Genomic DNA, 115343 nt, shown 5'->3' on the forward strand with positions numbered 1-115343 from the left:
GGCCCAGCGTTCCGCAAACGCAGCCAAGGACATCAAGGCGCTGATCACGACATCGAACGGCCAGGTCCAGCAGGGCGTGCAGCTGGTGGGTGAAACGGGTCGTGCGCTAGAAACCATCGTTGCCGAAGTTCAGGAAATCAACCGTCACGTCCTGGCGATCGTGGATGGCGCGCAGGAACAGTCCTCCGGTCTCCAGCAGATCAACACGGCTGTGAACCAGATGGACCAGGACACGCAGAAGAACGCAGCCATGGTGGAAGAGCAGACGGCAGCCAGTCATACGCTGGCCCGCGAGGCGGCCTCGCTCAACCATCTGCTGGGCCAGTTCAAGCTGGGCGGCGGTTACGAAGCGCCGGTGCGCCAGGCCACGCAGGCAGAACGTCCCGTCCAGTCTCCGGCGCGTGCGCTGGGCCGCAAGGTGGCGTCTGCCTTCAACGGCAATGCCGCGGTGAAATCGGACTGGGAAGAGTTTTGAGCCTGATGGCTTGAACGACCCGATGATAAGGTGAAGATCAAAACCGCCCGCGCGTGTCGCGGGCGGTTTCCTGTATGGGGATTTCGTTATCGCGTTGAATGTCGTAAACGAAAATATCAATATGGTTGCAGGATGCGGGTGCAGATGAATACGAACGACAGGGTTGACGACAAGGAGCGGCAGGCGCCCCGTCGCGGTTTCGGTGTCTCCACCGTTTATGAGACGCTTCGTAATGAAATCATCGAGCTCAAGCTTGCACCGGGTAGCCCCATTGACGAGGTGCAGCTTTCCGACCGGTTCGAGTTGTCTCGCACGCCGATCCGCGAGGCGCTGGTCAAACTGTCTGCCGAAGGGCTGATCACGACCCTGACGAACCGCGCAACCATCGTGTCGCAGATCGACTTTCTCGGTTTGCCGGAATTTTTCGACGCGCTGACGCTGATGTACCGCGTTACCACGCGGCTTGCGGCGGCAAACCATACGGCGGATAATATCGTCACCATCAGGGCATTTCAGACGTCGTTCGAAAGGGCGGTCGATGAGCGCGACGTGCTGGCGATGATTTCCACCAACCGCGATTTTCATCTTGCTATCGCCTATGCGGGCGGCAACCGCCACTATTGCGAGCTGTTCACCCGGCTTCTGGACGAGGGGCGTCGCATCGTCCGCCTCTATTACTCCTCCTTCAATGATGTGCTCCCGCGTGATTACGTCAGCGAGCATGAGGACATGATCCAGACGATCATCTCGCGGGACGTCGAACGGGCCGATAAGGTGGCGCTTGTTCATGCCGACCAGATCGTTCAGCAAATCCGGTCCTATATTACGGCCGATACGAGACAGAGCGTCGATATCCGGCTCTGAGATTGGGTGGGAAGCGATATCCCGAGGCTTCGAAATACGAGTGTTAGGGTTTGTATTTTATTTGTCGACAGTAACGCGTTTCCTTGGTAGTGAATGTCTTATGTTTGATTGGAACGAGGCGACGACAATGGCAGATACGATTTTCACTGGCTGCATTCCTGCTCTCATGACGCCTTGCAAGGCGGATCGGACCCCCGATTTCGACGCCCTGGTCAAGACGGGCAAGGATCTGATCGCCGCCGGCATGTCGGCTGTCGTCTATTGCGGTTCCATGGGTGATTGGCCGCTTCTGACCGATGCGGAGCGCCAGGAAGGTGTGCGTCGGCTGGCCGAAGCGGGTATCCCGGTGATCGTCGGCACGGGCGCCATCAACACGAAATCGGCCGTCAGCCACGCAGCCCATGCGGCGCAGGTCGGTGCCAAGGGGTTGATGGTCATTCCCCGTGTCTTGTCGCGCGGTTCGTCTTCATCCGCGCAGAAGGCACATTTTTCGGCCATTCTGGAAGCGGCGAATGGCCTGCCAGCCGTGATTTACAACAGCCCCTATTATGGCTTTGCCACCCGTGCGGACCTGTTCTTCGATCTGCGCTCGCGTTACGCCAACCTGATTGGTTTCAAGGAGTTCGGCGGCAAGGCGGACATGACCTATGCGGCTGAAAACATCACCGCTGGCGATGACGACCTGACCCTGATGGTGGGTGTCGACACCGGCGTCTATCACGGCTTCGTCAATTGTGGCGCGGGTGGTGCCATCACCGGCATCGGTAACGCGCTGCCAAAGGAAGTCCTTCATCTCGTGTCTTTGTGCCAGAAGGCGGCAAAGGGCGACGCGACAGCGCGTCGTGATGCGCTGGAACTCGAGGAAGCACTGACCATTCTGTCGACCTACGATGAGGGTCCGGATCTCGTGCTGCACTACAAATATCTGATGGTGTTGAACGGTGACACGGAATACGCGTTGCACTTCAATGAGAGCGACGAATTGAGCGCTTCCCAGCGGCGTCAGCTCGAAACGCAATATACACTCTTCAAGTCCTGGTACGCTTCGCGTTACGCAGGCTGATCTGCAGCTTTAGCCATGATCTTGTGTTGAAAAATGCGCCCCGAAAGGGCGCATTTTGCTGTTCACCGTTCAGGCAACCTGCTTTTCAGTCATGTCGGTTGAGATGTGTTCGCGAGCCGTCAGGTAATCGACCAGATCCTTGATCGTTACGACGGGCAGGCCGTGACGTTTCGCAAAGACGAGCAGTTGTGGCAGCCGTGCCATGGTCCCATCGTCATTTGCGATTTCGCAGATCGTGCCGCTGGGGAATTTGCCGGCCAGACGGCAAAGATCGACTGCGGCCTCGGTATGGCCCGTGCGCCCGAGAACGCCAAGCGGATGGGCGCGCAACGGGAAGATGTGCCCCGGACGGGCAAAATCATCCGGCTTGGTTTCAGGCGATACCAGCGCGCGAATGGTGGTTGCGCGATCGCTGGCGGAAATGCCGGTCGTGGTACCCGGAATATAGTCCACCGATACGGTGAATGCGGTTTTGTGAAACTCGGTGTTGCGCGGCACCATCAGCGGAATATCGAGTTCGTCCAGCCGTTCGCCCGGAACGGCCACGCAGATGAGGCCGCGAGCATGGTTCATCATGAACGCAATCTGCTGTGGCGTGATACTGTCGGATGCGACGATAATATCACCTTCGTTTTCACGATCCTCGTCATCCACGACGATGATCATCTCACCGTGCGCAATGGCTGCTATCGCATCGTCTATTGTCGAAATGGTCATGTCTTGCCTTTCAAGGGTTCTGCCGTTTCCGGCACTTTCGCGTTTTTGGAAAAACGCCAAGTCTCCCTTGGGCGAACAACGCAGCATAGCCCGCTGTTTGCGGGTTTCTGCCACCTCGTTCTCTTCCATCCGGACTATACCGTCGGCTCCGGCATCTCACCGGATCTGCTGACCTTTCGGTAAAACCGAAAGCGCTCGCGGGCTGCGGGTAAACCCGATACCGCCGGTGGGGAATTGCGCCCCGCCCTGAGAACAGGTGAAGCATAGAATAGGGACGTGCAGTCAAGCAAGATGAAAATTATCCTTCACAATGCCAATTTGGGAAAAGAATTTGCGCTGTGAGCCGTCTCGCAACAGTGGTGATCATCTACCGTCCTGATGGATGCCATCCTCATCAAACGCGGTCTTGGAGCTGAGCTTCTTGGCCTATCCAGTCAATCGAGATTGAGAATGACCAAGGCCAGCTTCTCCACGACCTGATGGTCCGCCGTGAGGGCGGGGCCAGAGGACACAAGGGGCCTGTCATGCACCTTCAACCAGATGACGCCTTATTTGACCAATCGAGCTGCGGTTTTCGCTCCGCTGTCGCCGCCGTCGTAGGATTTCAGCGTCCAGTTGGCGGAATTGATGATCATGGTGTTGACCACCAACGAAATCTTGTTGGCCTGATTGGTGGTTGAATTATAGGTCACATCGCGGTTGGGAAGATAGATGATACCCTCCAGCGTCTCGCCGTTCGATCCGTTGAAGATGTATTGGCGGGTGTTCGATCCAACGGTCATGTTGCTTGTTTTCTCAAACATCAACACGCCCTTGTAGGTGCCGCTCGTTGGTGGCGAGGCTTTGAAGGTGAGGCCCCCATTGGCGCGGATTTCGCTGTCGATGTCGGGAAAATAGAACGTCACACCATTTGCGATGACCGTCGAATTGCTGTTGATGATCATGCGTCCCTTGACGATGTGAAGACCTGGTTCGAAGGTGACGGTTGGACTGCCGTTGAATGTCAGATCGCAATGCATGCCCGGCTTGATCGACTGCGTTTGCCCGTCCTTCGTGCCGCTTTCGGTGCAGGTGCTCGGGAGTTTCGGCTCGGCTATTTTACCGGCATATGGATCGGTGGCCGCGTTGCAGCCGACCTGCAGGTTGCTCAGCGTGCCGCCATTCTTGATGTACTGCGTGCCCTTTACACAAAACCGTGTGGTGTCGATCGTCGAGCCACTGTTCATGATGAATGCCGGATTGCTGACGGACTGGACGTCTATTCCGCAGTCTTCGCTCTTTACCCGGGCACCGGAGTTGACCAGAACCGCCTGATTTTGATTTCCGAGAACGTAAAGACAGGCACCGGCCGATTTCGCCTTCGGCGCAAAAGCCGTGGCCGACACCGAAATAAGCATCGTGTTCATGCCGATCAGCGGCAGAAATGACGGTTTGAAGTCTGCCCTATAGTCACCTGTGACACTTCCATCCGGATTGGACGCCACCGACACGGCATTCTTTAAATCAATGGTCTGACCGTCTTGGGAGACCAGATCGCCTAAAAAATTCTCGATTTCGCTTCTTTGTGCCTGGGGCGTTGCCTTCGTTGCAGCGGCCAGAACGCCGGCGTCAAGCTTTTCCTGCAAGTGCCTTTTTTCGGTCATGGCATTCATGACATCAACCGCCCCCCCGGCTGAGACCAGCAAGATTGGCGCCATCAGGGCTGCAAGCATCCCAAAATTTCCACCGCTGTCACCGATCAAATGTCTATGTTTCGCCCATAGCGCGTAAACTTTCGAACCTATTGTCACGATGTGAAGCCCCATAAAAATACATACTGTATATTCAATAATTTCAATTATTTAAAAATATAAGAATATGTAGGATAACTGTTATATTAAGAATTCGATATCGTTTTTAAGAATGTGGAATCAGTTCTATTCTGCCCGCTGCCGTCGCCGGCCTAACCAGCGGGAGACGAAGGCCGCCGCTTGGGTTGAGCGCGCAAGATCCATCGAAATCTCATTATATTAGGGAACCGTCAGGGGCGGTGAACATTCTCTCTGGTGAGCAGCCCAGCCATCGGCAATCCAACGCCAGGACATGCGCTTCGGGTTATCTTCCCCTCAATCCTTTAAAAGGGAAATTCCATGACAGAGCGCAATGATAGCGAAAATTCGCCCAGCACTGAAAACGCATTGAGGGCTCAGCCTCCCGGCAGCGGACAGTTTACGCCTGAACAGCATCACGCTGAAGGTGGCGAGCTGCACCAGAAGGTTCCCGGCGACGATGCTGACGATGGCGCGTTTCTGACCGATAACTTCGGACATCGGATTTCCGATAACCAGAACAGTCTGAAGGCGGGGAGCCGAGGCCCCACGCTTCTTGAGGACTTCGTTCTAAGAGAAAAAATCTTCCATTTCGACCATGAGCGGATCCCCGAGCGGATCGTACATGCGCGCGGATCGGGCGCTCATGGCGTTTTTGAATGCACCAAGAGCATTCCCGGCCTGACGAAAGCCTCCATTTTTCAAAAGGTCGGCAACGCCTGTCCGGTCTTCGTCCGCTTCTCCACAGTTGCTGGCGGTGCAGGGTCGGTCGACACCCCCCGTGACGTCAGGGGCTTTGCCGTCAAGTTCTACACCGAGACCGGTAACTGGGATTTGGTCGGCAACAATATCCCGGTCTTCTTCATCCAGGACGCGATCAAGTTCCCTGACCTCATTCACAGTGTCAAGATGGAGGCAGACCGAGGCTATCCGCAGGCAGCATCAGCCCATGATACCTTTTGGGATTTCGTTAGCCTGATGCCGGAATCCATGCACATGATCATGTGGGCTATGTCTGATCGCACGATACCGCGTTCTTTCCGAATGATGGAAGGCTTCGGCGTTCACACCTTCAGGTTCGTGAATGAGAAAGGCGAAGGCAAGTTCGTGAAGTTCCACTGGAAGCCTCACCTCGGTCTGGCATCTACGACATGGGACGAAGCGGTCAAAATTGCAGGCGCAGATCCGGATTTCCAACGCCGTGACCTGTTTGAATCCATCGATAAGGGCGACTTCCCCGCCTGGGATCTCGGCATACAGATCTTCGATGAAGAGTGGGCAATGAAGCAGCCCTACGACGTGCTGGATGCAACGAAACTCATTCCTGAAGAAGACATTCCCGTCGAGATTATCGGGAAAATGACCCTGAACCGCAACGTCGATAACTTCTTTGCCGAGACGGAACAGGTCGCGTTCCTCCCAAGCAACGTCATCCCTGGTATCGATTTCAGCAACGATCCTCTGTTACAGGGACGACTGTTCTCGTATCTCGATACGCAGAAGTCTCGCTTGGGAACTACGAATTTCCACCAGATCCCGGTCAACGCTCCCAAGTGTCCGTTTCATAATTTCCAGCGCGATGGCCTTATGCAGACGCTTGTTCCGAAAGGACGGGCGAACTACGAGCCCAACAGCTTGTCTGAAGCCGGCGAAGACAGCGGGCCTCGTGCATCCGCGACGAGTGGTTTTGCGACCTTTCGTGAGAACGCTGAACGGAATGACCCAACGCAGAAGCTGCGCCAGCGCGACGCACTGTTTGCGGACCACTACAGCCAGGCCCGCATGTTCTTCAACTCGCAAACGAATAACGAGAAAGCCCATATCGTTTCGGCACTCGTTTTTGAACTTTCCAAAGTTCAGATGCCGCACGTCAGAACAAACGTCGTTTCCAATCTCCGCAACATCGATGAGGGGCTAGCCCAAAGAGTAGCGGATGGTTTGGGGATAGACTTGCCGGAAAAATCGACGCCCGCAAAACAACCGATCGACATGGCGACGTCGGACGCATTGTCCATTCAGAAGAACGACCTCAAAACGCTGCAGGGCCGTAAAGTCGGCATCCTCTTCGACGAAGGATCTAACAAGGCGTCCATCGACACGCTAGTGGCCGATATTGAAAAAGCAGGCGGAACCGCTTTCCTTGTTGCAAGAAAAGTTGGCGGCTTGAAAGTCGATGGCGGGGAACTGAAGGCCGATGGACAATTGGCTGGCTCACCATCGTTCATTTTCGATGCCGTCGCTTCGGTCCTGGCGCCTGAGGCCGCTGAAAAGCTCAAAAAGGAAGCCGCCGCGGTACAATGGTTCATGGATGCCTACGGGCATTGCAAAACCATCGGCTATTGCAAGGCGACCAAGCTGCTGCTTGATCGAGCCAATGTCGAAATCGATGACGGCGTTGTCCCCATCGAGCAGTTCATGAGCGTTGCGGCACAAAGGCACTGGGACAGAGAGCCTTCCGTCCGAGAGCTTCCATAAAGTCCCTGTGACGACTGTAGCGGCACCTAGTGCCGCTACAGTCCCGCTTAGCAAGGGCAGAGCAACGGGCTTTGTTTTGTGTCACGTTCTTGGTGTCAAAAGGTGAAAATCATCTTGTCCGACCCGACCATCAAGCCTGCGGCTGCTTCGTCTTGCGCAAATATGGCAGCACCGTTTCGAATGATCCAAACCGCGTTATCGCATCCTCATTGGAGACCGCAGCCGTAATGATCACGTCGTCCCCCTGTTTCCAGTTGGCAGGCGTGGCGACTTGATGTTTTGCCGTCAGCTGGATCGAGTCGATGGTGCGCAGGATCTCATCGAAGTTACGGCCTGTCGTCATCGGATAGGTGAGGATCAGCTTGATCTTCTTATCAGGGCCGATGACATAGACGGAACGCACAGTGGCGTTATCGGCAGGTGTGCGTCCTTCGGAGCTTTCGCCCGCATCATCCGGCAGCATGTCATAGAGCTTGGCGATCTTGAGGTCCTTGTCGCCGATTAGCGGGTAGCCAACCTCAAAGCCGGTTGCCGTCTGGATGTCCTGCTTCCATTTCGAGTGGCTTTCCACCGGATCGACCGAGATACCGATGACCTTCACATTGCGTGCCTTGAACTCCCCATCGAGACCGGCCATCGCGCCGAGCTCCGTGGTGCAGACGGGCGTGAAATTCTTGGGGTGGGAAAACAGAACAGCCCAGCTGTCTCCGATCCACTCGTGGAAACTGATCGATCCCTGTGTTGTGTCTGCTGTAAAGTCGGGGGCAGTCTGATTGATCCGCAACGTCATGGCATGCTCCAGCATAAGTTATGGGCCGATATTCACCTTTTACCCAACAGAAGTCGCCAAATAATCATCCAGAATAGTGCCGATATCGAGGAGAAATATTCGCTTGCTAACATCTGCCGGCAATCATTTTGCGCGTCCCACCCTGTTGCAACTCTGCCGCACCTTAAGGTTTAGTGACGCCTGATGCATGAAACGGGGTTGGCGTTTCGATAAACGCCGCGTATTCTGCTTCCAGCAACCTGAACGAGGGAGGTATTCGATGGCATATTTTTCAAACTCCCCGGTGGCTTCAGCCTCAAAGAGCTGACGCTCTCTTTCTTTTTTCTTCAAGAGATCGCCACACGACAACCGGTAAGCCCGGTTCCTTCTGTCTTTTTCTGAATTTCTTTCGCGCAGCGACATAGCGCGGATTCCCTTTTCATTCTTTTCATGGGACCGGCCGCTGCCGGGTGCTTATCATGTCATTTGGTTTGAAATTACGCCGAAGTCAGGCGTTCCGCAGCGTTTTTCGCTTCTGTTGGCAGCATTGGCGCAGGCAGCCCGGTCGTGTTGCTTTCATGCTTGTCGCCGTCTTGTTTTCAACGCTGGCCGACGTGCTGACGCCGATGTTTGCCGGTCAGCTGGTCGACGCCGTCGTATCGGGTACGGCAAACGATCCTGATGTGTGGAACAATGCGCTCACTGCATTTTCATGGCTTATGGGCCTCGCCGTTCTGGCGGTCATCCTGCGTCATGCGACCTTCATGACGATCATCAGCTTCACGCTGCGATCGATGACGGATATTGCCGCCGACTCGTTTCACCGCATCCAGCGCTTTTCCTCCGATTGGCACGCCAACAGCTTCGCAGGCTCTACCGTGCGTAAGGTGACACGCGGCATGTGGGCGCTCGATCTGTTGAACGACACGGTATTCGTCGCGCTGTTTCCTTCCATCGTCATGCTGATCGGCTCCACCGTTCTGATGACATGGTACTGGCCAATGATGGGTCTGCTCGTCGGGCTCGGTTCCGTGCTGTTTGTGGTCATCACCGTCTGCATGGCGCTTGGCTACGTTGCGCCGATGGCCAGTCTTGCCAATGCCTGGGATACCCGGCTTGGCGGATCGTTGGCCGATGCCGTGACCTGCAATGCGGTGGTCAAGGCATTCGGTGCCGAGGAACGTGAGGACCTGCGCCTGACACGTGTCATGGGCAAGTGGCAGGACAGAACAAAGCGCACATGGACGCGTGGCACCATCAACGGCACCCTGCAGGCGGGCCTGCTCAGCATCATGCGGGCAGGGGTGATCGGTCTTGCGCTTTTACTGTGGGCCAGTGGGAATGCCAATGCCGGTGATATCACCTTCGTTCTGACGGCCTTCTTCATCCTCCAGGGCTACCTGCGTGAGATCGGTATGCATATTCGCAACCTGCAACGCTCGGTCAACGATATGGAGGAACTGGTGTCTATCCATTCGCAGCCGCTTGGCATCGATGATGTCGCCCATGCAAAAACGCTTGTCATCGATGAGGGGAAAATCGAATTCGAGCGGGTGAGCTTCCACTATGGCAAACATCTCGCACCCCTCTACAAGGACTTTTCGGTCACCATCAAGCCGGGTGAGCGGGTGGGTCTTGTGGGTCATTCCGGTTCGGGCAAGACGACCTTCATCAAGCTGATCCAGCGGCTGCATGACGTCAGCGATGGCACTGTCAGCATCGACGGGCAGGATATTTCGCAAGTGTCGCAGGCATCGCTGCGCCAGCAGATCGCCATCGTGCAGCAGGAACCGATCCTGTTTCATCGCTCACTTGCGGAAAACATCGCCTATGCGCGGCCGAACGCCACGCAGCTCGAGATCGAGAACGCCGCAAAGCTGGCAAGCGCCCACGGCTTCATCACAGCGCTGCCGAAGGGTTATGGCACGCTGGTGGGTGAGCGCGGTGTCAAGCTTTCAGGTGGGGAGCGCCAGCGGATTGCAATCGCAAGAGCGTTTCTCGCCGATGCCCCGATCCTCATTCTCGACGAGGCGACGTCCAGCCTGGATTCGGAATCGGAAATGCTGATTCAGACCGCGATGGAACGGTTGATGCTGGGGCGGACGACACTGGTTGTCGCGCACCGTCTATCGACGGTCCGCTCGCTCGATCGGTTGCTGGTGTTCAGCCACGGAACGATTGCCGAAGAGGGCACGCATGTCAGCCTCATCCAGAAGAAGGGTGGCATTTATCGCGGTCTCTTCGAGCGTCAGGCACTGGAACTGACGAAGGGACTGGTTCTGGATGTCGCCGAATAGACGGCGCTGGTCCACGGCCTTCATGGATGCCGTGGACCCTGTACCATCAACGCAGGCCAGTTCTGGCGCGACGTGTTTCAAAATCGAATCGAGAACAGGGACGCTGTCATCGACGCCCTGCTGGTTCGGGATCGTCAACAGCAGGGCGTCGGCCTCAGCGACGGCTTCATCTCACGTCAAGTTTTCCCTTTCGAATAGTGCGCGGCTACGCGATATCTGCAGGCAAAAGACGGTTTCGGCCGGAAAATTGCCGCCTTGAAAATTCGACGAAATCGAGCACGGCTTTCGATTTTTCATTGGCCTGCCAGCCCACGACGAGTTCCACCTCGTCCGGTATCTCCGTCAGCGCACGGTAGACCAGATGTGGGCTAAGATTATGGGCGAGCCAGGAGGGTGCGATTGCGATACCGACGCCCGCAGCGACAAGCGTCGCGATTGCGAGGGTGTGGGACACTTCCTGAACCACCATCGGATAAATGCCGGCACGACGAAATGCGTCCATGATGACATGGTGATAACTTGCGCCGACCGTTGGCGCGTAGGTGATGATGGGTTCTCCAGCAAAATCCTTGACGCCGATACTGGTTTGTTCCGCAAGCCTGTGATGCTTTGGCAAGACGGCGACGAAACCCTCTCGCAGCAAATGTTCTGTCTTCAAAAAACCGGCAGGGTTTGTCGGCCGAATGAAAGCGACTTGCACATTGCCGTTCTGAAGCATCTCCAGTTGGCTCGCAGTTCCCAGGAGTTGGACGTCCACCTGTATCGCCGGATATTTCGTGTGAAACTGAGCAATGACGCCTGGTAATACGTGGGACAAGGCGACATGGACGCCGCTGACGGAGATCGTTCCACTATCGTCGCCAGAAATAGAACGGGTGTGCGTGACCGCCCGATCTATCCCCCCTAGGATTTCCATGGCGTGCCGCAGGAAGATTTCTCCCGCTGGTGTCAGTTTCACGCTTCGCGTCGTTCGAAGAAAAAGGGGGGTTCCAATGCGGTCTTCAAGCTGACGGATCTGCTGGCTGAGAGGCGCCTGGGCCATGCCAAGCCTGTCTGCCGCACGACTGAAGTGCAGTTCCTCCGCAACGCAGGCGAAATAATGAAGGTGACGAAATTCGATGCCATATTTCATATCCTGTAGATATCAATACCCGGCTTATTTTGTAATAGATAATAATCTATTCCCGTGATTATCTTAAAAAAAATATAGAAAAAACGGGAATAGCTGAAACATCAGTTCCAGAAAACGGAGCCCAATGACACGCTTCTGGTTGCTAAAGATATTGCGCACGGCGTTGACGCTGTGGTTTGTCGTTACCTTCACATTCGTCGTTCTGAGAACGTCCGGCGACCCGGTGGTGGCTTTGGTCGGAGCCGACGCCACCCCCGTTGAAATCGAGCAGTTTCGTGCGCTCTGGCGTCTCGATGACTCGCTGTGGGTCCAATATCTGCGTTATGTCGGGCAGATGGCAACCGGCCAGTTCGGTATCTCTTACCGCGACGGTCGCGCGGTGATCGACATCATTGCAGAACGGGTACCCTGGACGATCATGCTCGGCCTGTTCGCCTATGCCGGGGCAATTCTCATCGGTATCCCGGCGGGCATCGTCGCGGCGATCAAACGCGGATCTCCGTTTGACAACCTCATCATGGCCACTGCCGTCTTCGGTTTTGCCATTCCGAACTTCTTTCTCGGAATTCTTTTGATCCTTCTGTTTTCACTGGGTTTGCAGTGGCTACCGAGTTCTGGAACCGGCACCGTCTGGCACATCCTGATGCCCGCTCTCACCCTTGCGACGTTCACGGCTGGCACACTTGCCCGCTTCACCCGATCGGCAATGCTGGAGGTGCTCGACAAGCTTTATATCCGCGCTGCGGCCGCCAAGGGGGTCAGCTATTGGAAGCGTATCGTGTTCCACGCCCTTCCTAATGCAGGCATTCCCATCATCACAATCGTGGGGCTCAATCTCGGCGAACTGATCGGTGGTGCGATTGTGGTCGAAACCGTGTTTGCGTGGCCGGGCGTCGGCAGACTGCTTGTCACTGCGGTTTCATCTCGCGATCTCGCAGTCGTGCAGGGCCTTGTCCTTGTCATGGCGGTGACAATGGTGACGGCAAACCTCATTGTAGACCTGCTTTACGGTTTGCTTGACCCGCGCATTCGCGTCTCGAACTAGGACGAACACGATGAAGCGCACGTCTCCCATTCTCATATTTGCTGTGATCGTGCTTTTGCTCGCAGCATTTGTCGCAATTGTCGGTAACATCTTCACATCGCACGGCGTCACGCAGCAAAACCTGCTGGCGCGCCTGAAACCGCCAGCATTTCTGGGCGGGAATCCCGATTTCCCCCTTGGTACCGATCGTATTGGTCGCGACATGGTGGCCCGCGTTATCGCCGGTCTGCAAATGTCTCTGACGGTGGCAGTCGCAGGCACCATTATCGGAGCCGTGTTCGGCTCCCTCATCGGCTTTGTTGCCGCACATTTTCGGGGCTGGGTCGATGAAGTGCTGATGATGCTGGTCGATTTTCAGGCATCGCTGCCGTTTATCCTGATTACGCTGACCTTGCTGGCATTCTTCGGTAACAGCCTCACCCTGTTTATCCTGTTGATGGGACTGTTCGGATGGGAAAAATATGCCCGTCTTGCCAGAGGTGTGGTGCTTTCGGCGGTCAATCAACCCTATGCCAAGGCAATCGTCGCGCTTGGAGCGGGAAACAGCAGGCTGTACTTGCGACATGTGCTGCCAAATGTCGCCAGCGCGCTGATCGTGCAGGTCACGCTGACCTTTCCGCAGATCATTCTGCTTGAGACGTCACTGAGCTTTTTGGGCCTTGGCATTCAGGCGCCTCAGACAAGCCTCGGCCAGATCCTTGGCGACGGCCGTGACTATCTCTCGACCGCCTGGTGGATTTCGGTTTGGCCCGGCACGGTCATTTTCCTCGTAACACTGTCAATGAGCATTGTCGGCGACTGGCTGCGTGACCGGCTTGATCCGATGCTACAGGGCCGAAACGCATAAATAGAACGCGACCAAGGAGCGTAGAATATGTTTACCAGGCGTGAAGTTGGAAGTCTTTTTCTCGCAGCGGGCGCGGTTACCCTCGCGGGCCGTGTGCCATTGGCGCAGGCCCGGCAGCGACCAACCCTCAACATCGCAGTTGATAATCTATGGGCCACGATGGCGCCCATCAACGGCATCTCCACGACATCGCGTCGCATTTTCCCCAATTTCTACGACACGCTGGTCGAGCGCGATTACATCAATGATGAGAACGGTCTGATCTTCGCTCCCAAGCTTGCGACAAAATGGGAGCAGAAGGGAAATATCTGGTCATTCACGCTGCGCGAAGGCGTGAAATTCCACGATGGCAGTGAAATGACAGCCGAAGATGCGGTCTTTACCCTGTCACCTGAGCGCCTTTGGGGCGAAAAACCGTTCGAACCGCGCGGTAAGACGTTTACGGCGGGATTCAAACGTGTCGAAGCGACCGGAAAATATACGTTCGAGATCGAGACCGTGGCACCTGACCCCAATATCCCGGCCAAACTGACGGGTTACGTCGGTTTCGTCGTTCCGAAAAAATACTATCTGGAAGTGGGCGTCGATGCCTTTGGCCAGAAGCCCATCGGGACAGGACCTTACAAGGTTACGACGTTTCGGTCCGGCGAGATCATGGTGCTGGAGGCGTTTGACGACTATTGGGCGGGGCCACCGCCGGCTCAGACAATCAACTGGAAAATCATTCCGGAATTTGCCGCCCGCATGGCAGGTCTCGTGTCCAAGGAATTCGACTTCATCGTCAACATTCCCACCGATCAGGAAGCCTCTCTTGAGAGCTATGACGGTGTGACGCTGAAGCGTGTCCTGGCGGATAATTATCCCGCACTTGCATTCAATACACGGCCCGATCCGGTCGACAATCCGCTTGTCGATCCCAACCTTCGCTATGCGATGGTGCAGGCGATCGACATGAACGCCATCGTGCAGGCGCTGTTCAATGGAACGACCGAGCACCCGGCGGTGCCGTTCAACTTCAAGGAATATGGCAAGTTTTACGACCCGAATTTGCCGGTCAAGCTGCCCTATGATGTGGAAGCTGCCAAGGCGCTGGTCGCAAAGACAAAATACAAAGGGGAACCTTTGCTCTGGCACATCACGCGCCAGTTCTATCCGAACTACGAAGCTGCAGCCGAAATCATGATTGAGCAATGGCGTGAAATCGGCGTCAATGTTCAGGCTCAGGTGTTGGACAATTTCGAGCTGGTTTATCGCAGGCCGTACCACATGATGAACATGTCGATGAGCTCGGACTTCATTCCGGGTGATCCCTATCAGCCACTCTGGCTCGATTGGGGCCCAACGGCGTCCCGTTCGACGGCGACCTGGAAGACCTGGGATCCAACCCCCGAGTTCATCGAACTCGGCAAGAAATTCGATGCCACGACGGAGTTCGAAGACCGGAAAAAGGCCTATCTGGCGCTTTCGGATGAATGGCAGCGGGTAACGCCCGGGTACTATTTCTGGAAGAGCGTCTATAATTGTGCGCATCGGGACGGGATAGAGTTCCGCCTCAAGCCCAATGGCGAAATGCGCATCTACGGCGATTACTTCAAGTTCGTATGATGGCAACCGTGCAGAAAAATGCCCTCAAGGACATGACGTTCGCGGAGTTTCGCGAACGCCTTCCTGAAAAGCCCGTCATGCTGCTTCCTTTCGGGAGCCAGGAAGAGCAAGGGCCTCATGCTCCGATGGGGGATTTCATGCTGACTGAGGCCATCGCGCTCAAGGTCGCCGAACTGTCAGGCGCTGTCGCTGCTCCGACCATTCCCTTTGGTTATGCGGATTTTTTCAAAACGATCCCGGGTGGCATCCAGTTGAGGCCATCGACATTTTCGGCTGTCGTTGAGGATATGGTCAACGCCTTCCTGGACCACGGTATAGAGCATATCTTGATCCTTAACGGTCACACGACGAATGCATCGCTGATCGATCAGGCGGTGCGCCGCATTCGGGCAGAGCGTGGCGTGTCAGTGGCGTCTATCAATCTGTGGCAGTCCATACCGGACACCTTGTGGAAAGATCTTTATGGTCCTGCGGTGGCCGAGGCACGCGGTCACGGCGGCGAACCTCTAACCTCGGTGTACATGCACCTGTTCCCGGATTTGCTGCGAATGGACCTCAGAAAACCGGCAGGTCGTGCCAAGGCATTCGGACTTCCCACCGGCGGCGTCAACACTGTGCAGTTCGAGGGCATGCCGGTTCATGTGCCGCTCAACTGCCATGAAGTGAACGCCGACGGCATGCTGGGTGGGGACCCCGAACTGGCAAGCGCCGAAAACGGCCAGCGGATCGTCGAACATCTCGTCGGTTTCTGCAGCCGGTTTGTCGACCATATGCGCGCGTGGGATATGCGCTCCCCTTCCCACCAGACACAAAAGGCGATGTGACCATGAGTGACGTAAGGTTATCGATCGATCATCTGAGCGTTCCCTTGCCTCAAGGCGCGGACCGTGGTTTTGCCGTCGAAGATTTGTCTCTCAGCGTCGCCAAGGGCGAGATTCTGTGCATCGTCGGAGAATCCGGGTCGGGAAAATCCCTGACGGCATTGGCGACCATGGGGTTATTGCCCAGCAATCTCGGCAAACCGATCGGTCAGGTGATGTTCGAAAACAAGAACCTCCTGACGATAGACGACGCGGCGCGGCGCGGCATCACCGGCCGCAGCATTGCCATGATTTTTCAGGAACCAACGGCGGCACTCAATCCCATCTTCAGGATTGGCGAACAGGTGTCCGAGGCGTTTCGCGTTCACACATCACTGTCGAAATCCCAGATCAAGGAACGGGTCATCAAGCTGTTTGAGGAAGTGCATCTGCCCAACCCGGAGCAGATCTTCCATTCCTATCCGCACCAATTATCCGGTGGGCAGTGCCAGCGTGTGATGATTGCCACGGCACTGGCGCTCAATCCGTCGGTCCTGATTGCCGATGAACCGACGACGGCACTCGATGTCACCACGCAAGCGCAAATCCTGAAGCTGATGCTTGAATTGCGGGAGCGGCATGAAACGGGCATCATTTTCATCACGCATGATTTTGGCGTGGTGGCGGAGATTGCGGATCGCGTGGCCGTGATGCAAAAGGGAAAACTCGTCGAGATCGGTACCCGTGATGATGTGCTTAATCATCCGCGACAGGATTATACAAAACGATTATTGGCAGCGGTTCCGACACTGACGCCGCGAAAAGAACGCGAAGGGTTGGGCACGCCTGTTCTGATTGCCAAAAACATCATCAAGACGTTTTCGATGTCGGGCGTGTTTGGCTCAGGTCGTGTCGTCAAGGCTGTGGACAATGTCGACATCACCATTCGCAGAGGTGAAACGCTTGGACTGGTCGGTGAATCCGGCTCAGGAAAATCGACGCTGGCGCAATGCGTGATCCGGCTCGTCCAGCCTGAAAGCGGCGATATCGTCATTTCCGATGGTGATTTCTCCGGCCTGCGCGGCAAATCGCTGCGCGAGGCTCGGCGCAAGGTCCAGATCGTTTTCCAGGACCCTTATACGGCGCTCGATCCTCGTCAACGGATCGGTGACGCCATCGCCGAAGGGCCGATCGTCCACGGGCTCGCCGCAAAGGCGGCCATGCACCGGGCGCTTGATTTGCTGGAGGCCTGTGGTCTTGACCGCGCTTCGGCGACACGGTTTCCGCATGAGTTTTCCGGCGGACAAAGGCAGCGCATCTGCATTGCCCGTGCGCTCGCGGTAGAACCGGAACTGCTGATCGCCGACGAATCCGTCTCTGCTCTCGACGTATCCGTACAGGCGCAGGTTCTGGAACTGCTGGCAACGATGCAGGCTCGGCTCGGCTTCGGCATTCTGTTCATCACGCATGATCTGAGAGTAGCAAGCCAGATCTGCGACAACATCGCCGTCATGCGCCATGGCCGCATCGTCGAGCGCGGCGATCCCGCGTCGTTGTTTGGAGCGCCGAAAGAGGCTTACACCAAAGAACTGCTTGCAGCGGTTCCGGGCAAAGGCTGGCAGCACAACCAAGCGATGCCGGATGCCCGCATACCCGCAGAGGACATATCATGAAAAAATATCATATTGGCAACCAACCGAAGCAAGTCGATCCAGATCTTGTTGCACGATTTGAGAGTGTCGAGGTCGCCACGATCGGCCATTTCCGTCACCGTGGTTTCGTTCACCACGCCATCAGCCCCGTGGTCGAGGTGGGGCGCACATGGGTTGGTACGGCTGTCACCGTTGCCATTCCCGCGACGGACTCGACGCTGCTTCACCATGCGGTGTCCTTCATACGGCCTGGTGACTTTTTGTTCGTTGACCGGTTGGGAGATGATCGGCACGCCTGCATCGGCGGCGGCGTTGCATTTGCTATCAAAACCGCGGGCGCAATCGGCGTCGTCATTGACGGGCCGTGTACGGATGTCGAAGAAATAATCGAACTTGGTATGCCGCTATGGTCTCGTGGCGTCTCGGGCATAACAACCCGGCTGAATGACCTGGGTGGCTCGCTCAACCTTCCCGTCTCCTGCGGCAATGTTCCGGTCATGCCCGGTGATATCGTCGTTGCGGATGCCAGTGGTATTGTTGTCATCCCAATCGATGAGGCCGAGGAGGTCGTCGCCGAGGCGATGATCAGGCAAGCGCGCGCCGGTCGCAACAAGGGCAAGATCGAAGCTGGTGAAAAGCTGGGTGACCTTTCGGGTGCCAGCCGAATGGTGGCGACAGCGCTGGAGACGAGGTAATGGAAAATCCGCAGTTCGATCACCTGCGCGTAGAGCGCAGTACAACCCGCAAGTCTGCCGGCGTTAGCGAACGCGGTGTGGTGACCTCACAGCATTTTGTCGCAGCAGAAGCCGGGGCCGCTGTGCTGCGCGCAGGTGGAAATGCTGTCGATGCGGCGGTGACAGCAGCGTTCACTCTCCAGACGGTCGAGCCTTGGATGACCAGTCTTGCAGCATGCGGTTACATGCTGGTGGCGCAACCGGATGGCACGGTTGATACAATCGAATTTACTGGGCGCGTTCCATCATCCTTCGACGCCGCCTTCTACAAACCAGACCCCAGCATAAAGACGTTCATCGGACATCCAGCGTCCGTGGAGAACCGCAACGTCGACGGCTTTACTGCGGCTGTTATTCCGGGATGCGTGCGCGGTTTCGCGCAGGCGCTGAAGCGCTACGGCACAATCGGTTTTGATGCAGCGCTTGCACCAGCCATCGAAAGAGCGCGAAAGGGCCTTGTGGTGGACTGGCATACGACACTGGCTATCGCTATCGCCGCATCCGGTCTCGCAAAAGACGAAGGTGCGCGTTCGGTGTTCCTGCCGGATGGTTATCCACCGGAACCTGGAACGGTTCTGCCGTTGAAAGCGCTTGTCGGAACACTGGAAACGCTGGCGAGTGAAGGCCCGGATGCGCTTTATGGAGGATCTGTCGGGCAACAGCTGATCGCCGATATGCGCGCGGGTGGAAGCTTCATGACACTTGAGGATCTGGTGGCTTACGAACCATTGATCTACCCTGCGCGGAAGATGTCGTTACAGGGCAAGACCCTTCATGTGGCGGGAGACACGAGTGCGGGACAGCGTCTGTTCGAAGCCTTGTCGTTCTTTGACGAAAAGCGTGGGGCCGGCCCTGTTGATGCGCGTTTCTTCACGACGATGTCGTACGCCTTGTGGGAGGCCTTTGGCGCCCATCGCCGCAGGCTCAATCCGGCAGAAACAACCAACAAGACCAGCACGACCCAGGTGAATGCCGTGGATTCCGAAGGGCGGATGGTCGCGATCACCTTCACGCTGCTCAACCGGTTCGGTGCAAGGGCAATGTCTCCCTCCACCGGCATTCTCCTCAATAATGGCATGTCTTGGTTTGACCCCACGCCGGGCCGCGCCAATTCCCTAACCCCCAATGCCTATGCGTCCAGCAATATGTGCCCTGTCGTCGTTACGGACCCGAACGGCACCTTCGCCGCCTATGGCGCCGCAGGGGGCAACCAGATTGTCCCATCGCTCGCGCAACTGACGGGAATGATTGTTCACGCCGGCATGGATATTGAAGACGCGATGAACATGCCGCGCATGACCACCGGTCCGCACAGTGACATCATCGTCAACGTGGATATGCCCGCCACCTACATCGCAGCGCTGTCGGAGATCGCCAGCGTCAGACCCGCCGCGCAGGTTGTTTTCCCCAGACCGTTTGCTGCACCAGGTATGATTGGTCGTCGCGGCGAAAGATTTATCGGAATGGCTGATACGAGCTATCCAGCCGCTTTCGCCGCTGTCGCATAGATGGAAGATCATATGACGGAATTTTCTATTTCGCCTCTCGAAATGGACGGCGTACTTTCCATAATCCCGGCGACAGCGCCCGCCATACCGATGGTCTTTGACTCACCCCACAGCGGCTTGGCCATCCCGAAGCATTTTGAAAAAATAGCGTCGGACGACTTAGTGCTCGTTGCGTCCGATACCTATGTCGATGACCTCTTCGACTTTGCACCTGCGATCGGGGCGCCGATGCTTCTGGCGCATTTCCCCCGGAGTTTTCTCGATCTCAATCGGTCCCTGGAAGACGTCGATCTGGAGCTGGTCGATGGAACATGGCCGCACGCCGTGCGAGAAAGCGCGTCTGCCCGACGCGGCATGGGACTGATCTGGCGTTTCGCCTGGGGTGATCAACCCATGTATGACCGCAAGCTCAGCGTGGCTGAGCTGGAAAACCGTATCGACACCTACTGGCGTCCATACCACCGGGCGCTGGTTCACCTCCTGGACACGACATATGACACTTTCGACCGTGTCTATCACGTGAATTGTCACTCCATGCCAGCCTTCGGTCATGTCCTGTCTCCCGATCCCGCCGGGACAATCCGCAAGGACATCGTCATTGGCGACTACGATGGCACAAGCAGTGAACCGGACTTTGTGCAACTGGTGATCAAAACACTGGAAAGCTTCGGCTATTCCGTTTCTCTGAACGTTCCGTTCCGCGGCGCCGAGCTGGTCTCAGCCTACAACACGCCTGCGAAAAACCGCCACAGCATTCAGATCGAACTCAATCGGAGCCTCTACATGGATGAGGTGACCCGAGAGAAAAATGCCGGTTATTCGGAGCTTAAGGAAAACCTTGCCAGGCTGGGTACGGTTTTGAAAGACTATGTAAAGTCCGGAGAGCCATAGCGCGTCCATTTCACTCGCGGCCTTTTCGATTGATGGTGTGGATGGCTCCTGCTTCCGCCAGCGTATTCCAGATCCATGGTGTAGACGAGAACGGTCTGGTTCTTGTGAACCGCTAGCTCCGTCGCAGCCAGTTGCTACGGCAAGCCGGCCCGCGTTCAAGCGTCCGGCTCAGCGCCATCTCAGCATCGTCAGATGCTTCCCCCGAAATGTCTGGAAAGTGTCGTTTTTTGTGCCGATTATCAATGGCATGGAAAAGGCGAGACGAGGAGCCTCGCCTTTTCAATCAGTGTCAGACGACCTGGACGACCACTTTTTCACGCGCCGATTTCAATGCAGCATCGGCAAGTTTCAGCGCGATCAAGCCATCATGGGCAGATGGCGAGGGTGCGACATTGGTTTCGATGGCGTCGATGAACGCTGCGATTTCGGCAGCATAGGCCGCCGTGTACCGCGTCATGAAGAAATCGTGGAGCGGCGGGCGCGTATAGCCGTCCTTGGTGGCGACTTCGATGGACACCGGCCGCTGGTTTTCGGCCGCGACAGAGCCGAGTGAACCGTGAACCTCAATACGCTGGTCATAGCCATAGGTTGCGCGCCGGGAGTTCGAGATCATTGCCTGACGACCGCTGGCAGTGGTCAATATGATGCTCGCACTGTCATAGTCGCCGAGTTCACCGATTTTGGGATCGACCAGAACCGAGCCTGTCGCGAAAACGCTGACAATATCTTCGCCCAACAGGAAGCGGGCGATGTCGAAGTCGTGGATCGTCATATCGCGGAAAATGCCGCCGGAAACCTTGATATATTCCGGGGGCGGCGCGCCGGGATCGCGGCTTGTGATGGTCACCATTTCGACCTTGCCGATCTGGCCGTCATCGATGGCCTTGCGAACAGCGCGGAAATGCGGATCGAAGCGGCGGTTGAACCCAAGCATGATCTTTGCGCCGGTTTCCTTGACCACATCGATACAGGCCTGCGCACGCGCGACATCCAGATCGATCGGTTTTTCGCAGAAGATCGCCTTGCCAGCCCGCGCAAAACGCTCGATCAGGTCGGCATGGGTGTTGGTCGGCGTGCAGATGATGACGGCGTCGATATCGGGATCTGTCAACACGGCGTCGATCGTGCTGATCGCGCAGCCTGTTTCATCGGCAATGGCCAGTGCGGCCTCCTCAAAGGCATCGACCACAGCGACCAGTTTTGCGCGTTTGTCGGAAGCGATCGCTTTCGCATGCACTTTTCCGATGCGACCCGCGCCCAGCAAAGCCAATCTCGTAACCATCGTTTCCTCCCGATTTCAGTATCTTGGCGTGGAACGCAAATGCGGACACACGCCTGTTTTGGAATATATGTTCCATCTTGCTAGAACGACAGTTCACACCTGTCAAGGCGACAAGATGGCTCGCGCTCTTCGTAACAGCGACAGGTGATGCCACTGCGAGAGGTGTTCTGATCAGCCAGCTTTGGCGGGCATTCCCGGTATCTGGTTTACACTCACCATCTGCTGGATCGTCCGCTCTGCCACACGCTCTGCACGGGCCTTGGACTGCTCCTTATCCTCTGGAAATGTGTAGGTCATGTAAGACAGCGACGTTTCGAGGTCGTTGTTGTTGTGGCCGAGGATAGCCGCGAAATAGCTGTTTTTGGTGACGCTGGACGGGGCGAAATTACGAAACGCGATTTCTGCATAAAGATGGCGCAGGCCATAGGGTTTCGGCGGCTCTTCCTTCGGCCAGATGTCTTCAAATTTGCTGATGACCGCGTCACGCAGCGGCAACCGGACCTCCGACGTGAAATCGTCCACGCTCAGCCCGAACCAAAGCTTGCCATCGCTGCTCTCCCGCAGGCGGCGATAGGCGTCCAGCACAATTTTCGACTGTTCCAGCACAGGGATTTCGTATGTGACACCGAATTTGGTGCCTTCACCCTGTTTGGTCTTCGCCTGTCCGTTGAACAGGACACTCCATTTCGAAACACCTTTTCCGTAGGGTGCGGGCGTCAGTTCGGCTTGCGTGAAAATCTCATAAGGGCGGCGGCCCGTGGTGCCCATCAGGCCGATGGCAACAGTCATGATGTCGAACGATTGCAGGTAGCGACGGCACCGTTTCATGACCTCTGCATGGTTCTCGAAGGTAATGAGCGACCCGTGCTTGTTGGCGATTTTCGCCATCTTGATTTTGCGTGCTTCGTCGTAAATCTGGGGCGTTCCGGCGGCGATGCGCAGCATGGGGTGATCGTCGCCAAACGCTTCACGAAGCGCGTTGCGATATTTGGTGATGTAGGAGATGACCGTTGCCTGCGCCTTGTCTGCCATCGATGCCATTTCCGCATCCCACAGGGCCTGCATGTCAGGCTTTGTGGTCACGCCGTTCGTGGCGGCGATGAAATCAGACACACGCAACAGAAACCGTGGTTTGCGTCCGGCCATATTGGCGCCCGCGCGTTCCAGCTTCTCCTCGATGGAGGTCGCTACGCCCTTTACGGGATACTCGACGGTCTTGATATAGGCATCCAGCCGTTCCCGCAGCTTCTTCATGTTGCAGATCGCAAGGGGGGTCGTTTTCGGGCCGAACGCATCCTTGAGCGCATATCTATATTTTACGATGTAGAGCTCAAGCGTCTTTTCCGTACGACCATTGTCGAAATGAAAGCGCACTTCCTCGTTCCACAAAGCACCGATTTTCTTTGTATCGAAAGTGCCATCCGCCTTCTGGGTGGCTTTTATTGTCTCGATAAAATCCGCGATCCGATCGACCAGAACAGGCGTTTTTGTTTTTCTTTTTTCGGCAACGGACATCAAAAGCTCCAGCGGTGTGATTCGCGCTTAAAAAGTATATATTATGTGCGATAGCAATGGGTATATTTCATTGCGCAGTCAGGAAAACGGTATCGTTGGAGAGGCCGCAGGTTGGGTAAACCAGCGGGCGCCTTCGCTGTCCATATAAATATGATCCTCCAGACGAATACCGAACTGATCGGGATAGACCAGCATCGGCTCATTGGAGAAGCACATGCCTTGCGCCAGCGGCGTGGAATTTCCACGGACGATATAGGGTGCCTCGTGAATTTCCAGCCCGAGACCATGGCCAGCGCGATGCGGCAGGCCCGGCAGCGCATAATCCGGTCCCAAGCCGTGCCTTGCCATGACGGTGCGTGCAGCATCATCCAAACTGCTGCAGGGCGCACCCAGTTTCGCGGCATCATAGACCGCCTGTTGAGCTTCGCGCTCGATGCCCCAGGCCTTCGCAAATTCCGGTGTTGGTTCGTCGAGAACATAGGTCCGGGTGATATCGGAATGGTAACCGTCGATGCGTGTGCCGGTGTCCACCAGAATGACGTCGCCCTGCTGCAAGGTCTGATCACCATCTGCTCCGTGCGGAAGCGATGTGGCAGCACCGAAGGAAACGATACAGAATGACGAGCCGCCTTCACCGCCAAGCTCCAGATGCTGCTCGTTGATGAAGCGAACGACCTCCGATGCGCGGATACCGGGTTTCATCAGACCATGCGCTCGCTTCTGCACCTCCAGTGTCAAATTCATCGCATATTGAAGTATCGCGATTTCGCAGGGTGATTTGCGCGCGCGCAATGTGCTGATCAAAAGGCCCCCATCGATGAGGCGGTCCTGTTCGAGTTGTTTCGCGAGACCGTTGTAGACGAAAAGCGGTAGCGCATCATCCAGAGCGACACGTCCCGCAGGTCCGACGATGGAAGCAACCAGCGATGCGGGATTGTGCTCTTCCTGCCAGATGTGGATTTCGCCACCGATATGCGGGAGCGTTTCAACGCGACTTTTTTCAAAGCCCGGAACGATATAGTGGAGGTCGGTCGCGGTGACCACGGCTCCCAGAAGGCGCTCGCTCTGGTGCCACACCAAACCTGTGAAGTAGCGCAGGCTTTCCGTGGAGCCGAGGAGCAAAGCGCCGATACCTTGCTCCTCCATGCGGCTGCGGAGGCGTGTCAGTCTTTCCAGTCGCTCGGCATTTTCGATAAAGGCTGGTTTGGAACCGGGAAACATGGCGTGATCTTTCGTTGACGACATCACACGGAATACAGAGTTGAAGTTATGTATTCAATATGTCGACAACGAAATGCCTCGTTATCTATTGCCCCAGACGTTTTTTGAGAGACGCGATAAGGCGCTTGGTGAGAGCTTCATAATCTTCGTCAAAATGATGCCCGCCATCGATACCGATGATTTCCGCGCCCTTGTCTTTCAGGGCCGGGCAGGCGGCGTCTTCGTCATCTGTTCCGTAAACGCACTGGACGATCTTTGGGTCGATTTTATCGAGGTCCTTGACCGGATCCTGCTCGCCCGAGCCAGAGACGCCCAGCCATCCCCCCACGGAGATTTCGTAGGAGACCTCGTGGGATAGAGACAACAGGCTCATCTGCACGACGCGGCTTTTGTCCTTGGCAGGCAGAAGGTTGAAGGTGACGGGTATGACATCCGCGCCGAACGAGTAACCGATCAACATGACGTTCTTGACCTTCCACTCCTTGCGATAGGTGTCGATGATACGCGAGAGGTCGTCGGCAATATCCTGCGGCTTTTTCTCGGACCAGAAGTAGCGCAGGGAATCGATGCCTATGGTCGGTATGCCGTCCTGCTGCAAGAAGCCTCCGACATCCTTATCCAGATCGCGCCAGCCGCCGTCACCGGAATAGATGATGGCCATGGTATCCATGGTTGGCTTGGCTTCCAGAACCGTCAATGGCAGTCCCAGCGGGTTGTCGCCATTGCCAGCTGCGTCGATACGATCTTGCAGTGCCTGGCCGAGGGCCGCCTGCGCGTCGTCGTCCACGTCCTTCACGTCAATATCGGAATGGGATTTCAGCAGGTCTTCGACATGCGTGCGACCCTTGGCGTCTGCCTTCGCTGTGAAGACCACGCTGACGGGGGCGGGAAGCGGGCCATCGGTCAGGCCGTAAATGGTCCGGTCGTTGTCAGGCTCTTTCGTGGCCGGTGTGCACAGGATCTTCTTGTCCAAAGGAACGCTGGCAACAGGATCGACCGCGACCGCTTCGCCAATCGTTGCCGCCGGGCTCTGCGCGATCATCGCCAGGGCAAGCGTCGCGCCGTCACCGATGCCGGCAACGATGGGCGGGCGATAGTTTGAAACATTCGCCTTGCGCTGAATTTCCTGCGCCAATTCCTCGATGTCGGAAATCATATAGATGCAGTCTTCATCATCGGCTTTGAGAGCTTCGATGTATTTCGGAAAATCGATACCGACGACAGCCGCACCTTTTTCGACCAAGGCTTCGGCTTGCGTCTGTTCGGCTTCACCCCAGCCGTTTGGGCCGGATATCAGGAAGATGTTGGCTGCCATGTCGCCATCCGGCAACATGATGTGATTGGGTGGGATCATGCCTGTCTCAAAGCCGTTGGCGTCTTGTGCCGACACATGAAGTGGAACGGAAAGTGCGGCTGCGACCAATGCGGCTTTCAGATAATTCAGGCCTGTCATTTACCAATCACTCCTCTGACGCCGCCGCTGATGAGAACGGTTGCGTCCATTAGCGCCAACGCGGCACTGGTACCGTTGGAAACCGCGACATAACGGGGCTCCCACTTCGGGTGAAACTTCGATTTGAAGGCTCGCAATCCCTTGAAGTTATAAAAACGCTCACCGTGTTCGAATAATGTCCCGCCGATCCGGTCCCAAACCGGAGCAGCCTCGCGTTTCGACATCCCCGAAAGCGGCGCCATGCCCAGATTGAAGTTGGAGTAACCCTGATCGCGCATATATTCAATAATGCTGACGAACAGGAAGTCCATGGCACCGCGCGGCGCGTCTGGCGAAAAGCGCATGAGATCGACGGTGACTTCCTTTTTGGTTTCCGTCATCAGCAGGTTGGCAAACGCGGTGATCTGCCCATCCTTGTACAACACGGCAACGGGCTGCGAGAGAATGTAGTCTTTCTCGAAAGAGCCGAGCGAAAAAGTCTTTTCGCGCGTGTTGTGATGCTCAAGCCAAGAGTCTGAAACGCGCTTCAGATCATCGTAGATTTCTGGAACCTGAGGTGTGTCGATGACCGAAAAGGTCAGCCCGTCGCGTGCGCCACGGCTGAGCGATTGCCGAAGGTTGGCCAGCTTGCCGCCCTTCAACTCGAAGCGGGTGAGATCGACCATGGCGAGTTCACCCAGCTTGAAAGCGCGCAGGCCCGCATCCGCGCAATGGGTGAGAATGGCCGGTGAAATCTGATAGAATACTGCGCGTCCGCCCGACGCACGCGCGGTCTCCACGAATTGCCAGACGAGATCGGCGAAATCGTTCTCGTCGCCAACCGGATCCGCCAGTGCAATCCATGAGCGGCCGCGAATGCCATACATGATGAAGGCGTTGCCGCTCTCCGACAGCATGACGTGCTTGTCACCCATGCGCACGAGATTGGCGTCCGCCACGTCCTGTCTTTTGACGATCTCGGTCGCTTTCCCGATATCTTCGGGATGAACCTCCTCGGGGCGGTACATGACCGGCCGCAGCAGGCTGAAGATTGCGACAGTCGAGGAGGCGAGCACCAGACCCAGCAACGCTCGCAAGCTACGCGGAGCTTCCTCCGAAAACTCGAACTGCCACCAAAGCGTTTGGCTGTAGTCTGTGTCACGGTAGACAAAGAACAGGATCGTCGCCGCACCGGCAACGATGACAGCCATGGCGGCAAGCCATGTCGGTCCCAGCGCCTGTCGCAAAAGCGAGGCGTGTCTGGTAAAGCTGCGGACGTTGAAAAACAGCGCAACGATGAAAATTCCAAGGAATATCGCCTCGAAAACGGCGATCGCCTTGATGAGCGACAGGAACAGACCCCCTGCGGCGGCAACGAGGGCGACCCACCATGCGCCATCGAGCCGCTGGCTCAGGCCTCGCGAGGCCACGACCAGAACGAGGCCAAGGATACTCGACAGAAAGTGCGCCGCTTCGATGATCGGCAGCGGCACGAAGCCGGACAGGAAATCGAGATTGCTGTCCGGCGTCGGTGTCACGCTCGAAAAAATCAGCATGGTGCCGAGAATGAGCGCATAGGCCGAGAGCAGGGACGGTGCCAGTCGCCCGGCAAGATGGCCGATATCCGCCATCACGGGCTTTGAGGCAAACTGCTTCATTTCAGTTGCCAGCATCAGGATAATGGCAACGATTAGCGGCAGAACATGATAGATCATGCGGTAGAGAACAAGGCCGCCGAGCAACTGATCGAGGCTGATGGCATTGCCGAGGCCCGCGACCATGACCGTTTCGAAGACGCCGAGACCTGCGGGTACGTGGCTGAGAACGCCAAGGCCGACAGCGGTTGCGTAAATGGCGAAAAAGCTGGGCCAGCCGACGTTCGTTTCCGGCAGAAGAACATAGAGCACCGATGCTGAAGCAGCGATATCGAGAGCGGACACCAGAAACTGGCGCGATGAGGTGCGGCTATCGGGCAGACGCAGCTTCAGCCGCTTGATCTGAAGAACGCGACCGTTACGGCCCAGAAACAGCAGGGCCGTCATGATAACGATGACGGCGAGCGCGCCGCTCCGGAGCCACATGGAATCGACATCGATGATGGCCGCGATGCGGGGAGCGACGATCAGCGTCGACAAGGCGCTGACGGCAAGCAGGCCGAGGCCGAATGAGAGCGTTACGAAGGCAATGATGCGTGCAATATCGGATGGGCTCAGCCCCATGCGGGAATAGGCGCGAAAACGAATTGCACCGCCGCTTAAAGGTCCGAAACCTGCCGTGTTTCCCACGGCATACGCGATGAATGCGGTGGCAATGACGGAAGGGGTCGGCAATTTTTTGCCGATATATTCGATGGCGTTCAAATCGTAACAGATCAAAGCTGCAAAGCTCAGACCCGTAAAGAGCACCGCAAGCGCCGCAGCCTTCCAGCTTGTGTCGGCCAGCGCCTCGACGATATCGTCGTAACGGACTTCAGAGGTCAGCTTATAGATGGTGAAGGTCATCATCACGAAGACGACCGTTACCGCGACCGAGGTGATATGCGTCCTGTATCGCTCAAAAAAGCCTTCGAGACCTGCCTCGGCCTCTTCGATCTGCGCGACGTCGTTCTTCTCAGTCATATGCTTTTCCACGAGACCAGATTGGTTCTGGCGAACCATACGATTGTGACGCTAGTTCGGTATCGTCTCAGTCATACGAAGATTTAATTTTTATTTTCTAAATTGCGACGGCCCGACGTTTAAGAAACGTCAATCATGACAAAGGCCGAGGGTCGCGGCAGACCGGATTGCCTCTTCGGACTATGATTGGCTCCAGGTCGCGTCCAGAACCCTGATCCAGTTGCCGTGGCAGATTTTTTCAAGCGTTGCTTGATCGTATCCGGCGTTCCGCAAGGCATCGACAAGAAGTTGCAGATCAGATGCATCCTTCATCGCCGCGGGAATCGTGGTGCCATCGAAGTCCGATCCAAACGCAACATGGTCGATGCCCATGCGCTCGACCATGTAATCGACATGGCGGACCAGTTCTCCCAAATCAGTGTCCGGGTTCTTGGTGCCGTCCTGGCGCACGAACAGCACGCCGAAATTGAGACCGGCCAACCCGCCCGTGTCCCGAATGGCGTCCAGCTGCCGGTCTGTGAGGTTGCGGCTGTGGTTGCAAAGGGTATGTGCATTGGAATGGGATGCGACCAGTGGCGCGTCGGAAATCCGGGCGATATCCCAGAAGCCTTGCTCATTCATGTGAGAAAGATCGACCATGACCTTCAGCTCATTGCAGGTCTTGACCAGCCTCTGTCCGGCTTCGGTGAGGCCAGGCCCGATATCGGGCGTAGACGGGAAGCGGAAAGGAACACCATGCGCGAACATGTTGGGGCGGCTCCAGACCGGACCTAATGTCCTTAGCCCCGCCTGATGAAGCGTATAAAGCGCATCGAGATCCGCATCAAACGCTTCCACACCCTCGATATGCAGCACTGAAGCGAACGCGCCACTTGCCATCGCCTCCCGGATATCGGCGCCGTTGCGACAGATCTTGAGTTTGCCATCCGATGCCGCTTCGATGCGAAACAGCAGGCTTGCCATGCCCAGCGTGGTGGCCAAGGCGTCGGGCTGGTTTGGGGGGATGAAATTGCGATCGGCATCGAAGCCTGACGGTGAAGGAACGAAAATCGCACAAAGCCCGCCCGCCAGACCGCCCTGTTTGGCGCGTGGCAGGTCGATATGCCCGACCGTATCGCCGTCGATAAACTGCTTTTCCGGCCCAGAATTTCCCGAGAGTTTGAGACGCAAAAGGACGTCATTATGGCCATCGAATACGGGTACAGCGTTGGGATTGGTCATATCGTGGTCACTTTCGGAGGGTCTGACAGGGCATTGCTGTACGCGTCAGATAGGTGCAAATGCAGCGTCTGAACAGGGTCCTTCGCGTTGTGGGGACGATTTTGAATGGAAAAAACATGCTGGACAATCAGGACTGGACCGCTGCTTCGAACGTGGCCGAAGACTTCGTGTCGCAATGGAGCAACAACGAGCCCGGAGGTTCTGTTGTCGGCTTTGACCTGTCGGGCCTGCGGTTTGCCTGTTCAGGCGGCGTGGAAAGTCTAGCGACCTACACACCTTTTTCACCCAAAAGCGTTGTGCGCTACGCGTCGGTCACCAAGCATGTGTTTTGTGCCATGGTGCTGGAAAACAACCATCTGATCGCGCTTGATGATCCGCTCGGAAAACACGTTGCAGAACTGCAATCGCCGCTTCGCGATGTCACGGTGGGGCAGGCGCTGGATATGAGCGGTGGCCTGCCGGATGTGCGCGAATGTCTCTCGCTGCTTGGCCTTTCGGTCTACACGGAAACGCATGCTGCGCCGCTGCTGGACTATGTTTCGCGGTTGACACGCCTTAATTTCCCAGTGGGCAGCGAGGTATCCTACACCAACACGGGCTATCGTCTGGTGGAAGCCGCACTTGAGCGAAAAGGGATTCGTTTCGACGATTTCGTCCGGGAGAAGATCGCCGCACCGTTCGGCGTCGTTCTCAAGGCACCGGATGTGTGGGGCGACCCGGTGGCTGGACTTGTGCCTGGATATTGGCAGGCCGAACAGGGCTGGCAGCTATCATCCGCAGGCTTGCACATTTCTGCATCCGGGAGTTTGGCGGGAAGTGCCGAGGCGTTGGTCCGCTGGTTGCAGGCGCTTTTGAACGGCGAACCTGGCTTCGAGAGCGTATTGAAAGCATTGTCTGCTGAACGTCCTTTGGCGGATGGTCGGATGAGCGAATACGGGCTTGGCTTGCGCTGGTCGCATTTGGGCACGCGTCGCTTCCTCGGGCACGGCGGTTCGCATCCCGGTTATAAGACTTACTTTCTGCTCGATCCGGAAAACGGCACGGGTTTCGTCGTCGTCTCCAATAGAGAGGACACCAACGGTTTCAAGATAGCGCTGGAAAGTATGGCGGCGCTGACCGGTCTGCCATTGCCCCAGCCTACAAGCAGCCTGCCGGATGGTCTCTACATCACAGAAACGGGTCCGTGGTGGCTGGAGATCAAAGGAAGCACCTGCACGTTCATCGATGCCGACGACACGCTCTATGACGATGGCGATGGCTGGGTTTCCTCCCGATCGGCCTCATCGCCGGTGCGTCTTCGCGTGGAGGGAGACGCCTTGGTGGGGGAGGCTGGACACGCACAACGCCGCTTTTTGCCGGTCGGATCGCATGACGTGCCGACCGCGCTGACCGGTCGCTGGATTTGCGAGGAGGGTGCCGAATTCTCGATAGAGAATAACATGCTTTCCATGGGTGTCGGGCCGACGCGGCAAACCATGCCGTTGACGGCCCTCGGCGCTGGCCGCTTTCTGTTTACGCTGAACGATGGCCCATGGACAAAACGCGTCTGCCTGCACGCGTTGGGTCACGATCGGCTGGAACTGGTTACCAGCCGTGCGCGCATGGTCGAGTATCGGCGCTCGGTCCGGTAAGGACGAACGCCGTTCTCACTCAAATGGCGGTGCGCATCGCGTTTTCGAGGTAAAGCTCACGCAGGCGCTTCACAAGTGGGCCGGGCTTTCCATCGCCGACAGGTTTTCCGTCGATGCTTGTGACGGGCATCACGAAGTTGCCCGCACTGGTGAGCACCGCTTCCTGCGCTTTCAAAGCCTCATCGAGCGTAAAGGGGCGCTCTTCCAAGGTCAGACCCGCTTCTTCGATCAACTGCAAAGCCGCTTGGCGTGTGCAGCCGGGCAGGGTTTTGTTGCTGTTGCCGCGTGTCACCAGCTTCTTGTCTGCAGTGATGATATAGGCCGTCGAAGAGGCGCCCTCGGTCACGAAACCGTCCTCGATCATCCATGCCTCATCGCAGCCCTCAGCCTTGGCGATGCGCTTGGCCATGACCTGCGGCAGCAGGCAGACGGATTTGATATCGCGGCGAGCCCAGCGTTGATCGGGAACAGATTTGACCGAGAGCCCGGTCGCCTCCTGCGGGGTTCCGACGAGCTTTTTCACCTGCGGAAACATTACGAGCGTGGGTGCGAGATCATCCGAAAATAGAAAATTGCGGTCTTCAGCGCCACGCGTTAATTGCAGGTAGATCAAACCTTCCGTCAGACTGTTTTCGCTGATCAGGCGTCGTTCCGCTTCGACCACCTGCTGGGTGGTGATGGGCAGAGGAATGTCGATCTCACCTGCACTTCGCTCCAGCCGCGCCATGTGTAGATCGCTGTCGATCAGCTTGCCATCGATAACGGACGTGACCTCGTAGATGCCGTCCCCAAATAGAAAGCCGCGGTCGAAAATGGAGAGTTTCGCCTCGGATTCAGGAAGAAATTTACCGTTGAGATAGACGATGCGATCGGTCGCGCTGGGCATAGTAGGTCCTTTGGTGTCAGGCTGAAAAGCACCGTCTGTTTAAAACGATCCGGCCGCCTATTCAAACTCCAAAATCACCTCATCGACCGCGAGACTATCGCCTGCACTGACCGACACCTTGCTAACGCGACCGTGCCGCTCTGCCCGAAGAATGTTTTCCATCTTCATCGCTTCAACGGTTGCCAGCGCCTGGCCCGCCTCCACATGATCGCCCTCCTGCACGGAAATGGATGTAACCACCCCTGGCATGGGGCACAGCAGAAGTTTCGACGTGTCCGGCGGTAGCTTGTCTGGCATCAGTTTGGCAAGCTCGGCGATGCGCGGGGTGCGAACCAGCACTTTTACGTCCAGTCCTCGCCAGCGGAGACGAATTGCAGATGGCGAAAGATCAATCTTCACGGCCATGGACTGCCCACCGAGCGTAAACATTTGCAACGTCTGCCCCGGTTGCCAAGACGTCTCGATTGGTAAAACGGTGCCGTCCTCGAAGGTTGCCGAGGTTTTGGTCTCATCCCCGATGAGGGAAATCCGGTGGTCCGTCTTTGCCAAACGGACAACCCAATCGTTGCCCACAATGCGGCGGTGGTTGCCGATCGTCCCGGAAATCTGCGTGGCACGTGTCTGCACCCGGTGATGAATGATGGCCGCAACAGCGGCCAGCTTCCTTGCAGTCTCAATCTCGGGTTCGATGCCCGCAAAGCCCTCGGGAAACTCTTCGGCGATAAAGCCAGTCGTCAGATTTCCGCTGCGGAAGCGCTGATTTTGCATGACGGCAGAGAGGAAGGGCAGGTTGTGGCCGATGCCCTCGACCTCGAAACTGTCCAGCGCATCTCCCATGGCATCTATGGCTTCTGTCCTGTCTTTGCCAAAGGTGCAGAGCTTGGCGATCATCGGATCATAATACATCGAGATTTCACCGCCTTCGAAAACGCCCGTGTCGTTCCGAATCACGGTGCCGTTGGGCTGTGTCCCCTCTGTCGGGGGGCGATATCGCGAGAGACGACCGATTGAAGGCAGGAAGTTTCGATATGGATCCTCCGCGTAGAGGCGACTTTCGATAGCCCAGCCGTTCAGCTTGATATCGCTCTGTCCGAACGCCAATGGCTCGCCGGATGCAACGCGGATCATCTGCTCCACGAGATCGATGCCTGTGACGAGTTCCGTCACCGGATGTTCCACTTGCAGACGGGTGTTCATTTCCAGGAAATAGAAATTGCGATCGCCATCCACGATGAATTCCACCGTCCCGGCAGAGTGATAGCCAACCGCCTTGGAAAGGGCAACGGCCTGTTCACCCATCGCATTGCGTGTGGCCTCGTCAAGGAAAGGCGACGGAGCCTCTTCGATGACTTTCTGGTTGCGGCGCTGGATGGAGCACTCGCGCTCTCCCAGATAAAGTACGTTGCCATGCGTGTCGCCCAGCACCTGAATTTCGATGTGCCGAGGCTGATTGACGAATTTTTCGATGAAGATGCGGTCATCGCCGAAGGAGGATTTCGCTTCGTTTTTGGAGGATTGGAAGCCTTCGCGTGCTTCGGCGTCGTTCCAGGCGATTCGCATGCCCTTGCCCCCGCCGCCCGCCGATGCCTTGATCATGACGGGGTAACCGATAGACGAGGCTATCGTCACAGCTTCGTCTGCGTTTTCGATCAGTCCCATGTGGCCGGGTACGGTGGAGACGCCAGCCTCCTGGGCCAGCCTCTTGGAGGTGATCTTGTCGCCCATCGCCTCGATTGCCTTCACCGGCGGGCCGATGAAGATGATGCCTGCTTTTTCCAGAGCAGCAGCAAAGGCCGGGTTTTCCGACAGGAATCCATAGCCGGGATGCACCGCATCGGCACCCGTCCGGCGGATGGCTTCCAGAATTTTCTCGATCACGATATAGGACTGGTTGGAAGGCGCTGGGCCGATATGCACTGCCTCGTCCGCTTCGCGCACATGCAGAGCATTGGCATCGGCATCAGAATAGACGGCCACCGTCTTTATGCCCATGGCTTTTGCCGTCCGGATAACGCGGCAAGCGATTTCGCCTCTGTTGGCGATGAGGATTTTGGAGATCATTGCGGTACCCTCACAGCGGAATCGTATCGTGTTTCTTCCAATGCGTCGTCACCTGCTTGTTGCGTAGCGAGGCGAACGCGCGGGCGATGCGGCGACGGGAGGAGTGCGGCATGATGACCTCATCAATGAAGCCCCGCTCTGCCGCCACAAAGGGGTTGGCGAAACGCTCTTCGTACTCCTTGGTCCGTGCCGCAATCTTCGCAGGATCGGAAAGCTCTGAACGATAGAGGATTTCCGCCGCCCCTTTGGTACCCATCACGGCGATCTCCGCCGTTGGCCAGGCATAGTTGATGTCAGCACCGATATGTTTGGAGGCCATCACGTCATAGGCGCCGCCGTATGCCTTGCGGGTGATCAGCGTCACCATCGGCACGGTCGCTTCCGAATAGGCAAAAAGCAATTTTGCCCCATGCTTGATGACACCGCCATACTCCTGAGCCACACCGGGCAAAAATCCGGGCACATCCACGAGCGACAGAATGGGAATGTTGAAGGCATCGCAGAAACGCACGAAACGGGCGGCCTTGCGCGAGCTGTCAATGTCAAGGCAACCGGCCAGTACCATGGGCTGGTTGGCGACAACGCCAACGGTCTGGCCTTCGATGCGTATGAAGCCGGTGATGATGTTTTTGGCAAAAGCTTCCTGTATCTCGAAGAAGTCGCCTTCGTCGGCCAGGGCGTGGATCAGCTCTTTCATGTCGTAGGGTTTGGCGGAGCTGTCTGGTATCAGCGTGTCCAGCCTTTGCTCCAACCGCGCCGGGTCATCGTGAAACGGTCGGCTCGGTGCTTTCTCACGATTGTTGAGCGGAAGGAAATCGAACAGCGCGCGCACGGCCTCCAGCGCTTCGACATCGTTTTCATAGGCGCCATCGGCAACGGAGGATTTTCTGGTGTGGGTGGAAGCGCCACCCAGTTCTTCCGCTGTCACGATCTCGTTGGTGACGGTTTTGACCACATCCGGTCCGGTGACGAACATGTAGGACGTGTCGCGCACCATGAAGATGAAATCGGTCATGGCGGGGGAATAGACCGCACCGCCCGCACACGGGCCCATAATCACGGAGATCTGTGGGATAACGCCGGAGACTTCGGCATTGCGGCGGAAAACCTCTGCATAACCGGCGAGCGACGATACGCCCTCCTGGATACGCGCGCCGCCACTGTCATTGAGACCGATGACAGGTGCTCCCACCCGCGCGGCCATATCCATGACCTTGCAGATTTTCTGCGCATGGGTTTCGGAAAGCGAACCGCCCAGAACGGTAAAGTCCTGGCTGAAGACGTAGACCTGTCTGCCATTTATGGTGCCCCATCCGGTGACGACGCCATCGCCAGCGACCTTCTGCTCGGCCATGCCGAAATCCACGGCGCGGTGGGTGACATACATGTCGTATTCTTCGAAGGAGCCCTCATCCAGCAATACGTCGAGACGCTCCCGGGCCGTCAGCTTGCCTTTGGCATGTTGTGCATCGATGCGTTTCTGACCGCCACCGAGCCTTGCCTGCGCGCGGCGCGTCTCCACCTCTTCAAGAACCGTCGACATGCAAACTCCCAGATACGACTATTGCGATTCCAGACTTAAGGGTGAAATCCCGAATTGCAAATAGTCCATTGGTGGCAAGTTTAAGCATTTGGCGAAGTGCTCGCTGTTTGCTCCCGGCAGGTCCTGCTCGATCAGGATCATATCCAACAGCCCTGATGTTTTTGGCATTCTGTTGGCGTGAAGCCGGGCACCGGTTTGCCGACGGCGCATCGGAGCAGCGACACCGGGTGGCCGCGCTGGCTGTCGCCGAGATCGGCAACCATGCTTTCAGGCCCGGGTTCGCGCCAGTCGTTGCAGTGATCGTACCAATCGCTTCTCTGTCACTCCCCTTTCTTCCAGAACGGACCGAGCAGATCCAGCAGCAACTTGCGGGACCGGGATGGCAAGGCGCCGAAGAATTCTCGTTCATGCTCCAGCATGACCTGTTCGGCCTCAGCGGCCGCCCGTCTGCCATCTGCGGTCACGGTCAGCCCGAAGGATTTTCCGCCGATATGTTCCCGTTCGATCAAGTGGCGTCTTTCAAGCGATGCCGTCAACGGCACCATGTTTGCCCGTTGGATGCCAAGAATCCGGCCGATCTCGCTTTGAATGATGCGGTCGTTGCCAGCGATCAGGATCATGACGGATGCTTCGCTTGGGGTCAGGTCGATCTGCGCCAGCCTTTGGGCTAGCACGCCCATCAGAGAACTCGATGCCCGCCGAAGCTGGTAGCCGAGATGGTCGTCGAGGGGATTGGTGACCGTCGTGAGGGAGGGCTTGGCGTTGGTTGACGCGTCTTCTGACGACAAGGGGGCGGTTTCGATCCTGTTCATGTCCGACCCTAGAAAATTTCGCTTGCCAATTCAAATCAAAATGTCATGTTATATAACATATCATGAGGCGGGAGGCTCAATGGTGGTGAATATCGCTCGAAGACTAGCTCAATCAGATCGTAACGCCTCGTTCCAGCGGGTCATCGTGATGGATGACGTGACGCCTGCCATGCGACTGTTTCGTCATGGGAGCTTCGGTCCGTTTGCCGCCGTCGTCAGGGCGTGGGGCAAGGACTACGCTGTCGATCCGGCAAACGACGCCGCACGTGGCCTGCGTGTCGCCCGCCGGAGGATATCTGCCATCTCCCGCATCCATGAACCGACCGTCCACGACGAGGCGCAGACGCGGTTCGGTGGCGTCAAAAGCGCAGGCTACGACCGCTTCGGCGGCAAGGCCGACCTCGATCCACTTATAAAGTTGTGTTGCATCACGCTGGACACCAGCGGCGAGCATTTCCCGATGTGAGGCCATCCGGGAAACGCACAATACACAAGCCAAACAACACGGCGTCCAGGGGCGTGGACCGATGCGAGGCGGCCAGCCTTGAGGAGGTCGGCTGTCTTCAAGAGCGTTCACCCAACAACCGCCGTTCGTCACATAAGGAGAAATGCCGTGGATTTACATCGCGATGAACAGAACACCGTTACTTTCGAAATCGTTGATCGGGTCGCCTGGGTCAGCTTCAATCGTCCGGATAAGCGCAACGCCATGAACCCGGCACTCAATCGCCGGATGATGGACGTTCTGGACGAGCTCGAATTTTCCGAGGACGTTGGCGTCCTCGTCCTCACCGGTGAGGGGACAGCATGGTCCGCCGGCATGGATCTCAAGGAATACTTCCGCGAGACCGAGAGCCAGGGACTGCGCGGTACACGCAGGGCGCAGCGGGAAAGTTACGGTTGGTGGCGCCGGCTGCGGTGGTACCAGAAACCGACCATCGCCATGGTCAATGGCTGGTGCTTCGGTGGCGGATACGGCCCGCTGTTCGCTTGCGATCTGGCCTTTGCTGCGGAAGAGGCGAAATTCGGCCTCTCCGAAATCAACTGGGGCATCCTGCCGGGAGGGGGAGCCACCAAGGTCGCGCTGGAGCTGACCGGTTTCCGCAACGCGATGTACCATGCGCTCACGGGCGAGAACATCGATGGCCGGAAGGCCGCCGAATGGGGCTTCGTCAACGAGGCCCTGCCGCTTGAACAGTTGAAAGCCCGCGTCGGCGAGGTCGCGCAGGTGCTTCTCAAGAAAAACCCCGTTGCCCTCAAGGCCACCAAGGATGTGGTGCGACGGGTCGGCACGATGACCTACGATGAAGCGGAAGATTATCTCGTCCGCGCTCAAGAGGCCGCCAACAGCTACGACAACGAGGGACGGAAGGAGGGTATCCGGCAGTTCATCGATGAGAAGAGCTACAAGCCGGGTCTCGGTGCCTACGACCGGTCGAAGTCGAAAGCATAGACAGAGTGGGTCCGTATCGTAAGGGGAGACGATGCGGACCTGTCAACAGATGGGATGAAAGCCGTCGCTTCCATGGACGCGCGGCCCTGTGGAGGAGAGACGACTGTGGATCAAGATATCCGGTTCATGCCTGCAAACGCGATTGGCCGCCTGCTTCGTCCGGCTTCCGTGGCGATTATCGGTGCATCCGACAAACCTGGCGCCCTGGGCGCGTCGGTCCTTGCCAATCTCGACCGTTTACGATTTCCTGGCAAAATATTTCTCGTCAACCCCAACCGGGAGGAAATCGGCGGTCGCGCGTGTCTGAAGGCCATCGGCGATCTGCCGGAGGGCGTCGATGTCGCGATCTTAGCCATTCCGCGTGCTTCCGTCCTGGAAGCCGTTAAGGCGCTGGCGCTGCGCAAAACCGGTGCAGTGGTGATCTTCTCCGCCGGCTTCGCCGAGGGTGGGGCCGAGGGATTGGCCGAACAGCGCGAGATCGCCGCCATTGCGGCTCAAAGCGGCATGATGGTCGAGGGGCCGAATTGCCTCGGCCTCGTCAACTTCGTCGACGGCATCCCTCTGACATTCATCGAGACGCCCGACATCAGACTTGACGGCCGTCCGGGCATCGGCATCGTTTCCCAGTCGGGTGCGATCGCCGCAGTCGTGGATAGCACCCTGCTTGCGCGCGGGCTTGGCCTGTCATTCTCGATATCGACCGGAAACGAAGCGGCAAGTGGCGTCGAGGATTACGTCGACTATCTGATCGATGATCCCCATACCCACGTCATCGGTCTGGTGGTGGAGCAGTTCCGCAAACCGGCGCGCTTCCTGCAAGCCGCGCGGCGCTGCATCGCGGCGGGAAAGCCGATCATTCTGCTGCATCCCGGCCGCAGCAGTGCAGCGCGGGAATCAGCCGCCACCCACACCGGCGCCATGGCCGGCGACTTCCAGGTTATGAAGACCAGTGTCGAGCGGGTGGGCGTCACGCTGGTGGAGACGCTCGAGGAGTTCGGCGACTGCCTGGAACTGACCGCCCGCTACGGCAGGATCGGGGGTGGCGGCGTGGCGGTCGTTGGCGAGTCCGGCGCTTTCAAGGCGTTGACGCTCGATCTGGCCGAAGCATTGGCCCTTCCTCTACCGCAGATGACCGACGAGGACAGTGCCGCCCTTCGCGCCGCCCTGCCGCCCTTCGTGCCCGTCAGTAACCCCGTCGACCTCACGGCGCAATCTCTGGTCGATCCGGACCTGTACCGGCGTACGCTCGCCGCCCTTCTAACCGACGATCGTGTCGAGACCATCGTGCTCGGTATCATCCAGACGGACGCCAAGACCTGCACCCTGAAGTTCCCCTCCATCCTCAGCGCAATTCAGGACCTGAAACCCGCCAAGCCCATCATCGTTGCCGGTCTGGACGAGGGCGCGCCGATCCAATCCGCCTATGTCGATGGCCTTCGCGCTCTGGGTATCGCCTATTTCCCATCCACCGACCGGGTGATGCGGGCCGTGTCCCGGCTTTCCGAGCGCGCTCGCCGCACACTCGTCGTGACCGACGCCGAGCCGACGCGTCTGGCGGCCTTGCCGGCCGGTCCGGCAGTCATTCCTGAATATCAGGCTAAGGACCTTTTGCGGCAGGGGGGGTTCGTCTTACCGCAAGGGATGCTCGCCACGACGCCGGAAGAGGCCTGCCGGCACGCGCGCGCGATCGGCTATCCCGTTGTCCTCAAGGCGCAATCTGCCGATCTCTCGCACAAGAGCGACGCCGGCGGGGTTGTCGTCGGTCTCTCGGATGACACAGCCGTGTTGAAGGGCTGGGCAGAGCTCTCGGCAAACATCGCCCGCCATAGGCCTGGCCTCTTGCTGGACGGGGTCCTTGTGGAGACGATGAGCCCGCGCGGAATCGAACTGATCGTCGGAGCACGCAACGATCCGGAATGGGGTCCTGTCATTCTCGTGGGTTTCGGAGGCGTCCAGGCCGAGATCCTGAAGGACGTCCGCCTGCTCTCGGCGGACCTGACAGACGAGGCAATCATTGAGGAGATCGGACGGCTGAAATGCGCCGCGCTTCTCGACGGATTTCGCGGGGCCGCTCCCTGCGATGTCGGTGCTGTGGCCGCAATCGTCAGCCGCCTCGGCCGTCTTCTTCGAGCAGAACCGTCTATCCGGGAAATCGATCTCAATCCCGTCGTCGTCTACCCCGGAGGCAAGGGTGCCGTCATCCTCGACGCGCTGATGACACTGGGCGACTGAGACCGATAGCGCATGAGGGCTTTGCATCCGCGAAGCGCGGACAGGGTCCCTGATTCCATTTCAACCTTGAGGGAGGAACAGCCATGATCGAGGATCCGCAACACAGTCTCGCGCGGACGCCAATGAGCCCGATGCAGATATGGGCCGTCAGTCTGTGCGTTCTGTTGAACGCGCTCGACGGGTTCGATGTCCTGTCGATCAGCTTTGCGTCGCCCGGCATCGCCAAGGAATGGGGTGTCGACCGTGCCGCGCTTGGTATCGTCCTGTCGATGGAACTCATCGGCATGGCCATCGGCTCCGTGTGGCTCGGAGGCCTCTGCGACCGGATCGGCAGGCGCGCCGCCGTCCTCGTCAGCCTCGTGCTGATGGCCAGTGGAATGGCGCTGGCGGCAACGGCTTCCGGCATCCTGCCGCTGTCAGCCTGGCGGCTCCTGACCGGTCTCGGGATCGGCGGTATGTTGGCGGCAACCAACGCGCTCGCAGCTGAACATGCCAACGCGAAACGCCGAAGTTTCGCAGTCGCACTGATGGCGACAGGCTATCCCGTCGGTGCCGTGATCGGTGGCGCCCTCGTGTCGCATTTCCTGGTCGATTACAGCTGGAGAGCGGTGTTTGCCAGCGGTGCCATCGTGACGGCCTGCTGCATACCCCTGGTCTATTTTACCCTCCCGGAATCCGTGCCATGGCTCATTCAGCGGCGTCCCAAGGGCGCGCTCGAACGGCTCAACGCTGTCCTGAAACGCATGGGCCGTGCAAGCGTCTCCGCTTTGCCGGAACCGGCCGGGATACGCCTGAAACCCGGCATCGGGCAGCTATTTTCCCCAACATTGCTCGTTGCTACCCTGTGCCTGACTTTTGCCTATTTCTTCCACATCATGACCTTCTACTTCATCCTGAAATGGGCGCCGAAAATCGTCGCGGATATGGGCTTCCTGCCATCTGCCGCCGGTAATGTCCTTGTCTGGGCGAATATTGGCGGCATCGTCGGTTCGATCATCGTCAGCATCCTTGCTCAACGTTTTCCCGTGAAGAGCCTGACGATCGGCGTCATGGTGATCGCGACGGTTCTTGTCGCTCTGTTCGGGCGCAGCGCTCCAGATCTCGTGCAGCTCTCCATTCTCGCGGCTCTTGCGGGATGCGCCACCAATGCGGGCGTTGTCGGGATGTATGCGATCGTTGCCGAGACCTTTCCCACCGAGGTCCGCGCAAGCGGCACCGGCTTTGTCATCGGTATCGGCCGAGGCGGCGCGGCCCTTAGTCCCATCATTGCCGGCATGCTGTTTGCAAACGGAGCCACCCTTCCGACAGTCGCCCTTGCGATGGGCCTCGGCTCGACAATCGCTGCCCTCACCATACTGTTGCTCGGTCTTCGACGCGTCGGGTCAAAGGGATCGCGGCCGACGCTTCAATAGGAAATGTAAAGCAAAGGCTTTGACCCGGATTGGCTGCTGTTACCGACGGCTCGCTTTGGTCGCCGTGAAGGGCTCGGTCAATCGAGTTGCCCGAGTTTCCTAAGCCGATATTCCAGTTTGGCGCGTGTTATTCCCAGCTGGCGCGCTGCGGCGGAAACGTTTCCACCTGCGGCGGCCAGCCACGAAACGTAAAGCTCTGTCTCGGCCCGTTTGAGTGCGTCGGGTGTCGTTATCGGATGGCCTGGATCCTCGCGGTGCTCGGCCGATTGTGATGCCGTAGAAATCCGACCGCCTTCGGTCAGTTTGAGCGCGGGCGACGGCATCATCTCGAAGCCTGTAAACATATGCTGCAGGTCGATCAATGAGCCGCTTTCGGAAAGAATGACGCCGCGCTCGACGAGGTTCTGGAGTTCGCGGATATTGCCAGGGAAATCGTAAGCCAGAAGCGCGTCCATAGCCCGGCGGGTGAAACCGGCGGTGTCACGCCGATGTCGATCTCGGAAGAACGTCAGAAAATGCGCGGCGAGGAGTGGGATATCGTCGCGACGGTCGCGAAGCGGCGGGATGACGATCGGGAACACGCAGAGCCGAAAATACAGGTCCTGCCGGAAGCGTCCGCCCCTGACCTCTGCAGCAAGGTCGACATTCGACGCGGTGACGACACGAACGTCCACCGGTATCGTCCTTGTGCCGCCGACGCGTTCGATCTTCCGCTCCTGGATAGCTCGAAGGACCTTGCCTTGCGCCGAATAGGTAAGAGAGGCAATCTCGTCGAGGAACAGCGTGCCACCGTGGGCGCGTTCGAAATATCCGGCGCGCGACTGGACAGCGCCGGTAAAGGCACCTTTTTCAACGCCGAACAGCTCGGACTCGACCAGTGCTTCCGGGATGGCGGCGCAATTGATCGGCACGAAGGGCTTGTCCTGACGCGGGCTGAGCCTGTGTAACTCGTTCGAGAAAAGCTCCTTTCCCACACCGGATTCGCCGATGAAGAGCACCGTCGCGTCTGTGTCGGCCACCTTTTCGAGCATTAGCCTCGTTCGCAGGAAGCTGGCCGAAACGCCAACGACCTGGCCGTCTGGTACGGTGGGTGATTTTGCCGCCGATGTCGGCACCCCCGGGTTCACCGCTACGGGGCGGCGGCCGCTCCAGTCGAGGCCGAGATACTGGCGTTCGGGCGCACCGTCACCCCAGGCATCGGCATGTTGACCGACGACGAAGCAGCGCGGTGCGCCCATGGCTGCGCATTCGATTTCGCGGAACACCACCGGCTTGCCGAAGAGCGTGCTGGTATAGCCTGAGGGATACCCGATCTGCATCCAGCAGACGGGCTCGCTGGCAATACCATAGCTTGAGAGATGCTCGGCGGCCTCCGAGGAATCGTCCCAGTAGAATTCGCCGAAATAGGTCCCTTTGCGGAGATCAAACTGGAACTGCTTGGTCGTGACCTTGACGAAGCCTTCAAGCGTATGGACACGGGGACCTGCGGCGAGTGCATGGGTTAGATCCTCCTGCGCGAACCGCTTCTGGATCAGCTCCGCATCCCGAACGCCCTGCATGTAGCCGACACGCATGAACAGACCCTTGGCTGTCTCTATCCCGAAGGCATCGATGATCTCCTGCCGAAGCCGGCCGAGAACGAGCGACTGGATCAGGAGCATGCGCTGGTCGTTGAGCCAGATGCGGCCGTCGCCAAGCGCAAAATTCAGGGCCTCGGCGAGGTCTGCAAGAGTTGGGGTAGCCCCCGTGTCGAGTTCGCTGAAGGCGCCACGCGTCAAAATCCTCCCTGTCTTGCGGGAGGCTTCGGCAAGGGAGATAAGGTGATCCGGCGCCTGCGGGTCTTTCATGATCACATCGACATGTTATGAATTTAATGAAGTGTATTTCATTATTTTATGAAGCGCAATGAGTTGTATGGCGTCAGGATCAAACGCACTAGCTGTGCGCAAAATCTCAAATACTTTCAATTTCTTACGAGGAGGCGCCACGGTTCATCCCCGTGTTTTGGGGAACTGGCACAGGCCTTGCAACACAGTGAATAGCCGCTGGAGGAAGCGGCAGGAGGCTTTAAACCAAGGGTACGCGACGTCGGTCGAAGAGACAGTCAATCTCGTGACGGCGGAGCTATGCCTTTGATTTCGAGCACGTGCGAGTTTGAGGAGGAACACGATGAACATCGAAAACCAGAATTTTCTCGATCGTGAGCGCTGGCAGGGTCGCGCCCTGTTTGGCGACTGGCAGACGACTGCGGCTGGCGTCATGGATGTGACGGATCCGGCGACCGGAGCGGTCATTGCCTCAGTCGGTGTTGGCGGGCCGTCCGATATCGCCCGTGCCGCTGCCGAAGCGCGCTCGGCTCAGAAGGCTTGGGCAAAGACCCTGCCCACCGAGCGGGCGCGCATCCTGTCCAGGGCCGCCGACCTTCTCGAAGAGAACCGTTCGGAGCTGATCCCCTGGATCATGCGGGAATCCGGCTCGATCTATCCGAAGGCTGGCATCGAGATCGGGGATGGTGCGCTCTTCATTCGGCATGCGGCGACACTGGCGACCCAGCCGATGGGCCTGTTGATCCCGTCGATCGATGAGCGAACCAGCTACGCCAAGCGCGTGCCGCACGGCGTCGTTGGCGTGATCTCGCCGTTTAATTTCCCTCTCGTGCTGTCGGTCCGCTCGATCGCGGCGGCTCTGGCCTTCGGCAATGCAGTGGTTCACAAGCCTGATCCGCGCACGCCGATCTCGGGTGGCATCATCATTGCTCGGATTTTCGAGGAAGCAGGCCTGCCCAAGGGCGTCCTTCAGGTCGTTCCCGGCGGTGCCGATGCCGGCGAGGCGATGTGTATCGATCCCAATATTGCGATGATCTCGTTTACGGGTTCGGCACGCGGCGGCTCCAAGGTGGCGGAGATCGCGGGCAAGCATTTCAAGAAGGTCCAGCTCGAACTTGGCGGCAAGAACTCGCTCATCGTTCTCGACGACGCCGATCTTGATATCGCGGCATCAAACTCGGCCTGGGGTGCCTTTCTGCACCAGGGCCAGATCTGCATGGCGACCGGCCTTATTCTGGCCGATGAGACGATCGTTGAAGCCTTGACGGAGAAGCTCGTCGCCAAGGCATCCGATATGCCAGCAGGCGACCCTTTGAGCCATCAGGTGACGCTCGGCCCCGTCATCTCGGATGAGCAGGTGGCGGCCATACAGGCGATCGTCGACGACGCCGTCGCCAAGGGCGCCCGCCTTCTGGCCGGTGGCACCTATGAAGGCCGATATTATGCAGCGACGGTGTTGGCGGATGTCCGGCCAGGCATGCGTGCCTTCGAGGAGGAAATCTTCGGACCGGTCGCCTGCATCGCAAGCTTCAAGACGGATGCGGAAGCGATCTCCTTGACCAATGACAGCGACTACGGGCTCGCTGCCGGCGTCATCTCGTCCGACACGGCCCGTGCGCTGAGGATCGCGGATGAGCTCGATGTCGGCATGGTCCATGTCAACGACCAGACGGTCAATGGCGGCCCTTTCGCGCCGTTCGGCGGTCCACGCAAATCCGGGAACGGCACCCGCATCGGCGGCCCGGCCGACGTGGAGGAGTTTACCACCTGGAAGTGGATCTCGGTCAAGCACGCTGCCACGCCCTATCCCTATTGACGCCTGCCAACAGCAGGATGCGGGGCCATGGGCGCCCGCATCCTGCGCCAGCTACACCCTTTCCGGAGACCTGCCATGCAGATCAAAGCCGCCGTCGCCCGCGCTGAGGGCGCTCAACTGAGCTTAGAAACCATCGACATCGAAGAGCCGAGAGACAATGAAATTCTCGTCAAGGTCGTTGCGACCGGCGTTTGCCATACCGATATCGTCGTGCGCGACGGCATGATGCCGACACCGCTGCCCGTCGTGCTCGGTCACGAAGGGGCAGGCGTGGTCGAAAAGGTCGGCCGCGCCGTCTCAAAAGTGAAAGCCGGCGATCGGGTGGTGATGACGTTCAACTCCTGTGGCCATTGCCCGACGTGCCAGGACCAACATGCCAGCTATTGCCACGAGTTCTTTCCACGCAATTTCTTCGCCACGCGGACGGATGGTTCAAGCGCGCTGTCGGTTGGCGACGAGCGCATCAATGGCAATTTCTTCGGACAATCGTCTTTCGCCACCCATGCCATCTGCCATGAAGTGAACGTCGTCAAGGTGCCCGAGACGGCGCCGCTTGAACTGCTCGGGCCGCTTGCCTGCGGTATCCAGACAGGGGCGGGTGCCGTGATGAACGCGCTCAAGGTCTCGGCTGGAAAGTCATTTGCCGTGTTCGGCTCGGGTTCGGTCGGGCTTTCCGCCATCATGGCGGCCAAGGCCGTCGGCGCGACGACGATTATCGCGGTCGACATGAACGATGAGCGGCTGGCCATGGCGCGCGAACTTGGCGCCACGCATGTGATCAATCCCGGCAACGTCGATGCAACGACGGAAATTCTGGCGATCACGGGATATGGTCTTCATTTCGCGCTCGATACGACGGGGATTTCCAGCGTCATTCGCGGCGCGGTGATGGCACTGGCGCCCATGGGCACCTGTGGCGTTCTCGGCGTATCCGCCGTGGGAAGCGAAATCCATCTCGACGAGGTCCATTTCATGAGCGGTGGCCGACGCCTCATGGGCATCGTAGAGGGTGAATCCAACCCCGATACCTTCATTCCCATTCTGGTCGAACTCTATGCTCAGGGCCTGTTTCCCTTCGACAGGCTGGTGAAGTTTTACAACTTCGCGGACATCAACCAGGCGATCAACGATTCCGAGAGCGGGCGAACCGTCAAGGCGATCGTGAGGATGCAATAGTCTAGGAGGCACGCATCCGAAATAATGTCACGCCACAGGGCATGGATTTGCAATGTAGGGGTGGTCCGGGACGATACCGATAGCGAGCAGCCAAATCTCAGGATCGAATGTTGCGCTGGGCTATTGGGGGAAACGGGTGGGGGACGTCGACCCGAACCGTTGCTTTGTCAGCTTCGGCCCGCGCGAGGGCTCCCGCCCAAACGCGTGCCGGGCAGGCCACGGCCCGGAGGCTCGGCATCTCCAGCAATATCGCGCTCGCCAAGAACAGCTTGGAGGAGGTGTGCGCCGACCATCCGTTTCTAGGCGAGCCAAATCGACCGGGGCTGAGATCGCCCGGTCGATTGCTGACCGAAGTTGGTCTGAAAAGTCATCCATCGATAGGCCTGAGCTCAGGCAACGCCGCCCTCTCGATGATGAGGCCAAAAAAATCCTAGAAAGGATAGTGCTGGTTCGGATCCTCGATTGTGATCCAGCGCAGTTCCGTGAACTCGGCGATGCCGGATTTGCCGCCGAAGCGGCCGTAGCCACTGCCTTTCACACCGCCAAAGGGCATCTGGGCCTCGTCGGAGACGGTCGGGCCGTTGATGTGGCAGATGCCGGATTCGATACGGCCAGCAACCGAAAGGGCGCGCTTGATATCGCGGCTGAACACGGCGCTCGACAGCCCGTATTCCGTATCGTTAGCGATGCGGATGGCTTCATCCTCGCTCGAAACCCTGATCACGGGCTTCACGGGACCAAAACTTTCTTCGGAATAGAGGCGCATGTCGGGCGTAACGCCGTCGAGCAGCGTCGCTTCCACGACGCTTCCCTCGCGCTTGCCGCCGGCCACGAGTTTCGCACCCTTGGAGATGGCGTCGGCGGTCAGCTCGTCCATCTTGGCGGCGGCCTGCGCGCTGATCATCGATCCCAGCACCACATGGCCGCGCGGATCGCCTGCCGGAAGGCTTCTCGCCTTCGCCGTGAGCTTCGCGACGAACTCATCTGCCACCGCCTCATGCACGATGAGGCGTTCGGTCGACATGCAGATCTGCCCCATATTGGCGAAGGCGCCAAAGGCTGCGGCATTGACGGCACCGTCGATATCGGCGTCGTCGAGCACGATCAGCGGCGCCTTGCCGCCGAGCTCCAGGAGGGCCGGTTTCAGATGCCGTCCGCACAGTTCGGCGATGATCCTGCCGACCTTGGTCGAACCGGTGAAATTCACCCGGCGGACCCTCTCGTCGGAAATCAGATGTTCGACAATCCCAGGCGCGTCTTCCGGCGCGTTGGTAATCACGTTGATGACACCCGCCGGCAGTCCTGCATCAACCAGGCACTGAGCGATCAGACGGTGCGTGCCCGGGCACTGCTCTGAGGCTTTAAGGATGACGGTGTTGCCGCAAGCCAGCGGCATGGCGATGGCCCGAGTGCCCAAAATGACCGGCGCGTTCCAGGGTGCGATGCCGAGACATACTCCGGCCGCCTGACGCATGCCCATGGACAGGGAGCCCGGCTTGTCCGAGGGAATGACCTCGCCGGAAATCTGCGTTGTCATGGCCGCAGATTCCCGCAGGATGCTTGCGGCGAACATGACGTTGAAAGCACCCCAGGGGCCGGTTGCGCCCGTCTCCGCAGTCACCAGCTCGGAAAACTCCTCGACCTTGGATTCCATGATATCTGCGGCCTTCAGGAGGATCTTGCGCCTTTCGCCGGGTCCCGTCTTCGACCAGGCAGGAAATGCGGTGGCGGCTGCCTCGATCGCTCGCCGGGCATCGCCGAGGCTCGCTGCAGCGGCCGTCGTTGCGACGTCACCGGTATAGGGATTAATCCGGTCGTAGGTACGCCCGCTTTCGGCGGCCCGTTCGGAGCCGTTGATCAGCAGGGGGATGGTCGTCGTCATGGGTGTCTTCTCCGTTGAGGAATGGGCTGGTTTTGATAGGAATTCGGGAGGGGTCGAAAAAGCGGTGGCTCACGGCGCAGGCGCACGTCGCCCCGGTGCGCGCCGTGCTGACCTCCCACATCGCACGACCACATCCGTTTTCAGGCTCGATAGCCGATATCGATCACCGCGCGTCCCCCGGTAAATCGGGAGACGCAGGCACACATCTGCTCGTTGCTGTTCTTTTCCGCGTCGTTGAAGAAAACGTCGCGGTGATCGACGTCGCTGTCGGTTTCAACGATGCGGACAGCGCAGAGGCCGCATTCTCCCCGCTGGCAATCGTAGATCATATCAACCCCCGCACCGATCAACGCATCCAGCAGCGATTGGTCAGGCCGGACCGTCGTTTGGATGCCGCGATTGAGCACGGACACCTCGAAGGCGGTCTCGGTGAATTTTCCATTGTCGCCAAACACCTCGTAGCGCAGGCGGCTGACAGGGCGACCGCTTTCGAGCCAGACGTGCTTGACGGCCTGTAGCAGTCCGAGCGGACCGCAGACATAGGCTTCTCCATTCTCAGGAAGAGCAGCGATTTCTTTGGCGAGGTCCAAATTCCGGCCTTCGTCTGCCGGAAATACCTCGAGCCTGTTGGCCAGAAGGTCGGAGAGGTCATCGATGAACGGCATGACGCTGCGCGAGGCGCCGCCATAGATCATGCGCAGATCCTGATCCGCTGCCGCCAGCGTGCGCGCCATACCGTAGATGGGGGTGACGCCGATGCCGCCTGCGATCAGAAGATAACGACTGGCGCGCCAGGACAGCTCGAAGCGGTTCTCCGGTGCCGTCACATCGACCGCATCGCCTGGTTTGAGCGATGCGATGAAACGCGATCCGCCGCGGCTGTTGGGATGCAGCTTGGCCGCGATCGCCAGACAGCCGGGCGGTGCCGGCAGACATGTGTAGGTACGGATGGCGCGGGCGCCGTCAATGAGAACAGCGATATTGGTGTGTGAGCCCGGATCGAAGGGGGGAAGCGTGCCCTGCACGTCAAACTCCACCCGATGAACTCCCTCGGCGATTTCTGCGGTCGAACGGACGCTCGCCCGCCGCCACTCCATGTTCATGCGCATTATTTCTCCTCCCAGAGTTTTTACGCGACAATCAGTGCGAGGCCCGGCACTTTCGGTATCAGGCTGCGATCCTCGCTCATGATAAATTCGAGATTTCTGCGCGCCAGCCGCGCATGTTCGCGACCCAGGAATTCGGCACGCGCCCCTTCTCGGCCCTCCAGTGCATTCACCATGTCGCGATGTTGCGTCTGCGCAAAAACCAGCGACTGGCGAAAAGCCGGAACGTCCTCCTGCTTTTCCAGAAAGGCGCTGGGGGAGGCAAAGGGCAGTTGCACGATCCGTTCCAGCTCCCGCCGCATGGTCTCGCTGCCCGGTAGCAGGGCCAGGGCCGCATGGAACTCCGCATTGAGCTCGACATACCGCTCGAAATGCATGTTTTCGGGACGGTCGGTAAAGGCGTCGTCGAGCGCACGGACCAGCGCCCGCAGATGCCCAAGTCGCGCCGCCGGCACACCGCGTTCCGCCGCCAGCCGCAGCGCCGTTCCCTCCATGAGCCCGCGCAGTTCGATAGCATCGAAGACATCTGCCGTGGTGAAGCTACGGATGGCGTAACCGCCCGAAGGGATCAGCTCCAGTAACCCCTCCTGCTCCAGTCGCGAAAGCGCAGCTCTCAGCGGCGTGCGGGAAACGCCGAGCATCTCGGAGAGGGCGACTTCGGAAAGGCGCTCACCCGCAGCCATGCCGCCACCGAGAACGATGTCACGCACACCGAGTAGGGCTTTAAGCGTCTGCGTGTCCCGCTTTGTCTCCATGTGTCTACTCCGCAGCCAGTCGGACGGCCTGTTCACCATCGATCATGCGGTCGGTCAACTTGCGCGCCCACATCGATCCGGCATCGATATTGAGATTGTAGAACACGTGGTCGGGATTTGCCTCAATGGCTTTCTGCTGGGCTTCGAGAATGTCTTCATCCTCGCGGAAGACACCTGCGACAGCCTCGCGCAGCTTGTGCGTCCAGGCCTGGTTGCCGATGTCCCAGTTGCGTGCGAAAGCCCAGAAATAGTGACAGGTCGAATCTGTCTCGGGGGTCATCGTGTTGAGCACGAAACCGTTGACGCCCTGGCTCCTGTCGCCCTGCGGCGCACCCGTGCCGGCAACCGCGACGCCGACATCGATGGCAACGGTCGAAGGGGCCTGGAAGTGGATAATCTGCCAGCGATCGACCTTGCCGGGCTTGCGCAGTTGATCGGACCAGAAGGGCGGTGGATCAATCCCCTCCATCCAGCGTGTCACTGTCGCCGTCGTGTCGGAATGCGTGACCGTGAAGGGGGCTTCCGCAACGGCGCGGTTGCCGATCGACGAACCGTGCACGAATGTCTCATGGGTGAGATCCATGAGATTGTCGACAACGAGCCTATAGTCACATTTCACATGAATGACCTTGCCGTCGCTGGCCCATTCCGGATCGTCGTTCCAGTGCAGGTCGGGTATTTTGGTCGGATCGGCGAGAGCCGGATCCCCCATCCATATCCATAGAAACCGATGACGCTCCTCCAGTGGGTAGCTCTTGACGCAAGCCGAAGGGTTGATGGTTTCCTGCGACGGCATATAGACGCAGCGGCCTGTCTCGTCGAACTCGAGCCCGTGATACCCGCAAATGACATTGTCGCCATGCAACTCCCCTTTGGAGAGCGGCAGCAGCCTGTGCCAACAGGTGTCGGCCAGCGCGGCGGCCTTTCCGTTCTGCTTGCGAAACAGGACCACGGGCGTGCCGCAGATGGTTCGAGGCAACAGAGCCCGCTTCACCTCTACGTCGTAGGCGGCAGCGTACCAGGCATTAATAGGAAAAGTCCGGGGTTTCATCGCATCACTCCTCCAAGTGCTCAATAATGAATACCATTCGTATACAGAAAATGTCAAATACTTAGATAAATGGCGCAACAAATTATAATATTATCATTTTTGTATACATGGGGATGGTTATGGTGGGCCTTTGGTTACAGGGGTGACGGAGGATACTCTGACTGGCGATCCAGTTTCCAGCGATCAAGCATGCGCAAAAGCTCGATCCTGCGCTCTTGCCAAACGGGTTCGGGTGTTTCCGAGAGAATCCCCTCTATACCCGTTTCGACCTTGTTTTGCAGGTCCGCATTCAGGAGGGGCGCGCCAAGATCAGCCCACATTGCGCGCAGTGCGCCGCCAAGATTGGCGAAAGCTGCAGCTGCCCCGCCTGGTCCGCCGGCCAGGTGCTGGCTGATGAACGGACCGGTTGCGGCCCATCGTTGCCCGGGGCCTTCCGTCAACGCAAGATCAATGTCACCTGCCGAGGCGACGCCTTGTTCGAGAAGGAAGAACGCCTCGCGCATGAGCGCTGCCTGAAGGCGATTGGCGATGTGGCCGGACAGCTCCCGACGCACGTGGATGGGGACTTTCCCAATCGCTGTGTAAAAGCGCATCGCTGCCAGGATCGTGGCCTCCGATGTGCGCGCGCCGCCCACGACTTCCACAAGCGCAATCAGCGGTACGGGGATGAAGGGATGCCCCGCAATGATGCGTTCGGGGTGTAAAGCCTTTGCCTGAAGGAGGCTCGGCATGATGCTCGATGTGCTGGACGCGATCACCGCATGCGACGGCGCGGCAGCCTCGATGGCAGCAATAACCTTGCGCTTCACCTCAAGATCTTCGGGCGAATTCTCCTGGACCCAGTCGCAATTGGTCACGGCCTGCTCGATTGTCGGAACGAAGGTCAGTCGGTCGATCGCGGCCGTGATGCCGACCGCGTCAAGTCCCAGCAGTCTGAGGTCCCGCGCGACGGCCATGCGCAGACGCTCTTCCGCGCCCAGGGCAGGGTCGGCGCAAGTGACGCTCAAGCCGCGCGCCAGAAGATGGGTTGCCCATCCCGCGCCGATATTGCCGCAGCCAACGACAGCAATTTTTTCCGGCACAGTCATTTTGCCTTCTCCGGAAACGAAGGGAGCGTCAGGAGTGAGACTGCGGCAATCAGGAGGATTGCACAGGAAAACCAGAGCGCGGTGTCATAGGAGTTCGCCATAGCCTGAAGTCGAGAGATCACGAGCGGGCTGAGGCCAAGGCCAAACGCGAAGATCCCGTACAATATGCCATAGATACGGCCATAGACGGCGAGGCCGAAGTAACGGGCTGTGAGATAACCGATAACATCACCTTCAGCACCCAGCGCGAGGCCAATCAGCAGGGCGCCAGGCGCGGCGGCGGCCACACCGAACAGCGCGATGATCGCAAGGCCAAGCGCGGCCAGCAACACGGCGCTCGCCGCTATATAGGGAGCAAAAATCCGGTCCATAAGAGCGCCTGCGCCAAGCCTGCCGACAAGTAAGGCAACACCGATCAAGCTCTGGATCTGTGCGGCTGACGACAGGTCCATGCCAGCGTCTGTGAGCATCGGCACCATATGGAACGTGAAGCCGCCGACGCCCAGCGCCACAAGCAGAAAGGTAAAGGCGAGACGCCAGAGGAACGGCGATGACAGGTCTGGTGTGCGGTAGTGTGCGTCTGTGGATTCCTCTGCCTTCGTCGCAGTCGGGACCGAAACACTCGATCGAAGCCGTGGCACGAGAAGTGCCAGCGACAGGGTTGAGCACACCAACACGAGCGCGGCGACTGCAAGATAGCCTTCCCGCCAGCTATTCTGCGCGATCAGGGAGGCGATAATGGGCGGGGCGATGATGGCCATGACACCGCCGCCAGCCAACGTGGCGCCAAGCGCAAATCCGCGCGCTGCGACAAAGTTCTCGCTGACGATCCGCGTGAATGAAACCGGTCCGGTCGCGGATCCGACGCCGATCAACAGCAACTGAACCAGAAGGAACAGCGCGAAGCTGCCGCCGATCCTGCTCAAGACCAGATAACCCACGATCATCGCGCAGAAGGATACCAGCAAAGGCCGGACCACGCCGAACCGATCGACCAGAGTGCCCACAAACGGCGAGAGAATAGCCAGCAGCATGCCGCCTGCCAGCGTTACCAGCGACATCTGTTCGCGCGACCAGCCAAAGGTTTGGGTCAACGGCCCGACAAACAAGCCTTGCGAATAATAGGCGATGGACGAAACGCCGCCCGCCAGACCGAGAAACGCACCGAGTAAAACGGGCCACTTTCTTGATAATTCCTGCCATGCGGTTTCGCGCATCTGTCATCCTCCTCCCCAGGACATCGCCGACAGACAGCCGACGACTTCAGCCAATATTCCTCAAAGAAATGGATCGGTCAATCTTTCTTTCTTAAAGAAGAAGTTTTTGTCAGTGTGTATCACGGGTTGATCTTCTGTGAGCTTTCAGCGAAGATTCAGTTCTATAAGATGATGAGGTAAGAAGATCTTTTGACGATGCGCAGACGCCAAGCCGACAGACGGCAGGAATCGATGACCCTCATCCTAGACGTTGCCGAGGCAGAATTCGCGTGGAAGGGTTTTGACGGCACGAGCTTGACGAACGTCGCCAAGGCCGCCGGCATCGATACGGCCCTCATGCGCTATTATTTCGGCGACAAGAAAAACCTGTTCGAAGCTGTGTTTCGGCGGCGCGGCCCTTTTTTGAATGAACTGCGGCGCGAGGCCTTTGAAGCCTATGAGGCTGAGGTCGGCGAGGCGATGACACTTGAAGGCGTGATTGATGCGTTCATCCGACCGGGACTTCAGCTCAGCATAACGGACGATGGCTGGCGCAATTACGATGCGGTCGTGGGCTTCGTTAACAGTTCCGGTGGCGAGCTGCGCCGTTTGATGTCGGAGGTGTTCGACGACACCTCGCAAATGCTTCTTAGATATATGCGCCGTGTCCTGCCAGACGCGTCTGAGGAGGAGATTTACTGGAGCTATCACTTCCTCAGCGGCAGTTTGACCTTTTCCCTCAGTCAGACGGGCCGCATCGATGTGATCTCGAACGGATTGGTCTCCTCGCGCGACCTGGGTGCGATCCTCGACCGCCTCCCAATCCTGTTCGGCGCCGGTATCCGGGCGATGTGCGCGCAGCCGCAAAGCGCCCCGAAAGGGCCGCAGACATAGGAAAGCTTTCGGCAAAGAGGCGATCCCGCTACGACCGACATTCCGCTAGAGCGTTTCCTTGTTAAATGGAAACAGTTCTGTTGGTTCAAACGGGATCGACTGCTTGTCCGGAGGGCGCGTGGCGTAGCCTTAGCATACGGCCAAGCCGTCCGGGCAGGCAGATGGCCCGTTTCAACCAACCCGGAGGGCCGGGCATATTTCCGCCAGGACAAAGGCGATCGGCTCGACCGTACCTTAGGGTATGCCCTTCGCCAATCGCCTTTGTCCTGACGAAAATCTGCTCCGGCAGAACGTTTCCATTTAACAAGGAAACGCTCTAGGCCATGTAATGGAGATCGTTGTCGATGCCGATGGCCTGGCCACTGATCGCCCCGCCTTCTCGTGACGCCAGAAAAACCGCCAGCGCGGCGACCTCCTCGGCAGAGACGAGGCGTTTGATTGAAGTCCCGGCCAGTCCTTTCCGGATGATATCTGCCGGATGGACTTGCGCGACCGCAGCTTTGGCCGAGACCACGGCCTGGAGTCTGGGGCCATCGACCATTCCCGGCAGAATCGCATTCGCACGAATATCGTAGGATCCCAGTTCGGCGGCGATTGTTTTCATAAAGCCGATAACGGCCCACTTCGCTGCCGCGTAGGGACTGCGGTTGGGGTAGGCCATCCGTCCTGCCGCCGACGACATGCACAGGATCGAAGCACAGTCGCTTTTCCTGAGTTCCGCGACGGCGAGGCGGACAAGATTGTACTGCCCTGTCAGATTGACGGCCAAGGTTCGGTCCCAGTCTTCCGGCATGATCTCGTCCACGCGGCCGGTCGGGCCGGATATTCCAGCATTGTTCACCAGCGTATCGAGCCCGCCAAGCGCGCCGATGGCCGCAGTGAACATGGTGTCAACGGCGGTGCGATCCGTCACATCACACACGGCGCTTCCAGCAGACGGAAGAACCACCGCGAGCGCCTCAACCGCCTCCGCGCTGGAATCGCAGACGAACACAGCCGCGCCCGATGCGACGAAGGCGCGCGCGATTTCCAGGCCGATGCCGCTCGCACCCGCTGTCACCAGAACACGAAGGCCTTTTACTGTCGGCATTCCATCTCTCCCGGACGTCATTTATGTGGGACCCGGGTGGTCATCCACCACCCCGTAGTCGAGTTCCTTATGCGATCTGATCAGAGCCATGATCGCGCGCACTCGGGCACGCGCTGAGTTCAAGGCCTTCCCGGCTCAATCAGATACTTCGCACCTGTTGCCGGTACGCAAAGCCGTGCAATCGTTTCCGGCTCGACCAACGCGGTCAGCGGCACGGCATTCGTGTAACTGGATGCGAAGACGGTCGTGATTTGCTCGGCAATCTGTTGTCGAAGTCGGGTTCTCTCCAGCGGTCCGATCCGCTCCAGAAAGGGCGTCAGAAGCCAGCCACCGACAGACCACTGCATGCCCCAATCGCGATCGAGCACGATGGGTCTGCTATCGAGACCACCATAGATGTAGATCTGCTTGTGGACGCTGGACCCGTAGCGGCTGAAATGCGGCATGTCACGGCGAAAGACCCGATCCATCGCGCTGAGAATCTCACCGGCCAAACCACCACCACCGACGGCATCAAAGGCGATCGTCGCACGCGTTTCCTCGATGGCATTCATCAACTGCCCAGCGAAATCGGGTTCATCTGATCTGACGATCCATCGCGCATCGAGAGCCCGCAACATGTCCGCCTGCGCAGCGTTTCGCACGATATTGACAAGCGCTATGCCGTCTCTCGCGCAGAGGCGGTTGAGGATCTGGCCCAGACTGGACGCCGCCGCGGTGTGAACGATCGCGGTGTGTCCTTCGGACCGCATCGTATGGACCATTCCGGAAGCGGTCATTGGGTTGACCCAAGCAGAAGCAGCCTGCTGCGGCGTGACGTCTTCGGGTAGCAGGATGCAGTCATCTGCCGTCACTGTGCGATACTGCGCGTACATTCCGCCCCCCAGGACGGCGACGGTTCGCCCAAGCATATGGCGCACGGAAGAGCCAGCGTCGATGACGACGCCGGCGCCCTCGTTGCCGACGGGCAAAGGATGACCGATGCGCCCCGCCATCAGGTCCAGGGCCTGCGCTGGCAGGCGCGCGACCAAGACTGCCGTGCCGTCCGCGTCATTTGATCGCTGGAACTCCGATGGCTTCGCGCCGGCCAGCATCAGGCCGATATCCGACGGATTGACGGGGGCGGCATCGACCCGCACGATAACCTGATCAGGTTGAGGCTTGCCGACGGGCGTTTCCACTAAGCGCAGCGTCACCAGTCCGTCTGCTGTCACTTCAGATACGAGTTTAAGTCCTATCATGATGCCTCACCAATTCCTCCCCCAGCAACCAGTCGTCATCTGGTCTTCGTTTCTCCGCAGCGCAGACCGCCGAGTGCTCCTCAGAAGGCGACTTCGCTGCCGCCCTTTAGGGCCAGCATCTGACGTGCCTCGTCTGGGGTTGCGATCTCCCTGCCAGCCTCTTCCAGAATACGACGGATCTTGCGGACCTGCTCTGCATTGGTCTGGGCAAGCTGCCCACGGCCAATCATCAAGCTGTCCTCGAGGCCCACACGAACATTGCCTCCCATGGCCGCGCTCATCGTCGCGAAAGGTATCTGGTGTTTGCCCGCACCGAGGACCGATAAATGCCAGTCGTTGCCGAACAGCTTGTCCGCGATCGTCACCATATGCGTGAGGTTTTCGTGATCACCGCCCATGCCGCCCAGTATCCCGAAGATGCACTGGATGAAGAAGGGGGGCTTGATAATGCCCTTGTCGGCAAAATAGGCGAGGTTGTAGAGGTGGCTTGTGTCGTAGCATTCGTACTCGAAGCGCGTGCCATAGCCGGAAAGCTCAGTCGCAATGGCTTCGATCTGTGCAAAGCTGTTGCTCATCGCGGTATGCCGGGTGGATTCGAGAAATGGCTGCTCCCAGTCATGTTTCCATGTTCGCGATTGCTCGGCCGCGACGAAGACCCCGAAATTCATGGTTCCCATGTTGAGGGACGTCAATTCAGGCCGCGCCGCGCGCGCCGCGCCAAGTCGTTGATCAAGTGACATGCCGACAGCTCCGCCGGTCGTCAGGTTCACGACGGCATCGCACTGCTGCTTTATCCGAGGCAGGAACTGCATGAAGATCGCCGGATCCGCACTCGGCCGTCCATCGTTCGGATCGCGGGCGTGCAGATGCAGAATGGCGGCTCCCGCTTCGGCAGCCTCGACCGATTGCTGAGCAATCTCGTCCGGCGTAATCGGCAGGTACTCGGACATGGTCGGCGTGTGGACCGAACCGGTCACGGCACATGAAATAATCGCTTTTCTAACTTTGATCATAAACTATCCTCCCAGACAAATATCCGAAGCCCAAAGCGACGAAGTTCGCTCAGGCGGCCTCCGATCGCCAGCTATGATGCCGGACCGGCGACGACCGGCGAAGGCAACGGCACACTCGGTTGCCGCATCCTCCTCCCATCGACTTTCTGACGATCATCAGAACCGCGCTCCTCAACGCTCTAACGGTTCAATCTTGCGCCCGCGTCGACTTTGCGTCAATATTTCTTTTCTAGAAAAGCAATAAATGATAAGAGAGTGTACCGATAGCTCACATAGCGGTGTCGATGGCTTGCAGAGACGAAGCAGCGCCGTCGCATGAGGAGGAGAGTTTGATGAAGCCGATGGACATTTGCGTTCGCGCTCAACCACAAGCGAAGAGCGGGCGGTTTGCATGACCACACGTGCCGAACTACCCGTAGCCGATCTCACCCCGATCCTCCACACACTGGCCCGCCTACCGGAATTGCAGCGGTTGCGTGACATCCAGAGCCGCTTCGCAATGGCCGACGATGCGCTGATCCAAACGATCGTTGAAGAGGCAGATCGCCTCGCCGTAAAGGTCATCGCGCCGCTCAATGCAGAGGGAGAGCGCAATCCTCCCCGTTACCAGGAGGGTCGCGTGCGGACCTCGGACATGCATAAGGACGCATGGAACCACTACGCGGCTGGCGGCTGGCTGTCGCTCGACATCGATCCGGATTTCGACGGACAGGGCCTCCCGCTCGTGTTGGCGGTCGCCGTCCAGGAGGTATTCGACCGCGCGTCACCCGCCTTCGGCATGCTGCCGGTGCCGATGCGCTCCGCCGCCAGGATGATCTCGATGTTCGGCGATGACGAGACCCGCGCACGCTGGCTGCCACTTCTGGCTTCCGGCGAAATCGGTGCGACCATCTGTATTTCCGAGGTTGAGGCAGGCTCCGATGTTGCCCGGCTGCGGACAATCGCAGAGCCTGCCGGCGACCTTTTCCGGATTACCGGCGAAAAGCAGTGGATCAGCTTCGGCGACCATGACCTAACCAAGACGATTCTCCATTGTGTTCTTGCACGCGATGATGAAGCGGGAGGCTTCTCGCTCTTTCTCGTACCCTGCGGGCCCGATGAGGCTAGTAAGACAGTGGTGACGAGACGGCTTGAAGAAAAGCTCGGCCTGCATCTTTCGCCCACCTGCGCGCTTGGTTTCGAGGGTGCTCTCGGCGAGCGACTGGGCGCGCCGGGTCGCGGCCTGGCCACGATTTTCGGTATGATCACGCGGATGAGACTTGCGGTGGGCGCGATGGGGCTCGGAATCGCTGTCAGCGCTCTCGACGTGGCCGATGCCTATGCCGCAGAACGGCGCCAGGGTGGCAAGGCCGCACAGCCGGTGCGGATCGACACGCATCCTGATGTTCAGCGCATGCTGAAACGCATGAGGGCGACAGTGACCGCGTTCCGAAACCTGCTTTACACGGTGGCGGCACATGCGGAACTCGCAGAGTTCGAGCCCGATAAAGAGGCCGCTGAAACAAGCCAGCATCTGGTGCAGTGGCTGTTGCCGGTGATCAAGACGCTTGGCGGCGAAATCGCCTTCGATTGCGCCAGCGACGCAATCCAGGTTCTGGGCGGTGCGGGTTACACTGCCGACTGGCCTGTCGAACAGGCGCTTCGTGACGCGCGGGTTCTGACGATCTTCGAAGGTACGACGGGTATCCAGGCAGCCGATCTGGTGCAACGCGGGATATGGCGCGGCGGTAGCGCTGGTCTAGGCGTCTTTCTCAAGCTGATCGGCGATGATCTCGGTCATATGGCGTCCGACGACCGGTATTCGATCGAGGCGGCGCTCGATATTCTAAAACAAGCGACGCAACTCGTGACCCCGCAGGATCGTGGCAGTGAGGCGGCCTCCGTTGCCTATCTCCACCTTGTCGGACATTGCGCGCTTGCCTGGGCGACGATCCGTCAGAAATCCTCAGGCGCTGTGAACGAAGCGGAGAGCGAAGCCCTTGATATCGAGCTGGGTACTCTGCGCGCGAGATGCGAGCTGGAGGCGGCGCGGATCGCCGCGTTGTCGAAACATTATCGCACGGCAAATCTACAAACGGAGTCGGCCTAATTCCCAGAGACAAGTCCACAACGGCTGTACCTGCGGCGACCGTTTTTGGGATGTTACGGTTTGATACGGCTACAGTCATTCCTGTCAGCGCTTGCCAGGTCATTGCGGGCGGCTTTCATGAGCCCCAGCCATGGCTGAAGCACGTCTGTATCCAGCGGAGCCCTTCGTCAGACGTCCCGGGCCGGGAAGATAGTCTTCCGCATTGTCTTGCCGTGACCTCAGCACATCATTCTAGCGAGAGAACAAAATCGACATCATCATTCAGTCTTTCAGGATTTCATGTTTCAGAAACGGATTTTCATCATTTCGTGAAATTTTCAGAAGGTTGGGTGCATCTACGTCGCGACACGTTTTATCGCCTACCTTGAGCTTGCCCTGTATCTGCGAAAGTTATTAGGGGAATCTAATAGAAATAATGATTCTGGCATGCCTTTTGCTTCGCCATAATCATGCCGTTGGAGGACGGCTTGGAGGGAAAGCGAAAGTACCATCGTTGACGGCGTGGAGCCCATCCGCGCCGAATGGCGGAGCCTTGTTTTCTCTAAGGAAAGCGCTGAGGAGGGCGTGAATGGTTCATCGTAATTGTCCCGCCCCAGCTCATGGAGGCCAACCCTCCCATCAAGGTCAGTGGTGTCGCATTTGGCCTCTCGGATCTCCACCCGTCGCGAACGTGTGGCGGGTCACGATCATCATCAGTTCCGCACATTTAGGGAGATTTCCATGCATGACAAATACATCGCCGTCGATGGCGCCCGGATCCGCTACCGCGATACGGGGGGGACCGGCACTCCGATTCTCCTGACCCATGGGATCGGCGGCTCGCTGGAAATGTTTCTGAAACAACTCGAGACAATGGGGGGATCGTTTCGTCTCATTGCATGGGATCTTCCTGGACATGGTTTATCGGATCTCGGCGATCAACCCTATGAACCCGGTAAATTCAGTGTTGTCGCATGGCGCTTTCTGGATGCGCTGGACATCGACACGGTCATTCTCGTCGGCAACTCGCTTGGAGGTCTGATCTCGTTACGGATGGGCGACGCGCGTCCAGAGCGTGTCGGAGGGCTGCTTCTGGCCAGCAGTGCGGGGTTTGCACGAAATACGCCTCTCGCATTCCGGCTCATGACGCTCCCGATCCTTGGAGATCTCATGACGCGGCCAAGCCCGATGGCAGTTGCGCAGCAACTCAAAGCGATCTTCCATAATCCTGCTGTCGTTTCCGACGCCATTCGAACGGTGGTGAGCCGGAACGTGTACAAGCCGGGTGGTGCAAAGGCCTTCGTCAAAACCTTGCGGCTGATGTCTTTGCTTGGTGCTCAACATCCGCAGTTGATCCGCACATCCCGCGCAATCCTCCAGAAACTCAGCCAGCCCATCGTATTTGTTCATGGGCGCGAGGACGCCGTACTGCCCTGTTCGCATTCCATCGAAGCGGTGAAACTGGCCAAGAACGGCGAGCTCATCGTTCTGGAATCCTGCGGACACACGCCTCAGTTCGAACGACCCGATGCTTTCAACCAGATCCTGATCGACCTCGTTAAGCAAGCAGATAGCCATGTCCACGGCCAGCTCGATGCATCACCGTCCGGCAATGCGGCAGACGGTGCCAACGCGCCTTCGAAACCGGAGACAAGCCAGAAGACAGCGTGAGCCTGCCCGGCGGACCCGCGTTCGCGGAATTGCGCGGCTGATCATCCGAACGGGCTGAACATGCGCGGAATGCGGCGGCGGGAACAGCGAGCGGATCGAACTTTATCCAAACGGACGACTGGCGGAATTTCTGGTTCGTCAATTCAAGAGGGGAAGCAGCATGAATGTGCGCATTTTAGGTCTGGCAGTTACGCTCACTGTGGCAGGATCCGCCGCCTATGGCCGTGAGCCCGGAACCCCAACGGCCATGCCGCCCGGCGGAACCGTGGGTGTGCCGGTCGGGGCCAATCCGCCGCCCGGGTTGTATTATTCCATGCGGACCGATTTTACATTCGCCGATGTCTACAACGGTGATTCAAAGGTGCCCATCGAAGTCAACGTCAAAGCCAGCGCGCAACAATTCCACTGGGTGCCGGGCGATACAGTTTTGGGCGGGACCTACCGCGCTATGCTGAGTGTTCCGCTGGTAGAGGTTAATCAGCGTGCGTTCGGTATTGAGGGGAGCGAGTTCGATATCGGCGACATCGTCGTCTCTCCGCTCAACCTTTCCTGGATGATCGCGCCCGGTGTCTTTGTGCAGACAGGGGTCGGCTTTACCTTCCCGACCGGTAAATTCAGCGCCACACCCGGTTCCATCAACACGGGCTCTAACGCCTTCACGACATCCGCCGACATCGGTCTCAGTTATCTCGCCAATGGCTGGAACCTCTCAGCTCACGCTAACTATTTCGTCCATGCAGAAAACCCGGACACGGATTATCGGTCCGGCGACGAATTTATTCTCAACTGGACAGCCATGAAGGAGGTAAACGGCTTCAGTATCGGGCCAGTCGGCTACTTCCGCCAGCAGGTTACAGATGACCGCAACAATGGTCGCTTTTACGGTGGAACCACGAACGGGAAAGGAAAGGAATTCGGCATCGGCATTGGCTTTACAAAAAAGCTAGGTCCAGTTGAGGTCAACCTCGACTACCTCCACGACTTTGAGGTGAAAAATACCGCTGGTGGAGATCGCTTTCTCGTCAACCTCACCATGCCGATTCCGTTTTAGACTTTTCCACAACAACACGACCATACCTTCAATCAAGAGCGCTTCCGGACATCTCTGGCTCGCGGGAAGCGCTCTGGGTTCCAAAACATCGTCTATCGTCAGCCCCGTCCTTGTCGAGATTGTTTGCGAACGCGTTGCCGCTAGCGCGAGGTCGATTTGGGCGATTAACGACAGAGTTGTTGTTGGGCCGCCCATCTTGCAGGTAAACCTCAGACCAGCGGAAAATGGCAGGCGACCGAGCGCTCCGAGGAAATTGCTGAAAGCGTCGGACGCGTCTGGTGGCAGATGGCTTGTGCCTTGGGACAGCGCGTGGAAAACTTGCAGCCTGCGGGCGGGTTGAGCGGGCTTGGGATTTCGCCTGACAGCAGAATCCGACCTCTCTGACCCCGATTGTGCGGCTGCGGGATCGCCGACAGGAGCGCTTGCGTGTAGGGATGGCTCGGCCTTGCGTAAAGCGCGTCAGTCTCCCCGACCTCCACAATCGAGCCGAGATACATGACGGCGACACGGGTGGATACTTGGCGCACGACCGCGAGATCATGTGCAATGAAGACGTAGGTGAGGTTGAGCTGTTCCTGTAGATCGCTGAAAAGATTGACGATCTGCGCCTGCACCGACACGTCGAGCGCAGAGACCGGTTCGTCTGCAACGATCAGTTTCGGTTCGACCGCCAGTGCGCGGGCGATACCGATACGCTGACGCTGACCGCCGGAGAATTCGTGCGGGTAGCGATCGAGATAGTCACGGCGAAGTCCGACCAGGTCCATGAGTTCGCCCAGCCTTGCATCGATGGCGCCGCCCTCGCGGATGCGATGGACTTTTAGCACTTCTGCCAGAATATCGCGCACCCGACGGCGAGGGTTAAGGGAGGCGGAAGGGTCTTGAAAGATCATCTGCATCTTGCGTCGCACGGGCTTCAATGCGCGCGTGTCAGCTTTGGTAATGTCGGAACCGTCGAATGTCAGCGTGCCTCCATTGATGTCATAGAGCCGGGTCAGACACCGTCCAAGCGTCGACTTGCCGCTTCCCGACTCTCCCACAAGACCAAGCGTCTCGCCGGTGAAAACCTCGAGACTGACGTTGTCTACCGCATGAAGGATGCGACCGGAGCCCGGCCTGATGGTCTTGCCGACGGTGAATGTCTTGACGATCGATCTGGCTGACATCAGAGGAGCGTCTTCCCGTGAATTTCCAGGGGGTGTCATGCGAATTCCTCCGGCGTCAGGACAGATTGGCGCAGCAGACCACGTTCTGGCTCTTCCAAGACACAAAGTGCTGCCTGTTCCCCGGAATGTCGGAGTGGAGGCCGTTGCAGACATTGAGGCTGGGCAAAGGCGCAGCGCGGCGCAAAGCCGCAGCCCTCGCCGATTGTTTCCGGTGTCGGCGGCATGCCGGGAATGGATTTGAGGCGATTGAGCCGCGCCCCTGTGAGCGGCGGGATGGAGGCCATCAGGCCCCAGCTATAGGGATGGAGCGGGCTTGCAAACATCGCCTCCGTTTCGCCGCGCTCTACGATGCGACCGGCGTACATGACGGCGACGCGGTCGGCGATTTCAGACACGACGCCCATATCATGGGTAACGAGAATGATGGCGGAACCAAAATCCTTTCGGAGGCGTAAGAGAAGATCGAGGACCTGAGCCTGAACCGTAACATCAAGCGCCGTGGTCGGTTCATCAGCCACGAGCAGTGCGGGATTGCACGATAGCGCCATGGCGATGACGGCGCGCTGGCGCATGCCGCCGGACAGCTGATGGGGATAGCGATCTACGGCCTCTCCTGGATTGGACAGGCCCACCTCTCCCAGAAGCTCGATGGCCCGTTTCCTGGCCACGCGTGCGGACACCGGTTCATGAGTACGGATTTGCTCTGCGATCTGCCAGCCAATTGTGTAGACGGGCGTCAGCGCTGTCATGGGGTCCTGCGAAATAAGGCCTATTTCCTTACCTCGGATGCGCCGCAGGTCGTTGGCGGCTAGCTCCAGCATGCGGCGACCCCTGAAGGCAACCATGCCGTCGACGCGGGTGGTCTTTCGGTCATGGAGGCCGAGCAGGGACAGCAGTGTCACGGATTTTCCAGAGCCGGATTCGCCGACGATGGACAGGATTTCGCCTTCGCGGACATTGAAAGACACATCGCGCACGGCCGAGACCATCCCGCGATCGGTCGCAAACGAAACCGTAAGGCCGTTCACGTCGAGAAGAACAGGTTTTTCTGGATTGGCCATGGCCTCAGTTCTCCCGGACGCGCGGATCGATAAGGACATAGACGACGTCCACAAGGGCATTGGCAAGAACGACGAAGAAAGATGCGTACATCACCGTTCCCAGCACCATTGGCAGATCAAGATTGAGCAGCGCCTGATAGGTGAGCCTGCCAACGCCGTTCAACCCGAATACAACCTCTGTCAACAGCGCCGAACCTCCAACCAGAACGCCGAAATCAAGCCCGAACATGGTTACGAACGGAATGAGTGAGGTACGAAGGGCATGGCGCATCATAACGCGGGCAGGGGTCAGCCCTTTGGCGCGGGCAGTGCGGATGAAGTCCTCCTGATAGGCCTCGACCAGGTTAGCCCGCAGGACGCGGCCATAAATGCCGATGTAAAGGGCGGCCAGCGTGAACCAGGGGATGATGAGCGTCTTGAACCAGCCGATAGGGTCCGTCATCAAGGGCTTGTACCCCAGCGCTGGAACCCATGAGAAAAAGACGGTGTCGTGAAAGCGGCTTTGCGTGATGAGGTTCATCACCTCGCCCAGCCAGTAGACCGGCATGGACACGCCAATCAGCGACAGCGCCATCAGCCCACGGTCGAGCAGCGTATCGCGCGCCAAAGCAGCGACGACACCCACGAAAATGCCACCGATCACCCACAGAATGGCAGCACCCGCCACCAGTGACAGCGTCACGGGAGCGGCTGAAGCAACGGCTGGTACGACGCGCATTCCGCGATTGACGAAGGAGGTCAGATCCTGCGTCACGAACAGGCGCTTCATCATGATCACATATTGGACGGGCAACGCGCGATCAAAGCCGAAGTCCTTGCGGATGGACTCCACTGTTTCTGGCGAGGCATTGCGCCCTGCAAGGCGTGCAGCCGGATCGGAGCCGGGCGTCGCAAAGAAGATCAAAAAGACCAATGCCGAAATACCGATCATGACGAACAGCATCTGGACGACGCGCTGGATGACAGCAAGAATCATGGCCGTCTCCTCATGCCAGTTTCGTTCTTGGGTCGAGCGCATCGCGAATGCTGTCGCCAAGCACGTTCAGCGACAGCACGGTGAGAGCGATGGCGATCCCTGGAGACAAGGCGACTGCCGGCCTTGTATAGAGCAGCGTCTGGCCGTCCTGAATAATGGTTCCCCAGCTTGCATCCGGTGCCTGGACCCCGATCGAGAGGAAGGAGAGCGAGCTTTCCGTGATGATATTCAGCGCCATCATGAGCGGCACAAAGACGATCAGCATCGTCGAGACGTTGGGTAGGATGTCGTTGAGAAGAATGCGCCACGCGGGAATGCCGAGACCGGTTGCCGCCAGAACGAACTCGCTTTTCTTCAGTGCCATCACCCGTCCACGCACGGGTCGCGCTACATAAGGCACATAGATGATACCGATGATAAAAATCGGCAGAGCCAAGCTATCCCCTCTGATCTCGACAGGACCTATGACGATCCCTTGGGAGAGAAGCACGATAGAAAGCGATATGGCGAGCAGATAGACGGGAAAGGCCCAGAGAATATCGAGAATGCGCGACAGGATCTGGTCGGTCAGCCCGCCGAAGAAGCCTGCTGAAATGCCGATAAGAGCGGCAAGTACGAGACAGATCGCAGTGGAGGCTGTTGCGATCAGCAGTGAATTGCGACCGCCATAAAGAAGCCGCGCCGCCACATCGCGCCCTTGAGTGTCGGCACCGAGAAAATATTGCGCGCCCCATGTCGGGCCGATCGGCGTCACGCCAAGCCCGAGGCCTTCTGTCGACGCCTGCATCACCTTGGTTCGCTGGCCGTCGATGGTGATGCGAGCCGAAAGATTGGAGCGAAACGGATCGCTGCCCGCCACATAGGCAGCGTAAAGCGGCGCGGATAGGCTCGACAGGATGATCAGCACCAGAACAAAGGCGGCTATAACGGTTGGTTTGTCACGTTTCAGCAGATGCCAGGCGCGTTTCCAAGGCCCGGCACCCATATGTTTTACCACAGGCTCGGGCAATCCGGGGTTGGAGATGCCTATTTCGGAAGAGGTGGTCATAACGTTTCCTGCTGCGCATCTCGGTCTGGCGGAAGGGGGTGACGGCGAAGCCTTGGCCGCGCCGTCTTCCATGTTTGAAGCAGTGTTATCGGACTGGCCGCAACATCATCTCACTGCAGGTTACTTGACCCATGCCTGAGACGTAATCCAACGGTTCTGCTTGTTGAACAGGTAGTTGCCCAGCCGCGCGGAGGTGAAGTTGACGCTTTTCGGCGTGATGAGCGGGACCATGGGTGCCTGCTCCATGAAAGCCTGGTCAACTTTAGCCCAGATCGCGTTGGCGGCGTCCTGATCCGTAAGGGCGGTGGTCATCGCCGTCTTCATCTGGGCGTCAAGATCCTTATTGCAGTAGCCGGCGATGTTGATGGACGAATCGCTGCCCTTGTTGATGGAGCCGCAAGACAACAGCACGTTCAGGAAGTTCGATGCGGCAGGATAGTCCTGATACCATTGCGACACGCTGATCTGGACATTGTTGTTGGTGTTCTGGATGTAGGTGAACTGGATGTTGGGCGAAATCGCCTTCATCGACGCATCATAACCGAGCTCAGTGAGAACGCTGGCAATATAGGTGCCGATGCCGCGCGAGGCTGCGTTATCCTCAGCAATCACCGTGATCTTCTGGCCCTTGGTGCCGGACTCGTCCACCAGCGCCTGCGCTTTTTCCATGTCGGGCTCGCTCCAGGTCGGGCCAGGGTTTTTGGTGTAGATGCAATTGTCGACATGACCGGGGAAGTCCGGCGGCAGGATCTGGCAGACCGGCTGTCCAAGTGCCTCACCGCCAAAGAGGCCGACGACGGCATCGCGGTCGACCGCATAGTTCAGCGCCTGACGCACTTTCACATTGTCGAAGGGAGCAAGGTTGGTGTTCATCGGTGCGTACCAGAAGGCAGCCAGCGGATCGATATGGATCTGGCTGGCGTATTTCGTGCCGATTTGGGGCAGGCGATCCGCTGGCGGCGTGTCGAACAGCCAGTCGATCTGACCATTGATGATGGCGTTGATCGCCGCTTCCTCGGTCAGGCCGAACTTGTAGACGACCTCGTCGGCATAGCCGTCAGGCTGGGCGTCGACGCTCCATTCCTTGAAATTCGGATTGCGTTTCAGCACCATTTCGGAATTTGGATCGTAGCTTGTAATCATGTAGGCCCCCGTCCCTGCGATCGGCGTCGTGCCCGCGTCGGCCGTTGGCGCATCGGCAGGCAGGATCGAAGCATGGGGTACGGCAAGCTTTGAGAAGATTTCGGCGTCGGGTGCGATAAGGTTGAGCGTCACCGTGCCGGCCGCATCATCTCCGGTAACGCCGCCTTCAAGCGTGCATGTCGCAGAATCCGCGATGCATTTATCAGCCCCGACAATGCCGTTGTAGAAGCTGCCAGTTGTCGGGCCTTTCACCTTGAAGATGCGCTGAAAAGAGGCGACGACATCGGATGGCATCACTTCGCGACCGTTGGAAAACTTGATACCCTTCCGGATTTTGAAGACATAGGTCTTCCCATCATTGGTAGGCTCCGGAATGGCCTCCGCAAGGGCCGGAACGATGTCGAAGCCACCGGTGCCAGCGACCTGCTTGAACTTCACAAGGCCGTCATAGGTCATCTGGAAAAGCTGCCAGAACTGAGCGGTATAGTTGATCATCGGATCGACCGTACCAGCGGCGGAAACCGCAGCCATCGTGATGGTGCCGCCACGATGGAGTTTCATCAGGGCCGCCCGGTCTTCGGCTTGCGCAACGCCGGAAAAAGCGGTCTGGGCGACAAGGCAGGTTGCCAGAAGCGCTCCAGTGTGCCGGAAGAGATGTCTCGGAAGAATGCTCATGGTTCGTTTCCCTCTCTTGTTTTGTTTGTTCAGGCTGTTCGTGTTGAATGATCGCGTTCAGATGTCCGTTTCGTCCAGAAAAGCCCCGACCACGGCCATGCATGCGTCGCGTTCTTCCACATGCGGCATGTGACTGGATTGCTCAAAAATGGTCCAGCGGACATTCGGAATCTCGTCCGCATAGGGCTGTACGCAAGCTTCGGTCGCCTCGTCGAAACGGCCAGAAATGAGAAGGGTCGGCACGTCGATGGTGGCGAGCCTGCCGACGATCGACCAGTTCTTCATGGTGCCGATGACGTGGAATTCATTGGGACCATTCATCGTGTGGTACACGGTCGGGTCTGCGCCGATGGCGTCAAAGGTGCGTTGCACTTCCGGCGGCATGGGGACGATGCGACAGACGTGGCGCTGATTGAACACATCAGTCGCCGCCATGTATTCCGCACTATCCGTGGTCCCGGTCTCTTCGTGACGCAGGAGGGTTTCCTGAACGTCCTGCGGAAGCTCCCGGCGGAGGCGGTTGGCTTCGGAAATCCAGGTGGACATCGCTGCTGGCGAATTGGCAATGATGAGCGCCTTCAGGCCAACGGGCCGATCGACGGCGAATTCCGCTCCCAGCATACCGCCCCATGACTGTCCCAGCAGGCAATACGCATTGCGGATGCCGAGGTGGTCGATAAGGTTGTGCAGCTCCGCCTTGAAGAAAGCGACAGTCCAGAAGTCACCACCCTTGTCGGGGAGGTGGGTCGATTGACCGTTGCCAACCTGATCATAGTGGATAACGGCCCGGCCAGTCGCTGCTATGTCCTTGAAGCTATCGACGTAATCATGGGTGCAGCCAGGCCCGCCATGCGCGACGATCAGCGGCGGCTTGGAAGATGAAATGTCGCCTGTAATCCGGTACCATGTCTTGTACTCGCCATAAGACGCAAATCCTTCAGTGATCTCCATGGGCCTTACTCCTGTCTTTACGGACCCTTGCGGGTATGCTTGTCGTTGCGACAAATTGCTTCCGCGGCATCTTCGATGGTCATGCCCCAGTCCATAGACACCGAGCGCAAACGCTTCCAGGCCGCCGCTTCGCCGCCGCCTTCGTTCTGAAGCAAATGCAGAATGGCCCGAACGACGATGGGTCGCTGGCGCAGCCTGTCTTCCAGCGCTCGAATATCATCGGCCTGCGCCTGCACCTTCGCGTAGGCATCGGCTGCGATCAAAAGCGCACTATAAGCTCCGGTGGAGCCGATGGGCTTCAGCAGGTGGGCGTTAGAACCCTGATCCAGCGCCCATTCGATCCGGCCTGGCGCTTCGGAGCCGATCAGGGCAATCATCGGCATGGGTGCGTATCCTCGCGGCCACGGAAATTGATCGTCATGGCCCATATCCGCGTCAAAGAAGACGACGTCTGCCCCCACTTCGTTCAGATGCGGCCAACAGAGCGTGACACGGATATGCAGGAGTTCGAGCTGACGCCGGAGCGCATCAACGGAGGGATGATCGCGGTGCAGGATAACGGCATGCCATTGGGCAAGAAGGGGTCTGTCCCGGCGCGTCATTTGATCACCTTCAGTATCGGTGGATGAGACACGGACGCTGGCTTTTGCAGGGAGCGCACGAGATAGGGATCGGCAGGGATCGCCTCATCGGCGCTTTCAAGAAGGGTGAATCCACCCTCTTCGTCCGACAGCCCCAGATGCGGCTTCAGGGCAGCGTGATGTGTACGCGGATCAATCCCGACAGATCCTACCGGCGTGTCGAACAGCCGGGCGGTTGCGACTTTGCGGACAGCTTCCGGTGCATCTGTCCCGGCGTCGGCAATGGACCGGGCGAGGATGGACATCGCCATGTAAGCCGACATGAACGGCGTGGTGATGCATCGTCTGGCGCCATAACGTGTTGTCATGCGTGCCTTGAAGGCGCGATTTTCCGGCGTATCGAGCCGGTCGAAATAGATCGATGTCGAGATGTGGCCACGCCGGGCATCGTGGCTAAGGCCATCCAAGTCGGTTTCCGACATGTTGCAGGCAACGATCGGTGGGGCATCCTGATGGTGTTTGCGAAATGCACCATAAGCTTCGATGAAGGCCGTTGCGGATTGGCCGACCAGGTTGCTCAAAATGAAGTCGGGTTTCTTGTCCCGGATTTCGCTGATGAGGTGATCGACCTCGGTTGAGCCAAGCGGAACGTACCGATCCGCAACGACCTGCCCGCCATACGCCTCTGCTATCTCACGGGCGATACGACTGATCTCCCAGCCCCAGATATAATTCGAGCCGACAATGAAGGGTTGGTGACCGTGGCGCGGCAGGACGTAATCGAACAAAGGCAGGAGATGCTGGTTAGGACAAGCGCCGAGATAGACGGCGCTATCGCTCGCCTCATATCCTTCATAGGGAAAGGCGTACCACAAAAGCGCGCCGTGGCGCTCCACGATCGGCAGGACGTCTTTGCGGCTCCAGGACGTAATCGTGCCGATGATGTGCTGACAACCACCGTCGCGGATGGCGGACCGGGCCAAAGCTGCATATCCTTCCGCCCTGCCGCAGGGATCGTCGATCTTGGCAGCGATATTGAAACCATAAGCATGATCTGCATTGATCTCGGCAACAGCCGCCATTGCTCCGTCAACAGCCTCACGCCCCAAGGCGGCATACGGGCCCGTGGTGGAATAAAGGATGGAGACGGGCACACGATCACGCATCATTTCCCAGGCTGCTCCTTTGTATCATCACGCCGTTCGATGTTCATCCTGATCCATCCAATTCCGGTTGCGCAATCAGTGATGCCAGCGTTTAAAACAAAAAAAGCCCCGAACCGCTTGAAGCAGTATCCGGGGCTCAATTGCCTTCGGCGTCTAACGCCATGTGTTAACCTCAGGCTATGATAAGCACTGATTTCAGTCAATCGTAATTTTTGCTCAATTTTTGCTCAACGGTCGTTCAGGACATTTGGATAGACTGCTGTTCGGGTGACATACCACCCTGTTTCGTCCAGACTGTTTTGCGCAATAAAGATGGTGATCGGCACGTTCCAGGACCACTTCCGCATTGGGCGCGTCATTGGAAATGGCCACGCCGATACTGATGGTCACGGTCAGTTCCGCCGATATCCTTGACCAGTCGTATCTGGCAATTGTCAGACGCATCTGTTCGCAGGCTTTTTTGGCGCGCGCCATTGTCGCACCGGGCATCATGACGATGAATTCTTCACCGCCAAAGCGGACCGCAAGGTCGCCCTCCTGGACCGAGTTTTTGATCAGTGAGCCGATTTGCGCGAGAACCCGATCACCCGTGATGTGTGAGAAGGTGTCGTTGATTGTCTTGAAGTGGTCGACGTCCAGCATCGCCAGCGCATATGGGCTGCGCGACAGATCGATATCACTCAAGATGGCCTCGAGACGCCGACGGTTGGCAAGTCCTGTCAGCGGGTCCGTGTTTGCCGCCTCCGTCAGGAGAGTGGTCTGTTGCTGAAGGGCTGCAAGCGACCGCGCCAGTTGCGCCGAGCTTTCGGCTTCTGTGTCCAGCGATGTCTTCAGCTTTTTGGTTTCATAGCGGATTTCAACCAAGCGGGCATTTTGCTGGGTTCTTTCCGCCGTGAACTGCTGATGCAAAGAATGGTACCGTTTGTAAAAATGCAATGCGGGTTCAAAGGCCCGCAGATGTTCATGTGCCCGGGACAGATAGAGGCAGGCATTCATCAGTGTTTCGACATTGCTGCTTTCTTTTGCGAGCGCGTACGCCTCGTTCAACGGAACCAGTGCCTCCTCGTAACGTGTCAGAGAAATCAGCGTACGGCCGAGAATATCCAGGTAATGCCCTTTGCCTCTGTCGTCGTCGTTACCCGGTACCGCGCGGTACTGTGCGAGATACGCTTCGGCCATGACGAATTCATCGAGTGCATTGAAATATTCCGCCAGATTTCCGAGACACAGTCTTTCCGCCCATGCGTCTTTCAGTGTTGCGGCGATATCATATGCCTGCCTTGTTGTGTCGATTGCCGTTCTCATCGAGCTTTCGAAGGACGTCCTGTCGTCCCTCTCCAAGGCCAGATAGGCCACTTCCGAGTGAGCGCCGCCCAGGTTGATCAACCACCAGCATTCGAAAGTGACATCGCATGCCTCTCGGGCAAGTTCTACCGCGCGACCGCAATAATCGAGGGCTTGCGTCGGTTGTCGGGTCATCCAGAAAATCACGCCGACGACATTGATGGCCAGGGATCGAGACCTGAGGTTGCCACTGTGGTCGGCAATGTTCAGTGCTTCTGCGGCGAATTCTATGGCACTCTCCAAATTGCCGAGTTCCAGCTGGAGCCAAGCTTTTATGCTGAGTGCCTCGGCCTCAAACGCTGGTTCCTCCAGTTGCCTCCAAAGGACAACGGCCTTCTCCGCAAAATCCAAACCTTGCTCGGTTTTGCCAAGCTGGAAACAATACCAGGCACTTTGTTGTGAACTGCGTGCAATGAGGCATTGATCCCCGCGCTGTTCGGCGGATGCCAGAATAGAGCCCGCTATCGAAAGAGCCTGGATCGAAAGACCGGTACATGCAAAATGCCAAGCCTCATCCAGCGCGTTTGCGGCGACATCGGCATCGAAGATTTTTTCAGCGACTGTCAAACTGGTGATCCAACTCCCGGCTCGCTCTTGCGTCACAACAAAGCCGATCTTGACTATGACGGTACTTCCTAATTTTCTTAAGTTTGACATTCAAATCTGAATCGAGCGCTAATAGGTGCCGATGTTCTAAAATTCTGATGCGTCAACAGGCATTTTTTCGTTCAACTGCATAACAATTTATGACTTACGTGGAGGGCTTTTTAGGCGCCGTTCCAAGAACGATAACAACGCGTTGATTTTTGGGGGAGGCGGGGCTTGGCGCACGCGCTGATGTGTGCCCATCACGCGGGAAACTGACACAGCGAACCGCAGACTGTCGGCATGGCTATGCGCCATTCAACCCGCTTGTCGAAGACGCCGACATTTTCGAACCGTCGCCACAAAAGTTTCTAACCGTTTGACTTTTCAACCACCTGAAAGAAGGTTGGAGCGAACGACGCTGACGATTGAAGAAAGAGCAAGTCATGGCCGCACAGATACCCACATTGGACATGTTGAAGATCGAGGAGGATACGCTCCAACTGGAACGCTTCGACTATGATTTCGCCTGGATTTTGGGTAGCCATATCAGGAAGAAAGCGGTGTCGCGGAACCTCCCCGTTGCCGTTGAAGTTCGCCACGGTGCAGATGTCGTTTTTGCAAGCCTGCTGCCTGGCGCAACGGTTGACAACTTCGGCTGGACAAGCCGCAAGTGCGCGGTCGTCCATCGTTTCCATCGCAGTTCGCTTCGGGTCCGGTTGCAAGCCGAAAAAGGAGGCTATGATTTCAATGTGAAGTTCGGCCTACCCTCTGCAAATTTTGTTGCAAGCGGAGGCGGATTTCCCCTGACATTGCGGGGAGGGACCCTGATAGGCTGTGTTGCGGTCAGTGGCCTTCCCGATGTCGAGGATCATGCGTTGATCACCACGTCGTTGAGGGAATTGCTGTAACGGCGGATCACTTCGCGCGCTGTCTCCTCGTCAGATATATCTCGACCCCCGCTCGCGTTAGGAAGGATGCCAGTCCAAGGATGATCGCCACCAACTGGATGCGGAATTCGTCGGAGTCCACCTCTGCCTGTCTGGTTTCCAAAAGGTTGCGCTCACGGACAGTGATGTCGCCGATGATATCGCGGATGCGATCCATTGTGGCTGTGGCCATGTAAGTGCTCTCTTGAGCCCTTGCAGCGTCAGCACTGTTCTGGTCGTGGAGCGTTATGGAGTGGCTGAGTTCTTTCAGTTTGGTATCGATAAGCCCATTGAGCGTCGTGACCCGAGCAACCTGATGCTCGTTGTCGGATATTCTTTTCAGCAAATCGGCTTGCAGTGTGTGCAATCTGCCCAGAGCTTTGTCGTAAGGATCAAGGTATCGCCGGTCGCTGCTGACGAGGTAACCTCTTTGTCCCGTTTCTGCATCGTCGAGCGCGATCAGCACGTCCTTGGTGGTATCAATCGCTTCGTAGGTATGAACGACCATATCTTGGTGGTCGCTGAGAAGGGTATGGGTCCAAGTCGTGGCGACGACCCCAGCGGCGATGACAACGCCCACAGGTATGGAGCGTAACAGCGTGGGCGTCGTCAGGTAGTCTTGTCGAAGCAACTCCCAAGACCACCGGCTCGTTTCACGCATGTTACCTGACCATTTCAAGAATGTTGGTACGTAATCGCGATTGAACCATGCTGGTTCCTTGGCATCGACTCTTGCATCGAAAATATGTGATGACGTGCAAGATCAGGTATAACACATGATAAAACGCCGTCGCGCGTGCCGAAGGGACAAACATGCCTAAGAAAGAAAAACTGGAGCATTCTGAATTTTCGGGTGAATTCGAAGACGATGGCATCACTGTCCTTGTCGACATTTTCCGTCCGGCCGGAACAAACAATGACTGGCAGATGGAGGTCGTCAGTGAGGAGGAGGATGTCACATCATGGGACGAACCCTTTGCGACCGACAAGGACGCGTGGGAAGAGTTTCTGGCGACCTGTGAAAAGGATGGCATTCGCAGCTTTCTCGACGGGGGAGAGCCGATCCACTGATCGGCGGCCATCAGGGTTCGAGATCCAATCTCAGCCGGTGATTCTTCGACCATTTGGTGCATCGCAAAACACTGTGGAACCAAATGCGTTTCTTCCGTGTTGTTGAGGAACAAAAGCTCAATACATTCAGGAGATTGTCGATGAAACGGGTTGCCGTGGGCGCTGGCGTGGGCGCCGTTCTGTGTCTTGTAACTGCCGCTATGGCTCAGGATATCGAGGTGAGCAGCCTTGAAGTTCCGAACACGGATATTGAAAATCTCAGCGTTCCCAGCAAAGCTAAAGACCACGATGGCCGCTACATCGTTGATGTCAGCGGCAAGCGAGTGAGGCTTGTCGGTCCAAGGTTCTTCCCAGACTCCTCCAGAGAGATAGAATTATCCGGCCGGGCCCAGTCACTCGCAAGGGAAAACGCGCGTGCGCAACTGGCTTCGAAGTGAAGACCATGATCGCGGCAAGGGGGCGGGACGCGAATGATGAAGTCGACAGCTTCTGACACCGAAGACAAAGAGAAATCAAACCTCATCCGGCAGGAGGATGCCGACGCTAGCAAAGCCACTTTTCCGGAGCTGTTCTTCGATCTCGTTTTCGTCTTTGCGCTCATCCAGCTATCGCACACCCTTGCGAAGGATTTCGGGTCTACCGCCCTTGTGGAAGCGGCCATCATTATTCTGTCACTCTGGTGGCTGTGGGTGCAGATCACCTGGCTAACGAATATGCTGAACACGGAGGCTGGGCCCGTCAGGCTGTTTTTGTTTGCGATGATGTTTACAGGCGTGCTCCTTGCCATCGCGCTGCCGAAGGCATTCTCCGATCAGGCACTGGCGTTTGCGGCGATCTACAGCGTTATGCAAATCGGCCGTTCGCTTTTTGCGCTATACGTTTTCAAGGGCGTAGACCACGAAAACGCGCTCACATTCTCTCGCATGGCCATATGGCTCGCCGCCTCAAGCGTGTTTTGGATCGCTGGCGGACTTTCCTCGACACTCGGATGGCAGATCGCGCTATGGGGTGTTGCAATAGGAATCGAATATGTGGGCCCATTGGTGAAGTACTACGCCCCGGGATTGAAAACAGGGAAAGACGAGCGACTTCATCTTTCAGGAGAGCACCTCGCCGAACGCTGCGCGCTTTTCGTCATCATATGTCTTGGCGAAACCATCCTGACGACCGGTCGCACAGCCACTGAGTATATGAATTCCGGTCTCACGTTTGTCGTGTTCTGCTCAGCTTTCGCAACCACGATTCTCATGTGGTGGATCTACTTCCACCACGGGCAGGAAAAGGTTTCCGAGAAAGCGGACGACACTGGCGAACCTGAAAAGATCGCTCAAAATCTGTTCAATTATGGTCATCTGCCCATCGTCACGGGAATTATTCTGACGGCCGTTGGAGAAGACTTCAGCCTATCGCACAGTCAAGATCCCTCAACGTGGCGAGAGGCGCTTGCCATAGCCGGCGGACCAATTCTGTTTCTGGCAGGCAATATCGGTGTAAAGGTGGCATCCTCCTATATCAGACCCGTCTCCCATTTTGTCGGTATTGGCGTTCTCCTCGTGTTGCTGCTCTTGCAAGGCATGCCGCTTTACGCGTTACAGATCGGATGTGCGAGTGTCCTTGGGATTGTCGCGGCATGGGAATATGTGGCGCTCAGAAACAACGCGACAAATTCTGCGTAGCCATCATGAAAAATTGGGGGCTTAGAGCGTTTCCATTTAACAAGGAAGCGCTCTAAAAAGAGAGCCCGGTTGCAATGGTGGACTTCACCGCACGGTCACGACGTATGATGTACGCCTGTCACACACAGAAGATACCGCAGGCAAAGCGCGTGGATTTACCACAAATCCACCCAGGACTTGGCTATTAGCGTCTTCACGGCTCCCAGGCGATGTCATCTCTGACGATTTTCGCAGGATTGCCGGCGACAACGGAACGCGGTGGAACATCTTTTGTCACCACGGCTCCGGCTGCAATCACAGCGCCGTCACCGATGGTCACGCCTTTAAGGATCATCGCACGCATCCCGATCCATACATGATTGCCTATTCTGATGGGGGCCTTGTTGGGGCGACCGACAAGGTTGTGGCCGTCCCAATCGCGGATGATCGCTTGATCTGCAATAAACACTTCCTCGCCAATCGTGATTTCGCAACCGCAGGATATCCAGCTTTGGCGATTGCAAAATCCACTTCCCAGCGTCAATTTTGCACCGCTTTGAATGCCAATCGTGCTGCCGCTATAGGCATGAAACTGTCCAGCGAGATGCAATTCACCCCGCTCTTTTATAACAAGCTGGGCAGGCTCTGGAACAAGACCCTTCCATGCTTGACCCAGGGAAAGATTGCCACTGCCGGTGATCGTCCCTTCGATGTGGGCCTGCCCTTTTTGCATCAACGTGATGGCTTTGTTTGTTCGTAATCTCGCTATTCTCAGTCTTATTCTGTCTATCATAAAATTAGCCGCCTCATGGGTTCTGGCAGACTCGAGGAGGCTACCTGATTAGAGAGTTGAGTTTTTATCGATCTGTGTTCCCCGGTTCAATCTTTTCGCTTGAAAGGTTTGCTGAGTAGATGCGAGGGACTGCCCACCTCAAGTTTTATTTGTTATTTATTTTAAAGTTTCCGCTAATTTATAATATAGATAAATATAAATATCGTATATTACAGTTAAGTCAGATTTATTTTAAATCTATGATGGAGCTGTATAAGCTTTCAAAGCAATCAATAAGGAATTCCATATTTTGAATACTGCTTTAGCATCCAGATAATTTTCTTTGCACTGCAAAATTTTACGTATTTACTGTGGATCGAAACCGGGCAATTTTCAGTGTGTGGATCGAGTTTCAGTCGTGAGCTGTCGGATCAGGGCGCGCCTGAACAGCATTCGAGGTTAATACCGGAGAATAGACATGAAGCGCTGTTTCGGTGTCCGGATTATCCGGTCCGGCGCTCCTTTGAGGAATTGGCGACAAAATGCTCTCTCATATCAATCGACGGCACTTTATTGCCGGTAGCGCCCTGCTGTTCGCCCCAAAGCTGGCATTCGCCTCGGAGCAGCGTGCCGATATCGTTATTTATGGAATGACCAGCGGCGCGGTAACAGCGGCAATCCAGGCTCGGACAATGGGTCTTTCACCTGTGATCGTTGGGGGCTGGCGGGACAAACACATCGGCGGCATGATGTCTGGCGGGTTGGGCGGCACCGATATCAGTTCGGGCAATGCCTATGGCGGGCTGAGCCGTCATGTTATCAGTCTCATCAATGCTGCTGGTAAGCAATCCGATGATCAATTTCATTTCGAGCCGCGCTTTGCCGAAAGCGTCTTCAATGATCTGGTGAAAACCTATGACATTCCCGTTATTCCCAGTCTCGGACTTCGGCGAGTGAAAAAAACCGGCTCGCGACTGGAATCGCTGGAGACCGTGGACGGGCAGGTTTTTCGCGGCCGTGTGTTTATCGATGCCAGCTATGAGGGAGACCTGATTTCGGCGGCTGGGGTCAGCACGATTGTTGGGCGGGAAGCGCGCAATGGCGACAACGTTCTGAACGGTTATCGAGGGACTGACCACGCAGCCCTGGGAACCAACCATAATTTCTACAGCTGGCGACATCTGGAAAAAATCATTGGTCCGGTTTCCGTGGATCCATACGTCGTTTCCGGCAACCCGGGGAGCGGTATACTTCCGTGTATCCGCTCCTATCCGCAACCCGAAAACGGTGCAGCGGATCGTGCCGTGCAGGCCTATAACTTCCGCATGACGATGACGCGTGACGAAGCGCGCAGGGTGGATCTATCCGCAACCGCACCTGAGGGTTTCGACCCCGCACGCTACGAACTTCTGTATCGCTGGATCGACGTGCTCAACCGTGGCGGACTATTGGAAAATCCGGCGGAGGCGGTAAAGCTCTTCCTGCTGCACAATGATCTGGGCAATGGTGTCTACGACATCAACAATTTCGGCCCCGTCTCCACCGATCTCCTTGGCGTATCATGGGGGTATCCGCAAGCCGACTATGCCGTGCGTGAAAAACTTTGGAAGGCGCACGAAAAATGGATACGGGGACTTTTCTACGCGCTTCAGCATCATCCGGATGCCCGGATGCCGGTCGATATGCGCGATGCCTTCAGGCAGTATGGGCTGGACGAAGCGCATTATAAAGATCCGCATGAGAATGATGAGCGTCACTGGCCCTACCAGCTCTACGTGCGCGAGGCGCGCCGCATGGTCTCTGATTACCAGATGAGCGGCCGTGAAGTCGCTGCCAACGACGACATGGATCCCCTTGATCCACGCACAATTGGCACGGGATCCTACAATCGCGACAGTCACCATACACAGCGCATTCTTCGCGCCGATTCCAATATTCTCGGCCTCTCCAAAGTGTCGGTCTGGAATGAGGGCAACTTCGAGGCTCCGTCCGGAGGAGCTGACCTGATGTTCCCTATCCCTTATGGTGCCATCGTACCGCGTCGTGCTGAATGCACCAACCTGCTCTCCATATTTGCAATCAGCGCAACGCACGAAGCATTCGGCGCGACACGAATGGAAATGTCGCTGATGCAGCTTGGACAATCAGCCGCCGCCGCCGCCGGGTTGGCGGTGAAAAGCGAGGCCGATATACAGGAGATCCCCTGTGACGAGCTGGTATCCGCCCTGTTTGTTCCCACCGGAGCACCACCGCCCGTATTGCCAGAAAGAGCCCACCCAAAAGCACTGGCCCAGAATTGAGCCTGAAGCAGTTGAAAATCGGCGATCGTGAAGATCTGTGACAGCTGAACGGATCGCCGAGGCGGTTATACATCGTGAGCGTAGACCCAAGTGGGATCGTGGGGTCACGCATCATGATCTATATCAACATTGAGGCTGTCCCACTGAGCGGCTTGTCGACAGTCGGAGATGACATTCCCTAAACAGGTAGTTTCTCGGATGCCGATGATCGACAACCGCGTCTTCAGTTCCGCCGATTGCACTGTGCGGTCAGATGAGGACCCGTTCGAACGGTTCACGTCCTTGCTGGAAGCGGTGACGGGTCATCTGAGGCCTTAAAATCAAGGCCTCAGCGAACCAAACATTGGAATGTTCTACTGCAATCCCATCGCTCAATGCCATTTATGCAGCTGACGCACTTCAAGCGACGCGCTGAGCGACTGACGGAGTGTTCCGATACCCGCTTGTCTTGCCGGATTCTGTGAGCTGGAACTGCATGACGGATTGGCGTAGCCTGCCGCTCTCACTCGCGAGTGTAACACCTGCGGCGCTCATCTCCTCGACCATAGCTGCGTTCTGTTGGGTCACCTGATCCATTTGATTAACCGCTGTATTAACTTCACTCAGCCCAACCGATTGCTCTTTTGCTGATGATGCGATTGAGCGCATGTGGTCGTTTATGATGGCGACATAGCTCTCGATCGTCTTCAACGCGGTTCCAGTTTCACTCACGAGTTTCACGCCATCCTGTACCTCAACGGAGGAATTTCGGATCAGATCTTTAATTTCCTTCGCGGCCTTTGCAGAACGTTGCGCCAATTCCCGCACTTCCTGTGCGACAACTGCGAACCCCTTTCCAGCTTCACCAGCTCTGGCGGCCTCCACACCCGCATTCAGAGCGAGAAGGTTGGTCTGAAATGCGATTTCGTCAATGACGCCGATGATGTTGGAAATCTGACCGGAAGACTGTTCGATCCGTTGCATCGCATCAACAGCATTGCTGACAACACGTCCAGAGTCTGTCGCACTTTCGTTCGCCTGAAGCGCGATCCGACGGGCTTCATCGGCGCGTTTTGAGGAGTTGGAAACATTGACGGTAATCTGGTCAAGCGCAGCCGCAGTTTCTTCGAGTGACGCTGCCTGCCGTTCTGTTCTTTTGGAGAGATTTTCAGCGCTGGAGCTGACCTCACGAGTGCCATTGTCCAGGCCATCCGTGGCTTCGGAGACCGCGCGTAGGGTTTGAGCAAGTTGCGAGACTGCGACGTTGAAGTCGTTTCTCAACGTTTCAAAATCAGGAGCGAAAGGCTTCAATAGCTGGAAGGCCAGGTTTCCGCCGGCAAGGTGGCGTAACCCTTCGCCAAGTCCAGACGTTGCCTGCTCCATCTCTTCGGAGCGAATGCGATCTTGTTCAGCACTTTGTATGCGTTGCCGTTCCGAGATGTCTCGCTGAGATTGGGCCTCTCGTTCCAAGCGGAGATTGGCGACGGCATTCGAACGGAAAATCTCCACAGTGTTTGCCATTGCGCCGATCTCGTCCTTACGACCTATGGCCGGCACGATGATTTCCGTATTTCCGTTCGCAAGTTCAACCATCGCCGACGTCATGGAAACAACCGGTTTGCCGATCGCTTTTGATAGAAGGATGCCCATGGAGAGCGCGACCAGTGCAGCAGTTGCTCCCCCAATAGCCAGGGTTGCGATTGCCGTATTGAACGTTGATGCCAAAGCCTCTGCTCGTTTTGCAGAAGCCTCTTGCTTGCTAATGGTCAATTTTCCGATGACATCGCGTATTTTCGTCAGGCGTGCTGTTTTGGCGATGTTCTGGCGTGTTTCCTCAAGACGGTTGCCGGATTGGACGGCAGCCGTGGTCGCTGCCATTTCAACGTTGAAATTGTCGATCGCCTCTTGCAAAGGTCCTATGACACCATTGGCTTCGTCCGGCCCCAACTGTTTTGCAAGTTGCGTCACCAAGGGCGGAATTGAGGCGGTCTGTTTGTTGATGCGCTCAATGAATTCACCGTTCGTGCTCGCCACGTATCCGCGCATGGCATTCTGATTTTCAACGAGGTTGGCAAGAATGGCATCTGCAGTTTTCAGGACGTCTTGCGTCTCGCGATTTTGGGCTGTGGCCTTTTCAATATGGGCCAGCGAAAAATAAACAATTCCGCAGAGAACAAGCACAACGGCGAATATCGAAGCAAAAGCTACCAGTAATTTCCGAGAGATATTCCAATTCGCAAGCATTTTTACCTCTTTGGCTGAAGGTCAGAATAATCATGGATTTTATGGTCTGCAGCCAATTCATTTACTGGAGACGTTAAAGCTGCAGCAGTTCCTGATCATTCTGCGAATAAGCCAAATCTGGTGGCTGAACTGAAAGCGGAATATCCTACAGAATATTACATTTATTTATATTTGATATTTCTTTAGTTTGAATTAATTTCAGAATATTCGATAATATTTTTGAAACATAAGTGATTTTTAATATATTTAAATCAACTAAAAATTAAATTTAAGACATATTTATTGATAATAAACGCATAGATTGATTTATTAATCAGCATTAATTATTTTTTATTCCGAATTTATTCTTGTTTTACAAATTTTGTACTTTGGATTGAAAATTACTTTTTTGAACGCGTGATAATCCCCCGTTTTTTATGGACGCTCCGCATTGGAATTCTGGGAGCTATCGATATTTCGAGGTCGGAGACCGAACTGTGGCATCGGATCTTGACGCATTACCTACCATTGTAGTTCTCTGAAGTAGTCTGATTCCATCGCGGTTATCGCAGCGACTGGTTCTTTGCGTTTGTCGAACTGTTCCCTTCGACTGGCCAACTACCATATGCCAACTTTACGTGAACCTCGTTGGCCTAGAAATTACAGTGTCATCACCTCGAGGTTTACGTTGGCCTCGACGGTTAATGTGCCCGGCTGAGGAATATGACAATAAATCCCAAAATTTCGGGCGTTGCGACGAACAAGGGTTCGCAAAATCTCGGGCTGTTCTGTTAATTCAGGCTGAGCGATCAAGGTCATTCCGCACCTTTTGGCTTTTTCCGAAACTTGAACTCTTTGCGCACCAAGCCGAAGCGTAGCCCCCAGCCAGCTTTCTTCGATAAAACCGGATTCTTCAGGGTCTGGCGAACCTGTCTCGATCAAGACCGCGGGACGAAACCGGCGCTGGTTCATCTCGTCTAAGGAGGCAAGGCGAGCAAGTGTTCTCAACGACTGCGTGGTGATAATGTGAAGAGGGCTTGGATCGTAGCGATTTGAGATGATCGGAAGACCCGCAGCCTCAGGCAGATTGGTGCGCGCGTATCGTCCTATGCCGACATCAAAGCCGAAGTGGTTTGACAGACGAAAGAGCACCGTCTTGTCAATAACAGAGACAGCCGCACCATCAGGGAAATGAATGCGCGGCAATCCGTTTTCGTCCAGTGTGCTACGTAGAAACAAAGCGGATCGCCAGCGGACGTCTTTTTCTGGTGCTGCAGCAAGCCCGGTAGAGGTGTCAAAAATGCCGAACTCGCGATCTCCCACGATACCATTCATATCGACATTGACGGTATGGCACGTCTCTCCCCCCAAAGAACTCACCGGATAGCGCCACAATTCGGCTATGCGTCCCACCTGTTTCATGGTGCGACGCTGCGACGCGGTGACAGTTCCTGCGCTCATATCATTCATGCGGAGAGCAACTCGGTGAACTGTGTATGGCTCAGGTCTTCGATGATGGCGTGTGCGACGATCTCGCCGGTTTCTGCCGCGCTCGTGATGCCCTGAACAAAAGGGTTCTTGTGCAAAAGAAACGGAATCGCAGCGCAGTAAAGGCGGTTGGAGACGGTTCCCGCTGTGATCGTACGGTAATGGTCATCCACGTCGATGCCGCCCAAACGCACGCTCGACACGGCTGCATCGCCCACCAGGAAGCCCGAAGGCTCGGCTGTGGGCGCTTTTCGTACGGTTTCCTGGCTGACCAGTGTCGGAAACGGAAGTTCACGGGCGGAAAGTGCACTTTGGCCTGTAGCATCTATGAAGTTATCAAACCGCTCCGTCCTGTCACCCAACGCAACGTACGCCCCACGCGCCGAGTCTGGCTTTGTGATCTCATAGTCGCTACCGAGCTTGAAGATGTCCAGCCGTGCCGCGTTTCGCAGTGCCAACAGACGCTCGATCGAGAGGTGTGGCACCGTTGCGTATTCATCGATGAAGATGCCCTTGAACGATGCGTTGAAACGCGCAAAGTCTTCTGTGTCGAGATGCGGAACGACTTTGGCGATGATCTCGTGTGTAATCATTATGGCGTAACGCCATGGCACCGTAAATTCTGCTGCCGCATTCTGTTTGGCTTCGGCAAGGTTGGCAGCGGCCCACACAAAGGGATCGATGTTTGAGCGGCGGGCATAATACGCGTTGGCAAACGTATCTACAGTCAGCTGGCTCAGCCCGATCTCAGCGGCATAATCCGGATCAGCAAGACTGATTTCGTTTCTGAAAAGCTCGAATACCTTGTCCAAAAGTCCGTTCGATCCCTGAGAAATCAAAGCCTCGATCGCTTCCGGAGTGCAAATGCGCGGGCGCATGTAAGGCAGCGGACAATAGAAGTCCGCTTCCGGAAGAAGTCCCTTTCGAGACATCAGGACCGCATGAAAATCTTCACTGCCGGTCGATGGCTGGTACTGGAGATTTCCGGTCCCGTCATACACGAATGATCCACACGACGTCGCCACCGTCATAAGCGCGTCGATTGCACTCAGTGACGTACCCAATATGCCCAACCGCCCGCCTTCGATCGACTGAAGTGCGGATGCGGGCCACGCCGACATGAAATATCCGGGGTGAGTTTCGGTATTTTCCGGCCAGTTGTGACCGGTCGCCATCACAACGTGGTCGTATAGCGCATCGAAGGTTTCACCCGCGGCCTCGACTTTCAGGCGAATTTCGCGCGTTTCGAGGGCAATGTCCCTCACGCGGTGTTGCACACGGATGTCCACCTTGTGACCATTTTTTTCCGCCTGCGCTTTCAGATACAAAAACTGGTCGTGGAAATAATCGCCCAAGACCAAGCGAGGGTAAAACTCGCGCTCGCTGATTTGGGTGCGGACAATCCCGAATGTAGAGAGATATTCGTCATCACGACCACGAAGCCAATCCGCCAAGGTTTGTCCCAGCGGTGGGATTTCAATACTCGGAATATTCGACAGCATGGCCGGATCATTAATTGTGGGAAGATACGGCGTGCCTTTCCCTGCATAGTTTTCAGCTTCGTATATGGTGATGGAGAGGTGCTTAGGCGAATGGGACAAATGCTGGAACGTATAAATACCTGTCGGGCCAGATCCAATGATACAAACTCTATCCGTCATAAAAACTTTCTCCAGCGGTACCTAATATACCTATCCCCCTAAACACCATCTGGACCATATCCGTTCCACGCGTCGGTGCTATGTCCGCTTTCGGACGGATGGGGGTGCCTGGCCTCGTGGAATGCGCGGGTTTGAGGCCTAGCCGTTGCGCTCATCGAAACATTTTGCACCTTAGCCGAATAAATACCGCAAAGTCCGCCTTTGCATAAGCGATGTAAACGCGCGTTATGAGAATGTCGTTCGCCAAGGGCCATGGCCCGTTTAGGGGAAAGGGGGCAGCATGGGACGGTTTGACTTCACGATGCGGCTGATCGCGGCCTTCGCGGTTCTCGCGGTGTTGATCGTGTCTCAAGGCCTTCTCAACCGTCATATTGCCACAGAAGCCGAACAACAAGTTATTCGCGGCCGATATGCGGGTGATATTTTGTCAGGGCTGCTTGAGCTATCTGCCACCAAACAGAGACTGCGGGCCTGGTCCTTGCGCGCTTTGATTGGCGCGGACCACGCGCCTGGCGATGGTGAGATGCTTCGCGCCCAGATGGCTGCCACCATCGAGCAGATTCAGCGGATCAGCGAAAAATCACGGGAGATGGATCATCTCGCCGGCGCTTCAGCGGACGATGATGACGCACGCGACGAGGCTCTTCAGCTTATCTCGGGCAGTGTCATCGCACTGAAACCCGCTATCGAGGACATCAGGTCCCATACGGGGGCAGATGATGTGCGAAGCGCCTGGGCATCCATCGAGACGATCTTCGATCAGGGGGCGGGAAGGGATCTTCGCGAAGTTCTCAACAACACCATCTCCGAGGAGAAGTCGCAGCTCGTCATTTCGCGGGCCAACGCGAATGCAGCACTTTTGCAACTCAATCGCGTGCTTGCCGTTCTGACCTTCATCATCGCAATCATCGGGATGGGGCTGGCCTATGTCATCGCCAAAGCCATCCGTCGCCCGCTACAGCAGATGTCCGAAGGGGCGAGAGCTTACGAATCCGGCCACCTCGAGCATCGTATTCCCGTGACGACGACTGACGAGTTCGGCCGTTTCGCAAGAAGCATCAATCGCATGGCGTCGGAACTTTTGCTTCGCCGAAACGAAGAAGCCAATCACCGCGTTGTCCTTGAGCAACAGGTTAGGGAGCGGACGTCTGCCTTGGAAGATGCTCTATCGCGACTGAGGGCATCCGAGGGTCGTCGGCGCAGTTTGCTGGCCGACATCAGCCACGAATTGCGGACACCCACCACTGCAATTCGCGGTGAAGCGGAGATCGCGTTGCGCGGGCAAAAAACAGATGGCGAGTATCGCGCCTCGCTTGAGCGGATCGGGCAGGCCGCCAGTCAGATGGGCAGTCTGATCGACGACTTGCTGATGATGTCGCGCGGTGAAGACGAGACACTGGCGCTCAATAGCGAGCAGATTGATATCGCAGGTCCGCTCGAAGAAGCGCTGTTAAGCGCGGGAACACTCGCAAATCAGCGAGGTATCAAGATTGCCACCGATATCGAGGACGCAGAGACGATTGTGGCGGGCGACCCATTTCGCCTGCGTCAGGTCATCGCCATTCTTCTCGACAACGCCATTCGCTATTCGCCGCAGAATTCACACATAGATGTCAGTTCCAGTATTACCTCAAACGCTTGGGAACTTGTCGTTCGAGACTGTGGGATCGGGATCGAAGCTGATGCGCTTCCCCATGTTTTCGAACGTAATTTCCGGGGCAACAATGCACGAGTTCACCGTCCCGATGGCACAGGCCTGGGATTGTCGATCGCCAAACATTTGACGTCTGCCCATAATGGAACGATCACGCTTCATAGCGAGAGCGACCGGGGAACGACGGCTACCCTTCGCTTGCCGTTGTTGGGAGCTAGTCGCGCTGCTGAAGCCATCATGGAGACGACGAAGTGAACATACTGATCATAGAAGACGATCCAAGGGTGGCAGACTTTCTGGAACGCGGCCTGCGTGCCGAGGGCTACAGCGTCACCGTTGCCCGAGACGGCCCCACCGGGATCGAACAGGCGCACACCCTGTGGCAGGAATGGCGCTCGACGGGCGCAAGCGGTGCCATTTTACTTGATGTGATGCTGCCGATCATAAACGGGTCGGATGTCTGCCAGACGCTTCGCGCCAGCGGTATTTCTGCGCCAATCTTGATGCTGACCGCACTGGGTTCGGTGAGTGACCGCATTTCTGGATTGAAAATGGGTGCTGACGACTATCTGGTCAAACCATTCTCATTCGAGGAGTTGTTGGCACGAATAGAAGCACTGATGCGTCGTCCCATCGAACTGCGTCCGCTTGGGACAAAAACGTTGTGTGTCGGGGTGCTGGAACTGGATCGTGAGTCCATGCGCGTTACGGTCGATGGCGAAGAGATATCGATGACCGCAAAGGAACTTGCGCTTCTGGAGCTGTTCATGTCCGCCCCGGGACGGGTACTCAGCCGAGAACGTATTTTGGCAAATATCTGGGGCGCGGGTGAAGATCCCTTGACCAATGTCGTTGACGTCTATGTTCGCCGACTGCGCGCAAAGATCGATCGCTCATCGGACAGCCGCTCATGTATCACGACTGTCCGAGGCATTGGTTATCGTCTGGAGCAAGATCGGTAGACGATTGCTTATTTTGCCGAATAAGGCAGTGAAGAATGATGCTGAACGATGCGAATCGTCCCTTCGTCATCCTTCTTGAAGGTCCATGACTTGTCGACCGTTGTCACTTTGCCATCCTTATCGGTGAAAGAGACGTTTCCAAGTGTGGTTGCGTATTCTCCATCTAGAAGAATGGCAGCGTTTTTGACCTCGACTTCACGCCATCCCTTCAGGGCAAAGCCTGTATCGGAAGGGTATTTTGGGTTCTGACCCACAAAATAGGACAGTGCGCCTTCGCGGTCCGTTCGGAATGTCTGCGGCTCTTGCGTCAGCGTGGGCTTGAAGAGGACCGGCCCAAACTGGTAGCCATAGGCTGCATCAATAACTTTTGCAGCCATCTCCTGGGCCGGCTTTACGCCTTTCTCTTCATACTCCCGCGAAATGGCAACGAGCGCTTCGCCCCAGGCTTTCTGCGACTGAAGGACTTCAGACTCGCTGATGGCCCGATTTTTGGTTTCGACGGCGTTCACGCCACCGGCAGTCATGAGCAGAGCAGTTCCGGTCACGGCAGTCGCCTTGGCTATCCAGCGCATAAGTTTTGATCTCCTGTTTGATGGCTCGTTTTGAGCGACAACAGGAATATGGGTGTCTTCTCTGAAGCAGGCGTGGCTGCTGTATGAACAGATGATGGACAGAAGATTACAGTTCGAGTGGCGAACCAGGGTGTCGAATCTGCGATGACAGCCGCAGACACGAACAAAGTCTTTTCATCAGCCTCTCGAAAATCCCGGACACGCAGGGAGCTGCATGAACCGCAACTATGGTTCGAGGCTCATCCGATTATTGCCTTGCGATTTGTCCAGCAAGCTTGAACGGACTGGCAACGGCGGCACCAGCTGCGTCGAAGACGAAGGCACCAATGTTGCCGCCGCTCAAGCGCATTCGAGCTTCTGCCTTATCGATGTTTCCTGCAAACTGTGCAAGTGAGGCGTAGCGATCATGGCCGAGGCCGTCGGCTGATTTCAGCGATGAGATATCGACGACGCGGACGCGCTCTGCTTTTGCGGTTTCCTGGATCACGGGGTCGTTCACGTCTAGACTCCCCACTCTGGGCCGTTCACCGCCGACAAAGCTGGAGAAGCTCAGCGCCTTGTCAGACTTCGATACCAGAAGCGTGATCGGGGTTGGAATGGCTCCGATATCGCGAATCTGCGCTCGGAACACGTCGAGGTCGATATCTGGAGCAGCAAGCACAATCTGCAGCTTTGCCAGGACATTGCTCCTGCCTTCGAGCCTGAGTTGTCTCGCGGCCTCCATGGACAGAAAACCGCCCATACTGTGACCGAATAGGATGATGCGCTTGACCTTTGGTGGGGCCGCTATCGTTTCGAGAAGGGACCCAAGCTCCGTGCGAGAATAAAGGACGGCGTCACGGTCCGCCACATATCCCGCCACGCTTGCCGCAGATGGCCACGAAAACATAATCGGTGTACCAACCGCGCCGGCATCGGCGACCATCTGTGCTGTTCGGAACAGGGCTTCCTGGTAGGAGTAGTTGTAACCGTGGACAAAGACCGCAGCGGTACCATCAAACTGCGGCGCGCTGATCGTCTTTTGAACAAGTGAAGCCTTTGTCAGCGCTTGTCGACCGGTCACGATATATTGGCGATTTGGATCTGGCGTTTTGGACACATACTGAATGTTGGGTCCATCCCGCTTGGAAGGCACCGAGATTGAAAACTGATCATAGCTCGTCGCACCTGCCCAGCGGCTCCCATAAGAAGCGTCTTTCGCCACCGGATCACGATTGGTAACGGCGAGGATACTGACCTTCTTCTGCTGGTCGGCCTTCAGTGCTACCGGCTTGAGAACATCGGGTGTCGGGCGCGAAACGCAACCCGTCAATGCAATCACCGTTGCGATGATGACCATTGTGTGAGGCAAGCACCTGCCGCCCTTTGTCATGAGAAGTGACATGGTTTACTCGTTTCGTACGTGGGGCGGCAGAGGAGGGCGCTTGAGCCCCCCCCGTTTTGGTTCAGGCCGTTGCGGGTGGATGCTCGGGGTCTTTTGTGACGTCTTCCCGCGGAATTCTAAACCATGCGACGTAAAGTGCTGGCAGGAACAGGAGCGTAAGAACGGTTCCGACGACGATACCACCCATCATGGCATAGGCCATGGGTCCCCAGAAAACTTCCCGCGAAATCGGAATGAGAGCTAGGGTTGCCGCTGCGGCCGTCAGCATGATCGGCCTCATACGGTGTTCGGTCGCCTCTATGACAGCTCGCCATGGCGTCATTCCTCCCTCTCGCAGATGCTCGATCTGGACCACAAGTATGACCGAGTTTCGTATGAGAATGCCAATGAGTGCGAGAATGCCCAGGATCGCGACGAAGCCCATCGGTGCATTGCTCAAAAGGAGGGCAGCAACCACACCGATCAGCGCAAGCGGCGCCACCGCAAATACCAGGAACAGGCGGCTGAAGCTTTGCAACTGGAACATCAGGATCGTTGCCATGGCAAACAGCATCATCGGCGCAACGGCAGCAATCGGACCCTGAGAGTCTGCACTGGACTCGACGGAACCACCAATTTCTACCTTATAGCCTGCGGGAAGATTAGCCGTAAACTTCTCGATTGCTGGCTTCAGTCCCTCGACGACCGTCGCGGGTTGCGTGGGTCCGACAACTGCGGCCTTGATGATGATCGTCGGGATACGGTCTCTTCTGCCAATCATTGGTTGCTCGAGTTCGTAGCGGAACTTCGCGACGGCCGACAGTGGAACGGACTGGCCGTTAGAGCTTGGCAATTGAAGGTTTCTCAAGGTTTCAATTGATCCACGCTCGACGTCTTCGGCACGGCCGATAACATCTATAAGATAAATGTCATCACGGACCTGTGTGCTGGAAGACCCTTCAACGACGTCATTGAGGACGGTCGCGATATCCTGAGAGGAGACACCAAGCTGCCTTGCCTTATCTTGGAGAACGTCGATTTTGACAACGCGAGATGGCTCGTTCCAGTCAAACGTCATGTTAGATAGCACCGGGTTGGCGCTGACGATTGCGCCTAGTTGCTGCGCGTATTGGCGCAACTTCTGTACATCAGGTCCGCTCACGCGGTACTGAACAGGCTTGCCGACCGGGGGGCCGATATCGAGAAATTTCGCAAAGGCATCGGTGCCCGGGAATGTCTTGGAAAGATACGCCTGAAGATCGGCTTTGAGACGGTCACGCGCCTCCAGGTCCTTCGCGACGATCACGACTTGACCAAACCATGCGGCAGGGCTCTGCACGTCATAGGACAGAATGAAACGAGGGGCACCCTCGCCGACATAGGTCGACCAGTGGTCGATATCAGCGTTGCCAACCAGTTTTTCTTTTTCAAACTGAGCCATCTGGCGGTCTGTTTCGGCAATCGTACTGTTTTGCGGCATACTCCAGTCGACAATCAACTCCGGACGATCGGATGTCGGGAAGAACTGTTGCTGAACCAGACCCATTCCGCCAAGTGAAAGCGCAAACACAGCGACTGTAGAGATGATCGTGATCCAGCGAAAGCGCATGGCTAGGCCAAGAAGCCATGAAAAGCCGCTTGCCATCCGCCCCTTTTTATCGTGATGGGACTTCATGGTTTTTGGCAAAATCATCACGCCAAGAAGAGGTGTGAACACCACGGCCACCACCCAGGAGACAACGAGTGATACGCCAATCACGACGAAGAGCGTGAATGTGAACTCGCCTGCGGCACTGCTGTTCAGGCCAATCGGGATGAAGCCAGCGACAGTGACGAGTGTGCCTGTCAGCATCGGAAATGCGGTCGACGTGTAGACGTAGGTCGCGGCTTGTCGAAGATTGTCACCCACTTCCAGCCGGGCGACCATCATTTCGACGGCGATCATAGCATCATCCACGAGAAGGCCTAGAGCAATGATCAGCGCACCCAACGAAATGCGCTGAAGCGAAATGCCGGTGTATTCCATGTAGACAAAAGTAATGGCCAGAACGAGCGGTATGGACACGGCCACGACCAGTCCGGCCCGAACGCCCAAGCTGATGAAACTGATGGCCAGAACGATGACCACGGCTTCAAACAGCGCGGTGGTGAAGCCGGAAACGGCCTCCTCGACCACGGCCGGTTGATCCGAGACGCGCTCGACGGTCACGCCGATCGGCAGGTCGGCGACCACGCGCTTCATCTCGGCATCAAGATGTTCGCCGAAGGTCAGAAGATTTGACCCTGTGATCATGCCAATGGCGAGGCCAATGGCAGGCTTGCCCTGGAAACGAAACAACGACGTTGGGGGATCAACATAGCCGCGCTTGATCGTTGCCACATCTGTCAGTGGGAAATAGCGGTCATTCACCCGAAGATTGATGGATTTCAGGCTTTCTTCCGAAGAAAAACCACCGCCGACACGGATAGCGATACGTTCAGGTCCGGCATCCACGAAACCCGACTGGGTAACCGCATTTTGTGCTTGAAGTGTATTGATCACCGCTTGGCGATCAAGCCCCAGCGCAGCGATCTTGCGTGTTGAAAATTCAAGATAGATAGCTTCGTCCTGTTCGCCGATGATATCGATTTTGCCGACATTTTCGATCGTTAGAAGCTTGGCGCGTGCGTCTTCAACGAGATCGCGTAACTGTCGTTGGGACAGGCCATCCGACGTGAAGGCATAGATGTTGCCGTAAACATCCCCGAACGTATCGTTAAAGAAGGGGCCCACCACACCGCTTGGCAAACTGCCCTTGATATCGTTGACCATGTTGCGAACCTTGATCCAGTTCGTGGTCACATCCTTGGCCTTGGTCGTGGGCAGCAACTCGACGTAAATTATTGTCTGGCCCGCTGTCGTTTCGCTCCTGACGTAGTCAAGAGCGTCCAGCTCTTCCAGTTTCTTTTCAATCCTGTCGGTAACCTGTTTGGTGACTTCCTCGGCAGAAGCCCCTGGCCACTGGGCCCTCACAATCATGGTTTTGATCGTGAAAGAAGGATCTTCCTCACGTCCCAGATTGATATAGGAGAACGCTCCAGCCACCACGAAGATGATCATGAAATACCAGACCAGCGAACGGTGTTCGAGTGCCCAGTCGGAGAGATTGAACGGCTTCACTGGGCAGTCTCCTGATCGATGCGAACGGCCTGGCCGTCTTGAAGTTGGTTGACACCTGCGACCACGATGCGGTCGCCGGGATTGACGCCTTGAAGAACGACAAGCGGTCCGCCCGTTGCAGTACCCGTGTCCAGGGTGACCTCGCGCGAAGAGACCTTGCCTTCCTTGTTGTCGACGACCCAGACGAGCGTTCTTGAACCGTCGCGTTTGATGGCAGACGATGGGAGTTGAATGACGGGGCTGGAGCCAACCGACGCACTCGCACTGATGACGGAGCCTAGCCGCAAAGCTTCCGGTGGATTGACGAGGGTCAATTTCGTGCGCCGCGTCCGGGTCGCGCTATCGGCAAGAGGCGTTATTTCGCGAACGATGCCTTTCGCTTTGATATCAGAATCCAGCTGCAGCGATACGTTGAATTCCGCACCGCTCTTCAAAAGGCCACTCGCGGTTTCCGGGACGTCGATGACGGCATCGCGTTCCTCGGGCCGTGCGACCGTGACAATGCTTTGGCCTGCCGACACGACCTGACCGACTTCGGCAGACGTCGCTGTCACCACACCGTCGAATTCGGCGCGAAGCTGCGCATAGTCCAGTTGCTCTTTTGCTTTGTCCAGATTGGCCTTTGCCTTGTTGAGGTTAGCCGCGTCCGTGCTGCGCTCCAACTGGGCACTTTCAAACGTGGCCTTGGCGGCAGACTGGCGTTCAAACAAGGTTTGCTGACGCTGCTCGTTGCTGGTGGCGTTTGCAAGTTGCGCCTGCGCGTTGGCAAGATCAGACTGGGCGCTGCGAACGGCCAGTTCCAAGGCTATCGGATCAAGAGCTGCGAGAACATCGCCCTTTTTCACGAGATCGCCCACCTGGACGTTGCGGGCAACGATGCGACCAAGAATACGAAAACCAAATTGGGTCTCGATCCGCGCGTTGACTGTGCCTGGAAGCGTCAGTGTTGCCTGTGGAACGGGTTGTACGACTACGGAAAGAACGGGACGCGGCTTTTCGGGAGCCTTATCCTCTTCCCCGCAGGAGACTAGAAATGTCGTGGCGAGCATCAGTCCCACGATCGTCTTTGGATATGTCATTTTGCCGCTCCTTCGTAGGCCACGACTTCGCCGGCTGTGAGAAATTTGGTGCCGTCAGAAACCACGATCTCGCCCTCCGACAGGCCTGAACGAACGGAAAAGCGCTGGTTCGCATACGCTGTTATCTCGATCTGGCGCAAAGATACGGTGTTGCTTTTCGGATCAACGATCCAGACAGCGGGTTTGCCCGAGACTGACGCCATCGCAGACCATGGCAGTTCAATCGTCTTTACGGGCTTGTAATGCGCAGTCGCAACGACTGGACTTCCCAGGCGGACATCAGCGTCCGGATCCAGCGAAAGCTTGACTCTGATCGTACCGGTGGATGTGTCGATGGTTGGCGATACTTCCCGAACTTTCGCCTTGATCGACGGCCCGCCTGACAGCATTCTGACCTCAACGTCATCCTGGATTTCGCCGCCAAGCAGAAGAGATTCGTCGGCATTGATGACCGCGTCGCGTGGGCCGTCATGGGCCAGGGTGAAGACCGTCTGTGCCGCCTGCGCCACTTGCCCGACTTCCGCATTCCGCGCCGTGATAATACCGTCGGCATCCGATTTGAGTTCGGTTTGTCCCAGGGCATCGCGCGCGCTGTCGACCTGCGCTTGTGCCGAGTCAGCGGAGCCGCGTGCGGTCAGAAGAGATTCTTGAGCGGAATCAAGGGCTGCGCGTGTGGTAACGCCTGTGGCCAAAAGGCTTTGCTGTCTGTCATAGGCTTGCTGCGCCTGGGTCTGTTGCGCTTTTGCAGACTCAAGGCTGGCAATGGCGACCTGGAGATCAGCCTGTTGTTCCTGTGGATCTATGCGCGCAAGGATCTGGCCCGATTTGACGCGGTCGCCGACATCCACAAGACGCTCCGTGATGCGGCCGCTGACACGGAACGAAAGGTCCGATTGAACCCGGGCACTGATCTGACCAGTCGTTGCAATGGCGGTGGCCACGTCCAACGACGCGACCTGAACCGTTTTGACCTCCCGAACCGGCTTTTCCTGACTACCTCCCTCGGGAGCACAGGCGGCAAGGCTTACCAGTGATATCGCCATGCTGGCGATCGTAGCTACGCGTCTCATACATTGCCTCTTGAACCATGATGAATACGTGATACATTTGACTTACCAGATAGTCAATGAAATTGTTTTGCGGCACAACTTTTGAGTCGCGGCAGGTTAGGATGATGAATGAAAAGGCTGACACGCGCTCAACAAAAGGCGCTTAGGCCCACACAGATTCTCGATGCAGCCTTCGAGGAATTTGTGGAACACGGATTTTCCGCAGCACGAGTAGAGGATATTGCCGATCGTGTCGGTGTGACGAAAGGCACTGTCTACGTCTATTTTCCGACAAAGGAAGACTTGTTCGCAGCGATGATCGAGCACATCTCCGTACCCATTCAAAAAATGATTGCTGACACGCAAGCCCTAACAGGAACCTGCGTGGAAAGGCTAACCGCGATGATGAAACTGTTTTACAAAATCAGTGTCGATCAGCGGGAGGTTCGTGAGCTCTTGAGATTCGTAATTTCCGAGGGGCGACGATTTCCAAAGGTTATCGATTCACACCGCGATGACCTTGTGGACCCACTCCTGATGCGCGTCCAGACAATCCTGAACGATGGTATAGCATCCGGCGAGTTCGTCGCAGGCCCTAGAGCTGAAGCACAACTGGTCTTCGCGCCCATTCTAGCCATGATCTTTGAAACGCTCATTCACGATGGTAGACGAGAGCTTGATATTTCTGCCTATATCGAGGCCCACCTGGACTTGGTTTTGGGAAGTCTTGTCAACAAAGACGGTCAGCCCAGCGAAGCGGGCTGAAAGTTTAGGCAGCAGACACCAGTCTCGTCGCAGATTGGGTAGGTAAGAGGCGCGTGACCTCGTCTGCGAAAGCCTTGGCGTTTTGCAGTGCCTTATCCAGATTGCTGACTTGCGATGCGTTCATCATGTGGAGATAGCCGCCGAACTCAAACATATCACGAAACGCTGCGCGTTCGATGATCGGCGTGTCCAGAACATGCACGTTTCGGTTGGCGAGAAGCGCTTTGGCAGCCAAAAGCGCGCGCGTCGTGACCATGGAATTGACGCGAGACAGCACAACGGAGTGCGGTATCTTGATGGACGCGCGATCATCGAGATAACGGAGTAATTCGAGCACCTGCGCGCCGCCCTGTGCATCCATCGTGCTGCCCTGCACGGGAATGATGACATGGTTGGACAGACCCACAGCTGTCGCAAGAAGCGGAGACTGGGCGCCGGGAAGGTCGATGATGACGTGATCGAACTTACGGCGGTTGTCCAGCACGTGCTGTTGAAGGCTGGATGCGGAAACATAGGTTATGACGGAAAGATCGACACGGCTGTCCGCCGCCTCCCGCCATTTGGAGAGCCAACGCTGGGGATCTGTGTCAATAACGCAGATTTTCAAACCACGTCGCGCAAGTTGTGAGGCAAGCAACAACACTGCTGTCGTTTTGCCAGCGCCGCCCTTTGTGTTCGCGAAAGTAATGACCGCCATGACCAGATCCGGTGAATGCTCGCGGGCGATCATCGCTCACTTGGAGCACCAGAATCATGGTGCCATCCGATCATTCAGCATTATGGTTAACAGCATCTAAAGACGTATTGAGGATTCAGTTACCGACGCCTGTCTTCGGCCAGGATTTCGCGAGCGATATGCTCCAGCGCGACGATTTTGTTGACACCGCCATGTGCTATGGCCTCTTTCGGCATGCCGAACACGACAGACGACGCTTCGTCCTGTGCCAAGGTGTGGGCACCAGCCTGATGCATTTCCAGCATACCGCGTGCACCGTCATCACCCATTCCGGTCATGATTACACCCATGGCGTTGCCGCCTGCCGAGCGTGCAGCGGAACGAAACAACACATCCACCGATGGCCGGTGACGGGAAACGAGCGGGCCGGTGCGCACCGACACGTGATACCGCGCGCCCTGCCGCTCTAAAAGCATGTGCTTGTCGCCTGGCGCGATCAGCACATGTCCGCGCAGAACCGCATCGCCGTCTTCTGCTTCCTTGATCTCGACCTCGCATAGGGAGTTGAGACGTCTGGCGAAAGCTGCCGTGAACTTTTCCGGCATGTGTTGGACGATCACGATACCAGGTGCATTTGCTGGCAGTCTTTCCAACATCTCACGCAATGCCTCTGTACCGCCTGTGGACGCGCCGATGCAGACCACCATTTCGGTCGTCCGCGCCATCGCTTTTCCAGATGGTGGCGGCAGCACCGCGTCAGCCGTCAACTTGGCCTGGATTCCGTGTGTCGACCCGTGCCGGGGCGACGTTTTTGTCCCTCTCACGCGGGCGTGGGCGGCACTTTTGACGACCTCACAGATGCGCAACGCTGAATCCGCCAGATGATCGGCAGCACCGATACGCGGCTTCAGGATGATGTCGACCGCACCTGCCTCCAGTGCCTGCAGCAACGTCTCGGACCCAGCTTCGGTGAGAGATGAGCACATCACCACGGGGATGGGGTGCTGCGACATGATCTTACGCAAAAATGTGATTCCGTCCATGCGCGGCATTTCGACATCGAGCGTTATGACGTCGGGCAGATCTTCCTGTATCTTCTTGGCTGCCATGAAGGGATCGGACGCGGCGCCGATCACTTCGATGTCTGGATCGGATTCAAGCACTGCGGTCAGTGTCTGGCGGACACTGGCTGAGTCGTCGACGATCAGTACGCGCGTCTTTTTCACCATGGCCGTCTGCTACTGCTTTATGAACACTGTGTTGGCAACCTGTTTAACGGGGAGGTTTATACCCGTGATGCTTTCTGAGTGACCGATCAGGAGATAACCACCCGGCGACAGGCAGTTGCACAATTGCGTCAACACATGTGATTGCGTTTTCTTGTCGAAGTAGATGAGCACATTGCGGCAGAAAATGATCTGATAGGCGTCGCCGACCTCGTAGGTCGGGTTCATCAGATTAAGCCGTGCATAGCCGACCTTTGCACGAAGCTTAGGCGTAATGCGCACTTCGTTACGCTGCTTGTCGCGGGGCTGCATGATGTATTTTCGTGCAAGATCTGCCGGGACGGGCGCAACCAAGTCTCTCGTGTAAATGCCGGAGTGCGCTTTCTGAAGCACTTCAGTGGATAAGTCCGTGGCAAGGATACTGAAATCCCCGATGACCCGTTTCTCGATGGCTTCGGCCAGTACCATCGCCATGGTATACGGCTCGGCACCGGTGGAGCATGCCGAACTCCATGTTCGGATGCGTTTGTGGCCCTTCGCAGACAAAGCAGGCAGGGCAATTTTCTCCATGAAATCGAAGTGGTTGGGCTCCCGAAAAAAATCCGTCTTGTTGGTCGTGACAACATCGATCAGAAAAATGCTTTCAGTTTCCATGCCTCCATGGCGAAACAGGAAATCGCAATATTCCACGAAGGTTGCATGTCCCGTCGCTCTTAAGCGTTTGCGTAGCCGTCCTTCCAGCATTGACCGCTTCGTATCGGGCATCTTGATGCCGCAGTAATTGTAGATGAATTCCGAAAGTTTACGAAAATCGCTGCTGTTCAGGCTGTCGTCGAAGTTCGTGTAAGCAGGTGCACTCAACGTTTGGACTCCATTATGCGGCGCGAACGGGTCCGTTGGCGGCCTGGGTAAGGCCGCTGGCCTCGCCGGAGAAGAGTTGCGCGAGGTCGATAATGACGACAAAATCACCCTCACGACGAACGACACCAGCAATGTAGTTCGAGTTCCAGCGAATGCCGATATCGGGCGCTGTTTCGATGACATCCCGGCTGAACGGTGTGACTTCGAACACCTTGTCTGCCACCAGACCAAGTGCGAGGAGCTTTTCACCGATCGGAATATCCAGCACCAACATACGGGTGTTCTGGGTCTTGACCGTTCCGCTCATGCCAAGACGCAATCGCAGGTCGATGACGGGTACGCCCTGGCCACGCACATCCCTGAGCCCCAGCAGGTAATCCGGCCCATGGGGGATTTTGAAAGCGTCCTCATGATCAAGAATTTCGCGAACGACGTCAACAGGAACGGCGAAGACCTCTTCGCCGAGACTGAATGTGACATACTGGGTATCAGATGATGTGCTGGCCATGATTTAAGCGCTTTCCCGGAAATCTGCGTCGTTCGCATCTGGACCGCCCTGAGACATATCCAGTGCGAAACCCTTGGCGCGCGCCTGCTGTGTTCTGACCGATTGGTCATATGTCGCCTTGCGAGCCGGCATGGGTTGGTGAGGCTTTTTCTGCTTGAATGCCGCCTGTTTTTGCGCAGGTGAAGCACGGCGTGCCTCACCATTGTCCACCTTGAAGAATGCGATGCTCGTCTGAAGTTCTTCGGCCTGAGCTGCCAATTCTTCAGAGGTGGCAGACATCTCTTCGGATGCGCTGGTGTTTTGCTGGGTGACCTTGTCCAGTTGCTGGATGGCTTCATTGATCTGGTTGGCGCCGATGTCCTGCTCACGGCAGGCTGCTGAAATTTCAGCGACGAGTTCCGCCGTTTTACGGATATCAGGTACGAGGCGGTTCAGCATCTCACCCGCATCGGCCGCTGCCTTGACCGTGTCGCTAGACATGGCGCTAATTTCAGCGGCTGCAGACTGGCTGCGTTCGGCCAGCTTGCGAACTTCCGAGGCAACAACGGCAAAGCCCTTGCCATGCTCGCCCGCACGCGCGGCTTCGACAGCGGCATTGAGTGCGAGGAGGTCGGTTTGACGTGCAATTTCCTGAACGATGGAAATCTTTTCGGCAATCGTGCGCATGGCGACGACAGCACGGCCAACAGCAGCACCGCTGGCTTCCGCGTCCGTAGAAGACTGACGGGCAATCTTTTCCGTCTGCGCGGCATTTTCTGCATTCTGGCGAATATTGGCAGCCATTTCTTCCATCGACGCGGAGGCCTCTTCCGTTGAAGATGCCTGTTCTGTCGCGCCCTGTGAAACCTGTTCCGAGCTGGCAGAAAGCTCCTGGCTTCCTGATGAGACGTTTTCGGCTGCGGAAATGGAGTCGGAAACGACGCCGCGCAAACGCTCGATCATCGTATTGACGTGTTCCAGCAACGTGCCGATTTCATCGCGTGTGGTGATGACGGCCATATTTGTGAGGTCGCCTTCGGATACGTTTCGCACCGAAACAATTGCTTTGTTAAGACCGCGGCTAATGGAGATCGAGATGAGGATCGCAGAAATGATTGAGAGTATGGCAGCTCCAAGAGCAAGGGCTGCAAGCGTTGTGAATGTGGTGTTGTAAACTGTTTCACTCAGCTTGTCAGAGGTCGCGATACCAGCTTCTGTCGATTCTGACAGCGCTTCAGTCATCGCATCCAGTTTGTCGGAAGCGATCGTTCCCTCCGTCTGGTTCAATTCCAGAGCCTGATCGCGGTTATTGGATTTGACCAGATTGATGACGCGGTCCTGCAGGGCGATAAAATCACCCCAGAAGTCTCGAATTTCCGCCCATTTTGCTTTGAAATCTTCTGGAGCACTCTGTTCGCCAGCAGCAAGGGCCTCATTGAAGTTTTTGCGTTCGGTCGCAATCATATTGAGCGCGTTTTGGACGCGTTCCGACGATGTCGAAAGAAGGAGGTCGCTTTCGGCCAAGCCGAGACCATCGAATGCGCTCGCAATGTCATTGGCGACGTCGTCCTGATGGATAGGGCCGCTGATCATGCCGTCCTTCAGTGCATCCATTTCCCTTAGGCCGTTGATACCGAAAGCAGCACAAGCTGCCATCAGGAGGACGAGTAGCCCGAATATCAGGCCAAGTTTTAATTTGATGGTAAACCGCATAGCTAGTCCTCTTAGTCGACGCTTTGAATGATTGGCGTCAGAGATGCATTGTCACCCGCAATATCAGCTTGCGTTGTAACGAATGCATTCACACCTCTCGATAGAATGTACGATAGTCATCGTTGCACCGGAGGGCTCGAAGATGGATCTCGAGCCCATTCCTCATCTGGCTTTATGCGCTTTCACGGAAATCCGAGTCAGCCGAGTCCGGTCCGCCCATCGACATGTCCAGTGCAAAACCCTTGGCACGTGCCTGTTGGCTGACAATGGAATTGTCCGGTCTGCGAACAGGTGCTGCTTTCGGTGCCACCCGTGTGGCAGGCGCCTGTGCTGGACGGATCGCTGCGCGAAGATTTGCCGAGGAAGGACCGGCATCAGAGCGATCAACCTTGAAGAATGCGATGCTGGCCTGGAGCTCTTCGGCTTGTGCAGCCAACTCTTCCGATGTTGCAGACATTTCCTCGGACGCACCGGAGTTGAGTTGCGTGACCTTATCGAGTTGCTGGATAGCTTCATTGATCTGGCTGGCACCGATGTCCTGTTCGCGGCAGGCTGCCGAGATTTCAGACACCAGTTCGGCCGTCTTGCGGATATCCGGGACCAGGCGGTTCAGCATGTCGCCGGCTTCGGTCGCAACCTGAACCGTAGTCCCGGAAAGGGAGCTGATTTCAGCGGCTGCGGCCTGACTGCGTTCTGCAAGCTTGCGGACTTCGGAAGCGACGACGGCAAAGCCTTTGCCATGTTCGCCAGCACGGGCTGCCTCAACGGCCGCGTTGAGCGCAAGAAGGTCGGTCTGACGCGCGATTTCCTGAACGATGGAAATCTTTTCGGCAATTGTGCGCATCGCGGTTACGGCCCGCCCTACGGCCTCACCACTGGCTTCGGCATCCTTGGAAGACTGGCGGGCAATCTTTTCCGTCTGGGCCGCGTTGTCGGCATTCTGTTTGATGTTGGCTGCCATCTGCTCCATCGAGGCAGACGCTTCCTCGGCAGAGGACGCCTGTTCGGTCGCTCCTTGCGAAAGCTGCTCGGAGCTTGCAGACAGTTCCTGGCTGCCGGACGAGACGTTGTCGGCTGCTGCAAGCGCATCGGCAACCACGCCACGCAGGCGCTCGACCATGCGCTGGAGGGAGACGCCAAGCGTATCCTTCTCAGAAAGCGGCTTTGGCGTCACTGTGAGGTTGCCGTCTGCGATTTCATTGGCCACGCTTGCGGTGTTGCGCAGATTGCCCGTCATCACATTGATCCGGTCCACAAGATCTCTGATCTCGTCGTTTGACTTGATCTCGACATCCCGATCAAGATCGCCGACGGCAACTGCTTCAGCGACATCCATGATCTTGCGCAGGCCCTTCGTAATACCAAGCGCGATCCAGAGTGCTGTCACAATGGCGATAACGATTGCCGCTATGGAGATCCCGATCATCAGCATGCGGGTCTGTTCATAGTCGGTGGTAGCCACCTGTTTTGCTGTCTCAAGCCGGCCACGGTTAAATTTGACGGACTCATCAAGTTTGTGCGTAAGCTCGGTGGCCGCAACGCGGCCATCGCCGGAGGAGTACGCTATTGCTGCGGCATTATTGCCTTCTGCCATAAGTTGGCGGACGCGGTCGTCGCTGGCTTCAAATTTCTGGTATGCCGCAACAATCGACGCCCAGGTCGACTGCATTTCAGGCGCCGCCGTGGACGCCATTTCATTGATGAGCCTGGTTAGTTGTGCGCGACTCTCATTGCCGGTTTCCTTGTGCTGCTGCAGTTCTCCCGGCGTCGTTGAAAGAATCATGTTCTTCTGCGAACGCACGGTGACGAGCGATAGTGCATTGATCTGATGAACCTTGTCGAGACGCACGACAGTGCCTTCGACGACCCGGTTCATCGAGTCCTTCGCTAGACTGAGGCTGTAGACACTATATCCGGCAGTACCAGCCAGCATCGCGATCAGAAATCCAAATGCGACGGCGAGCTTCATTTTGATGGTAAATCGCATCCTAGAATTCCTTTGAGAGTTCGATGACGTTGTTGCGAGAAGCACCCCTGAGTGACGCTTCCGGCTGCGAGGTGAAGATGGCGGTGAGGTTCGGAATGATGACAAATTCGCTGCCGCGCCTGATAAGGCAGTTGATGTAGTCCGGCCGCCATCGCATGCCGACGCTCGGCGGCTGTTCGCTTGCGGTTTTGGAGAAGGTGGTCACCTCGTAAACCTTGTCTGTGCGCAAGCCGACCAGGGTGCGTTCACCTTCGATCGGAAGCTCGATGACGATGATGCGGCTATCGATGGTTTTTTCCGCAGCCCCCATCCCAAAGGCCAGGCGAATATCTGCCAATGGTATGACCTTGCCACGAAAATTGATGACGCTTGCCACGTAGGGCTTGCTACCGGGCACAGCCGTTTCCGGCAGAAGGTCGAGTATTTCCTGAACCTTGATGGCCTCGATTGCGAAGGTTTCGCCTTCGATGCTGAAGGTAAGGACTTCCAGATCGTCGCGGTCGGCCCACAGGTCTTCCGACTGTTTCATGAGAGGCTGGTTCATCCGGCGATACGCAATTGCGCCTCCTGCTGCTGGCCTGACGTCACGAGGTGGCCGACATCGAGAATGAGGGCGACGCTGCCATCGCCCAGAATAGTCGCACCGGAGAAGGTCGCGACATCATGATGCAGTTTCGACATGGCCTTGATGACGGTCTGATGATCGCCGATGATCTGATCGACAACGAGCCCGACGCGCTCGGATCCCGTCGAGATGACGACGACCTTCTGGAACTGGTCGGGCTTGGTACCGGTGTTGAACAGTTCTCTGAGACGGATGAACGGCACCAGACTTTCACGCAGCGAGATGAACGAGCGGCCACGGGACTTGACGTCGGCGTCGGGGGAAAGCTCGAGACATTCTTCGACGGCAGACAGCGGAATGACGTAGCAACCCGTTCCAACGCGCACCAGCAAGCCGTCGATGATGGCAAGCGTCAGCGGAATCGCGAGAGAGACTTCCGAACCGGCGCCGGGCGTGCTGGTGATGTTGATGAGACCACGCAGCGCTTCAACCGATTTCTTGACCACATCCATGCCGACGCCACGGCCGGAAAGATTGGTAATTTGTGCCGCAGTCGAAAATCCCGGTTCAAAGATGAGCTGCAAAAGCTCCTGATCCGACAGTGTCGCATTGGCTGCGATGATGCCCGAGGATTCAGCCTTGGCACGCACGCGTTGACGGTCAATGCCACGACCGTCGTCACGAATGGTGATCGTGACCTCGCCGCCGGATTGGCGGGCAATGAGTGTGATACGGCCAACAGCAGATTTACCTGCCGCAATGCGTTCATCCGGTGTTTCGAGGCCATGGTCGCAGGAGTTGCGAACGAGGTGGACCAGAGGGTCAGCGAGGCGTTCGATGACGGCCTTGTCGACTTCGGTGCTCTCACCTTCGGTCACAAGTTCGATCTGCTTGCCTGTTTCCCGCGCCAGATCATGGATCAGGCGACGGAACCGACCAAAGAGTTGGGCGATCGGCACCATTCGCAGGACCATCATCGTATCGCGAAGTTCACCGGAAAGGCGCTCTACATCTTCGGATACGGACCGAAGCTGGATATCGACGCTGGTGTTGGCCAGCTGAGAAAGGCGCGATTGCGCAATCACGAGTTCGCCGACACGGTCCATCAACTCGTCCAGCCGTTCTGCGGGTACGCGGACGTTCTCGGCAGCCTTGTTCTGCTTGCCATCATTGGCCTGCGCTGCGGCAGGGTTCGCTTTGGCCGCATCTTCGACGGGGGCGGGCGGCGGCACGATTTCAACGACCGGCGCCGGTGAGGCTGATATTTGTCTGACGTTGATCTCCATATCGTCCATGACGAAGATGAAGACGTCGTCGATATCCGACCGTGGCTTGTCAGTCGTCAGCGTAACGGACCACGATAGGTAGAGATTGGTCGGATCAATGACATCGAGTGCCGGAATGGTGGCGGTTTTGGCAACGATCAGACAGTCGCCGAGCTCTGCCAATTCATCGAGAAGGCCCAACGGATTGGTGCCGTTCGCCATGGCATTTGCCGGTAGGCTGAAATCGATCTGCCATGTTGCCATCGCGGTTTGGGCAGCTTTTGCGCCCGGTGTGGGCTGTGTGTGGTGGGGTGCTGATGTCGCTCCGCTACCCACCGCTGCTTGCAGCTTGGCCAGAAGACGATCACCCGTTTCCGGCAGTGCAATTGCCGGATTATCGACCAATTGGCGCATGTGATCCTGCGCCTCGAGAACAGCGGCGATCAATTCGCTGCTGGCAGGGACTTCGCCCTTTCGAACGCGGTCGAAGGCTGTTTCGCAATGGTGCGTGAAAGCAGCCAACGCTTCGAAGCCAAACATGGCACCGGACCCCTTGAGGGTGTGCAGACCGCGAAACACGGCGTCGATCTGTCCTTGGTTGGACAGGTCATGCAACAGGTCGAGAAGGCCGCTTTCGATCTGCTCGAAAAGCTCGCCCGCTTCCGTTCTGAAAACCTGAATGGGGTCCAATATGGTCATCTACCGAGAACCTTCTTGACGATCTTGACGAGATTCTCAGGGTCGAACGGCTTGGTCACCCAACCCGTAGCGCCTGCTGCCTTTGCCCGTGTCTTCATGTCCGCGTCAGACTCGGTCGTGAGGAAGATGATCGGAATGCCCGTGTGGGCAGGCGATTGGCGCAATGCCTCGATCATTTCCAGGCCGTTCATGTTGGGCATGTTCAGATCGGTGACGATGAGGTCGAAAGACCCGGCCTTTGCTTTCGTCAGGCCGTCTGCGCCATCCACGGCTTCGGTAATCTGGTATCCCGCGTTCGTCAGGGCAATTTTCGTCGTCATTCTGATGCTGGCAGAATCATCGACTGTCAGAATATTGGCGCTCATTGAATTTCCTTTCCATGCAGCCAGAAGAGGCGCGAAGCCTCATCCATGTCGTTGAGGAAACCGCCGCGACGAAGCGTATCCAGTACGCTTTGGGAGGCTGGCTTCATAAGTGTGACGTATTTTCCCTCTGTCCGGGCGTAGACCCTTGACGCCTCGATGAGCTGGATGAAGCTTAAGTCCGCATGCGCATCGGCGGGGATATCGATTGTGACGGCTTTGTTGGTCTTCAGTGCATCGAGCAGGCTTTCGTGAGCAGCTGTGATGCCGCGTATGGAAAGGCTAGAAGGCAATGTTAGTATTTCCGGTACCATCCAAATTTCCCTAGATTATTTTGATTGCCTTAAATGCTGCGAAGGACGTGTGGATGTGCTTTGCGGGCTTCCACGCCGAAGTTGACGGTCTCAGCCGGTGCAGCACGGGAGTTTCGTGAGCGCGTTATCGAGAAATTGCTGTGTGTGTGAACACGACACAGTTGGAGCGCAGCCAGAGGTGACTGGCGTTCTTCTTCCACCGGCAGGTTTTTCACGATTTACTCCGAAATCACTTGCGAACAGGCACGACTTCGCGATCCCGGGCAAAGGGGAAAGCGTCCAGACAGTTACATTTTGGATTGCGGGCTGGCTTCATGCAGTCCGTTGCAAAAGCGACACGTGCGACCGGAGACGCCCTGTGATTTACTCGCTTAACATATCGGCTAATTTCTATTCGACACTGGTTAATTAGCGGTTAAGTGGGGTTGCGATTGTTGGTCAATCTCTTAATGGTTGCGGCAATTTCACGTGATTTTGCAAAGTATCGGGTGAAAACCACTTTTTGCTACCCTGGATATACATGGCTCGTTTGGCGGAAATTCTTGGAATATAACAGATTAATTTTTCGCGGCGAAACGGGAAGTGATAATTGCGTTTTGAAGGGGAAGCGGAAGACTTCAAAAGCAAAGGGTGAGAAAACGACTTTTCATTCGCGGCGCTTTTTTTGATCGGAGGTGTTGCCTCTTCCGACGTTTTTTATCCCCGATCTATAATCACGCCCTAAGAAAAAAATATTAAGTAATTGATTATAAATGTTTATTATTGTTTTAATTTTTTATTACGCTTGCTGTTGCGGAAGTCTGATGTTTCGCATAGGTTTTTACGGCAACGTTTCAGTGAGGGAGGAGACTCATGCGCATACGTTCTATTTTGGCTGCTCTGGCGGCCAGTGTCATGTTGCCGGTAGGGATTGCCGGGGCCACTGATCTCGAAGTAACGCACTGGTGGACATCGGGCAGCGAAGCTGCTGCGGTTGGGGAACTGGCCAAGGCATTTGATGCAACCGGAAATAAGTGGGTGGATGGTGCTATTGCTGGTTCTGGCGGTACCGCGCGTCCAATTATGATTAGCCGCATTACCGGTGGCGATCCAATGGGAGCCACCCAATTCAATCATGGCCGCCAAGCTGAGGAGCTTGCGCAGTCCGGGTTGATGCGCGATCTCACCGATGTTGCGGAAAAAGGCAACTGGAAAGACATCATCAAACCGTCCAGCCTGCTCGACAGCTGCACGATCGACGGCAAGATTTACTGCGCGCCTGTGAACATCCACTCCTGGCAGTGGCTGTGGCTTTCCAATGCAGCCTTCAAGAAAGCTGGGGTTGACGTTCCCAAAAACTGGACGGAATTCATCGCGGCGGGTCCTGCCCTTCAGAAGGCCGGCATCCAGCCACTCGCGCTGGGTGGCCAGGCTTGGCAGGCCAATGGCCTGTTCGATACGCTGGTGTTGTCGATGGGTGGAAAAGACCTCTATGAAAAGGTTTTCAAGGACAAGGACGCAGACGTAGCTGCCGGGCCAGAGATGCAGAAAATCTTTGCGGCAGCCGACGAAGCAAGAAAGCTTGCAAAGGGTTCAAACGTTCAAGACTGGAACCAGGCCACCAATATGGTCATCACCGGAAAGGCCGCTGGCCAGGTGATGGGCGACTGGGCACAGGGCGAGTTCCAGCTTGCCGATATGAAAGCCGGAACGGATTATAGCTGCCTGCCGGGTCTCGGCCTTAGCGATTATATAACGACGGGTGGCGACGCTTTCTATTTTCCTTTGCTGAAAGACGAAGCGAAGTCCAAGGCCCAGGAAGTTCTGGCTGAGGTGATCGTCGATCCGAAAACGCAGGTTGCGTTCAACCTGAAGAAAGGCTCGCTTCCCATCAGGGGTGACGTCGATCTCTCGGCTGCCAATGACTGCATGAAAAAGGGTCTGGCCATCATTGAAAAGGGCAACGCCCTGACAAGCACGGATCAGCTCATCTCGGCCGATACGCAAAAGCAAAAAGAGGATTTGATGTCCGAATTTTTCGCCAATGCGTCTTTGACTGCAGAGGCTGCACAGAAGCGCTTTGCTGACATCATTTCCTCAGCAGACTGACCTTCGTCGTCTGTAACCGGTACTTAGAAAATCTGCTGGTTTCAGACGCCTCCTTGCCAAGCGCTTCACGTGTTCGCGCCTGGAAAATTTGCGGCGGGATATGCTCTGAAGCTACCCGCTGCATAATCAACCTATATGATTGATGAGGAGTGGTGCATGGCGGTTAAAAGCCATTCTGGTCGTCCCAACCAGCTATTCCGCAATCTGAATTCAAAGATTGCATCGATACCCATGATCCTGACCGCGATGGTCATTTTCCTGGGTGGAACGATCTGGACAGTCGTTTATTCCTTTACCAACTCGAAATTGTTGCCCCGCGCGACGTTTGTCGGTTTTGATCAGTATGAGCGCCTATGGGACGCGCCACGCTGGATCATCTCGATCCAGAATCTCGCGATCTACGGCATTCTGTCGTTGATCTTCAGTCTCGTGATCGGCTTTGTGTTGGCTGCACTGATGGATCAGAAGATACGTTTCGAGAATACATTTCGAACCATCTTTCTTTATCCCTTTGCCCTGTCTTTCATCGTCACCGGTCTCGTTTGGCAATGGCTTCTCAATCCCGAATTTGGCATTCAAGCCGTTGTTCGGTCGATCGGGTGGGAGAGCTTCACGTTCGACCCGCTCTATAACTCGGATTTCGTGATCTATGGCATCCTGATTGCCGCTCTGTGGCAGGGCACTGGCCTCGTCATGTGCCTGATGCTGGCAGGCCTGCGCGGGATCGACGAGGATATCTGGAAGGCTTCGCGGGTGGACGGTATTCCCATGTGGAAGACCTATATCCTCATCGTCATCCCCATGATGCGCCCGGTCTTCATCACCACGCTCGTCATCATCGCCAGTGGCATCGTCAAGGTTTACGACCTCGTGGTGGCGCAAACCAGCGGTGGCCCCGGCATCGCATCGGAAGTGCCAGCCAAATATGTCTACGACTACATGTTCCAGGCACAGAATCTGGGGCAGGGCTTTGCCGCCTCGACCATGATGCTGCTCACGGTCGCCATCATCGTTGTCCCATGGGCCTATCTCGAATTCGGAGGGCGCAAACGTGGCTGACATCTCGACGCTCAACACAGTCGCGGCAGGGAGCGACCCTGTCACCTCCAAACTTGATGGACCGCGCGGTCGCAAGCCGAAAAAGCGGATATCACGGCGCAATATCATTCTCTATGGCAGCCTCTTCGTCGCTGCGCTCTATTATCTCCTGCCACTCTACGTGATGATCGTGACATCGCTGAAAGGCATGCCGGAAATCCGCATGGGCAACATCTTTGCCCCGCCGCTCGAAATCACGTTTGAGCCCTGGGTGAAAGCATGGTCGAACGCATGTACGGGCCTCAACTGCGATGGTCTGTCGCGCGGGTTCTGGAACTCCGTGCGGATCATGATCCCGTCCACAATCGTGTCCATCGTCATCGCGTCCGTCAGCGGCTATGCGCTGGCAAACTGGAAGTTCAAAGGTTCGGAGTTCTTCTTCTCCATTCTCATCATCGGTGCGTTCATTCCGTATCAGGTGATGATCTATCCAATCGTCATCGTTCTTCGTGAGATGGGCATTTACGGCACGCTTACGGGGCTGGTCATCGTGCACACGATCTTCGGTATGCCGATCCTGACTCTGCTCTTTCGCAACTATTTCGCCGGGTTGCCGGAAGAGTTGTTCAAGGCAGCACGCATCGATGGTGCGAATTTCTGGCAAATCTATTTCCGCATCATGGCCCCGATGTCGTTGCCCATTTTCGTGGTGGCAATGATCCTGCAGGTTACCGGCATCTGGAACGATTTCCTCTTCGGGGTCGTGTTCACCAGACCGGAATATTATCCGATGACGGTTCAGCTCAACAATATCGTCAACTCGGTACAAGGCGTGAAGGAATACAACGTCAATATGGCTGCAACCCTTCTGACCGGTGCCGTTCCGCTGTTCGTCTATTTCGTTTCAGGCAGACTTTTTGTCCGCGGCATCGCCGCAGGCGCAGTCAAAGGTTAAGCTTCATGAATAAAAGCGTCTCCATTCGCGAACTGTCCCTGTCCTTTGGTGCGGTGACCGTATTGTCCGACCTCAACTTGGATATTTACGAAGGCGAGTTTCTCGTTCTTCTGGGATCATCAGGCTGCGGAAAATCCACATTGCTGAACTGCATCGCCGGGCTTCTCGAGCCGACTGAAGGGCAGATTTTCATCAAGGATCGCAACGTGACCTGGGAAGAGCCGAAGGATCGCGGTATCGGCATGGTGTTCCAGTCCTATGCGCTCTACCCACAGATGACGGTCGAAAAAAACCTGTCTTTCGGCTTGCAGGTCGCCAAAGTTCCGAGGGAGGAAATCGATAAGCGCGTTAAACGCGCCGCTGGCATCCTTCAGATCGAACCATTGTTGAAACGCAAGCCGGCAGAGCTTTCCGGCGGCCAGCGGCAGCGCGTGGCCATCGGACGTGCGCTGGTGCGCGATGTGGACGTGTTCCTGTTCGATGAACCGCTCTCCAACCTCGATGCCAAGCTGCGCTCGGAACTGCGTGTGGAAATCAAACGACTGCACCAATCGCTGAAGAACACGATGATCTATGTAACGCACGACCAGATCGAGGCGTTGACGCTGGCGGATCGCATCGCGATCATGAAAGGCGGCGTGATCCAGCAACTGGATGATCCGATTTCGATTTATAACAAGCCGAAAAATCTCTTCGTCGCAGGCTTCATCGGTTCGCCGTCGATGAACTTCCTGCGTGGTGAACTGGAAGCGAAAGACGGCAAGGTGGTGTTTACGACACATGGCGTCAGCTTCACGCTGGACGGATACGACACATCAGCCGCACTCACGCCGGGTACGCCTGCGGTTCTAGGCGTTCGGCCTGAGCATGTGCGTGTCGATAGCGATATCACCAGCGGTGAAATCCACGACGCCGTCGTTGATATCGAAGAGCCGATGGGTGCAGATAACCTCATATGGCTCAAGCTCGCCGGGCACACGCTCTCGGTACGCGTCGGTGGACACCGGCGGTTCTCGCCTGGAACGAAGGTCAAGCTGGCCTTCGATATGTCCATGGCCTCCCTTTTCGATGCGACGACGGAAGATCGTATCTAGCCACCCTCAACCACCCACCAGACACAGTCCCAATGTCAGGAGAGACAGATGACGAAACTCGGTTTTCAGCTCTACAGCGCGCGCAATTTCCCGCCGCTTTCCGATGTCTTGAAGAAGCTATCAGCCGCAGGCTACAGCCATGTCGAAGGTTTCGGCGGTATTTACGGCACGATGGATGACGCGGCGCTCAAAGCCTTGCGGAGCGATCTCGATGCCAACAATCTGACGATGCCGACCGGCCATTTTGGTTTGGATATGTTGGAGAAGGAACCGCAGGCAGCACTGAACATTGCCAAAATCCTTGGCGTTCAGGCAATCTATTGCCCTTATCTTCTACCCGATCAGCGCCCTAGCGATGCAGCCGGATGGCTCGCCTTTGGCAAGCGTCTTCAGGATGCCGCAAAGCCGTTCCGCGACGCCGGACTTTCCTTTGGCTGGCACAACCACGATTTCGAGTTCGTCAAGCTCGAGGACGGCTCCACCCCACAGGAGCAGATCTTCACCGGTGGACCAGAACTGGAGTGGGAAGCGGATATTGCCTGGATCATCCGCGGTAAAGCTGATCCATTCGAATGGATCGAGCGCTACGCAAGTCGCATCACGGCCGTGCATGTCAAAGATATTGCGCCGGCGGGCGAGAATGCCGATGAGGACGGCTGGGCAGATGTCGGCCACGGTACCGTCGACTGGAAGGGATTGGTGGACGTCCTCAAGAAGACGGCTGTCAAATATTATGTTGTCGAGCACGACAACCCGAAGGACGCCGACAGACTGATCACGCGATCCATCGCATCCTTCAACACCTATTAATAGCGACAAAGCTGGAGTTACTGATATGGCCAAGGACCTTGGCGTCGGCATCATTGGATGCGGCAATATTTCAACGACCTACTTCTCTCTCTCACCCCTATTCAGGGGTCTGAAAGTTCTGGCCTGCGCCGATCTCAACCGCAGTGCTGCTGAATTGAGAGCGGAAGAATACGGGGTCAAAGCGCAATCCATCGAGGAGCTGCTTCAAAACGACGAGATCGATGTGGTGGTGAACCTCACCATCCCGGCAGCGCATTTTTCCGTTTCGAAGTCCATTCTCGAAGCGGGCAAGCATGTCTACTCGGAAAAGCCGCTCGTGCTGACGCTTCAGGAAGGCGAAGAGCTGCGGCGTCTGGCACAGGCTAAAAACCTGTCTGTCGGCTGCGCACCCGACACGTTTCTGGGCGGTTCGCACCAGTTGGCGCGTCAATACATCGATGATGGCAAAGTCGGGCGGATTACCTCTGGTACATGCCATGTCATGAGCCCCGGCATGGAAATGTGGCATCCAAATCCCGGCTTCTTCTTCCTTGAAGGCGGCGGCCCCATCCTTGATCTTGGTCCGTATTACGTCGCCAACCTCATCAATCTGATCGGCCCGGTCAAACGTGTGGGTGCGTTGACATCCATGGCAAACCCCACTCGGACCGTGACGAGCCAGCCCTTGAACGGGCAGGTCATTCCGGTTGAAACGCCAACAAATATCCACGCACTTCTTGAGTTCGTGAATGGCGCGACAATCACCCTGTCGGCGAGCTGGGACGTGTGGTCACACCGTCATGCCAATATGGAGCTCTATGGCACGGAAGGCTCGATCTATGTGCCGGATCCGAACTTCTTTGGGGGTGTCGTCGATGCCAGTGGTCGCGACAAGGATATCAAGCCGCTTGAGACCTGGGACCATCCGTTTGGCATTGCCAATCAGGAAAGTCCACAGGGTGCCCGTGCCAATTATCGTACCGCAGGACTTGCCGATATGGCCATCGCCCTGACCGAAGGCCGCGATGCACGTTGCTCGCTGGATCGGTCGTTGCACGGGATCGATGTCATGACGTCGATTTTGAAATCCGGGGAAGAAGGTCGCTTCATCGAGCTTACGACCACCTGCACCCAACCAGCCGCGCTTGGCATCGAAGAGGCACGCTCTTTGCTGCGTTGATGGAGAAAAGGCGGGTGCTCACAGCATCCGCTTTTTGTCACGCGATCAGGATGTCCGTGCGGATCGTGGCTTTCAACGGTAGGTGATCGGACGCGACGCGTGACAGGGCGCTCTCATGCGCTGTTACATTCTCGATCAGCCCCTCACGGTTCGAGATGATACGATCAAGCGCCAGAACCGGCAGGCCGGACGGAAAACTTGGTACAGCGGGTGGCAGATTTCCAAAGGCTTCGCGGAAGGTGTTGAGCGAAGACCCGTTTCCAAGCCGCCATTCGTTGAGGTCACCAAGAAGAACCGTTGGCTGTTCATCTCTGGTGTTCAGCAGATCGACCAAGGCTTTTGCCTGCTGCGCACGGGAATGTCTCAGGAGGCCGAAATGGGCGGCAATGATGCGCAGGGTTCCGCCCTGCTTCATTTCAAGTTCGACCACCAGCGCCCCACGCGGCTCCAGCCCTGGTAGTTTCAGCGGGTGGACGTCCCGCACAGCGCCTTCCTTGAAGAGCACGACATTACCATGCCAGCCATGGGCCTTGGCACCCGCCGTGATCGGAACCGGCAGCAGCCCGCATTCCCGCTCCAGCCGGATGAGATCCAACAGCCCGGTTCGCTCTCCAAAACGGCTGTCGGCCTCCTGCAAGGCGATGATGTCTGCTCCAATCTCCTGGATGACGTGGCTAATGCGATCTGGGTCGAATTTGCGGTCCCGTCCCACGCATTTGTGAACATTGTAGGATGCGATAACTGGAAGTTTGGCATCGCCGCAAACGTTTGTTTTGCCAGCGCCATTCTTGCGATTGCGAAACGAGGTGACAATGAAAGAGGGAAGACTCTCCGGCTTTGCCCGTATCGACTTTTTATCTGGCACCAGTGACATCCATTTCCTCGATCTCAAAAGAACGTTCTGCCGCGCCTAGCATGTGGCCCCCTAAAGATACGGAGAGGCCAACCATAAAATGCGTTCGACAAGCCGCAGCGCAAAAGGCCTTGCCCGCAACGCATCGAGCTCCACGGGTTGAGCGTTCAGCATCGCGTCATTTATCCGTGACGATACCGCTCTCGCGAAGCCCTCGTCGATAACTTCTATGTCCACCTCAAAGTTCAATCTCAATGAGCGCGGGTCGAGATTTGACGACCCGACATAGGACCACCGGTCATCGATCACCAGCAGTTTGGAGTGGTTGAAGGGGCCGGTTGCGCGCCAGATACGGCAATAGCTTTTCAACATCTGATCGAATTGCGCTGTCATCGCTCTATCGACCAGCATCAGATTGTTGTTGGCGGGCACGATGATATCGACTTGCACTCCTCGCCTGGCGGCCGTTGTCAGCGCCGATATGAGCTCTCTATCTGGTAGAAAATAGGGCGACATGATGCGAATGGACGATCGAGCGATGGAAAACGCGCCCGTTAGCAGTTTGTGACTGGTTTCGATACTGTTGTCAGGCCCAGATGCCACAACGCGTGCGAGCACGGGTGATCCGGGTTTTCCTTGCGGAAGAGTGATGTCCCACATGGGTCCATCCAGCAGTTCCCCGGTTGTAAATCGCCAGTCTTCAGCGGCGACGGTAAAAAGATCCGCAACGAGCGGACCTTTGACCTTGAAATGGGTGTCGCGCGATTGGTCATCGCCCGAAAACTCTGCGGCAAACCCTTCGCGAATATTCATCCCGCCGGTGAATGCCATTCGTCCGTCTACGACAAGGATTTTGCGGTGGGTTCTCAAATTCGCATAGGGCAGACG

General features: G+C 56.9%; 93 protein-coding genes, 6 pseudogenes and 1 riboswitch (1 of these 100 running past the window's edge). Of the genes and pseudogenes, 40 read left to right on the forward strand and 59 right to left on the reverse strand.

The genetic code is table 11. The features are described 5' to 3' along the window. From EKM04_RS12620 to EKM04_RS12630, 3 genes are all read left to right on the forward strand, one after another. The coding region (locus EKM04_RS12620; RefSeq protein WP_252094058.1) for a methyl-accepting chemotaxis protein at positions 1-475 on the forward strand (475 nt) is incomplete at its 5' end. A gap of 144 nt (positions 476-619) precedes the next feature. Continuing rightward, positions 620-1339, forward strand: a complete 720-nt coding sequence (locus EKM04_RS12625; protein ID WP_183894700.1) for a GntR family transcriptional regulator — start codon at positions 620-622, stop codon at positions 1337-1339. 127 nt (positions 1340-1466) lie between these two features. After that, the gene (locus EKM04_RS12630; protein ID WP_174154168.1) at positions 1467-2402 is read left to right on the forward strand and encodes a dihydrodipicolinate synthase family protein; all 936 of its coding nucleotides are present in this window, start codon (positions 1467-1469) and stop codon (positions 2400-2402) included. Between the two features lie 69 nt (positions 2403-2471). Here EKM04_RS12630 and ribB read toward each other — a convergent pair whose 3' ends face one another. Together ribB and EKM04_RS12640 are read right to left on the reverse strand one after the other, a co-directional pair. Further along, the gene (ribB, locus tag EKM04_RS12635) at positions 2472-3119 is read right to left on the reverse strand and encodes a 3,4-dihydroxy-2-butanone-4-phosphate synthase (protein WP_183894702.1); all 648 of its coding nucleotides are present in this window, start codon (positions 3117-3119) and stop codon (positions 2472-2474) included. 113 nt (positions 3120-3232) lie between these two features. Beyond that, positions 3233-3377: riboswitch (FMN riboswitch) on the reverse strand. A 290-nt stretch (positions 3378-3667) separates the two neighbouring features. Then, positions 3668-4831 (reverse strand): TadE/TadG family type IV pilus assembly protein, encoded by a 1164-nt coding sequence (locus EKM04_RS12640; protein WP_234910897.1) that lies wholly within the window; start codon positions 4829-4831, stop codon positions 3668-3670. A gap of 417 nt (positions 4832-5248) precedes the next feature. On the opposite strand from EKM04_RS12640, the gene EKM04_RS12645 reads away from it, so the two are divergent. Then, complete coding sequence (locus EKM04_RS12645) at positions 5249-7402, forward strand: catalase (protein WP_183894706.1); 2154 nt, start codon at positions 5249-5251, stop codon at positions 7400-7402. 130 nt (positions 7403-7532) lie between these two features. On the opposite strand, the gene EKM04_RS12650 is transcribed toward EKM04_RS12645, so the two are convergent. Continuing rightward, positions 7533-8192, reverse strand: coding sequence for a peroxiredoxin (locus tag EKM04_RS12650; RefSeq protein ID WP_183894708.1), 660 nt, complete (start codon positions 8190-8192; stop codon positions 7533-7535). A 123-nt stretch (positions 8193-8315) separates the two neighbouring features. Next, positions 8316-8594 carry a hypothetical protein gene (locus EKM04_RS12655; protein WP_183894710.1) on the reverse strand — a complete coding sequence of 93 codons (279 nt, stop codon included), beginning with the start codon at positions 8592-8594 and terminating at the stop codon, positions 8316-8318. Between the two features lie 56 nt (positions 8595-8650). On the opposite strand from EKM04_RS12655, the gene EKM04_RS12660 reads away from it, so the two are divergent. Next, complete coding sequence (locus tag EKM04_RS12660) at positions 8651-10468, forward strand: ABC transporter ATP-binding protein (protein ID WP_183894712.1); 1818 nt, start codon at positions 8651-8653, stop codon at positions 10466-10468. A 57-nt stretch (positions 10469-10525) separates the two neighbouring features. On the opposite strand, the pseudogene EKM04_RS12665 reads toward EKM04_RS12660, so the two are convergent. Continuing rightward, a pseudogene (locus tag EKM04_RS12665) lies at positions 10526-10639 on the reverse strand (LLM class flavin-dependent oxidoreductase); the annotation flags it as partial. 34 nt (positions 10640-10673) lie between these two features. After that, positions 10674-11600 carry a LysR family transcriptional regulator gene (locus tag EKM04_RS12670; protein WP_183894714.1) on the reverse strand — a complete coding sequence of 309 codons (927 nt, stop codon included), beginning with the start codon at positions 11598-11600 and terminating at the stop codon, positions 10674-10676. Positions 11601-11724: 124 nt separating this feature from the next. On the opposite strand from EKM04_RS12670, the gene EKM04_RS12675 reads away from it, so the two are divergent. Genes EKM04_RS12675 through EKM04_RS12710 form a run of 8 tightly spaced genes read left to right on the forward strand, consistent with a single transcriptional unit; the run spans position 11725 to position 20682 of the window. Beyond that, positions 11725-12645 (forward strand): ABC transporter permease, encoded by a 921-nt coding sequence (locus tag EKM04_RS12675; protein WP_183894716.1) that lies wholly within the window; start codon positions 11725-11727, stop codon positions 12643-12645. A gap of 10 nt (positions 12646-12655) precedes the next feature. Beyond that, a complete protein-coding gene (locus EKM04_RS12680) occupies positions 12656-13492 on the forward strand; it encodes an ABC transporter permease (RefSeq protein WP_174154159.1) in 837 nt (278 codons plus the stop codon). Positions 13493-13519: 27 nt separating this feature from the next. Further along, complete coding sequence (locus EKM04_RS12685; protein WP_183894718.1) at positions 13520-15097, forward strand: ABC transporter substrate-binding protein; 1578 nt, start codon at positions 13520-13522, stop codon at positions 15095-15097. Then, on the forward strand, positions 15097-15921 hold the full coding sequence (locus EKM04_RS12690) for a creatininase family protein (protein ID WP_234910898.1): 825 nt from the start codon (positions 15097-15099) through the stop codon (positions 15919-15921). The genes EKM04_RS12685 and EKM04_RS12690 overlap by 1 nt, the downstream gene beginning before the upstream one ends. Before the next feature lie 2 nt (positions 15922-15923). Continuing rightward, positions 15924-17570: an ABC transporter ATP-binding protein gene (locus EKM04_RS12695; RefSeq protein ID WP_183894722.1), complete on the forward strand. Its 1647-nt coding sequence runs from the start codon at positions 15924-15926 to the stop codon at positions 17568-17570. Continuing rightward, positions 17567-18244 carry an RraA family protein gene (locus EKM04_RS12700; RefSeq protein WP_183894724.1) on the forward strand — a complete coding sequence of 226 codons (678 nt, stop codon included), beginning with the start codon at positions 17567-17569 and terminating at the stop codon, positions 18242-18244. Before EKM04_RS12695 ends, EKM04_RS12700 begins: the two co-directional genes overlap by 4 nt. Beyond that, on the forward strand, positions 18244-19791 hold the full coding sequence (locus EKM04_RS12705) for a gamma-glutamyltransferase (protein ID WP_183894726.1): 1548 nt from the start codon (positions 18244-18246) through the stop codon (positions 19789-19791). The genes EKM04_RS12700 and EKM04_RS12705 overlap by 1 nt, the downstream gene beginning before the upstream one ends. 12 nt (positions 19792-19803) lie before the next feature. Continuing rightward, positions 19804-20682: an N-formylglutamate amidohydrolase gene (locus tag EKM04_RS12710; RefSeq protein WP_174154153.1), complete on the forward strand. Its 879-nt coding sequence runs from the start codon at positions 19804-19806 to the stop codon at positions 20680-20682. A gap of 289 nt (positions 20683-20971) precedes the next feature. Here EKM04_RS12710 and iolG read toward each other — a convergent pair whose 3' ends face one another. From iolG to EKM04_RS12740, 6 genes are all read right to left on the reverse strand, one after another. Continuing rightward, complete coding sequence (gene iolG / locus EKM04_RS12715; protein WP_183894729.1) at positions 20972-21964, reverse strand: inositol 2-dehydrogenase; 993 nt, start codon at positions 21962-21964, stop codon at positions 20972-20974. Between the two features lie 171 nt (positions 21965-22135). Further along, a complete protein-coding gene (telA, locus tag EKM04_RS12720) occupies positions 22136-23479 on the reverse strand; it encodes a telomere resolvase TelA (RefSeq protein WP_183894731.1) in 1344 nt (447 codons plus the stop codon). A gap of 78 nt (positions 23480-23557) precedes the next feature. Continuing rightward, positions 23558-24700: a M24 family metallopeptidase gene (locus EKM04_RS12725; protein ID WP_183894733.1), complete on the reverse strand. Its 1143-nt coding sequence runs from the start codon at positions 24698-24700 to the stop codon at positions 23558-23560. An 85-nt stretch (positions 24701-24785) separates the two neighbouring features. Then, positions 24786-26153, reverse strand: a complete 1368-nt coding sequence (locus EKM04_RS12730) for a virulence factor family protein (protein WP_183894735.1) — start codon at positions 26151-26153, stop codon at positions 24786-24788. Further along, positions 26150-28750 (reverse strand): bifunctional lysylphosphatidylglycerol flippase/synthetase MprF, encoded by a 2601-nt coding sequence (mprF, locus tag EKM04_RS12735; protein WP_183894737.1) that lies wholly within the window; start codon positions 28748-28750, stop codon positions 26150-26152. Before mprF ends, EKM04_RS12730 begins: the two co-directional genes overlap by 4 nt. 180 nt (positions 28751-28930) lie before the next feature. Continuing rightward, complete coding sequence (locus tag EKM04_RS12740; RefSeq protein ID WP_183894739.1) at positions 28931-29971, reverse strand: dipeptidase; 1041 nt, start codon at positions 29969-29971, stop codon at positions 28931-28933. Between the two features lie 116 nt (positions 29972-30087). Between EKM04_RS12740 and EKM04_RS12745 the strand changes: the two genes are divergently transcribed. Next, complete coding sequence (locus tag EKM04_RS12745; RefSeq protein ID WP_183894741.1) at positions 30088-31602, forward strand: serine hydrolase domain-containing protein; 1515 nt, start codon at positions 30088-30090, stop codon at positions 31600-31602. Positions 31603-31621: 19 nt separating this feature from the next. Here EKM04_RS12745 and EKM04_RS12750 read toward each other — a convergent pair whose 3' ends face one another. The 4 genes from EKM04_RS12750 to EKM04_RS12765 all read right to left on the reverse strand — a co-directional run bounded on the left by EKM04_RS12750 (position 31622) and on the right by EKM04_RS12765 (position 36904). Beyond that, complete coding sequence (locus tag EKM04_RS12750; RefSeq protein ID WP_183894743.1) at positions 31622-32488, reverse strand: D-amino-acid transaminase; 867 nt, start codon at positions 32486-32488, stop codon at positions 31622-31624. 57 nt (positions 32489-32545) lie between these two features. After that, positions 32546-34549, reverse strand: a complete 2004-nt coding sequence (locus EKM04_RS12755; protein WP_183894745.1) for an acetyl-CoA carboxylase biotin carboxylase subunit — start codon at positions 34547-34549, stop codon at positions 32546-32548. Between the two features lie 10 nt (positions 34550-34559). Continuing rightward, positions 34560-36092 carry an acyl-CoA carboxylase subunit beta gene (locus tag EKM04_RS12760; protein WP_183894747.1) on the reverse strand — a complete coding sequence of 511 codons (1533 nt, stop codon included), beginning with the start codon at positions 36090-36092 and terminating at the stop codon, positions 34560-34562. A gap of 320 nt (positions 36093-36412) precedes the next feature. Then, entirely contained in the window at positions 36413-36904 is a 492-nt protein-coding gene (locus EKM04_RS12765; protein ID WP_183894749.1) for a MarR family winged helix-turn-helix transcriptional regulator, read from the reverse strand. Positions 36905-36983: 79 nt separating this feature from the next. Here EKM04_RS12765 and EKM04_RS12770 point away from each other — a divergent pair, with 79 nt between their 5' ends. The 4 genes from EKM04_RS12770 (at position 36984) to EKM04_RS12785 (ending at position 42001) form a co-directional block, all read left to right on the forward strand. Next, a complete protein-coding gene (locus EKM04_RS12770; RefSeq protein ID WP_183894751.1) occupies positions 36984-37370 on the forward strand; it encodes an aldehyde dehydrogenase family protein in 387 nt (128 codons plus the stop codon). Between the two features lie 147 nt (positions 37371-37517). After that, entirely contained in the window at positions 37518-38357 is an 840-nt protein-coding gene (locus tag EKM04_RS12775; RefSeq protein ID WP_183894753.1) for a p-hydroxycinnamoyl CoA hydratase/lyase, read from the forward strand. 105 nt (positions 38358-38462) lie between these two features. Further along, complete coding sequence (locus EKM04_RS12780; RefSeq protein WP_252094068.1) at positions 38463-40589, forward strand: acetate--CoA ligase family protein; 2127 nt, start codon at positions 38463-38465, stop codon at positions 40587-40589. Positions 40590-40672: 83 nt separating this feature from the next. Further along, positions 40673-42001 carry an MFS transporter gene (locus tag EKM04_RS12785; RefSeq protein WP_183894755.1) on the forward strand — a complete coding sequence of 443 codons (1329 nt, stop codon included), beginning with the start codon at positions 40673-40675 and terminating at the stop codon, positions 41999-42001. Positions 42002-42078: 77 nt separating this feature from the next. Here EKM04_RS12785 and EKM04_RS12790 read toward each other — a convergent pair whose 3' ends face one another. Next, on the reverse strand, positions 42079-43848 hold the full coding sequence (locus tag EKM04_RS12790) for a sigma-54-dependent Fis family transcriptional regulator (RefSeq protein ID WP_183894757.1): 1770 nt from the start codon (positions 43846-43848) through the stop codon (positions 42079-42081). Positions 43849-44170: 322 nt separating this feature from the next. Here EKM04_RS12790 and EKM04_RS12795 point away from each other — a divergent pair, with 322 nt between their 5' ends. Together EKM04_RS12795 and EKM04_RS12800 are read left to right on the forward strand one after the other, a co-directional pair. Then, positions 44171-45643, forward strand: a complete 1473-nt coding sequence (locus EKM04_RS12795) for a benzaldehyde dehydrogenase (protein WP_183894759.1) — start codon at positions 44171-44173, stop codon at positions 45641-45643. Between the two features lie 75 nt (positions 45644-45718). After that, positions 45719-46819, forward strand: coding sequence for an NAD(P)-dependent alcohol dehydrogenase (locus tag EKM04_RS12800; protein ID WP_183894760.1), 1101 nt, complete (start codon positions 45719-45721; stop codon positions 46817-46819). Positions 46820-47249: 430 nt separating this feature from the next. Here EKM04_RS12800 and EKM04_RS12805 read toward each other — a convergent pair whose 3' ends face one another. The 6 genes from EKM04_RS12805 to EKM04_RS12830 form a co-directional block, all read right to left on the reverse strand. Continuing rightward, positions 47250-48701 (reverse strand): aldehyde dehydrogenase, encoded by a 1452-nt coding sequence (locus tag EKM04_RS12805; RefSeq protein WP_183894762.1) that lies wholly within the window; start codon positions 48699-48701, stop codon positions 47250-47252. A 140-nt stretch (positions 48702-48841) separates the two neighbouring features. Further along, on the reverse strand, positions 48842-49810 hold the full coding sequence (locus tag EKM04_RS12810; RefSeq protein WP_183894764.1) for a PDR/VanB family oxidoreductase: 969 nt from the start codon (positions 49808-49810) through the stop codon (positions 48842-48844). A 20-nt stretch (positions 49811-49830) separates the two neighbouring features. Next, the gene (locus EKM04_RS12815) at positions 49831-50562 is read right to left on the reverse strand and encodes a GntR family transcriptional regulator (protein ID WP_234910899.1); all 732 of its coding nucleotides are present in this window, start codon (positions 50560-50562) and stop codon (positions 49831-49833) included. A gap of 4 nt (positions 50563-50566) precedes the next feature. Then, positions 50567-51613 carry an aromatic ring-hydroxylating dioxygenase subunit alpha gene (locus EKM04_RS12820; RefSeq protein ID WP_174154133.1) on the reverse strand — a complete coding sequence of 349 codons (1047 nt, stop codon included), beginning with the start codon at positions 51611-51613 and terminating at the stop codon, positions 50567-50569. Between the two features lie 134 nt (positions 51614-51747). Then, the gene (locus tag EKM04_RS12825) at positions 51748-52701 is read right to left on the reverse strand and encodes a 3-hydroxyacyl-CoA dehydrogenase family protein (RefSeq protein ID WP_183894768.1); all 954 of its coding nucleotides are present in this window, start codon (positions 52699-52701) and stop codon (positions 51748-51750) included. Beyond that, positions 52698-53918 carry an MFS transporter gene (locus tag EKM04_RS12830; RefSeq protein ID WP_183894770.1) on the reverse strand — a complete coding sequence of 407 codons (1221 nt, stop codon included), beginning with the start codon at positions 53916-53918 and terminating at the stop codon, positions 52698-52700. The genes EKM04_RS12825 and EKM04_RS12830 overlap by 4 nt, the downstream gene beginning before the upstream one ends. A gap of 231 nt (positions 53919-54149) precedes the next feature. Here EKM04_RS12830 and EKM04_RS12835 point away from each other — a divergent pair, with 231 nt between their 5' ends. Next, on the forward strand, positions 54150-54791 hold the full coding sequence (locus EKM04_RS12835; RefSeq protein ID WP_202049526.1) for a TetR/AcrR family transcriptional regulator: 642 nt from the start codon (positions 54150-54152) through the stop codon (positions 54789-54791). A gap of 316 nt (positions 54792-55107) precedes the next feature. On the opposite strand, the gene EKM04_RS12840 is transcribed toward EKM04_RS12835, so the two are convergent. The 3 genes from EKM04_RS12840 to kce form a co-directional block, all read right to left on the reverse strand. Continuing rightward, positions 55108-55881, reverse strand: coding sequence for an SDR family oxidoreductase (locus EKM04_RS12840; protein ID WP_183894772.1), 774 nt, complete (start codon positions 55879-55881; stop codon positions 55108-55110). A 119-nt stretch (positions 55882-56000) separates the two neighbouring features. Next, positions 56001-57122, reverse strand: coding sequence for an alcohol dehydrogenase catalytic domain-containing protein (locus EKM04_RS12845; protein WP_183894774.1), 1122 nt, complete (start codon positions 57120-57122; stop codon positions 56001-56003). Between the two features lie 80 nt (positions 57123-57202). Next, a complete protein-coding gene (gene kce / locus EKM04_RS12850) occupies positions 57203-58132 on the reverse strand; it encodes a 3,5-dioxohexanoate:acetyl-CoA acetone transferase (RefSeq protein ID WP_252094072.1) in 930 nt (309 codons plus the stop codon). A gap of 394 nt (positions 58133-58526) precedes the next feature. Between kce and EKM04_RS12855 the strand changes: the two genes are divergently transcribed. The 3 genes from EKM04_RS12855 to EKM04_RS12865 all read left to right on the forward strand — a co-directional run bounded on the left by EKM04_RS12855 (position 58527) and on the right by EKM04_RS12865 (position 62925). Further along, positions 58527-60224 (forward strand): acyl-CoA dehydrogenase family protein, encoded by a 1698-nt coding sequence (locus EKM04_RS12855; RefSeq protein ID WP_183894778.1) that lies wholly within the window; start codon positions 58527-58529, stop codon positions 60222-60224. 720 nt (positions 60225-60944) lie between these two features. After that, complete coding sequence (locus tag EKM04_RS12860) at positions 60945-61874, forward strand: alpha/beta fold hydrolase (protein ID WP_183894780.1); 930 nt, start codon at positions 60945-60947, stop codon at positions 61872-61874. A gap of 160 nt (positions 61875-62034) precedes the next feature. Next, positions 62035-62925 (forward strand): SphA family protein, encoded by an 891-nt coding sequence (locus tag EKM04_RS12865; protein WP_183894782.1) that lies wholly within the window; start codon positions 62035-62037, stop codon positions 62923-62925. 209 nt (positions 62926-63134) lie between these two features. Here the strand turns inward: EKM04_RS12865 and EKM04_RS12870 are convergent, their stop codons facing one another. From EKM04_RS12870 to EKM04_RS12900, 7 genes are all read right to left on the reverse strand, one after another. After that, positions 63135-64091 carry an ABC transporter ATP-binding protein gene (locus tag EKM04_RS12870; RefSeq protein ID WP_234910901.1) on the reverse strand — a complete coding sequence of 319 codons (957 nt, stop codon included), beginning with the start codon at positions 64089-64091 and terminating at the stop codon, positions 63135-63137. A gap of 35 nt (positions 64092-64126) precedes the next feature. Continuing rightward, positions 64127-65152, reverse strand: coding sequence for an ABC transporter ATP-binding protein (locus EKM04_RS12875; RefSeq protein WP_183894786.1), 1026 nt, complete (start codon positions 65150-65152; stop codon positions 64127-64129). 4 nt (positions 65153-65156) lie between these two features. Continuing rightward, positions 65157-66128 carry an ABC transporter permease gene (locus EKM04_RS12880; RefSeq protein WP_183894788.1) on the reverse strand — a complete coding sequence of 324 codons (972 nt, stop codon included), beginning with the start codon at positions 66126-66128 and terminating at the stop codon, positions 65157-65159. Positions 66129-66138: 10 nt separating this feature from the next. Then, entirely contained in the window at positions 66139-67176 is a 1038-nt protein-coding gene (locus tag EKM04_RS12885) for an ABC transporter permease (protein WP_183894790.1), read from the reverse strand. Positions 67177-67296: 120 nt separating this feature from the next. Beyond that, positions 67297-68994, reverse strand: coding sequence for an ABC transporter substrate-binding protein (locus EKM04_RS12890; protein ID WP_183894792.1), 1698 nt, complete (start codon positions 68992-68994; stop codon positions 67297-67299). A gap of 57 nt (positions 68995-69051) precedes the next feature. Next, positions 69052-69945: a proline iminopeptidase-family hydrolase gene (locus EKM04_RS12895; RefSeq protein ID WP_183894794.1), complete on the reverse strand. Its 894-nt coding sequence runs from the start codon at positions 69943-69945 to the stop codon at positions 69052-69054. 17 nt (positions 69946-69962) lie between these two features. Beyond that, entirely contained in the window at positions 69963-70448 is a 486-nt protein-coding gene (locus tag EKM04_RS12900; RefSeq protein WP_327786298.1) for an ANTAR domain-containing response regulator, read from the reverse strand. On the opposite strand from EKM04_RS12900, the gene EKM04_RS12905 reads away from it, so the two are divergent. Further along, positions 70365-70574: a hypothetical protein gene (locus EKM04_RS12905; protein ID WP_234910902.1), complete on the forward strand. Its 210-nt coding sequence runs from the start codon at positions 70365-70367 to the stop codon at positions 70572-70574. The genes EKM04_RS12900 and EKM04_RS12905 overlap by 84 nt on opposite strands. On the opposite strand, the gene EKM04_RS12910 is transcribed toward EKM04_RS12905, so the two are convergent. Continuing rightward, positions 70544-71695 carry a transporter substrate-binding protein gene (locus tag EKM04_RS12910; RefSeq protein ID WP_183894798.1) on the reverse strand — a complete coding sequence of 384 codons (1152 nt, stop codon included), beginning with the start codon at positions 71693-71695 and terminating at the stop codon, positions 70544-70546. The genes EKM04_RS12905 and EKM04_RS12910 overlap by 31 nt on opposite strands. A 213-nt stretch (positions 71696-71908) precedes the next feature. Further along, positions 71909-73603, reverse strand: a complete 1695-nt coding sequence (locus EKM04_RS12915) for a tetratricopeptide repeat-containing diguanylate cyclase (protein WP_174154116.1) — start codon at positions 73601-73603, stop codon at positions 71909-71911. Positions 73604-74094: 491 nt separating this feature from the next. Here EKM04_RS12915 and EKM04_RS12920 point away from each other — a divergent pair, with 491 nt between their 5' ends. Continuing rightward, positions 74095-74532 (forward strand): heme-degrading domain-containing protein, encoded by a 438-nt coding sequence (locus EKM04_RS12920; RefSeq protein ID WP_234910903.1) that lies wholly within the window; start codon positions 74095-74097, stop codon positions 74530-74532. A 7-nt stretch (positions 74533-74539) separates the two neighbouring features. Here the strand turns inward: EKM04_RS12920 and EKM04_RS12925 are convergent, their stop codons facing one another. Next, the gene (locus EKM04_RS12925; RefSeq protein ID WP_183894800.1) at positions 74540-75211 is read right to left on the reverse strand and encodes a CHASE3 domain-containing protein; all 672 of its coding nucleotides are present in this window, start codon (positions 75209-75211) and stop codon (positions 74540-74542) included. 152 nt (positions 75212-75363) lie between these two features. Here EKM04_RS12925 and EKM04_RS12930 point away from each other — a divergent pair, with 152 nt between their 5' ends. The 3 genes from EKM04_RS12930 (at position 75364) to EKM04_RS12940 (ending at position 77297) form a co-directional block, all read left to right on the forward strand. Next, complete coding sequence (locus EKM04_RS12930) at positions 75364-75621, forward strand: hypothetical protein (protein ID WP_174154113.1); 258 nt, start codon at positions 75364-75366, stop codon at positions 75619-75621. Positions 75622-75761: 140 nt separating this feature from the next. Beyond that, complete coding sequence (locus tag EKM04_RS12935) at positions 75762-76058, forward strand: hypothetical protein (RefSeq protein ID WP_183895105.1); 297 nt, start codon at positions 75762-75764, stop codon at positions 76056-76058. Positions 76059-76091: 33 nt separating this feature from the next. Next, a complete protein-coding gene (locus tag EKM04_RS12940; protein ID WP_174154112.1) occupies positions 76092-77297 on the forward strand; it encodes a low temperature requirement protein A in 1206 nt (401 codons plus the stop codon). A 217-nt stretch (positions 77298-77514) separates the two neighbouring features. Here EKM04_RS12940 and EKM04_RS12945 read toward each other — a convergent pair. Next, positions 77515-77685: pseudogene (locus EKM04_RS12945) on the reverse strand (DapH/DapD/GlmU-related protein); the annotation flags it as partial. Between EKM04_RS12945 and EKM04_RS12950 the strand changes: the two are divergent. Together EKM04_RS12950 and EKM04_RS12955 are read left to right on the forward strand one after the other, a co-directional pair. Beyond that, the gene (locus EKM04_RS12950) at positions 77653-78036 is read left to right on the forward strand and encodes a hypothetical protein (RefSeq protein ID WP_234900445.1); all 384 of its coding nucleotides are present in this window, start codon (positions 77653-77655) and stop codon (positions 78034-78036) included. The pseudogene EKM04_RS12945 and the gene EKM04_RS12950 overlap by 33 nt on opposite strands. A gap of 554 nt (positions 78037-78590) precedes the next feature. Beyond that, positions 78591-80348, forward strand: coding sequence for an FAD-dependent oxidoreductase (locus EKM04_RS12955; RefSeq protein ID WP_174155712.1), 1758 nt, complete (start codon positions 78591-78593; stop codon positions 80346-80348). A gap of 399 nt (positions 80349-80747) precedes the next feature. On the opposite strand, the gene EKM04_RS12960 is transcribed toward EKM04_RS12955, so the two are convergent. The 3 genes from EKM04_RS12960 to EKM04_RS12970 form a co-directional block, all read right to left on the reverse strand. Further along, entirely contained in the window at positions 80748-82571 is a 1824-nt protein-coding gene (locus EKM04_RS12960) for a methyl-accepting chemotaxis protein (RefSeq protein ID WP_183894802.1), read from the reverse strand. 639 nt (positions 82572-83210) lie between these two features. After that, positions 83211-84020, reverse strand: a complete 810-nt coding sequence (locus tag EKM04_RS12965; protein WP_183894804.1) for an MOSC domain-containing protein — start codon at positions 84018-84020, stop codon at positions 83211-83213. Continuing rightward, a complete protein-coding gene (locus EKM04_RS12970) occupies positions 84017-85699 on the reverse strand; it encodes an FAD/NAD(P)-binding protein (RefSeq protein WP_183894806.1) in 1683 nt (560 codons plus the stop codon). The genes EKM04_RS12965 and EKM04_RS12970 overlap by 4 nt, the downstream gene beginning before the upstream one ends. A gap of 280 nt (positions 85700-85979) precedes the next feature. On the opposite strand from EKM04_RS12970, the gene EKM04_RS12975 reads away from it, so the two are divergent. Together EKM04_RS12975 and EKM04_RS12980 are read left to right on the forward strand one after the other, a co-directional pair. Continuing rightward, positions 85980-87608 (forward strand): sensor histidine kinase, encoded by a 1629-nt coding sequence (locus tag EKM04_RS12975; RefSeq protein ID WP_183894808.1) that lies wholly within the window; start codon positions 85980-85982, stop codon positions 87606-87608. Next, the gene (locus tag EKM04_RS12980; RefSeq protein WP_174155718.1) at positions 87605-88315 is read left to right on the forward strand and encodes a response regulator transcription factor; all 711 of its coding nucleotides are present in this window, start codon (positions 87605-87607) and stop codon (positions 88313-88315) included. The genes EKM04_RS12975 and EKM04_RS12980 overlap by 4 nt, the downstream gene beginning before the upstream one ends. Positions 88316-88323: 8 nt before the next feature. Here EKM04_RS12980 and EKM04_RS12985 read toward each other — a convergent pair whose 3' ends face one another. From EKM04_RS12985 to EKM04_RS13005, 5 genes are all read right to left on the reverse strand, one after another. Further along, a complete protein-coding gene (locus EKM04_RS12985; protein WP_174155719.1) occupies positions 88324-88887 on the reverse strand; it encodes a metal-independent carbonic anhydrase family protein in 564 nt (187 codons plus the stop codon). A 247-nt stretch (positions 88888-89134) separates the two neighbouring features. Beyond that, the gene (locus tag EKM04_RS12990) at positions 89135-90271 is read right to left on the reverse strand and encodes an alpha/beta hydrolase (RefSeq protein WP_234910904.1); all 1137 of its coding nucleotides are present in this window, start codon (positions 90269-90271) and stop codon (positions 89135-89137) included. Between the two features lie 61 nt (positions 90272-90332). Continuing rightward, positions 90333-93410 carry an efflux RND transporter permease subunit gene (locus EKM04_RS12995; protein ID WP_183894811.1) on the reverse strand — a complete coding sequence of 1026 codons (3078 nt, stop codon included), beginning with the start codon at positions 93408-93410 and terminating at the stop codon, positions 90333-90335. Further along, complete coding sequence (locus EKM04_RS13000; protein WP_183894813.1) at positions 93407-94489, reverse strand: efflux RND transporter periplasmic adaptor subunit; 1083 nt, start codon at positions 94487-94489, stop codon at positions 93407-93409. The genes EKM04_RS12995 and EKM04_RS13000 overlap by 4 nt, the downstream gene beginning before the upstream one ends. Beyond that, positions 94486-95559 (reverse strand): efflux RND transporter periplasmic adaptor subunit, encoded by a 1074-nt coding sequence (locus EKM04_RS13005; RefSeq protein WP_174155475.1) that lies wholly within the window; start codon positions 95557-95559, stop codon positions 94486-94488. Before EKM04_RS13005 ends, EKM04_RS13000 begins: the two co-directional genes overlap by 4 nt. A 108-nt stretch (positions 95560-95667) precedes the next feature. Here EKM04_RS13005 and EKM04_RS13010 point away from each other — a divergent pair, with 108 nt between their 5' ends. Beyond that, positions 95668-96303, forward strand: coding sequence for a TetR/AcrR family transcriptional regulator (locus EKM04_RS13010; RefSeq protein ID WP_183894816.1), 636 nt, complete (start codon positions 95668-95670; stop codon positions 96301-96303). A gap of 4 nt (positions 96304-96307) precedes the next feature. On the opposite strand, the gene EKM04_RS13015 is transcribed toward EKM04_RS13010, so the two are convergent. From EKM04_RS13015 to EKM04_RS13060, 12 genes and pseudogenes are all read right to left on the reverse strand, one after another. Beyond that, a complete protein-coding gene (locus EKM04_RS13015; protein ID WP_183894818.1) occupies positions 96308-97000 on the reverse strand; it encodes a ParA family protein in 693 nt (230 codons plus the stop codon). Positions 97001-97119: 119 nt separating this feature from the next. Next, positions 97120-98208, reverse strand: coding sequence for a protein-glutamate methylesterase/protein-glutamine glutaminase (locus tag EKM04_RS13020; RefSeq protein ID WP_183894820.1), 1089 nt, complete (start codon positions 98206-98208; stop codon positions 97120-97122). Between the two features lie 9 nt (positions 98209-98217). Further along, entirely contained in the window at positions 98218-99066 is an 849-nt protein-coding gene (locus tag EKM04_RS13025; protein WP_183894822.1) for a CheR family methyltransferase, read from the reverse strand. Between the two features lie 13 nt (positions 99067-99079). After that, positions 99080-99574: a chemotaxis protein CheW gene (locus EKM04_RS13030; RefSeq protein WP_174155470.1), complete on the reverse strand. Its 495-nt coding sequence runs from the start codon at positions 99572-99574 to the stop codon at positions 99080-99082. A gap of 3 nt (positions 99575-99577) precedes the next feature. Continuing rightward, positions 99578-100645, reverse strand: a pseudogene (locus tag EKM04_RS23150) (methyl-accepting chemotaxis protein); the annotation flags it as partial. Positions 100646-100783: 138 nt separating this feature from the next. After that, positions 100784-101266 (reverse strand): annotated as a pseudogene (locus tag EKM04_RS23155) (MCP four helix bundle domain-containing protein); the annotation flags it as partial. Positions 101267-101438: 172 nt separating this feature from the next. Next, positions 101439-102647: pseudogene (locus tag EKM04_RS13040) on the reverse strand (methyl-accepting chemotaxis protein); the annotation flags it as partial. 165 nt (positions 102648-102812) lie between these two features. Further along, positions 102813-103253 (reverse strand): annotated as a pseudogene (locus tag EKM04_RS23160) (MCP four helix bundle domain-containing protein); the annotation flags it as partial. Between the two features lies 1 nt (position 103254). Next, a complete protein-coding gene (locus EKM04_RS13045) occupies positions 103255-103797 on the reverse strand; it encodes a chemotaxis protein CheW (RefSeq protein ID WP_174155467.1) in 543 nt (180 codons plus the stop codon). Next, positions 103794-105782 carry a chemotaxis protein CheA gene (locus EKM04_RS13050; RefSeq protein WP_183894828.1) on the reverse strand — a complete coding sequence of 663 codons (1989 nt, stop codon included), beginning with the start codon at positions 105780-105782 and terminating at the stop codon, positions 103794-103796. Before EKM04_RS13050 ends, EKM04_RS13045 begins: the two co-directional genes overlap by 4 nt. Next, the gene (locus tag EKM04_RS13055; RefSeq protein ID WP_174155465.1) at positions 105779-106147 is read right to left on the reverse strand and encodes a response regulator; all 369 of its coding nucleotides are present in this window, start codon (positions 106145-106147) and stop codon (positions 105779-105781) included. The genes EKM04_RS13050 and EKM04_RS13055 overlap by 4 nt, the downstream gene beginning before the upstream one ends. Next, positions 106144-106458: an STAS domain-containing protein gene (locus EKM04_RS13060; RefSeq protein WP_174155464.1), complete on the reverse strand. Its 315-nt coding sequence runs from the start codon at positions 106456-106458 to the stop codon at positions 106144-106146. The genes EKM04_RS13055 and EKM04_RS13060 overlap by 4 nt, the downstream gene beginning before the upstream one ends. Before the next feature lie 852 nt (positions 106459-107310). On the opposite strand from EKM04_RS13060, the gene EKM04_RS13065 reads away from it, so the two are divergent. The 6 genes from EKM04_RS13065 (at position 107311) to EKM04_RS13090 (ending at position 113602) form a co-directional block, all read left to right on the forward strand. Further along, positions 107311-108546, forward strand: a complete 1236-nt coding sequence (locus tag EKM04_RS13065) for an ABC transporter substrate-binding protein (protein ID WP_174155462.1) — start codon at positions 107311-107313, stop codon at positions 108544-108546. Between the two features lie 156 nt (positions 108547-108702). After that, positions 108703-109605, forward strand: coding sequence for a carbohydrate ABC transporter permease (locus EKM04_RS13070; RefSeq protein ID WP_174155461.1), 903 nt, complete (start codon positions 108703-108705; stop codon positions 109603-109605). Then, complete coding sequence (locus EKM04_RS13075) at positions 109598-110539, forward strand: carbohydrate ABC transporter permease (protein WP_174155460.1); 942 nt, start codon at positions 109598-109600, stop codon at positions 110537-110539. The genes EKM04_RS13070 and EKM04_RS13075 overlap by 8 nt, the downstream gene beginning before the upstream one ends. Positions 110540-110544: 5 nt before the next feature. Next, the gene (locus tag EKM04_RS13080) at positions 110545-111633 is read left to right on the forward strand and encodes an ABC transporter ATP-binding protein (protein WP_174155459.1); all 1089 of its coding nucleotides are present in this window, start codon (positions 110545-110547) and stop codon (positions 111631-111633) included. 48 nt (positions 111634-111681) lie between these two features. Further along, positions 111682-112443 carry a sugar phosphate isomerase/epimerase family protein gene (locus EKM04_RS13085; RefSeq protein ID WP_183894830.1) on the forward strand — a complete coding sequence of 254 codons (762 nt, stop codon included), beginning with the start codon at positions 111682-111684 and terminating at the stop codon, positions 112441-112443. Between the two features lie 25 nt (positions 112444-112468). Beyond that, positions 112469-113602 (forward strand): Gfo/Idh/MocA family protein, encoded by a 1134-nt coding sequence (locus EKM04_RS13090; RefSeq protein ID WP_183894832.1) that lies wholly within the window; start codon positions 112469-112471, stop codon positions 113600-113602. Between the two features lie 37 nt (positions 113603-113639). Here EKM04_RS13090 and EKM04_RS13095 read toward each other — a convergent pair whose 3' ends face one another. Both EKM04_RS13095 and cls read right to left on the reverse strand, forming a co-directional pair. After that, positions 113640-114476 carry an endonuclease/exonuclease/phosphatase family protein gene (locus EKM04_RS13095; RefSeq protein WP_183894834.1) on the reverse strand — a complete coding sequence of 279 codons (837 nt, stop codon included), beginning with the start codon at positions 114474-114476 and terminating at the stop codon, positions 113640-113642. 51 nt (positions 114477-114527) lie between these two features. After that, on the reverse strand, positions 114528-115343 hold the 3' portion of the coding sequence (gene cls / locus EKM04_RS13100) for a cardiolipin synthase (RefSeq protein WP_174155480.1). The gene runs 645 nt beyond the window's last position; the window shows 816 of its 1461 coding nt (coding positions 646-1461); its start codon lies beyond the right edge, outside the window; its stop codon occupies positions 114528-114530.

Source organism: Rhizobium skierniewicense Ch11 (genome assembly GCF_023757665.1).
Taxonomy (GTDB): domain Bacteria; phylum Pseudomonadota; class Alphaproteobacteria; order Rhizobiales; family Rhizobiaceae; genus Agrobacterium; species Agrobacterium skierniewicense.

Excerpts from the sequence above, each read along its gene's own strand:
- EKM04_RS12625 (WP_183894700.1), top strand. The coding sequence starts at position 620 with ATGAATACGAACGACAGGGTTGACGACAAGGAGCGGCAGGCGCCCCGT.
- EKM04_RS12630 (WP_174154168.1), top strand. The coding sequence starts at position 1,467 with ATGGCAGATACGATTTTCACTGGCTGCATTCCTGCTCTCATGACGCCT.
- ribB (WP_183894702.1), bottom strand. The coding sequence starts at position 3,119 with ATGACCATTTCGACAATAGACGATGCGATAGCAGCCATTGCGCACGGT.
- EKM04_RS12640 (WP_234910897.1), bottom strand. The coding sequence starts at position 4,831 with ATGCTTGCAGCCCTGATGGCGCCAATCTTGCTGGTCTCAGCCGGGGGG.
- EKM04_RS12645 (WP_183894706.1), top strand. The coding sequence starts at position 5,249 with ATGACAGAGCGCAATGATAGCGAAAATTCGCCCAGCACTGAAAACGCA.
- EKM04_RS12650 (WP_183894708.1), bottom strand. The coding sequence starts at position 8,192 with ATGACGTTGCGGATCAATCAGACTGCCCCCGACTTTACAGCAGACACA.
- EKM04_RS12655 (WP_183894710.1), bottom strand. The coding sequence starts at position 8,594 with ATGTCGCTGCGCGAAAGAAATTCAGAAAAAGACAGAAGGAACCGGGCT.
- EKM04_RS12660 (WP_183894712.1), top strand. The coding sequence starts at position 8,651 with ATGTCATTTGGTTTGAAATTACGCCGAAGTCAGGCGTTCCGCAGCGTT.
- EKM04_RS12670 (WP_183894714.1), bottom strand. The coding sequence starts at position 11,600 with ATGAAATATGGCATCGAATTTCGTCACCTTCATTATTTCGCCTGCGTT.
- EKM04_RS12675 (WP_183894716.1), top strand. The coding sequence starts at position 11,725 with ATGACACGCTTCTGGTTGCTAAAGATATTGCGCACGGCGTTGACGCTG.
- EKM04_RS12680 (WP_174154159.1), top strand. The coding sequence starts at position 12,656 with ATGAAGCGCACGTCTCCCATTCTCATATTTGCTGTGATCGTGCTTTTG.
- EKM04_RS12685 (WP_183894718.1), top strand. The coding sequence starts at position 13,520 with ATGTTTACCAGGCGTGAAGTTGGAAGTCTTTTTCTCGCAGCGGGCGCG.
- EKM04_RS12690 (WP_234910898.1), top strand. The coding sequence starts at position 15,097 with ATGGCAACCGTGCAGAAAAATGCCCTCAAGGACATGACGTTCGCGGAG.
- EKM04_RS12695 (WP_183894722.1), top strand. The coding sequence starts at position 15,924 with ATGAGTGACGTAAGGTTATCGATCGATCATCTGAGCGTTCCCTTGCCT.
- EKM04_RS12700 (WP_183894724.1), top strand. The coding sequence starts at position 17,567 with ATGAAAAAATATCATATTGGCAACCAACCGAAGCAAGTCGATCCAGAT.
- EKM04_RS12705 (WP_183894726.1), top strand. The coding sequence starts at position 18,244 with ATGGAAAATCCGCAGTTCGATCACCTGCGCGTAGAGCGCAGTACAACC.
- EKM04_RS12710 (WP_174154153.1), top strand. The coding sequence starts at position 19,804 with ATGACGGAATTTTCTATTTCGCCTCTCGAAATGGACGGCGTACTTTCC.
- iolG (WP_183894729.1), bottom strand. The coding sequence starts at position 21,964 with ATGGTTACGAGATTGGCTTTGCTGGGCGCGGGTCGCATCGGAAAAGTG.
- telA (WP_183894731.1), bottom strand. The coding sequence starts at position 23,479 with ATGTCCGTTGCCGAAAAAAGAAAAACAAAAACGCCTGTTCTGGTCGAT.
- EKM04_RS12725 (WP_183894733.1), bottom strand. The coding sequence starts at position 24,700 with ATGTTTCCCGGTTCCAAACCAGCCTTTATCGAAAATGCCGAGCGACTG.
- EKM04_RS12730 (WP_183894735.1), bottom strand. The coding sequence starts at position 26,153 with ATGACAGGCCTGAATTATCTGAAAGCCGCATTGGTCGCAGCCGCACTT.
- mprF (WP_183894737.1), bottom strand. The coding sequence starts at position 28,750 with ATGACTGAGAAGAACGACGTCGCGCAGATCGAAGAGGCCGAGGCAGGT.
- EKM04_RS12740 (WP_183894739.1), bottom strand. The coding sequence starts at position 29,971 with ATGACCAATCCCAACGCTGTACCCGTATTCGATGGCCATAATGACGTC.
- EKM04_RS12745 (WP_183894741.1), top strand. The coding sequence starts at position 30,088 with ATGCTGGACAATCAGGACTGGACCGCTGCTTCGAACGTGGCCGAAGAC.
- EKM04_RS12750 (WP_183894743.1), bottom strand. The coding sequence starts at position 32,488 with ATGCCCAGCGCGACCGATCGCATCGTCTATCTCAACGGTAAATTTCTT.
- EKM04_RS12755 (WP_183894745.1), bottom strand. The coding sequence starts at position 34,549 with ATGATCTCCAAAATCCTCATCGCCAACAGAGGCGAAATCGCTTGCCGC.
- EKM04_RS12760 (WP_183894747.1), bottom strand. The coding sequence starts at position 36,092 with ATGTCGACGGTTCTTGAAGAGGTGGAGACGCGCCGCGCGCAGGCAAGG.
- EKM04_RS12765 (WP_183894749.1), bottom strand. The coding sequence starts at position 36,904 with ATGAACAGGATCGAAACCGCCCCCTTGTCGTCAGAAGACGCGTCAACC.
- EKM04_RS12770 (WP_183894751.1), top strand. The coding sequence starts at position 36,984 with ATGGTGGTGAATATCGCTCGAAGACTAGCTCAATCAGATCGTAACGCC.
- EKM04_RS12785 (WP_183894755.1), top strand. The coding sequence starts at position 40,673 with ATGATCGAGGATCCGCAACACAGTCTCGCGCGGACGCCAATGAGCCCG.
- EKM04_RS12790 (WP_183894757.1), bottom strand. The coding sequence starts at position 43,848 with ATGAAAGACCCGCAGGCGCCGGATCACCTTATCTCCCTTGCCGAAGCC.
- EKM04_RS12795 (WP_183894759.1), top strand. The coding sequence starts at position 44,171 with ATGAACATCGAAAACCAGAATTTTCTCGATCGTGAGCGCTGGCAGGGT.
- EKM04_RS12800 (WP_183894760.1), top strand. The coding sequence starts at position 45,719 with ATGCAGATCAAAGCCGCCGTCGCCCGCGCTGAGGGCGCTCAACTGAGC.
- EKM04_RS12805 (WP_183894762.1), bottom strand. The coding sequence starts at position 48,701 with ATGACGACGACCATCCCCCTGCTGATCAACGGCTCCGAACGGGCCGCC.
- EKM04_RS12810 (WP_183894764.1), bottom strand. The coding sequence starts at position 49,810 with ATGCGCATGAACATGGAGTGGCGGCGGGCGAGCGTCCGTTCGACCGCA.
- EKM04_RS12815 (WP_234910899.1), bottom strand. The coding sequence starts at position 50,562 with ATGGAGACAAAGCGGGACACGCAGACGCTTAAAGCCCTACTCGGTGTG.
- EKM04_RS12820 (WP_174154133.1), bottom strand. The coding sequence starts at position 51,613 with ATGAAACCCCGGACTTTTCCTATTAATGCCTGGTACGCTGCCGCCTAC.
- EKM04_RS12825 (WP_183894768.1), bottom strand. The coding sequence starts at position 52,701 with ATGACTGTGCCGGAAAAAATTGCTGTCGTTGGCTGCGGCAATATCGGC.
- EKM04_RS12830 (WP_183894770.1), bottom strand. The coding sequence starts at position 53,918 with ATGCGCGAAACCGCATGGCAGGAATTATCAAGAAAGTGGCCCGTTTTA.
- EKM04_RS12835 (WP_202049526.1), top strand. The coding sequence starts at position 54,150 with ATGACCCTCATCCTAGACGTTGCCGAGGCAGAATTCGCGTGGAAGGGT.
- EKM04_RS12840 (WP_183894772.1), bottom strand. The coding sequence starts at position 55,881 with ATGCCGACAGTAAAAGGCCTTCGTGTTCTGGTGACAGCGGGTGCGAGC.
- EKM04_RS12845 (WP_183894774.1), bottom strand. The coding sequence starts at position 57,122 with ATGATAGGACTTAAACTCGTATCTGAAGTGACAGCAGACGGACTGGTG.
- EKM04_RS12855 (WP_183894778.1), top strand. The coding sequence starts at position 58,527 with ATGACCACACGTGCCGAACTACCCGTAGCCGATCTCACCCCGATCCTC.
- EKM04_RS12860 (WP_183894780.1), top strand. The coding sequence starts at position 60,945 with ATGCATGACAAATACATCGCCGTCGATGGCGCCCGGATCCGCTACCGC.
- EKM04_RS12865 (WP_183894782.1), top strand. The coding sequence starts at position 62,035 with ATGAATGTGCGCATTTTAGGTCTGGCAGTTACGCTCACTGTGGCAGGA.
- EKM04_RS12870 (WP_234910901.1), bottom strand. The coding sequence starts at position 64,091 with ATGTCAGCCAGATCGATCGTCAAGACATTCACCGTCGGCAAGACCATC.
- EKM04_RS12875 (WP_183894786.1), bottom strand. The coding sequence starts at position 65,152 with ATGGCCAATCCAGAAAAACCTGTTCTTCTCGACGTGAACGGCCTTACG.
- EKM04_RS12880 (WP_183894788.1), bottom strand. The coding sequence starts at position 66,128 with ATGATTCTTGCTGTCATCCAGCGCGTCGTCCAGATGCTGTTCGTCATG.
- EKM04_RS12885 (WP_183894790.1), bottom strand. The coding sequence starts at position 67,176 with ATGACCACCTCTTCCGAAATAGGCATCTCCAACCCCGGATTGCCCGAG.
- EKM04_RS12890 (WP_183894792.1), bottom strand. The coding sequence starts at position 68,994 with ATGAGCATTCTTCCGAGACATCTCTTCCGGCACACTGGAGCGCTTCTG.
- EKM04_RS12895 (WP_183894794.1), bottom strand. The coding sequence starts at position 69,945 with ATGGAGATCACTGAAGGATTTGCGTCTTATGGCGAGTACAAGACATGG.
- EKM04_RS12905 (WP_234910902.1), top strand. The coding sequence starts at position 70,365 with ATGGCCCATATCCGCGTCAAAGAAGACGACGTCTGCCCCCACTTCGTT.
- EKM04_RS12910 (WP_183894798.1), bottom strand. The coding sequence starts at position 71,695 with ATGATGCGTGATCGTGTGCCCGTCTCCATCCTTTATTCCACCACGGGC.
- EKM04_RS12920 (WP_234910903.1), top strand. The coding sequence starts at position 74,095 with ATGTTGAAGATCGAGGAGGATACGCTCCAACTGGAACGCTTCGACTAT.
- EKM04_RS12925 (WP_183894800.1), bottom strand. The coding sequence starts at position 75,211 with ATGCGTGAAACGAGCCGGTGGTCTTGGGAGTTGCTTCGACAAGACTAC.
- EKM04_RS12930 (WP_174154113.1), top strand. The coding sequence starts at position 75,364 with ATGCCTAAGAAAGAAAAACTGGAGCATTCTGAATTTTCGGGTGAATTC.
- EKM04_RS12935 (WP_183895105.1), top strand. The coding sequence starts at position 75,762 with ATGAAACGGGTTGCCGTGGGCGCTGGCGTGGGCGCCGTTCTGTGTCTT.
- EKM04_RS12940 (WP_174154112.1), top strand. The coding sequence starts at position 76,092 with ATGATGAAGTCGACAGCTTCTGACACCGAAGACAAAGAGAAATCAAAC.
- EKM04_RS12950 (WP_234900445.1), top strand. The coding sequence starts at position 77,653 with ATGATTGCCTATTCTGATGGGGGCCTTGTTGGGGCGACCGACAAGGTT.
- EKM04_RS12955 (WP_174155712.1), top strand. The coding sequence starts at position 78,591 with ATGCTCTCTCATATCAATCGACGGCACTTTATTGCCGGTAGCGCCCTG.
- EKM04_RS12960 (WP_183894802.1), bottom strand. The coding sequence starts at position 82,571 with ATGCTTGCGAATTGGAATATCTCTCGGAAATTACTGGTAGCTTTTGCT.
- EKM04_RS12965 (WP_183894804.1), bottom strand. The coding sequence starts at position 84,020 with ATGAATGATATGAGCGCAGGAACTGTCACCGCGTCGCAGCGTCGCACC.
- EKM04_RS12970 (WP_183894806.1), bottom strand. The coding sequence starts at position 85,699 with ATGACGGATAGAGTTTGTATCATTGGATCTGGCCCGACAGGTATTTAT.
- EKM04_RS12975 (WP_183894808.1), top strand. The coding sequence starts at position 85,980 with ATGGGACGGTTTGACTTCACGATGCGGCTGATCGCGGCCTTCGCGGTT.
- EKM04_RS12985 (WP_174155719.1), bottom strand. The coding sequence starts at position 88,887 with ATGCGCTGGATAGCCAAGGCGACTGCCGTGACCGGAACTGCTCTGCTC.
- EKM04_RS12990 (WP_234910904.1), bottom strand. The coding sequence starts at position 90,271 with ATGTCACTTCTCATGACAAAGGGCGGCAGGTGCTTGCCTCACACAATG.
- EKM04_RS13000 (WP_183894813.1), bottom strand. The coding sequence starts at position 94,489 with ATGACATATCCAAAGACGATCGTGGGACTGATGCTCGCCACGACATTT.
- EKM04_RS13005 (WP_174155475.1), bottom strand. The coding sequence starts at position 95,559 with ATGAGACGCGTAGCTACGATCGCCAGCATGGCGATATCACTGGTAAGC.
- EKM04_RS13010 (WP_183894816.1), top strand. The coding sequence starts at position 95,668 with ATGAAAAGGCTGACACGCGCTCAACAAAAGGCGCTTAGGCCCACACAG.
- EKM04_RS13015 (WP_183894818.1), bottom strand. The coding sequence starts at position 97,000 with ATGGCGGTCATTACTTTCGCGAACACAAAGGGCGGCGCTGGCAAAACG.
- EKM04_RS13020 (WP_183894820.1), bottom strand. The coding sequence starts at position 98,208 with ATGGTGAAAAAGACGCGCGTACTGATCGTCGACGACTCAGCCAGTGTC.
- EKM04_RS13030 (WP_174155470.1), bottom strand. The coding sequence starts at position 99,574 with ATGGCCAGCACATCATCTGATACCCAGTATGTCACATTCAGTCTCGGC.
- EKM04_RS13045 (WP_174155467.1), bottom strand. The coding sequence starts at position 103,797 with ATGAACCAGCCTCTCATGAAACAGTCGGAAGACCTGTGGGCCGACCGC.
- EKM04_RS13050 (WP_183894828.1), bottom strand. The coding sequence starts at position 105,782 with ATGACCATATTGGACCCCATTCAGGTTTTCAGAACGGAAGCGGGCGAG.
- EKM04_RS13055 (WP_174155465.1), bottom strand. The coding sequence starts at position 106,147 with ATGAGCGCCAATATTCTGACAGTCGATGATTCTGCCAGCATCAGAATG.
- EKM04_RS13060 (WP_174155464.1), bottom strand. The coding sequence starts at position 106,458 with ATGGTACCGGAAATACTAACATTGCCTTCTAGCCTTTCCATACGCGGC.
- EKM04_RS13065 (WP_174155462.1), top strand. The coding sequence starts at position 107,311 with ATGCGCATACGTTCTATTTTGGCTGCTCTGGCGGCCAGTGTCATGTTG.
- EKM04_RS13070 (WP_174155461.1), top strand. The coding sequence starts at position 108,703 with ATGGCGGTTAAAAGCCATTCTGGTCGTCCCAACCAGCTATTCCGCAAT.
- EKM04_RS13080 (WP_174155459.1), top strand. The coding sequence starts at position 110,545 with ATGAATAAAAGCGTCTCCATTCGCGAACTGTCCCTGTCCTTTGGTGCG.
- EKM04_RS13085 (WP_183894830.1), top strand. The coding sequence starts at position 111,682 with ATGACGAAACTCGGTTTTCAGCTCTACAGCGCGCGCAATTTCCCGCCG.
- EKM04_RS13090 (WP_183894832.1), top strand. The coding sequence starts at position 112,469 with ATGGCCAAGGACCTTGGCGTCGGCATCATTGGATGCGGCAATATTTCA.
- EKM04_RS13095 (WP_183894834.1), bottom strand. The coding sequence starts at position 114,476 with ATGTCACTGGTGCCAGATAAAAAGTCGATACGGGCAAAGCCGGAGAGT.